Annotated in this window: 112 protein-coding genes and 4 tRNA genes (2 of these 116 running past the window's edge); 49 read left to right on the top strand and 67 right to left on the bottom strand. The window is 59.1% G+C overall.

All coding sequences use genetic code 11. From position 1 onward, the window contains the following. The 11 genes from rpoB to G5306_RS11935 all read right to left on the bottom strand — a co-directional run. On the bottom strand, positions 1-1,607 hold the beginning of the coding sequence (gene rpoB, locus G5306_RS11985) for a DNA-directed RNA polymerase subunit beta (protein ID WP_005339897.1). It extends 2,422 nt beyond the left edge of the window; only the first 1,607 of its 4,029 coding nucleotides appear in the window; it begins with the start codon at positions 1,605-1,607; its stop codon lies beyond the left edge, outside the window. 224 nt (positions 1,608-1,831) lie between these two features. Continuing rightward, on the bottom strand, positions 1,832-2,194 hold the full coding sequence (rplL, locus tag G5306_RS11980; RefSeq protein WP_005341840.1) for a 50S ribosomal protein L7/L12: 363 nt from the start codon (positions 2,192-2,194) through the stop codon (positions 1,832-1,834). Between the two features lie 51 nt (positions 2,195-2,245). Continuing rightward, a complete protein-coding gene (gene rplJ, locus G5306_RS11975) occupies positions 2,246-2,746 on the bottom strand; it encodes a 50S ribosomal protein L10 (RefSeq protein WP_216952230.1) in 501 nt (166 codons plus the stop codon). Positions 2,747-3,002: 256 nt separating this feature from the next. After that, a complete protein-coding gene (gene rplA / locus G5306_RS11970; RefSeq protein ID WP_005339888.1) occupies positions 3,003-3,704 on the bottom strand; it encodes a 50S ribosomal protein L1 in 702 nt (233 codons plus the stop codon). 4 nt (positions 3,705-3,708) lie between these two features. After that, entirely contained in the window at positions 3,709-4,137 is a 429-nt protein-coding gene (rplK, locus tag G5306_RS11965; RefSeq protein ID WP_026456244.1) for a 50S ribosomal protein L11, read from the bottom strand. Positions 4,138-4,271: 134 nt separating this feature from the next. Further along, positions 4,272-4,799: a transcription termination/antitermination protein NusG gene (nusG, locus tag G5306_RS11960; protein WP_019840195.1), complete on the bottom strand. Its 528-nt coding sequence runs from the start codon at positions 4,797-4,799 to the stop codon at positions 4,272-4,274. 33 nt (positions 4,800-4,832) lie between these two features. Further along, positions 4,833-5,204: a preprotein translocase subunit SecE gene (secE, locus tag G5306_RS11955; RefSeq protein WP_005341843.1), complete on the bottom strand. Its 372-nt coding sequence runs from the start codon at positions 5,202-5,204 to the stop codon at positions 4,833-4,835. A 60-nt stretch (positions 5,205-5,264) separates the two neighbouring features. Continuing rightward, positions 5,265-5,341, bottom strand: a tRNA-Trp gene (locus G5306_RS11950). 53 nt (positions 5,342-5,394) lie between these two features. Beyond that, a complete protein-coding gene (tuf, locus tag G5306_RS11945; protein WP_074042664.1) occupies positions 5,395-6,579 on the bottom strand; it encodes an elongation factor Tu in 1,185 nt (394 codons plus the stop codon). A 168-nt stretch (positions 6,580-6,747) separates the two neighbouring features. Beyond that, positions 6,748-6,822 (bottom strand) — tRNA-Gly (locus G5306_RS11940). 38 nt (positions 6,823-6,860) lie between these two features. After that, positions 6,861-6,945: transfer RNA gene (locus G5306_RS11935), tRNA-Tyr, on the bottom strand. A 263-nt stretch (positions 6,946-7,208) separates the two neighbouring features. Here G5306_RS11935 and coaA point away from each other — a divergent pair. Further along, positions 7,209-8,147, top strand: a complete 939-nt coding sequence (coaA, locus tag G5306_RS11930) for a type I pantothenate kinase (protein WP_005339877.1) — start codon at positions 7,209-7,211, stop codon at positions 8,145-8,147. Positions 8,148-8,227: 80 nt separating this feature from the next. Here coaA and birA read toward each other — a convergent pair whose 3' ends face one another. After that, positions 8,228-9,193: a bifunctional biotin--[acetyl-CoA-carboxylase] ligase/biotin operon repressor BirA gene (gene birA / locus G5306_RS11925; protein ID WP_118854372.1), complete on the bottom strand. Its 966-nt coding sequence runs from the start codon at positions 9,191-9,193 to the stop codon at positions 8,228-8,230. After that, positions 9,190-10,227, bottom strand: a complete 1,038-nt coding sequence (murB, locus tag G5306_RS11920; RefSeq protein WP_216952231.1) for a UDP-N-acetylmuramate dehydrogenase — start codon at positions 10,225-10,227, stop codon at positions 9,190-9,192. Before murB ends, birA begins: the two co-directional genes overlap by 4 nt. Before the next feature lie 127 nt (positions 10,228-10,354). Between murB and G5306_RS11915 the strand changes: the two genes are divergently transcribed. Both G5306_RS11915 and G5306_RS11910 read left to right on the top strand, forming a co-directional pair. Continuing rightward, the gene (locus G5306_RS11915) at positions 10,355-11,008 is read left to right on the top strand and encodes a potassium channel family protein (protein ID WP_005339863.1); all 654 of its coding nucleotides are present in this window, start codon (positions 10,355-10,357) and stop codon (positions 11,006-11,008) included. After that, positions 11,005-12,360: a TrkH family potassium uptake protein gene (locus tag G5306_RS11910; RefSeq protein ID WP_005339856.1), complete on the top strand. Its 1,356-nt coding sequence runs from the start codon at positions 11,005-11,007 to the stop codon at positions 12,358-12,360. Before G5306_RS11915 ends, G5306_RS11910 begins: the two co-directional genes overlap by 4 nt. Before the next feature lie 41 nt (positions 12,361-12,401). Here G5306_RS11910 and G5306_RS11905 read toward each other — a convergent pair whose 3' ends face one another. After that, complete coding sequence (locus G5306_RS11905; RefSeq protein WP_227341802.1) at positions 12,402-13,232, bottom strand: AraC family transcriptional regulator; 831 nt, start codon at positions 13,230-13,232, stop codon at positions 12,402-12,404. Positions 13,233-13,333: 101 nt separating this feature from the next. Here G5306_RS11905 and G5306_RS11900 point away from each other — a divergent pair, with 101 nt between their 5' ends. Continuing rightward, positions 13,334-13,867 (top strand): carboxymuconolactone decarboxylase family protein, encoded by a 534-nt coding sequence (locus G5306_RS11900; protein ID WP_139412137.1) that lies wholly within the window; start codon positions 13,334-13,336, stop codon positions 13,865-13,867. Between the two features lie 13 nt (positions 13,868-13,880). After that, positions 13,881-14,321 carry a DUF417 family protein gene (locus G5306_RS11895; RefSeq protein WP_005357613.1) on the top strand — a complete coding sequence of 147 codons (441 nt, stop codon included), beginning with the start codon at positions 13,881-13,883 and terminating at the stop codon, positions 14,319-14,321. A gap of 40 nt (positions 14,322-14,361) precedes the next feature. On the opposite strand, the gene G5306_RS11890 is transcribed toward G5306_RS11895, so the two are convergent. The 3 genes from G5306_RS11890 to G5306_RS11880 form a co-directional block, all read right to left on the bottom strand. After that, positions 14,362-16,317, bottom strand: a complete 1,956-nt coding sequence (locus G5306_RS11890) for a DNA topoisomerase III (RefSeq protein ID WP_421312912.1) — start codon at positions 16,315-16,317, stop codon at positions 14,362-14,364. A 67-nt stretch (positions 16,318-16,384) separates the two neighbouring features. Further along, a complete protein-coding gene (locus tag G5306_RS11885; RefSeq protein WP_005341867.1) occupies positions 16,385-16,882 on the bottom strand; it encodes a response regulator in 498 nt (165 codons plus the stop codon). 55 nt (positions 16,883-16,937) lie between these two features. After that, entirely contained in the window at positions 16,938-18,905 is a 1,968-nt protein-coding gene (locus G5306_RS11880) for an ATP-binding protein (protein WP_421312911.1), read from the bottom strand. Between the two features lie 276 nt (positions 18,906-19,181). Between G5306_RS11880 and G5306_RS11875 the strand changes: the two genes are divergently transcribed. Both G5306_RS11875 and torA read left to right on the top strand, forming a co-directional pair. Further along, a complete protein-coding gene (locus G5306_RS11875) occupies positions 19,182-20,312 on the top strand; it encodes a NapC/NirT family cytochrome c (protein ID WP_005339847.1) in 1,131 nt (376 codons plus the stop codon). Between the two features lie 23 nt (positions 20,313-20,335). After that, positions 20,336-22,816, top strand: a complete 2,481-nt coding sequence (gene torA, locus G5306_RS11870; RefSeq protein ID WP_421312910.1) for a trimethylamine-N-oxide reductase TorA — start codon at positions 20,336-20,338, stop codon at positions 22,814-22,816. An 85-nt stretch (positions 22,817-22,901) separates the two neighbouring features. On the opposite strand, the gene G5306_RS11865 is transcribed toward torA, so the two are convergent. From G5306_RS11865 to G5306_RS11850, 4 genes are read right to left on the bottom strand one after another with little or no spacing between them, the layout of a single operon-like run. Next, entirely contained in the window at positions 22,902-23,363 is a 462-nt protein-coding gene (locus G5306_RS11865; RefSeq protein WP_216952238.1) for a hypothetical protein, read from the bottom strand. Positions 23,364-23,404: 41 nt separating this feature from the next. Continuing rightward, the gene (locus G5306_RS11860) at positions 23,405-24,754 is read right to left on the bottom strand and encodes a sensor histidine kinase (protein ID WP_216952239.1); all 1,350 of its coding nucleotides are present in this window, start codon (positions 24,752-24,754) and stop codon (positions 23,405-23,407) included. Next, positions 24,751-25,407, bottom strand: a complete 657-nt coding sequence (locus tag G5306_RS11855; protein ID WP_005341873.1) for a response regulator transcription factor — start codon at positions 25,405-25,407, stop codon at positions 24,751-24,753. The genes G5306_RS11860 and G5306_RS11855 overlap by 4 nt, the downstream gene beginning before the upstream one ends. Positions 25,408-25,428: 21 nt before the next feature. Beyond that, positions 25,429-25,767, bottom strand: coding sequence for a PepSY domain-containing protein (locus tag G5306_RS11850; protein ID WP_005339825.1), 339 nt, complete (start codon positions 25,765-25,767; stop codon positions 25,429-25,431). A gap of 63 nt (positions 25,768-25,830) precedes the next feature. Here G5306_RS11850 and G5306_RS11845 point away from each other — a divergent pair, with 63 nt between their 5' ends. Continuing rightward, positions 25,831-26,079, top strand: a complete 249-nt coding sequence (locus G5306_RS11845; protein WP_013724184.1) for a PepSY domain-containing protein — start codon at positions 25,831-25,833, stop codon at positions 26,077-26,079. Here the strand turns inward: G5306_RS11845 and msrQ are convergent. Together msrQ and msrP are read right to left on the bottom strand one after the other, a co-directional pair. After that, positions 26,076-26,702, bottom strand: coding sequence for a protein-methionine-sulfoxide reductase heme-binding subunit MsrQ (gene msrQ / locus G5306_RS11840; protein ID WP_216952240.1), 627 nt, complete (start codon positions 26,700-26,702; stop codon positions 26,076-26,078). The genes G5306_RS11845 and msrQ overlap by 4 nt on opposite strands. Next, complete coding sequence (gene msrP, locus G5306_RS11835) at positions 26,693-27,694, bottom strand: protein-methionine-sulfoxide reductase catalytic subunit MsrP (RefSeq protein WP_421312909.1); 1,002 nt, start codon at positions 27,692-27,694, stop codon at positions 26,693-26,695. Before msrP ends, msrQ begins: the two co-directional genes overlap by 10 nt. Positions 27,695-28,063: 369 nt before the next feature. Between msrP and G5306_RS11830 the strand changes: the two genes are divergently transcribed. Beyond that, the gene (locus G5306_RS11830) at positions 28,064-28,546 is read left to right on the top strand and encodes a DUF1097 domain-containing protein (protein ID WP_005339809.1); all 483 of its coding nucleotides are present in this window, start codon (positions 28,064-28,066) and stop codon (positions 28,544-28,546) included. Between the two features lies 1 nt (position 28,547). On the opposite strand, the gene G5306_RS11825 is transcribed toward G5306_RS11830, so the two are convergent. The 4 genes from G5306_RS11825 to G5306_RS11810 form a co-directional block, all read right to left on the bottom strand. Next, positions 28,548-29,828 (bottom strand): sigma 54-interacting transcriptional regulator, encoded by a 1,281-nt coding sequence (locus tag G5306_RS11825; RefSeq protein ID WP_216952241.1) that lies wholly within the window; start codon positions 29,826-29,828, stop codon positions 28,548-28,550. Beyond that, positions 29,825-30,343 (bottom strand): hypothetical protein, encoded by a 519-nt coding sequence (locus tag G5306_RS11820; protein ID WP_227341794.1) that lies wholly within the window; start codon positions 30,341-30,343, stop codon positions 29,825-29,827. The genes G5306_RS11825 and G5306_RS11820 overlap by 4 nt, the downstream gene beginning before the upstream one ends. Next, a complete protein-coding gene (locus G5306_RS11815) occupies positions 30,340-31,749 on the bottom strand; it encodes a sensor histidine kinase (RefSeq protein WP_216954464.1) in 1,410 nt (469 codons plus the stop codon). Before G5306_RS11815 ends, G5306_RS11820 begins: the two co-directional genes overlap by 4 nt. A 103-nt stretch (positions 31,750-31,852) precedes the next feature. Then, the gene (locus G5306_RS11810) at positions 31,853-31,945 is read right to left on the bottom strand and encodes a YnhF family membrane protein (protein ID WP_216952243.1); all 93 of its coding nucleotides are present in this window, start codon (positions 31,943-31,945) and stop codon (positions 31,853-31,855) included. A 124-nt stretch (positions 31,946-32,069) separates the two neighbouring features. On the opposite strand from G5306_RS11810, the gene G5306_RS11805 reads away from it, so the two are divergent. After that, on the top strand, positions 32,070-32,645 hold the full coding sequence (locus G5306_RS11805; RefSeq protein ID WP_421312908.1) for a 2-amino-4-hydroxy-6-hydroxymethyldihydropteridine diphosphokinase: 576 nt from the start codon (positions 32,070-32,072) through the stop codon (positions 32,643-32,645). Here G5306_RS11805 and G5306_RS11800 read toward each other — a convergent pair. Beyond that, the gene (locus G5306_RS11800; protein ID WP_257123921.1) at positions 32,571-33,275 is read right to left on the bottom strand and encodes an SDR family oxidoreductase; all 705 of its coding nucleotides are present in this window, start codon (positions 33,273-33,275) and stop codon (positions 32,571-32,573) included. The two genes, G5306_RS11805 and G5306_RS11800, sit on opposite strands and share 75 nt — an antisense overlap. Before the next feature lie 162 nt (positions 33,276-33,437). On the opposite strand from G5306_RS11800, the gene G5306_RS11795 reads away from it, so the two are divergent. Further along, positions 33,438-33,842 (top strand): CBS domain-containing protein, encoded by a 405-nt coding sequence (locus G5306_RS11795; protein ID WP_216979929.1) that lies wholly within the window; start codon positions 33,438-33,440, stop codon positions 33,840-33,842. Here G5306_RS11795 and G5306_RS11790 read toward each other — a convergent pair. After that, positions 33,839-34,375: a DUF2301 domain-containing membrane protein gene (locus G5306_RS11790; protein ID WP_216952247.1), complete on the bottom strand. Its 537-nt coding sequence runs from the start codon at positions 34,373-34,375 to the stop codon at positions 33,839-33,841. The genes G5306_RS11795 and G5306_RS11790 overlap by 4 nt on opposite strands. Positions 34,376-34,462: 87 nt before the next feature. On the opposite strand from G5306_RS11790, the gene G5306_RS11785 reads away from it, so the two are divergent. Beyond that, positions 34,463-35,227, top strand: a complete 765-nt coding sequence (locus G5306_RS11785) for a substrate-binding periplasmic protein (protein ID WP_421312907.1) — start codon at positions 34,463-34,465, stop codon at positions 35,225-35,227. Between the two features lie 8 nt (positions 35,228-35,235). Here the strand turns inward: G5306_RS11785 and asnC are convergent, their stop codons facing one another. Then, entirely contained in the window at positions 35,236-35,697 is a 462-nt protein-coding gene (asnC, locus tag G5306_RS11780) for a transcriptional regulator AsnC (RefSeq protein WP_005339783.1), read from the bottom strand. A gap of 154 nt (positions 35,698-35,851) precedes the next feature. Here asnC and asnA point away from each other — a divergent pair, with 154 nt between their 5' ends. Beyond that, a complete protein-coding gene (gene asnA, locus G5306_RS11775; RefSeq protein ID WP_058058982.1) occupies positions 35,852-36,844 on the top strand; it encodes an aspartate--ammonia ligase in 993 nt (330 codons plus the stop codon). A gap of 279 nt (positions 36,845-37,123) precedes the next feature. On the opposite strand, the gene clpB is transcribed toward asnA, so the two are convergent. From clpB to rluD, 3 genes are all read right to left on the bottom strand, one after another. Beyond that, positions 37,124-39,697 carry an ATP-dependent chaperone ClpB gene (gene clpB, locus G5306_RS11770; RefSeq protein WP_421312906.1) on the bottom strand — a complete coding sequence of 858 codons (2,574 nt, stop codon included), beginning with the start codon at positions 39,695-39,697 and terminating at the stop codon, positions 37,124-37,126. Positions 39,698-39,871: 174 nt separating this feature from the next. Continuing rightward, a complete protein-coding gene (gene pgeF, locus G5306_RS11765) occupies positions 39,872-40,609 on the bottom strand; it encodes a peptidoglycan editing factor PgeF (RefSeq protein WP_421312905.1) in 738 nt (245 codons plus the stop codon). A gap of 146 nt (positions 40,610-40,755) precedes the next feature. Further along, complete coding sequence (gene rluD / locus G5306_RS11760) at positions 40,756-41,736, bottom strand: 23S rRNA pseudouridine(1911/1915/1917) synthase RluD (RefSeq protein WP_139461818.1); 981 nt, start codon at positions 41,734-41,736, stop codon at positions 40,756-40,758. A gap of 117 nt (positions 41,737-41,853) precedes the next feature. Here rluD and G5306_RS11755 point away from each other — a divergent pair, with 117 nt between their 5' ends. Beyond that, the gene (locus tag G5306_RS11755; protein ID WP_216979924.1) at positions 41,854-42,609 is read left to right on the top strand and encodes an outer membrane protein assembly factor BamD; all 756 of its coding nucleotides are present in this window, start codon (positions 41,854-41,856) and stop codon (positions 42,607-42,609) included. Between the two features lie 290 nt (positions 42,610-42,899). On the opposite strand, the gene G5306_RS11750 is transcribed toward G5306_RS11755, so the two are convergent. Further along, a complete protein-coding gene (locus G5306_RS11750; RefSeq protein WP_216979923.1) occupies positions 42,900-44,582 on the bottom strand; it encodes an ArnT family glycosyltransferase in 1,683 nt (560 codons plus the stop codon). Next, on the bottom strand, positions 44,569-45,936 hold the full coding sequence (locus tag G5306_RS11745) for a UDP-glucose dehydrogenase family protein (protein WP_216979922.1): 1,368 nt from the start codon (positions 45,934-45,936) through the stop codon (positions 44,569-44,571). Before G5306_RS11745 ends, G5306_RS11750 begins: the two co-directional genes overlap by 14 nt. A 401-nt stretch (positions 45,937-46,337) precedes the next feature. On the opposite strand from G5306_RS11745, the gene arnB reads away from it, so the two are divergent. Genes arnB through arnF form a run of 7 tightly spaced genes read left to right on the top strand, consistent with a single transcriptional unit; the run spans position 46,338 to position 53,764 of the window. Continuing rightward, positions 46,338-47,474 carry a UDP-4-amino-4-deoxy-L-arabinose aminotransferase gene (gene arnB / locus G5306_RS11740; protein WP_421312904.1) on the top strand — a complete coding sequence of 379 codons (1,137 nt, stop codon included), beginning with the start codon at positions 46,338-46,340 and terminating at the stop codon, positions 47,472-47,474. Between the two features lie 6 nt (positions 47,475-47,480). Further along, a complete protein-coding gene (gene arnC, locus G5306_RS11735) occupies positions 47,481-48,461 on the top strand; it encodes an undecaprenyl-phosphate 4-deoxy-4-formamido-L-arabinose transferase (protein WP_421172616.1) in 981 nt (326 codons plus the stop codon). Then, entirely contained in the window at positions 48,458-50,449 is a 1,992-nt protein-coding gene (gene arnA, locus G5306_RS11730) for a bifunctional UDP-4-amino-4-deoxy-L-arabinose formyltransferase/UDP-glucuronic acid oxidase ArnA (RefSeq protein ID WP_421209083.1), read from the top strand. The genes arnC and arnA overlap by 4 nt, the downstream gene beginning before the upstream one ends. Further along, entirely contained in the window at positions 50,442-51,341 is a 900-nt protein-coding gene (arnD, locus tag G5306_RS11725) for a 4-deoxy-4-formamido-L-arabinose-phosphoundecaprenol deformylase (RefSeq protein WP_216952257.1), read from the top strand. Before arnA ends, arnD begins: the two co-directional genes overlap by 8 nt. A gap of 31 nt (positions 51,342-51,372) precedes the next feature. After that, positions 51,373-53,016, top strand: coding sequence for a lipid IV(A) 4-amino-4-deoxy-L-arabinosyltransferase (gene arnT / locus G5306_RS11720; RefSeq protein WP_421172618.1), 1,644 nt, complete (start codon positions 51,373-51,375; stop codon positions 53,014-53,016). Continuing rightward, complete coding sequence (locus tag G5306_RS11715; RefSeq protein WP_216952259.1) at positions 53,016-53,360, top strand: EamA family transporter; 345 nt, start codon at positions 53,016-53,018, stop codon at positions 53,358-53,360. The genes arnT and G5306_RS11715 overlap by 1 nt, the downstream gene beginning before the upstream one ends. After that, a complete protein-coding gene (gene arnF / locus G5306_RS11710; protein WP_216952260.1) occupies positions 53,357-53,764 on the top strand; it encodes a 4-amino-4-deoxy-L-arabinose-phosphoundecaprenol flippase subunit ArnF in 408 nt (135 codons plus the stop codon). The genes G5306_RS11715 and arnF overlap by 4 nt, the downstream gene beginning before the upstream one ends. A gap of 72 nt (positions 53,765-53,836) precedes the next feature. Here arnF and G5306_RS11705 read toward each other — a convergent pair whose 3' ends face one another. The 7 genes from G5306_RS11705 to yqhD all read right to left on the bottom strand — a co-directional run bounded on the left by G5306_RS11705 (position 53,837) and on the right by yqhD (position 63,932). Then, a complete protein-coding gene (locus tag G5306_RS11705; RefSeq protein ID WP_421312903.1) occupies positions 53,837-55,165 on the bottom strand; it encodes a CoA-disulfide reductase in 1,329 nt (442 codons plus the stop codon). 98 nt (positions 55,166-55,263) lie between these two features. Beyond that, positions 55,264-56,664: an L-cystine transporter gene (locus G5306_RS11700; protein WP_005341918.1), complete on the bottom strand. Its 1,401-nt coding sequence runs from the start codon at positions 56,662-56,664 to the stop codon at positions 55,264-55,266. A 133-nt stretch (positions 56,665-56,797) separates the two neighbouring features. Then, positions 56,798-58,084 (bottom strand): serine dehydratase subunit alpha family protein, encoded by a 1,287-nt coding sequence (locus G5306_RS11695; protein ID WP_167557412.1) that lies wholly within the window; start codon positions 58,082-58,084, stop codon positions 56,798-56,800. A 279-nt stretch (positions 58,085-58,363) separates the two neighbouring features. Then, the gene (locus G5306_RS11690; protein WP_047440371.1) at positions 58,364-59,140 is read right to left on the bottom strand and encodes a substrate-binding periplasmic protein; all 777 of its coding nucleotides are present in this window, start codon (positions 59,138-59,140) and stop codon (positions 58,364-58,366) included. Between the two features lie 98 nt (positions 59,141-59,238). Further along, positions 59,239-60,723 carry a Re/Si-specific NAD(P)(+) transhydrogenase subunit beta gene (pntB, locus tag G5306_RS11685; protein WP_069526987.1) on the bottom strand — a complete coding sequence of 495 codons (1,485 nt, stop codon included), beginning with the start codon at positions 60,721-60,723 and terminating at the stop codon, positions 59,239-59,241. A gap of 11 nt (positions 60,724-60,734) precedes the next feature. Further along, positions 60,735-62,261, bottom strand: a complete 1,527-nt coding sequence (gene pntA, locus G5306_RS11680; protein ID WP_019446577.1) for a Re/Si-specific NAD(P)(+) transhydrogenase subunit alpha — start codon at positions 62,259-62,261, stop codon at positions 60,735-60,737. 507 nt (positions 62,262-62,768) lie between these two features. Beyond that, positions 62,769-63,932, bottom strand: coding sequence for an alcohol dehydrogenase (yqhD, locus tag G5306_RS11675; RefSeq protein ID WP_421312902.1), 1,164 nt, complete (start codon positions 63,930-63,932; stop codon positions 62,769-62,771). 157 nt (positions 63,933-64,089) lie between these two features. Here yqhD and G5306_RS11670 point away from each other — a divergent pair, with 157 nt between their 5' ends. The 6 genes from G5306_RS11670 to G5306_RS11645 all read left to right on the top strand — a co-directional run bounded on the left by G5306_RS11670 (position 64,090) and on the right by G5306_RS11645 (position 68,714). Further along, positions 64,090-64,992, top strand: coding sequence for an AraC family transcriptional regulator (locus G5306_RS11670; protein WP_005339751.1), 903 nt, complete (start codon positions 64,090-64,092; stop codon positions 64,990-64,992). 17 nt (positions 64,993-65,009) lie between these two features. After that, entirely contained in the window at positions 65,010-65,522 is a 513-nt protein-coding gene (locus G5306_RS11665) for a lipocalin family protein (protein WP_005356301.1), read from the top strand. Positions 65,523-65,939: 417 nt separating this feature from the next. Beyond that, the gene (locus tag G5306_RS11660; protein WP_005341931.1) at positions 65,940-66,635 is read left to right on the top strand and encodes a DUF969 domain-containing protein; all 696 of its coding nucleotides are present in this window, start codon (positions 65,940-65,942) and stop codon (positions 66,633-66,635) included. Continuing rightward, positions 66,635-67,558, top strand: a complete 924-nt coding sequence (locus tag G5306_RS11655; protein ID WP_421312901.1) for a DUF979 domain-containing protein — start codon at positions 66,635-66,637, stop codon at positions 67,556-67,558. Before G5306_RS11660 ends, G5306_RS11655 begins: the two co-directional genes overlap by 1 nt. Positions 67,559-67,572: 14 nt before the next feature. Then, the gene (gene pcp, locus G5306_RS11650; protein WP_421223002.1) at positions 67,573-68,220 is read left to right on the top strand and encodes a pyroglutamyl-peptidase I; all 648 of its coding nucleotides are present in this window, start codon (positions 67,573-67,575) and stop codon (positions 68,218-68,220) included. Continuing rightward, the gene (locus G5306_RS11645; protein ID WP_421312900.1) at positions 68,217-68,714 is read left to right on the top strand and encodes a gamma-glutamylcyclotransferase family protein; all 498 of its coding nucleotides are present in this window, start codon (positions 68,217-68,219) and stop codon (positions 68,712-68,714) included. The genes pcp and G5306_RS11645 overlap by 4 nt, the downstream gene beginning before the upstream one ends. 3 nt (positions 68,715-68,717) lie before the next feature. Here the strand turns inward: G5306_RS11645 and G5306_RS11640 are convergent, their stop codons facing one another. Continuing rightward, positions 68,718-70,610, bottom strand: coding sequence for a methyl-accepting chemotaxis protein (locus G5306_RS11640; RefSeq protein WP_421312899.1), 1,893 nt, complete (start codon positions 70,608-70,610; stop codon positions 68,718-68,720). A gap of 207 nt (positions 70,611-70,817) precedes the next feature. After that, the gene (locus tag G5306_RS11635) at positions 70,818-71,315 is read right to left on the bottom strand and encodes a lactoylglutathione lyase family protein (protein WP_005339743.1); all 498 of its coding nucleotides are present in this window, start codon (positions 71,313-71,315) and stop codon (positions 70,818-70,820) included. A gap of 100 nt (positions 71,316-71,415) precedes the next feature. Between G5306_RS11635 and G5306_RS11630 the strand changes: the two genes are divergently transcribed. Then, complete coding sequence (locus G5306_RS11630) at positions 71,416-72,288, top strand: LysR family transcriptional regulator (protein ID WP_227341770.1); 873 nt, start codon at positions 71,416-71,418, stop codon at positions 72,286-72,288. Between the two features lie 144 nt (positions 72,289-72,432). Here the strand turns inward: G5306_RS11630 and G5306_RS11625 are convergent. After that, positions 72,433-72,509, bottom strand: a tRNA-Trp gene (locus tag G5306_RS11625). A gap of 201 nt (positions 72,510-72,710) precedes the next feature. On the opposite strand from G5306_RS11625, the gene G5306_RS11620 reads away from it, so the two are divergent. The 5 genes from G5306_RS11620 to G5306_RS11600 all read left to right on the top strand — a co-directional run bounded on the left by G5306_RS11620 (position 72,711) and on the right by G5306_RS11600 (position 75,620). Beyond that, positions 72,711-73,253 (top strand): hypothetical protein, encoded by a 543-nt coding sequence (locus G5306_RS11620; RefSeq protein ID WP_421172629.1) that lies wholly within the window; start codon positions 72,711-72,713, stop codon positions 73,251-73,253. A 99-nt stretch (positions 73,254-73,352) separates the two neighbouring features. Next, on the top strand, positions 73,353-73,547 hold the full coding sequence (locus tag G5306_RS11615) for a hypothetical protein (RefSeq protein ID WP_133249581.1): 195 nt from the start codon (positions 73,353-73,355) through the stop codon (positions 73,545-73,547). Further along, on the top strand, positions 73,528-74,448 hold the full coding sequence (pyrB, locus tag G5306_RS11610; RefSeq protein ID WP_005339735.1) for an aspartate carbamoyltransferase: 921 nt from the start codon (positions 73,528-73,530) through the stop codon (positions 74,446-74,448). Before G5306_RS11615 ends, pyrB begins: the two co-directional genes overlap by 20 nt. Positions 74,449-74,463: 15 nt before the next feature. Further along, complete coding sequence (gene pyrI, locus G5306_RS11605) at positions 74,464-74,928, top strand: aspartate carbamoyltransferase regulatory subunit (RefSeq protein ID WP_005339730.1); 465 nt, start codon at positions 74,464-74,466, stop codon at positions 74,926-74,928. 200 nt (positions 74,929-75,128) lie between these two features. Then, complete coding sequence (locus G5306_RS11600; protein ID WP_005339728.1) at positions 75,129-75,620, top strand: arginine repressor; 492 nt, start codon at positions 75,129-75,131, stop codon at positions 75,618-75,620. 131 nt (positions 75,621-75,751) lie between these two features. On the opposite strand, the gene G5306_RS11595 is transcribed toward G5306_RS11600, so the two are convergent. The 4 genes from G5306_RS11595 to arcA all read right to left on the bottom strand — a co-directional run bounded on the left by G5306_RS11595 (position 75,752) and on the right by arcA (position 80,575). Then, positions 75,752-77,158 carry a YfcC family protein gene (locus tag G5306_RS11595; protein ID WP_005339725.1) on the bottom strand — a complete coding sequence of 469 codons (1,407 nt, stop codon included), beginning with the start codon at positions 77,156-77,158 and terminating at the stop codon, positions 75,752-75,754. Positions 77,159-77,281: 123 nt separating this feature from the next. Continuing rightward, positions 77,282-78,286 carry an ornithine carbamoyltransferase gene (argF, locus tag G5306_RS11590; protein ID WP_421312898.1) on the bottom strand — a complete coding sequence of 335 codons (1,005 nt, stop codon included), beginning with the start codon at positions 78,284-78,286 and terminating at the stop codon, positions 77,282-77,284. Between the two features lie 79 nt (positions 78,287-78,365). Further along, positions 78,366-79,292 (bottom strand): carbamate kinase, encoded by a 927-nt coding sequence (gene arcC, locus G5306_RS11585; protein WP_005339719.1) that lies wholly within the window; start codon positions 79,290-79,292, stop codon positions 78,366-78,368. 62 nt (positions 79,293-79,354) lie between these two features. Then, entirely contained in the window at positions 79,355-80,575 is a 1,221-nt protein-coding gene (arcA, locus tag G5306_RS11580; RefSeq protein WP_005339718.1) for an arginine deiminase, read from the bottom strand. Positions 80,576-81,322: 747 nt separating this feature from the next. On the opposite strand from arcA, the gene G5306_RS11575 reads away from it, so the two are divergent. From G5306_RS11575 to G5306_RS11565, 3 genes are all read left to right on the top strand, one after another. Continuing rightward, on the top strand, positions 81,323-81,499 hold the full coding sequence (locus tag G5306_RS11575; protein ID WP_216952272.1) for a hypothetical protein: 177 nt from the start codon (positions 81,323-81,325) through the stop codon (positions 81,497-81,499). Between the two features lie 97 nt (positions 81,500-81,596). Then, on the top strand, positions 81,597-82,244 hold the full coding sequence (locus G5306_RS11570; protein WP_216952274.1) for an AAA family ATPase: 648 nt from the start codon (positions 81,597-81,599) through the stop codon (positions 82,242-82,244). A gap of 1 nt (position 82,245) precedes the next feature. Next, positions 82,246-82,614: a CopG family transcriptional regulator gene (locus G5306_RS11565; protein WP_421206330.1), complete on the top strand. Its 369-nt coding sequence runs from the start codon at positions 82,246-82,248 to the stop codon at positions 82,612-82,614. Between the two features lie 734 nt (positions 82,615-83,348). Here G5306_RS11565 and hemN read toward each other — a convergent pair. From hemN to G5306_RS11545, 4 genes are all read right to left on the bottom strand, one after another. Beyond that, positions 83,349-84,722, bottom strand: a complete 1,374-nt coding sequence (gene hemN, locus G5306_RS11560; RefSeq protein ID WP_407957338.1) for an oxygen-independent coproporphyrinogen III oxidase — start codon at positions 84,720-84,722, stop codon at positions 83,349-83,351. Between the two features lie 31 nt (positions 84,723-84,753). After that, positions 84,754-85,194 carry a DUF2489 domain-containing protein gene (locus tag G5306_RS11555; protein ID WP_005339712.1) on the bottom strand — a complete coding sequence of 147 codons (441 nt, stop codon included), beginning with the start codon at positions 85,192-85,194 and terminating at the stop codon, positions 84,754-84,756. A gap of 11 nt (positions 85,195-85,205) precedes the next feature. Further along, entirely contained in the window at positions 85,206-85,793 is a 588-nt protein-coding gene (gene yihI / locus G5306_RS11550) for a Der GTPase-activating protein YihI (protein WP_160882019.1), read from the bottom strand. A gap of 836 nt (positions 85,794-86,629) precedes the next feature. Then, positions 86,630-87,247 (bottom strand): c-type cytochrome, encoded by a 618-nt coding sequence (locus G5306_RS11545; RefSeq protein WP_005339710.1) that lies wholly within the window; start codon positions 87,245-87,247, stop codon positions 86,630-86,632. Positions 87,248-87,389: 142 nt separating this feature from the next. Between G5306_RS11545 and yihA the strand changes: the two genes are divergently transcribed. Continuing rightward, entirely contained in the window at positions 87,390-88,046 is a 657-nt protein-coding gene (gene yihA, locus G5306_RS11540; RefSeq protein WP_005339709.1) for a ribosome biogenesis GTP-binding protein YihA/YsxC, read from the top strand. A gap of 776 nt (positions 88,047-88,822) precedes the next feature. Here the strand turns inward: yihA and G5306_RS11535 are convergent. The 9 genes from G5306_RS11535 to G5306_RS11495 form a co-directional block, all read right to left on the bottom strand. Continuing rightward, positions 88,823-89,083, bottom strand: coding sequence for a DUF1488 domain-containing protein (locus G5306_RS11535; RefSeq protein WP_005357522.1), 261 nt, complete (start codon positions 89,081-89,083; stop codon positions 88,823-88,825). Beyond that, the gene (gene aroE, locus G5306_RS11530) at positions 89,080-89,901 is read right to left on the bottom strand and encodes a shikimate dehydrogenase (RefSeq protein ID WP_421312897.1); all 822 of its coding nucleotides are present in this window, start codon (positions 89,899-89,901) and stop codon (positions 89,080-89,082) included. Before aroE ends, G5306_RS11535 begins: the two co-directional genes overlap by 4 nt. Before the next feature lie 103 nt (positions 89,902-90,004). Beyond that, the gene (hemF, locus tag G5306_RS11525; protein ID WP_043823181.1) at positions 90,005-90,913 is read right to left on the bottom strand and encodes an oxygen-dependent coproporphyrinogen oxidase; all 909 of its coding nucleotides are present in this window, start codon (positions 90,911-90,913) and stop codon (positions 90,005-90,007) included. 112 nt (positions 90,914-91,025) lie between these two features. Next, on the bottom strand, positions 91,026-91,586 hold the full coding sequence (locus G5306_RS11520) for an L-threonylcarbamoyladenylate synthase (RefSeq protein ID WP_227341766.1): 561 nt from the start codon (positions 91,584-91,586) through the stop codon (positions 91,026-91,028). A gap of 135 nt (positions 91,587-91,721) precedes the next feature. Beyond that, complete coding sequence (gene purE / locus G5306_RS11515) at positions 91,722-92,225, bottom strand: 5-(carboxyamino)imidazole ribonucleotide mutase (protein WP_005339704.1); 504 nt, start codon at positions 92,223-92,225, stop codon at positions 91,722-91,724. A gap of 74 nt (positions 92,226-92,299) precedes the next feature. Continuing rightward, a complete protein-coding gene (locus G5306_RS11510) occupies positions 92,300-92,857 on the bottom strand; it encodes a topoisomerase DNA-binding C4 zinc finger domain-containing protein (protein WP_421312896.1) in 558 nt (185 codons plus the stop codon). A gap of 55 nt (positions 92,858-92,912) precedes the next feature. Beyond that, entirely contained in the window at positions 92,913-93,386 is a 474-nt protein-coding gene (locus tag G5306_RS11505) for a DUF494 family protein (protein WP_227341765.1), read from the bottom strand. Further along, positions 93,379-94,494 (bottom strand): DNA-processing protein DprA, encoded by a 1,116-nt coding sequence (dprA, locus tag G5306_RS11500; RefSeq protein WP_227341764.1) that lies wholly within the window; start codon positions 94,492-94,494, stop codon positions 93,379-93,381. The genes G5306_RS11505 and dprA overlap by 8 nt, the downstream gene beginning before the upstream one ends. A 1-nt stretch (position 94,495) precedes the next feature. Then, positions 94,496-95,590, bottom strand: a complete 1,095-nt coding sequence (locus G5306_RS11495) for a LysM peptidoglycan-binding domain-containing protein (protein WP_421206321.1) — start codon at positions 95,588-95,590, stop codon at positions 94,496-94,498. 108 nt (positions 95,591-95,698) lie between these two features. Between G5306_RS11495 and def the strand changes: the two genes are divergently transcribed. From def to G5306_RS11470, 5 genes are all read left to right on the top strand, one after another. After that, a complete protein-coding gene (def, locus tag G5306_RS11490) occupies positions 95,699-96,211 on the top strand; it encodes a peptide deformylase (RefSeq protein WP_216952294.1) in 513 nt (170 codons plus the stop codon). A gap of 12 nt (positions 96,212-96,223) precedes the next feature. Continuing rightward, complete coding sequence (fmt, locus tag G5306_RS11485) at positions 96,224-97,168, top strand: methionyl-tRNA formyltransferase (protein ID WP_421172637.1); 945 nt, start codon at positions 96,224-96,226, stop codon at positions 97,166-97,168. 60 nt (positions 97,169-97,228) lie between these two features. Further along, the gene (gene rsmB, locus G5306_RS11480) at positions 97,229-98,521 is read left to right on the top strand and encodes a 16S rRNA (cytosine(967)-C(5))-methyltransferase RsmB (protein ID WP_069555587.1); all 1,293 of its coding nucleotides are present in this window, start codon (positions 97,229-97,231) and stop codon (positions 98,519-98,521) included. An 87-nt stretch (positions 98,522-98,608) separates the two neighbouring features. Beyond that, positions 98,609-99,985 (top strand): Trk system potassium transporter TrkA, encoded by a 1,377-nt coding sequence (gene trkA / locus G5306_RS11475; protein WP_005339689.1) that lies wholly within the window; start codon positions 98,609-98,611, stop codon positions 99,983-99,985. 96 nt (positions 99,986-100,081) lie between these two features. Continuing rightward, entirely contained in the window at positions 100,082-101,524 is a 1,443-nt protein-coding gene (locus G5306_RS11470; protein WP_216952300.1) for a TrkH family potassium uptake protein, read from the top strand. Between the two features lie 239 nt (positions 101,525-101,763). Here the strand turns inward: G5306_RS11470 and typA are convergent, their stop codons facing one another. After that, positions 101,764-103,575, bottom strand: coding sequence for a translational GTPase TypA (gene typA / locus G5306_RS11465; protein ID WP_106844305.1), 1,812 nt, complete (start codon positions 103,573-103,575; stop codon positions 101,764-101,766). Positions 103,576-103,926: 351 nt separating this feature from the next. Between typA and glnA the strand changes: the two genes are divergently transcribed. The 6 genes from glnA (at position 103,927) to G5306_RS11435 (ending at position 110,241) form a co-directional block, all read left to right on the top strand. Next, positions 103,927-105,336, top strand: coding sequence for a glutamate--ammonia ligase (gene glnA, locus G5306_RS11460; RefSeq protein WP_005339672.1), 1,410 nt, complete (start codon positions 103,927-103,929; stop codon positions 105,334-105,336). A gap of 115 nt (positions 105,337-105,451) precedes the next feature. Further along, positions 105,452-106,033 (top strand): DUF4124 domain-containing protein, encoded by a 582-nt coding sequence (locus tag G5306_RS11455; RefSeq protein ID WP_421212419.1) that lies wholly within the window; start codon positions 105,452-105,454, stop codon positions 106,031-106,033. Between the two features lie 80 nt (positions 106,034-106,113). Beyond that, positions 106,114-107,169, top strand: a complete 1,056-nt coding sequence (gene glnL / locus G5306_RS11450) for a nitrogen regulation protein NR(II) (RefSeq protein WP_005356202.1) — start codon at positions 106,114-106,116, stop codon at positions 107,167-107,169. A 9-nt stretch (positions 107,170-107,178) separates the two neighbouring features. After that, the gene (glnG, locus tag G5306_RS11445; RefSeq protein ID WP_005339666.1) at positions 107,179-108,597 is read left to right on the top strand and encodes a nitrogen regulation protein NR(I); all 1,419 of its coding nucleotides are present in this window, start codon (positions 107,179-107,181) and stop codon (positions 108,595-108,597) included. A 141-nt stretch (positions 108,598-108,738) separates the two neighbouring features. Then, positions 108,739-109,740: an adenosine deaminase gene (gene add / locus G5306_RS11440; protein WP_421231118.1), complete on the top strand. Its 1,002-nt coding sequence runs from the start codon at positions 108,739-108,741 to the stop codon at positions 109,738-109,740. A 204-nt stretch (positions 109,741-109,944) separates the two neighbouring features. Beyond that, complete coding sequence (locus G5306_RS11435; protein WP_421206314.1) at positions 109,945-110,241, top strand: hypothetical protein; 297 nt, start codon at positions 109,945-109,947, stop codon at positions 110,239-110,241. Between the two features lie 66 nt (positions 110,242-110,307). On the opposite strand, the gene rmuC is transcribed toward G5306_RS11435, so the two are convergent. Both rmuC and G5306_RS11425 read right to left on the bottom strand, forming a co-directional pair. Further along, positions 110,308-111,648 carry a DNA recombination protein RmuC gene (rmuC, locus tag G5306_RS11430; protein WP_421312895.1) on the bottom strand — a complete coding sequence of 447 codons (1,341 nt, stop codon included), beginning with the start codon at positions 111,646-111,648 and terminating at the stop codon, positions 110,308-110,310. Continuing rightward, the gene (locus G5306_RS11425) at positions 111,645-111,860 is read right to left on the bottom strand and encodes a hypothetical protein (protein WP_160881925.1); all 216 of its coding nucleotides are present in this window, start codon (positions 111,858-111,860) and stop codon (positions 111,645-111,647) included. The genes rmuC and G5306_RS11425 overlap by 4 nt, the downstream gene beginning before the upstream one ends. Before the next feature lie 140 nt (positions 111,861-112,000). Here G5306_RS11425 and G5306_RS11420 point away from each other — a divergent pair, with 140 nt between their 5' ends. Further along, positions 112,001-112,522 carry a ferredoxin-type protein NapF gene (locus G5306_RS11420; protein ID WP_216952305.1) on the top strand — a complete coding sequence of 174 codons (522 nt, stop codon included), beginning with the start codon at positions 112,001-112,003 and terminating at the stop codon, positions 112,520-112,522. Between the two features lie 53 nt (positions 112,523-112,575). On the opposite strand, the gene G5306_RS11415 is transcribed toward G5306_RS11420, so the two are convergent. Beyond that, a complete protein-coding gene (locus G5306_RS11415; protein WP_033114760.1) occupies positions 112,576-113,028 on the bottom strand; it encodes an Rrf2 family transcriptional regulator in 453 nt (150 codons plus the stop codon). 333 nt (positions 113,029-113,361) lie between these two features. Then, positions 113,362-113,523 carry the final stretch of a PfkB family carbohydrate kinase gene (locus tag G5306_RS11410; RefSeq protein WP_216979891.1) on the bottom strand. Its footprint extends 678 nt past the window's final position, so only the last 162 of its 840 coding nucleotides appear in the window; the start codon falls outside the window, past its right edge; it ends in the stop codon at positions 113,362-113,364.

Below are 113,523 nucleotides of genomic sequence, written 5' to 3'. Positions count from 1 at the left end.
CCCGGGCCCAGCGCGGAAATTCGACGCTTGTGGGTCACTTCGGAGAGCGGGTTGTTCTGGTCCATAAACTGGGACAGCTGGCTGGAACCAAAGAACTCTTTGACTGCGGCGGAGATCGGCTTGGCGTTGATCAGATCCTGCGGCATCAGGGTGTCCAGGTCGCCCAGGGAGAGACGCTCCTTGACCGCACGCTCGACACGCACCAGACCGACGCGGAACTGGTTTTCAGCCATTTCACCGACAGAACGGATACGACGGTTACCCAAGTGGTCGATATCGTCCACTTCGTCGTTACCGTTACGGATGTCGATCAGGCGCTTCATCACATCGACGATGTCGTCTTTGGTCAGTACACCTGCGCCAGTCTCGTCTTCACGACCCAGACGGCGGTTGAACTTCATCCGACCTACGGTAGACAGGTCGTAACGCTCGGCGGAGAAGAACAGGTTTTCGAACAGCTGTTCTGCAGCTTCGCGAGTAGGCGGCTCGCCCGGACGCATCATGCGATAGATCTCGACCAGCGCTTCCAAACGGTTGGAGCTGGAGTCGACACGCAGGGTCTCGGACATGTAAGCACCGTGATCCAGTTCGTTGGTGAACAGAACCTCGAAATGCTTGAAGCCGGCTTGGGACAGGTTGGCGATCGCTTCCAGGCTCAGTGCCTGGTTGGCGGTCACGACCATCTCGCCAGTTTGCGGATGTGCGTAGTCCTTGGCAGCAACTTTGCCAACAACATACTCAACCGGTACCTCAATTTGGGTAACGGCGTCTTTTTCCAACTGACGGATGTGACGCGCAGTCACACGACGACCGGTCTCAACCACCACGGCGCCATTGGCCACGATGTCAAAGGTCGCAGTTTCACCACGCAGACGCTCCGGCACCAGATCCATCATCAACTTGCCATCTTTTACTTCAAAACCGATGGTCTCGAAGAAGGTGGCCAGGATTTGTTCGGAAGTGAAGTCCAGGGCGCGCAGAATAATGGATGCTGGCAGTTTGCGACGACGGTCGATACGGACAAACAGGTTGTCTTTCGCATCGAACTCGAAGTCCAGCCAGGAGCCACGGTAGGGGATAACGCGAGCGTTATACAGCACCTTACCGGATGAATGTGTTTTGCCTTTATCGTGGTCGAAGAAGACGCCCGGGCTGCGGTGCAGCTGGGAAACGATAACCCGCTCGGTACCATTGATAACAAAGGTGCCGTTCTCGGTCATGAGCGGAATTTCGCCCATGTATACTTCTTGTTCCTTGATGTCTTTGACGGTGCCGGCAGCTGCTTCACGGTCGTACAGAACCATACGAAGCTTGACACGCAGCGGCGCGGAGTAGGTCACTCCACGGATCTGGCATTCTTTTACGTCAAATACCGGCTCACCCAGGCGATAGCTGACATACTGAAGCTCAGCACTACCGGAGTAACTGGTGATCGGGAAAACGCTACGGAAAGCGGCCTCTAGGCCATATTCACCTTCCGGGTCAGCCTCGATGAACTGCTTGAAGGAGTCCAGCTGAATGGACAACAGATAAGGCGTGTCCAGTACCTGGTCTCGCTTACCGAAGTCCTTACGAATGCGTTTTTTTTCGGTATAAGAGTAAACCATAGGGTTCCTCAGCTCGCTGATAAGTGACCCACTCTGTCCCGCGGGACAGCTCTGTCTCAACACCGTTTTGTGTTGGCCCGGACGAAAGAAGACAGTCCGGATTGCTGGTGCACCGAGAGTCGTAAACGGTGTGAAATGCTCTCAGTCTACAGCGCAAAAAGGCTGGTGAACAAAAATTCACCAGCCCTAGCCTGTTTTATCAGGCTAATCTACATAAATGCAGATTATTTGATCTCAACAGAAGCACCGGCAGCTTCCAGCTCTTTCTTCAGAGCTTCAGCTTCGTCTTTGGAGACGGCTTCTTTCAGGTTAGCCGGAGCAGCTTCTACCAGATCTTTGGCTTCTTTCAGGCCCAGACCGGTAGCGCCACGAACGGCTTTGATGACGGCAACTTTGTTGGCACCGGCAGCAGTCAGAACTACGTCGAACTCGGTCTTCTCTTCTACTGCTTCAGCGGCCGGACCGGCAGCAACAGCAACAGCGGCAGAAACACCGAATTTCTCTTCCATAGCTTCGATCAGCTCAACAACTTCCATTACGGACATGGAAGCAACGGCTTCGATGATTTGGTCTTTAGTGATAGACATGACAAAAATTCCTGATGTTGAATAAACTCAAACAGCCTAAATAGGCGAGAATCAAGCAGCAGCTTGCTTCTGATCACGCACAGCAGCGATGGTACGAACCAGCTTGCCAGCAGAGGCTTCTTTCATAGTCGCCATCAACTTCGCAATTGCTTCGTCGTAGGTCGGCAGCGTGGCCAGACGATCAATTTGTGCTGCGGCGATAAACTCACCGTTAAAAGCGCCAGCCTTGATTTCGAACTTTTGGTTCGCTTTGGCAAACTCTTTGAACAGACGAGCAGCAGCGCCCGGGTGTTCGTTAGAGAAAGCAATCAAGGTAGGACCGGTAAATGCGTCGTTCAGGCACTCGTATTCGGTACCTTCTACCGCGCGACGCAGCAGGGTGTTACGCACAACGCGCATGTACACACCGGCTTCACGAGCGGTTTTACGCAGGACGGTCATCTTGTCTACAGTGACACCGCGAGAATCGGCAACAACTGCAGAAAGAGCGCCTTTGGCAGCTTCGTTGACTTCAGCAACAATTGCCTTTTTGTCTTCGAGTCCCAATGCCATTGGCTTAACTCCTGGATTGAATCCGGGTCAAATGACCCAGTACTGACACATCCCCCCTACCTTTACAACAGAGGGGAACGATGCGGTAGCAGGATTCCAGAAGAGAAAGAATCTTTCTCGCTGGGTTTCCGGCACCGTCTACGCAGGAAACATTAAGGCTTTACAGCCTCCTGCGGTCTTGGACGGAGGTCGAAACCCCCAACCAATCAAGGCGCAAAATTATAGATTAAATTTTGCGCCTTGTAAAACCCATCAATTAGGCCTGAGCTTCCAGAGAAGCTTGGTCTACGGCAACACCGGCACCCATGGTGGTGGAGATGCTGACTTTCTTGATGAATTGACCTTTGGCGGAAGAGGGCTTGCCTTTTTTCAGGGCAACCAGCAGAGCTTCCAAGTTTTCTTTCAGCTGAACTTCGTTGAAAGAAACCTTACCCAGAGTGGTATGGATGATACCATTCTTGTCGTTACGGTAACGAACCTGACCAGCCTTGGCGTTCTTGACAGCTTCGGCAACGTTAGGAGTTACAGTACCAACTTTCGGGTTCGGCATCAGGCCGCGCGGGCCCAGGATTTGACCCAGTTGACCAACAACGCGCATGGCATCCGGGGATGCGATAACTACGTCGAAGTTCATCTCGCCTTTCTTAACCAGATCGGCCAGGTCATCCATACCTACCAGGTCAGCACCGGCAGCTTTAGCTGCTTCGGCATTGGCACCTTGGGTAAATACGGCAACGCGTACATCACGACCGGTACCGTGCGGCAGTACAGTAGCACCACGTACGTTCTGGTCAGATTTACGAGCGTCGATACCCAGGTTGACAGCAACGTCAACGCTTTCAACGAACTTGGCGGTAGCCAGTTCTTTCAGCAGGGCAATGGCTTCGTTGATGGAGTACTCTTTGGTACCGTCAACTTTTTCGCGAATAACGCGCATACGCTTGGAAAGTTTAGCCATTGTCTTAATCCTCCACTACCAGACCCATGGAACGAGCGGAGCCTGCGATGCAACGTACTTTTGCATCCAGATCGGCACCGGTCATATCCGGTTCTTTGGTCTTGGCGATTTCTTGCAGCTGGGCTACGGTCACCTTACCAACCTTGTCTTTGTTCGGCTTGGCAGAACCAGACTTGATGCCAGCAGCTTTCTTCAGCAGGAAGGAAGCAGGCGGAGTCTTGGTTTCGAAGGTGAAGGAACGGTCGCTGTAAACGGTGATCACGACCGGGGTCGGTGAACCTTTTTCCAGCTTTTCTGTACGAGCGTTGAACGCCTTACAGAATTCCATGATGTTAACACCGTGTTGACCCAGTGCAGGACCAACGGGAGGAGACGGGTTGGCTGCACCAGCAGCAACCTGCAGCTTGATATAAGCTGTGACTTTCTTAGCCATTAGGAAATTACCTCAAAAATGGGTTCTAGCGCCTCGGAGACATGCTCCTGCAAACGGCTCCCCAACTAATAAAGGGGCAGCGAATTATAGAGATATTCGCTGCCCCTGACAACTGTTGAGCGAACAGAAATCAATCAGCCCTTTTCGACCTGACCGAAATCCAGCTCAACGGGAGTAGAACGACCGAAGATCAGTACAGAAACCTTCACGCGGCTCTTCTCGTAGTCCACCTCTTCAACGGTTCCATTGAAGTCGGCAAACGGACCATCGGCAACCCGCACCATTTCACCCGGTTCAAACAGGGTTTTCGGACGCGGCTTGTCGTGGGCATCCTGCAGACGGTTCAGGATGGCATCGGCCTCTTTGTCGGAGATCGGTGCCGGACGGTCGGAAGTACCGCCGATGAAGCCCATGACGCGCGGTACGTTACGCACCAGGTGCCATGTGGTTTCATCCATGATCATCTGAACCAGGACATAGCCCGGGAAAAACTTGCGCTCACTCTTGCGCTTCTGGCCTGCACGCATCTCGACCACTTCTTCGGTCGGGACCAGTACTTCACCGAACATGTCTTCCATGCCATGCATCTTGATATGCTCGCGCAGGGATTTGGCGACACGGCCTTCATAGCCGGAAAACGCCTGCACGACATACCATCTCATACGCTGTTCACGTTGTTCAGTCATGGCTTATCCTTACACACCGGTAATCAGGTTGACCAACCAGACCAAGGCGCCGTCCAGAACGAACAGCAGCAGCCCCATCACGGCGGTCACAGCCAGCACAATCAGGGTTGTCTGAATGGCTTCCTGACGGGTTGGCCATACGACCTTGCGGACTTCCAGGCGAGACTCACGGGCGAATGCCAGTGTTGCCTTCCCTTTGGTGGTTTGCAGGGCTACTGCACCGGCAGCAGCGATGACAATGACCACACCCAAGGCGCGGACGGCAGCAATAACATCGCTCAGTAGATAATTACCTACTACAGCGGCCACCAGGATAATGAAAACCAGGCCCCAAAGCAGGGTATCCTTGCTTCCGCCCTGGTTCTCAGAACTAACACTCATACAACCCACCTGTATCTGACGTAACCAAAGACACAAAAGCCCCGTACGAGACGAGGTATATGGCAGGGGCGGCAGGACTCGAACCCGCAACCATCGGTTTTGGAGACCGCTGTTCTACCAATTCGAACTACGCCCCTGCATAAGAAAGCCCCTATTATAGGGGCTTTGCTTTATTTATGTAAGCCAAAGATTAAGCGATAACTTTAGCTACAACACCAGCACCTACGGTACGGCCACCTTCACGGATAGCGAAACGCAGGCCGTCGTCCATCGCGATCGGCGCAATCAGGGTAACAACCATCTTGATGTTGTCGCCCGGCATTACCATCTCTACGCCTTCCGGCAGTTCGATGGTACCGGTCACGTCGGTAGTACGGAAGTAGAACTGCGGACGGTAGCCTTTGAAGAACGGGGTATGACGACCACCTTCTTCTTTGGACAGTACGTACACTTCAGATTCAAACTTGGTGTGCGGCTTGATGGTGCCCGGCTTGGCCAGTACCTGACCACGCTCTACGTCTTCACGCTTCACGCCACGCAGCAGCGCACCGATGTTCTCGCCTGCACGACCTTCATCCAGCAGCTTGCGGAACATTTCAACGCCGGTACAGGTGGTCTTGGTGGTATCTTTGATACCCACGATTTCCACTTCTTCACCAACTTTGACGATACCGCGCTCTACACGACCGGTAACTACAGTACCACGGCCAGCGATAGAGAATACGTCTTCGATCGGCATCAGGAACGGCTGGTCAATCGCACGCTCCGGCTCCGGAATGTAGCTGTCCAGGTGGCCAGCCAGTTCCAGGATCTTCTCTTCCCACTGAGCTTCGCCTTCCAGCGCTTTCAGTGCAGAACCACGGACTACCGGCAGGTCATCACCCGGGAAGTCGTACTCGGACAGCAGTTCGCGAACTTCCATCTCGACCAGTTCCAGCAGCTCTTCGTCATCTACCATGTCACACTTGTTCATGAACACGATGATGTACGGAACGCCTACCTGACGACCCAGCAGGATGTGCTCACGAGTCTGCGGCATCGGGCCGTCAGTCGCTGCCACCACCAGGATCGCGCCGTCCATCTGGGCAGCACCGGTGATCATGTTTTTAACGTAGTCGGCGTGACCCGGGCAGTCTACGTGTGCGTAGTGACGGGTAGCGGTGTCGTATTCTACGTGGGAGGTGTTGATGGTGATACCACGCTCACGCTCTTCCGGTGCCTTGTCGATCTGGTCGAAGGCGAAAGCTTTACCACCGAAGTGCTTGGCCAGCACGTTGGTGATAGCTGCAGTCAGGGTGGTTTTACCGTGGTCAACGTGGCCGATGGTACCCACGTTAACGTGCGGTTTATTACGCTCAAATTTTTCTTTAGACATGATCGTCCCTCTAAACTAACGCTGAGTACGCGGTGGCAAGCTAACCACAGAACAGTTTATATGATGGATTTGAATCTGGTGGGAAAGAGAGAGGTACTGATGGCTGGTTCGCTTGCCGAACTCACCCTAGGGTGCGGCTCTGCTAACGCCTGAGCCATATCAGCATCTTGGAGCGGGCAGCGGGAATCGAACCCGCATCATCAGCTTGGAAGGCTGAGGTAATAGCCATTATACGATGCCCGCATTTCTCTAACCCAAAGAACTCAAACCGCAGAGAAATATGGTGGAGGGAGAAGGATTCGAACCTTCGAAGGCAGAGCCGTCAGATTTACAGTCTGATCCCTTTGGCCGCTCGGGAACCCCTCCAGACGCCAGATTGTCACAACGGTAATTCTGCTTGCACCCGTTGTGTTTATCGCTTTTGCACGGCAAATAGACGACAGACAGTCAAGCGTCGCGCATTTTATTGTAAGGTTTTGGGGGATGCAACCATTGAACCCGGCAAAATATGCTTTATTGCTGGGAAGTTTGCAAAAAAGCGGGGGCAAACAAGCCAATCCTGCTGCGTCCCTTGTCGCTCCCCCACCCTTGGTGTATGGTCGCCGTGCCCAAGAAACAGTGATGACACCATGACGACAGAGCATAATCCCTATCTGCAATTCACCCGCGAACAATGGGCGTTATTGCGCGATTCGGTCCCCCTGACCCTGACCGAACACGATCTGCAGACCCTGCGCGGGATCAACGAGAAGGTGTCATTGCGGGAAGTGGAAGAGATATATCTGCCTCTCTCCCGCCTGCTCAATCTCTATGTCAAAGCCAAACAGCGTCGCAGCCGGGTGCTGGAGCAGTTCCTCGGCCAGTCCCGCGGCAAGGGCACCTATATCATCAGCATTGCCGGCAGCGTGGCGGGGGGCAAAAGTACCACGGCCCGTATTCTGCAGGCCCTGCTGGAGCGCTGGCCGGAGCACCCGCGGGTGGAGCTGGTCACCACCGACGGCTTCCTCTATCCCAACAAGGTACTGGAAGAGCGCGGCTTGATGCGCCGCAAGGGGTTCCCTGAGTCCTACGACATCCGCCATCTGGTGGAGTTTGTCGCCAACATCCGCGCTGGTCACGAGAAGGTCGAAGCGCCGGTTTACTCCCACCTTATCTACGACATCATTCCCGATGAGAAGAAGGTGGTGGAGCAGCCGGACATTCTGATCCTGGAAGGGCTCAATGTGCTGCAAAGCGGCATGGATTACCCTCAGGAGCCCCATCGGGTCTTCGTGTCGGACTTTGTCGACTTCTCCATCTATGTGGATGCCGATGCCGAACTGCTGCGTACCTGGTATATCGAACGCTTCCTGAAATTCCGCAGCGGCGCCTTCTCGGATCCCGACTCCTACTTCCATAACTACGCCAAGCTGGCGGAGAGTGAGGCGACCCAGATCGCCAGCAACATCTGGCAAGATATCAACTATCTGAATTTGCAAGAAAATATCCTACCAACGCGTGAGCGAGCCAACCTGATCATGACCAAGGGCCATGAACACGCCATCGAGCAGATCAAGCTGCGCAAATGATGACAGCTGTTGCCGGATAACGAAGAGGGGGCCCGCGGGCCCCCTCTTCTATTTGGTATCATGAGCGGCCTTGCTGAACCTCAGTCGCCCCGGCGCAGGGAGAGTTCGCCCCCCAGATAGAACTTGGTGCCCTCCTCCGTCTCCAGCCGCAGGGCGCCGCGATCGTCGATGCCACGGGCGATGCCGCGGATCTCCTGATCACCCATCAGCAGGCGCACCGGGCGACCGGCAAAGTGATCGAGCCGATTCCACTCATCGACAAAGCTTGCCAACCCCTGCTGCTCAAAGGTGTGCAGCGCCCGCTGCAGATGGACAATCATCCGGGCCGCCAACTGATTGCGATCGACCAGCTCGGGATTGATGTGGCGCAGCTCGGCCCAGGCCTGATCAATCTTCTCACCTTCGCGGGCAGGCATCGCCAGATTGAGACCGATGCCGATCACCAGATGACAACTGGCCCCGGCGCTACCGCTCATCTCTACCAGAATGCCCGCCAGCTTGCGGCCCTGATAGTAGAGGTCGTTCGGCCACTTGAGCTCGACGCCTTGATAGCCAAGGGACTCCAGCGCTTCAACCACTGCCACGCCGACCGCCAGACTCAGCCCCATGGCCGCCGCCATGCCTTGTTCGAGTCGCCAGTACATGCTGAGGATCAGCTGGCAACCAAACGGCGAAATCCAGGGTTTGCCACGACGACCGCGCCCGGCTGTCTGGCACTCGGCCAGACAGCTCTCGCCAGAGCGCAGCTCATTGACCCGATCCAGCAGGTGTTGGTTGGTCGAGCTAATGACCGGAAAACAGTGCACCGGCGCCATCGGGGCCAGTGCCTGCAAGGTGGCCTGATCATAGAGCGCCATCGGCACCGCCAGCCGGTAGCCCTTGCCGGTCAGGCTAAAGAGATCCAGCCCCAGCTCCTTGAGCGCCGCCATGTGTTTGCTCACCGCCGCCCGGCTGATGCCGAGCTGCTCGCCCAACTGTTCGCCGGAGTGAAACTGGCCGTCGCTAAGCAGGGTGATCAGGGTCTGTCTGATGGGAGTCAACGTCATGAGAGCACCTCGTCGAGCCAGGTTTCACCGTGCGCGCCCATAAAGCGCACCTCGTGCTCCAGCACCACGCCAAACGTCTGCTCCACGCAGTCGCGGACATGGGCCGCCAGCGCGATCAGCTCCATGGCACTGGCGCCCCCCAGATTGACCAGCACCAGCGCCTGCTCCTGATGAACAGCGGCACGGCCAATGGCGAAACCTTTCAAACCGCACTGATCGATGAGCCAGCCCGCCGCCAGCTTGGACTGCCCTTCTCCGGCCGGATAGCAGGGCATCTGCGGATAGCGCGACTTGAGCGACTCCGCCAGCGCGGCAGGCACCACCGGATTCTTGAAGAAGCTGCCCGCATTGCCGAGCACCGCAGGATCCGGCAGTTTGGCCATGCGGGTGGCACAGACGGTATCGAAGATGGCCTGCGCCGAAGGCGCGTCACCGAGCGCAGCCAGTGGGCCATAGCCCTGCACCGGTTGCCACGCCTTGGGCAGTTTGAGCCCGACGGCGGTGATCAGGTGGGAATCCTGATACTCGTGTTTGAAGATGCTGTCGCGATAACCGAAGCGGCACTCTGCCGCCGCGATCCGTTCAATCTCGCCACTCTGCCAGTTGAACGCCTCGACATAGGCGCAGAAGTCGGCCAGCTCAACGCCATAGGCACCGATGTTCTGCACCGGCGCGGCACCGACCGTACCGGGAATGAGCGCCAGATTCTCTAGCCCGAACCAGCCCTGTTGCAAGGTATGGCGCACCAGCTGATGCCAATCTTCACCGGCCGCCACATGGAGCAACCAGTGATCGCCACCATCTTCAGCGGTAATCCCCTTGAGCCGGTTGAGCACCACCAGACCGAGAAAATCGGTGGTGAAGAGCATATTGCTGCCGCCGCCCAGATTGAGGCGAGGCAACTGGTTGAGTTGTGGATCAGCACGCAGGGTCGCCAGATCGGCAACCTGCTCCACCTCGGCCAGCCAGAGGCAATACGCATCGAGGGCAAGGGTGTTGAGCTTCAACAAGGAGGCGTTGGCATTCAGTTTCATCGGTCTATCCCGGCTTGGTGCAAGGGCGCAGTCTACCTCAAGTTGCCCCATGACGAAAAACCCGAGCCCTTTTCGGGGGAATAGCAGTGGTTTAGAGTAGGCGACTTCAACTGCTGAGGAATAACTCATGAACAACCAGTTTGCCGTCATCGGCCTGGGCCTGTTTGGCAGCGCGCTGTGCGAAGAGCTGCAACGGCAAGATGCCGAAGTACTGGCCATCGATATCGACGAGAGCAAGACCCGGCAAATCGCCGCCCTCTGCAATCACGTTATCGTGGCCGACGCCACCGATGAGGCCACCGTGGCCGAGCTGGGACTGGCCAATTTCGATATCGTCTTCGTTGCCATCGGTGACAACCTGGAGACCAGCATCCTCACCACCCTCGTCTTGAAAGAGGCGGGCGTGAAGAAGGTGTGGGTCAAGGCGCGCGACAAGTTCCACGCCAAGATCCTGCAGAAAGTGGGCGCCGACAAGGTGATCAACCCGGAGTGGGACATGGGCCGCCGGGTCGCCCAGAGCATGCTGGACAACCGGCTGTTCGACTATCTGGAGCTGGGCCACGACATGGTGCTGACCGAGTTCGTGATTGGCCTGCAACAGAACGGCCGGGAACTAGGCGACTTCCATCTGCTGCAACAGAGCGATTTCCAGCTGCTCGCCATCAAGCGTGGTGACGTGCTGCACAACGTGCTGACCGGCAAGATGGAGCTGCAACTGGGCGACATCCTGATCCTGGCGGGCAACAAGCACGCCATCGACCACTGGCTCGAAACCCTATGATCAACTGGCGCAGCAGCTACGCCTTCGCCCTCCATCGGGAGCAGGACTCTCGCTGGAGCGAAGCCCGGCTGATCCTCGGCAGCTTTCTGATCATTCTGCTGATTGGCACCATCTTTCTGGTGCAACCCTCCAGCCACAATGGCGAGGTCACCTTCGTCAACGCCCTGTTTACCGCCACCTCGGCCATCAGCGTGACAGGTCTTGGCGTGGTGGATACCGGCACCGCCTTCACCCTGCAGGGGCAGATTTTCCTGCTGATGCTGATGGAGATCGGCGGTCTGGGCCAGATGACCATGACCCTGCTGCTGATCGCCATCTTCAGCAAACGGGTCGGCCTACGCCAGCAGGTACTGGCCAAGGAGGCGCTGGGACAGGAGGGCTCGGTCAACATCATCCAGCTGGTCAAACGGATCGTGCTGTTCGCCTTTATCGCCCAGCTGATCGGCACCGGCATCATGGCGATCCGCTGGGTGCCCGAGATGGGGTGGGTGCACGGCCTCTATGTCAGCTTCTTCCACGCAGTATCGGCCTTCAACAACGCCGGGTTTTCGCTCTTTGCCAACAACCTCATCGACTATAGGGACGACCCCATCATCAGCCTGACCATCGCCGGTCTGCTGATCCTGGGGGGGATCGGCTTTACCGTCATCGTCGATCTGGTGCGCAACCGCCGCTGGCGCAAGCTCAAGCTGCACAGCAAGCTGATGCTGCTGATGACCCCGGCACTGCTGCTGGCCGGTACCCTGATGTTCTGGCTGCTGGAACACAACAACCCGGGCACCCTCGGCAAGGCCGGTGTCGGTGGCCAGCTGCTGGCTGCCTTCTTCCAGTCTGCCAGTGCCCGTACCGCCGGTTTCAATACCATAGATATCGGGCTGATGACCCCGGCGGCGCTGCTGTTCCTGATGATGTTGATGTTTATCGGTGCCGGTGCCACCTCGACCGGTGGTGGTATCAAAGTCACCACCTTCGCCGTGGTGCTACTGGCGACCAAGGCGTTTCTGACCAAACGGCCCCATGTCACCGCTTTTGGCCGCACCCTGTCGCCCCAGATCGTGACCCGCTCGCTGGCCATCATCATCGTCAGCACCATGGTGCTGATGCTGGCGATGTTCCTGCTGATGGTGACCGAGGATCTGCCGTTCGACAAAATCATGTTCGAGACCATCTCGGCATTTGCCACCGTCGGCCTCTCCACCGGCATCACCGCCTCCCTGAGCGAGCCGGGCAAGCTGATCCTGGTGCTTGTGATGATCTGCGGCCGTCTCGGCCCCCTGACCCTGGCCTTTATGCTGGCCCGCCCAGTCGAGACCCGCATCCGTTATCCGGAAGAGAACGTCTATACCGGCTGACCAGCCATGAACACGGGGCAGCCATTGGCTGCCCCGTTTTTTTATTCGGCTTGTTGCTGCGCCTTGAGCCAGCGCCCCGGGCTCACCCCCAGCTCCCGCTCGAATGCCCGACCAAAGGCGACACTGCTGCTGTACCCCGCACCCAGCGCCACCTGCACCATGGGCTCCCCCGCCAGCAGTTGCTGGCAGGCGCACGCCATGCGCCAGCGGGTCAGATAACCAAGCGGCGCTTGACCGACCCGCTCCTGAAACCTCGCGGCAAAGCGGGCCCGCGACATGCCGGCCTCCCGCGCCAGCGTGGCCACCGTCCAGGGTTCATCCCCACGCTGATGCATCACCGAGATCGCCTTGGCCAACTGGGGATCGGAAATACCTGCCAGCATCCCCTGCTGACACACCCCTTGCTCGACCAGATGACGCAGCAGCAGGATCAACAGTACCTCCAGCAAGCGGGAGATCAGCGGATCCTGCCCGTAGCGGGGGTGAAACGCCTCGTCAAACAGCTGACTCAGCACCGGCGTCAGGACAGGCAACTCACGTAGCGGCAGCACCAGCGAGCCCGGTAATGCCAGTTGCAACGGCGATGATCCCCCCTTGCCGAATACGACATTGGCGCACACCAAATCACAACCCCCCAGAGTTCTGGGTTCAAGCTTGTGAGGACGTCCCCGAGGGAACAGGATCAGAGTCGGCTCCTCGAGCAGCAAGCTGGCTCCCCCCTCTTCACGCAGCATGACGGCACCGCTGCGCAGCAGATGAAGATGTCCGCCACTCGGGTAATCATCACTGGAGGAGTTCTGGCACAGGTTGCCGGCGAAGAAGATCTTGGCTTCGGGGGAGGCATGAACCAACAGGGCAGAGAGCGGATCCATATTTGAGACTAATAGTATTTATTTGCAGACGATGAGTGATAAACCGTATCACGAATGACGGCACACTGTCTCCCGTACCTTCACTACCACAGGAGAAGATCATGAGCCGTATCCAACCCGTATCCCAACCGCAACCCGCAGCTGCCCAGACCCTGGCCACCCTGCAACGCAATCTGGGTATGGTGCCCAACCTCTACGCTACCCTGGCCCACTCGCCAGCCCTGCTCAATGGCTTCCTGGCCTTTGCCGAGGCGCTTGGCAAGGGGCGTCTCACTGCCCCACAACGGGAGTTGCTGGCACTGGCCATAGGTCAAGCCAACGCCTGCCAATACTGTTTGTCTGCCCACACACTGCTCGCGGGCAAGGCCGGATTCTCGGCCCAGGAGATCCGGGCTGCCCGGCTCGGCCAGGCCTCGGCTCCCCTTGATCACGCCCTGCTGCAACTGGCAACAGCGCTGGTCAGTCAGCGCGGGGTGATCAGTGACGAGCAGCTTGCTAGCGCCCGTGCCGCAGGCGTAGATGACGAGCTGCTGCTGGAGGTGCTCGGCCAGGTGGTGGTCAATACCCTGACCAACTATGGCAACCACCTGGCGGCGACCGAGATCGACTTCCCGCCCGTCACTCTGACCCCTTAAACAAGGAGCCCCCATGCAGCAACATGACAAAGGCTTTCTGGTCGCTCTGGCGGGCGTGGTATTGACCCTGCTCTGGATCGGCGTCTTCAAGTTTACCCCGACAGAGGCAGCCGCCATCAAACCACTGGTAGCCAGCCACCCCTTGATGAGCTGGCTCTATGGCCCCCTGTCGGAACAGAGCGTATCGAACCTGATCGGGGTGGTCGAGATAGTGATCGCCATCGGGCTGGTCGTGGGTCTGTGGCAACCTCGCATCGGTTACTGGTGCAGCATGGGGGCTATCGTCACCTTCCTGGCGACGCTGAGCTTCCTGCTGACTCTGACAGGTGTCTGGAAGATGGTTGACGGCGTGCCAGTCACCGAGTTCTTCCTGTTCAAGGACCTGGTGTTTCTCGGTGTGGTTCTGCACTACCAGCACAGGATCCGTGCCAGCTTGTCCACTCAGGCAGCCTGACAACAATGCCTTTGGCGCCCAGGATGGGCGCCTTTTTTCGTTATGCAGCACTGGTCTGGCGCTTGCTGGTCGTCTTGCGCGGTCGGGGCCCGCCAGTCTTGCGCTTGGTAAAACGCCGCTTGCCGGCCCTCGGTGCCTCCTTGGGCAGGGCGCTGAAGCTGGCGCCGGAGTCCTGCCGCGCCCCCTCGATCAGACCGTTGAGCTGCTCGGTGAGCGGCCCCATAAACTGCTGATAGCTGCCGTGGCGCTCGGCGATCTGGCCGAGGCTCTGCTCCCACAGCGCCGTCATATCCGGCGTGGTGGCCGTCGCAGGCAGCGCCTGTACCAGCGCCCGCCCGGTCGGGGTCGCCTTGATGCTCTTGCCCTGACGCACCAGAAAGCGACGCTTGAACAGCAGGTCGATGATACCCGCCCGGGTCGCTTCTGTGCCGAGGCCATCGGTGTCGCGCAGGGTCTTGCGGATCTCGGGATCCTGCACATAACGAGCGATGCCGGTCATAGCCGCCAGCAGGGTGGCATCGGTGAACGACTTGGGCGGCTGGGTCATCTTCTCCTGCAGTTCGCCCCGCTCGCACAGCAGTTGCTCTCCCTCTTTCAGGGCAGGCAGCGTGCCCGCCTTCTCTTCGTCGTCATCCTCCTCCACTCCGAGCAGCGCCTTCCAGCCCGCCTTGAGGATTCGCCGCGCCTTGGCCTGAAACAGGCCACCGGCGATGCGCAGCAGCACCTTGCTGTCGTTGTATTCGAACGGGGGATAGAACTGTAGCAGATACTGGCGGGCAATCAGGCCATAGAGCTTCGCCTCGTCGGCCCCCAGTGTGGCGGGGTTGCCCTGCTTCTCGGTGGGGATGATGGCGTGGTGGGCATCCACCTTGCTATCGTTCCACGCCTTGCTGCGGATCTTGCCATCAGCCTCGCTCACCGCCTTGGCCAGTGCAGGCGCTGTAGCGGCGATGGCACCGCGCACCTGCTCGGACCGCTTGAAGTGGTCGGTCGGCAGATAGCGGCTATCGGAGCGCGGATAGGTGATGAGCTTGTGGCGCTCGTAGAGGCTCTGGCAGATGTCGAGCACTCGCTTGGCATCCATGCCGAAGCGCTTGGCGGCATCGATCTGCAGGCTGGAGAGGTTGTAGGGCAGCGGCGCCGCCTGCTTGCGGGCCTGCTCCTCCACCGATTCAACCTGTGCGGGTTGGCCGTTGATCCTGCTCACCACCTTGTCGGCCAGCGCCCGATTGAGCACCCGCCCCTCCTCATCCTGCCACGGCAGGCAGGCTTCCGATGGCAGCCACTTGGCGGTGAAGCGCTCGTTACTATCGGTCAGAAGATGGGCCAGCACCTCGTAGAAGGGTTTGGGGACGAAGGCCTCGATCTCGAGATCCCGCCGCACCACCAGCCCCAGCAGCGGGGTCTGCACCCGACCGACCGAGAGCAGCTCGCTGCAACCTGCCTTGCGCCCGAGCAAGGTATAGGCGCGGGTCATGTTGATGCCGTAGAGCCAGTCGGCCCGACTGCGGGCCAGCGCCGAGACCGCCAGCGGCACGAACTCCTTGTTGTCCCGCAGCTTCTCGAGGGCACGGCGCACCGCAGGCGGGTTGAGATCGCTGATGAGGCAGCGCTGCACCGGCTTGGTTTTCGGGTAGCCGAGAAAGTCGATCACCTCGTCCACCAGCAACTGCCCTTCCCGGTCCGGGTCACCGGCGTTGACCACGCAGTCCGCCTGCTTGATCAGCCGTTTTATGACGGTGAGCTGGGTTTTGGTCTTGGGTTTGGCCACCAGCTGCCACTGGGCGGGGATGATGGGGAGATGCTCCATCCGCCACTGCTTGAAGGCGGCGTCATAGGCATCGGGCTCGGCCTGCTCCAGCAGATGGCCGATACACCAGGTGACCACATCCCCTTGGGCTGTTTCGATAAAACCGTCGCCCTTCTTGTGGGGCTTGGGCAGGGCATCGGCAATGGCGCGGCCCAGCGTGGGCTTCTCGGCGATAAAGAGTCGCATCGGTGGCTACCTGCAATACTGTATATGCAGACAGTATACAACTGCCACCGCGAAAGCCCAACTGCCCCTACTCGTCGAACGGGTGATCGTGGATGGCGGCAAACAGCCGCGCCTGATTGAGCAGCGGCGCATAGTGGAAGGCATTTTCGCCATCTTCCGCCAGCAGGTAGTCGGTCAGCTGTTCGCGCACCGCCTCTTGCAGGGTCTCCAGCTTCCACGGCTTGGCGAGGTAGTAGTGCAACCCACCGCGATTGACCGCTTCGACGGTGGCCTCCAGCCCGGCTTGTCCGGTCAGCAGCAATTTGCGGCTGGCACGGGTGGAGGCTCGCCGGTTCAGCTCTACCAGAAAATCGACCCCCAGGGTTCCCGGCATGATGTGGTCACAGAGGATCAGCGCCAGCTTGTTGCCGTCGCGCTCCCACTCCTCCACCACCGCACGCGCCTCATCGACGCTCTCAGCCGCCTCCAGCTCGAAGTGGGAACGGAACGGGGCGAGATCATGGATCACCGCATCCAGCACCTCCCGCTCATCGTCCACACACAGGATCAGATAGTGTTTGTTCATTGCTCCTCCTTGGCGACATGGTTTGGCACGCCGCGCGATTGATGCTGGCCACCGCTCAGGCCGCATGCTCCTTGTTGTGATGAGGTTCGCCCCCGTAACCGGCCTGCCCCATGCCATCCAGCGGCAGACAGACCCGCATCCGGGTGTAGCGGCCCGGCGCCGAGTCCACCTCAATCCGGCCGTGGTGCTGCTGAACTATCTGCAGCGAGACGCTCAGACCGATACCGAGGCCGAAATGGCCCTCCCGCTTGGTGGTGAAGTTGAGATCGAAGATCCGCTGCCACAGCTCGGGCTCGATGCCGCAACCGCTATCCTCGATCTCCACCATGACCCACTCGGGATCCAGCAGCCCGGTGCGGATGGTGAGTCGCCCCGAGCAGCTCATGGCATCCAGACTGTTGGCGATCAGGTTGGTCCACACCTGTTGCAGGGCGATGGGGTGACAGCGCACCAGCGGCAACGGCTGGTACTCCTTGCAGAGCTCATGATGCTTGAGGCGGTTTTCGAAAATCATCAAGGTATCTTCCAGCCCCTCGTGCAGGTCTACCAGCGAGGGCTCGGCCCGATCCTGCCGGGCATACTGCTTGAGGCTCTTGACCAGATCGCCGATGCGACGGGCACACACTTCGATATTGCGCAGGAAGCTGCCGGTCTGCTGGAACAGCTCCAGCCGGGAAAGCAGCGCCTCCCGCTCGTCGGCAGTGCGGCTGGCAAACCAGCGCTGCCAGTTCAGCTCGTCATCCAGATTCATCTGCACCGCCAGCCGTGCCTGCTGACGATCGCCAAAGCGCCCCTCCGCCAGCCGGGTCTTGTCACGGATCTCGCTGGTCGAGACCGGCTGGGAGGAGAGCGCCTGACAGAGGGTCTGGTTGCCCAGACCCTTGATGGGGGCAGGTAGTTCGAGATTGACCAGATCGGGGATGGCGGCCCGCAGGGTCTCGCTACCGCGGATAATGGCCGCCACCGGGTTGTTCAGCTCGTGGGCGACACCTGCCACCAGCTGACCCAGCATCGCCATCTTTTCGCTCTCCACCAGCTGGGCGTGAGCGGCATCAAGGGAGTTGAGGGTCTGTTGCAGCCGCATCTCGGTACGGATGCTGTTTTGCAGGCGACGGTTGAAGTGACGCAGCAGCAGGTTGGTAAAGGAGGGGAGCAGTTCGCTGCGCGCCTGCATCACCCGGGAGAATTGCAGCTTGTCGAGCTTGATAACCTCGGCACCGGTCAGAGTCACGCCGGTGGTGAAGGCGGGTTCGCCGGTCACGAAGGACATGCCCCCCACCAGCGAGCCGGTACGGTAGTGCACCACCTCCTGATCGATCCCCTGCTCGTCCCGCTTGCGCAGCACCACCTCCCCCTTGGCGATAAACCAGAGGAAGCTGTTGGGCTCCCCCTCGCGGGTCAGCACATGGCCCGGGCTGTAGTGGCGACAGACCCGCTCCTCGTCATTGCCATCGAAAAACTGGTAGAGGCCGTCGATCACCACCCGGGAGAGTTCTTCATCGCTGCAGTGGGTGTAATCCATAAAGCCCTGCCGATAGGCAGCCAACTGGCGATCGACGTGGGCTCGCAGCAGCTTCTGGTTGTCGAGCACGGCGGCATAGCTCAGCAGGTCCGCCTCAGGACGCTGCAATACAAAGTGGCTCGCCTGCTCGATCACCGCCCGGCGCAGGCTGCCATCGCGCCAGGGGCGTTGCAGGTAGTAGTCGAGACGACCGAGGTTCACCGCCTCGATGATCGATTTCATCTCCGGCTGGCTGCCCAGCAGGATCTTGCGGCACGCCTCGTGACGGCTGCCGAGGCGGATCAGAAAATCGGCCCCTCGCCCATCCCCCAGCTCGCTGTCACACACCACCACGGCGGGTGGCTGCCCCTTGCGATCCAGCTCGTCCAAGGCCAGCTCCGCCGACCCCTGACCGACTACCACCACCAGCGCGAAATGGCCGAGCAGCGGAGCCAACTCCTGTTCGAATTCGGCCAGCAGTTGCACGTTGGCGGCGACACACAGCAGTGAGAAAGGGCTCATCAGCGACACTCCGTTGAGGCTCACTGCTCACTATATCAGCGAATCTTGTGGGGTTTTGCGAGGGGGCTAACAGCTGTCGCGGAAAGTGCACAAATAAATAAAACAGAAAACAAATGAATTTAATTCGATAAATACGTCAAAAACAAAACAAAAGACAAGATGTGACAACAATCAAAAATATAAACCATGATGGAGGTCAACGCCTTATCCCTGTCATTACTACTACTATTGGACTAGTACTATGTAGGTAATTATTGACCGTAGGAAAACGCCGCCATGATTGGAAAACTGATAAGAAAAACCTGGTTCTGGCTCCTGCTGCTCGGGGCCCTGCTGGGTGTCGCGGCACTGGGTGTCACCGTGACCGTGCTGCACAAGACCAGCTCCACCGAATTCTGCGTCTCCTGCCACTCCATGCAGACTCCGCTCGCCGAGTATCAGGGCAGTGTCCACTTCCAGAACACCAAGGGAATCCGCGCCGAGTGCGCCGACTGCCACATCCCGGGCGACCCCACCTCCTACCTGTGGACCAAGATCCGCGCCGTGAAGGATATCTATCACGAGGCGATCGGCACCCTGGATACCCCGGAAAAGTATGAAGCCCACAAGCTGCGGATGGCCCAGTCCGTCTGGGACGAGCTGAAAGCCAACGACTCCGCCACCTGCCGCAGCTGCCACAGCTACGAGGCGATGGACATTCTGGCCCAGCGCCCCAATGCCCGTGCCGAGCACCCGGTCGCCATCAAGGAAGGCCAGACCTGTATCGACTGCCACCGCGGTGTCGCTCACATCATGCCTGACATGAGCGGCCTGGCTGCCGCCGGTGCCAGCGAGCTGGCGCAGGCTGCGGCCCAGACCCCGGCCAACGTCACCACCCGTTACGCCATCGCCACCACCCCGCTGTTCCTCGATGCTGCCGCCAAGACCGACGAAGGCACCCTGATGCCCTCCACCAAGGTGGAAGTGCTGGCCAACGAAAACGGCCGCGCCAAGGTGCAGATCGAAGGCTGGCAACAGGATGGTGTGAGCGAAGTGTTCTACGCCGCACCGGGCAAACGGATCCTCAGCGTACTGGTCGGCGATGCCGCCAAGAAAGCACTGGTCACCGGCCAGAGCGAAACCGACAGCGCCACCAACCTCACCTGGCATCAGGTCAAGCTGACCGCCTGGGTCGACCAAAGCCAGCTCATCGGCGATCAGGGCAAGCTGTGGCAATACGCCTCCACCCTGATGTCCAACAACTGTACCGGCTGCCACGGCCTCACCGCGCTGGATCACTTCAATGCCAACCAGTGGATCGGCGTCATCAAGGGGATGGAATCTCGTACCTCCCTGACCCCGGAACAGGCTCGCATGTTGACCCAGTATGTCCAGAAACACGCCAGTGACATGAGCGCGGCCCACTAAGGCTGGCACAGAGGAAAACCGTTATGACTTTTTTCAATGACAAGAAGACCAATCTGTCCCGCCGCAACCTGCTCAAGGGGCTCGGCGCCTGCGCAGCCCTGCCCCTGCTCGGCGGCATTTTTCCCAAGAGTGCGCTGGCGCAAGCCATCAGCACCGCATTGAGTCAGTTCCCGACCCTGGTGCCCGCCCAGAAGGGCATTCTGACTGGCGCCCACTGGGGTGCTTTCGAGGCGATCGTCGAAGATGGCCGCATGGTGCGCGTCCAGCCGGTGGCCGATGATCCGGCGCCAAACGATCTCATCGACATGGCGCCGTTCCAAGTCCACGCCAAGAACCGCATCAAATACCCCATGGTACGCAAGAGTTGGCTGGAGCACGGCCCGGGCGCCAAGCCGGAGCTGCGCGGCGCCGACGAGTGGGTGCGGGTGAGCTGGGAGAAAGCCATTGAACTGGTGGCCGGCGAGATCCAGCGCGTCCAGTCTGACTTCGGCCCGCAGGCGATCCACGCCGGTTCCTACGGCTGGAAGAGTGTCGGCATGTTCCACAACAGCCGCACCCTGCTGCACCGCCTGATGAACCTCTCCGGCGGCTTCACCGGTTATGCCGGTGACTACTCCACCGGTGCGGCTCAGGTGATCATGTCCCACGTGATGGGCTCCATCGAGGTGTACGAACAGCAGACCGCCTGGCCCAACGTGGTGGAAAACGCCGAACTGGTGGTGCTGTGGGGGGTCAATGCTCAGGTCACCCTGAAGAACAGCTGGAACATGCCGGATCACGAAGGTCAGGCCGGTTTCAAGGCGCTAAAAGAAAAAGGCACCCGCGTCATCAGCATCGATCCGGTCTACAACGAGACCGCCAAGCTGGTCGGCGCCGAGTGGATTGCCCCGAACGCCTACACCGACGTGGCCATGATGCTGGGTGTGGCCCACACCCTCTACAGCGAGAAGAAGCACGATCAGGCCTTCCTCGATCGCTACACCGTCGGCTTCGACAAGTTCCTCGCCTATCTGCTCGGCAAGGATGACGGTCAGCCGAAGAGCGCCGAGTGGGCGAGCACTGTATGCGGCGTCGATGCCAAGGTGATCCGCCAGCTGGCCCTCGACATGGCCGCCAAGCGCACCATGATCATGGCCGGTTGGGGCATGCAGCGTCAGCAGCACGGTGAACAGCCGAACTGGATGCTGGTCACTCTGGCCTCCATGCTGGGCCAGATCGGCCTGCCGGGCGGCGGCTACGGCTTCAGCTACCACTACTCCTCCGGTGGCAGCCCCACCGCCAAGGGCGGCATTCTGGCGGGCATCTCCGCCGGCAACGCACCGAAGAACAGCCCGGCACCGATCCCGGTGGCGCGCATCGCCGACTGTCTCGCCAACCCGGGCAAGACCATCGACTTCAACGGCCGCAAGGTGACCTATCCGGACATCAAGCTGGTCTACGTGGCGGGCGGCAACCCCTTCCACCACCATCAGGACACCAACAACCTGCTGCAGGCGTGGCGCAAGCCGCAGACCGTGATCGTTCACGAGCCCTACTGGACCGCCACCGCCAAACACGCCGACATCGTGCTGCCGGTCACCACCAGCTACGAGCGCAACGATCTGGAGATGGGCGGCGACTACTCTCAGCGCTATGTGTTCCCGATGCACCAGTGCGTCCCGCCCCAGCACGAGTCCCGCAACGACTTCGACATCTTCAGCGCCATCGCCGCCAAGCTGGGCGTGCAGGAGCAGTACACCGAAGGGAAGGACGAGATGCTGTGGCTCAAGCAGATGTACGACGGCATGGCGGCGCAGGCCCGCGGCGCCCGCGTGGCGCTGCCGCCGTTCAACATGTTCTGGGAGTCCAACAACTACATCCGCTTCCCGATCCCCGAGGCCAACCGCCAGTGGATCCGTCACGCCGATTTTCGCGAGAATCCGCTGCTCAATCCGCTCGGCACCCCGTCCGGCAAGATCGAGATCTTCTCCAACACGGTGGCGGGGATGGGTTATGCCGACTGTGCCGGCCATCCCAAGTGGTATGAGCCCAAGGAGTGGGTGAAGAGCGAGGTGGCGGCGCGCTATCCACTGTCGCTCAACACCTCCCACCCGACCCAGCGGCTGCACTCCCAGCTCGACAACACTCCGCTGCGAGACAAGTTCGCCATCGCCGACCGCGAGGCGATCATGATCCATCCGCTGGATGCCAAGGCTCGTGGCATCGCCCAGGGGGATCTGGTGCGCGCCTTCAACGAGCGCGGCCAGATCCTGGTGGGCGCCCTGCTCTCCGAGGATGTGCGCCAAGGGGTGGTGCGGATCTGCGAAGGGGCCTGGTATGACCCGGCCAAGCCGGGCGAAGCGGGCAGCATCTGCAAGAACGGCAACGTCAACTGCCTCACCTTCGACGAAGGCTCGTCCAGTCTGGCGCAGGGCAACTGCGGCCACATGGCCCAGCTGCAGATCGAGAAGTACACTGGCCCGGTGCTGGCCAACACCGCCCACGCGGTACCGGCCAACGGCTAAGGCGATTGCCACCCAATAAAAACGGCGCCATCAAGGCGCCGTTTCTTTATCTGTCTGCCAAAGAGCACACATAGTCCGGACGGATTTAAAAATCCCCCTCTTCCATATACTCCTGCGCGCACTCCACCAGCTGCGGCCACAGCTCTTCCGGCACCCAGGCGTCCGGGTCATCTTCATCCCCGTCGTACTGGCTCCAGAAATAGCGGCGCAGGCCGGAGGCAAACTCGTCGCTGATCTCGGCCAGCTCCGAGAGCGGCCCCAACCAGGCGATGCGGCGCAGCCCAGAGGCGAGATCGTTGATGGCATCCATCAGGGTGCGATCGTCGAAGCTCTGCTCCACCAGCAGGGTGAAGCGCTCGCGCGCCTGCTCGGTCTGCTCCTCGTCCAGTTCGCCCACATCGGCCAGCAGGTCGACAAAATCTTCCAGCAGATAGGCAATCAGGCCATCCCGATCTTCAAACCACTGGATCTGGGCGCCCTTGACCCCCAGTACAGAGGCATCGAATGAATCGTCAAGATGGCACAGGGCCCACGGATCGTCGGTCATGGTTCTCTTCCTCAGGCTAAAACAAATGCCATATCTTATGCCTAGCTCTCGACCCTTGCCACCTTGGGCAACGAGAGGGAGGCGGCCAGCCCGCCCAGTTCGGCGCGGCCCATAATAAAGCTGCCGCGATAGGCTTCCGCCAGATCGGAGACGATGTTGAGACCGAGACCGGAACCCGGCACCTTCTCGTCGAGCCGCACCCCGCGCAGCACCGCCTTGGCGATCTGATCCTCGCTCATGCCGGGGCCGTCATCCTCGATACGCAGGGTGATCCAGCCCCCCAGCTCGGCGCTGGAGATACGCAGCTCGCTGGCGGACCATTTGAAGGCGTTCTCCAGCAAATTGCCCACCATCTCGTCGAAGTCCTGCTCCTCCACCCCGACCGCCAGATTGGCGGGCACTTGCAGATCCACCGTCTTGCCCGGATAGAGGCGGGAGAAGGCGCGGCAGATATACTCCACCCGCGCCCGCACCGGGGTCGACACCCCGAGGATCTTGGCGGCGCCGGTCACCCGCGCCTTACCGAGGTGATAGTCGATATGGCGCTGGATCTGGTCGAGCTGCTCGCCGATGGCGGCCTGATCCTCCGGCGGCAACTGGGCAACCTGATTGCGCATGATGCTGAGCGGCGTCTTGAGGGCGTGAGCCAGATTGCCGGTGTGGGCACGGGCACGCTGCAGCAGCTCGCCGTAGTGGTGCAGCAGCCGGTTGATATCCTCAACCAGCGGCTGGATCTCCAGCGGATAGCGCAGCCGGAATCCCTCCTGATGACCCTCGTGAACCCGCCCCAGTTCACGGCGCAGCAGATGCAGCGGCCGCAAACCATAGACGATCTGGAACATGAAGCCGAGCACCAGACCGGCGGCGGCAAAGCCGAGACCGAGGAACAGGCTGATGCGAGTTTTCTTCAGGGTCTGGATCAGGGTGCTGCTGTCCTTGGCCATCACCAGGGTAAAGACCCGATCCGAACCGGGCAACAGCACGGTGCGGGTCATGATCAGCAGCGGCTCCTTGTTGGGGCCCTTGCCAAAAAAGAGGTCAGGATCGCCAAAGGCAGACTTGAGGCCACGGCTCACCAGATGGGTGTCCCACAGGGATCGGGAGCGGCCCACCACATTTTCCCCCAGTTCCAGCTGCCAGTAGTAGCCGGAGTAAGGTTGGCTGAAACGGGGATCGGCCATCGGTTCGATCACCACAGGCAGACCACTCTTCTCCACCTCCAGCCGGGAGAGCAGATCGTAGAGTTGCAGGCGCAAGCCGTCAGCCTCTGCCTCCTGCCAGTAGTTGCGCATCATGGTCTGCAGGCTGAAGCCGGTGGCGAACAGGAACAGCCCGCACCACACCAGCGCAATGGCAAGCAGCCGCCCCCGCAGGGTTCGGACCAGCCTCATTCGTTGATCCGGTATCCGAGACCACGCACTGTCTCAATCAAGTCGGGATGGGTCTTCTTGCGGATCCGGCCGATGAACACCTCTACTGTGTTGGAGTCACGGTCGAAATCCTGAGCGTAGATGTGATCGATCAGCTCGCTGCGCGACACCACCTTGCCCCGATGCTGCATCAGGTAACCCAGCACCCGGAACTCGTGGGCGGTCAGCTTGATGGGGGTCCCTTCGTACCACACCTGGGAAGCCGCCATATCGAGCCGTACCCCGCCAATCTCCAGAACGGAGCTGGCGTTGCCTGCCGCCCGGCGCACCAGCGCATGCACCCGCGCCACCAGCTCGGCCACCTGGAACGGCTTGGTGAGGTAGTCATCGGCACCGGCATTGAGCCCCTCGATCTTCTCGTGCAGTTGGCCACGGGCGGTCAGTACCAGCACCGGGGTATCGATTCCCTTGCTGCGCCACTCCTTCAACACGCTCAGGCCATCGCGCCCAGGCAGGCCGAGGTCGAGAATGATGGCGTCATAGGGTTCGGTCTCACCGAGGAAACCGGCCTCGTTGCCGTCGTGGCAGAGGTCGGTGACAAAGCCGGAGAGGCGCAGCTGTTCGGCCAGCTGACCAGCCAGAATTTTTTCGTCTTCAACAATCAGAATTCGCATGAACAGGCTTCCACACAGGGGTTATTCATCATCCTCGACCGGGGGCTTTGGTGGTTCGAACAACCGCTCCAGATGGTGGCCCTTGGCCCACACCAGCTCAAGGTTGTCGGCCCGATAGGCTACCTTGATCACGCTGTTTTCCCGATCGATGACTCGCAGTTCATAGAGCCAGATACCATCCTCTTCTCCCAGATCCACCCGCAACACCCGCACCGGCAATCTGGCCGCCACCTCCATCATTTCATGGAAGGGCCGAACCCGTCCCTCATGGACAGCTTGCTGCAGCATGGCTTCATCAGGCGTGACCGCCTGTGCCAGCAACGGCAGCAATAACCCAAGCAGAGGGAGCGCTCTATTCATGGATGATTCATCTCCAAAAACCTAACATAATGGCGTTTATAGTCTGCCAGCCATGAATCCGGAATGAATATGATCCCGCGCAGTTTCCTGCTGATCCTTTGCCTGTTGAGTGCCACAAGCTGGGCGGCCCAGAGCCGTCTCGACATGGCCGGGCTGGTCAAACTCCTGCTGGCGCAAGGGTATCACGACATTCGGGAAGTGGAGCTGGAAGGGGACAAATTCGAGGTCAAAACCCTCAATCGCCAGGATCAGAAGGTGCATCTCATCGTCGATGCCTACACTGGCGAGATCAAACAACAAGAGGCCGATTAGGCCTCTTTTGCATTCCAGCGTCCCCGCATGGGGCGCAGCAGCTTCTCCCGCCTCGGCCAGAGCAGGGCGCAGGCCAGCAGCAGGTAGATGAGGGGCTCCCCCCAACCGCTCTTGAGCGACCACCAGTAGTGCACCGGCACCAGCAGGGCGATGGCATAGACCCAGTTGTGCAGCTTCTGCCATGCAGCGCCCATGCTGCGCTGCAATGCGGGCAGCGAAGTGATGCTGAGGGCGGCCAGCAGCAGCAGGGCCACCATCCCCACCACTATGTAGCTGCGCTTGACCAGCTCGCCGCCAATCAGCCCCCAGTCAAACTGCAGATCCAGCCCCAGCCACGCCATGAAGTGGAGCAGCGCCCAGGCAAAACACCAGAGCCCGAGGGGGCGGCGCAGCTTGATGAGCTGCCCCTGCCGCCAGCGCTTGGCCAGCGGCGAGACCAACAGGGTGAGCAGCAGCAGATTGAGCGCTCCCTTGCCGAGGTAGTGGATAAGCTCTGGCACCGGATCGCCCCCCAGCAGACCCGCTGGAATGGCAAAAACCAGCCAGAGCAGGAAACCCAAGGAGCCCAGATGCACCAGCGCCCGCAAGCCGCTGATATGGGCCGGTTTCAATCTCAGTACCATTGGCGCAGATCCATCCCCTGATAGAGCGAGGCGACTTCGTCACCATAGCCGTTGAACATCAGGGTCGGCTGACGCTTGGCGCCAAACACTCCTCCCTCGCCGATGAAACGCTCGCTTGCCTGGCTCCAGCGCGGGTGATCCACCTGCGGGTTGACGTTGGCGTAGAAGCCATATTCGTTGGGAGCCAGCAGGTTCCAGGTGGTGGGCGGCATCTCCTCTACCAGCCGGATCGAGACGATGCTCTTGATGCTCTTGAAGCCATACTTCCACGGCACTACCAGCCGGATCGGCGCGCCATTCTGGGCGGGCAGGGTCTTGCCGTAGAGCCCCATCGCAAGGAATGAGAGAGGGTGCATCGCCTCGTCGATACGCAGCCCCTCCACATAGGGATACTCGATGCCGCCCCCCAAACTGGAGGCCTGCCCCGGCAGCTGTTTCGGATCAAACAGGGTTTCGAAGGCGACAAACTTGGCGCGACTGGTGGGCTCGGCACGGCGGATAATCTCCGCCAGCGAGATGCCGTTCCAGGGCAGTACCATGGACCAGGCTTCAACGCAGCGCAGCCGGTAGATCCGCTCCTCCAGCTCGCTTTTGTTGATGAGGTCCCACACATCGAGGGTAAAGGGCTTGGCCACCTCCCCCTCCACCTTGAGGATCCAGGGTTCGGGCTTGAGGTAATGTGCGTTGCGAGCCGGGTCGGACTTGTCGGTGCCGAGCTCATAGAAGTTGTTGTAACTGGTGGCCTTCTCTTCCGGTGTCAGCACCAGATTGGCCGGGCGCTCCGCAGGCTTGCTGTTGAGCGGTTTGGTAGCTAATTGGGGGGCATCCTCTTTACCGCGCAGCAGGTCGAGCACTCCGGCCTGAGTGGGGAACGCCAGGGTGGCTGCGCCCAGACCCAGCCCCTTGAGAATAAGGCGGCGGTCCTGATAGACGGCTTCCGGGGTAACATCCTGTTCGGTGAGGGGGTGGGCGGTACGACGCTTGATCAACATTAAAAACTCCCGGGGCTGAGTGAGGCAGTATGGATAAGACCCGCCCCGGCAGATTTTTATTTCACACAAATTTACATCATGTGGTGCAGGGGCAGTGCCTTGGCCATGGTGCCGACCAGAAACAGGACTACGAACACCAGCAGGGGAACGATCACATTTGGCGCCATCAGACTCACTCCATGAGCAGGACAGGGCCTCTAACTATGGCCGACTGTCAGGCCGGTCACCAATGAATTTTTTTCGCGAGCGCAAGCGTATTCCTGAGTTGAAAAGGGTGATGAAGATCACACACAATTCGGCCCCCGCTTGCCGCCCCAATTGCCGGGGGTAGGCTGCCCATTTTGCGAAGCCAACTGAAGAGTCGCCCCCATGAGCCCACTGATCGCCATCGCCATCACTACTGGAATTCTCTCCGCCGTCTGGGGCTGGATTGCCGTCGCGTTCGGCCTTATCTCCTGGGTCGGCTTTCTCGGCTGCACCAGCTATTTCGCGTCAAGCGGCGGCTACAAGGCGCTGCTGCAGACCATCTTCTGCAACACCAGCGGCATGCTGTGGGCACTGCTGCTGATCCATGGCGACAGTCTGTGGGGAGCGGGTGTGGCGGGTTACGTGATGACGGGGGTGGTCGCAACCCTGATGTGCGTACAGGCCAAGCAGCAGTGGCTCGGCTACATTCCCGGCACCTTTGCCGGTTGCTGTGCCACCTTCGGGGCGGCTGGCGAGTGGCGGCTGATCCTGCCCTCCCTCATCATTGGCGCCTTGTTCGGTTACCTGATGAAGGCGAGCGGCCTCTGGCTCTCCCATAAAACCCAAAAAGCCGATGCCGCTCCGGCTGTGGTTGATCCCGCCTGATTTATCCCTTCGATTTGAAGTTTGCTGCTTCGATACCGTGCCGATTCAATAACTTGTAAAAATCGGTGCGGTTTCTGCCCGCCAGGTTGGCCGCCAGAGTCACGTTGCCCTCGGTAGTGCGCAGCAAACGGATCAGATACTCCTTCTCGAATTCGGCACGAGCCTCATTGAAGGAAGGGATGCCACCACCGCCGCCGCTCAGGGCGGACTCCACCATGGAGACCCCGATCACCGGGCTGCAACAGAGGCTGGCGAGCTGCTCCACCAGATTGCAGAGCTGACGCACGTTACCGGGCCAGGCAGCTGCGGCCAACATCGCCAGCGCCTCCGGCGAGAAGCCCATCGCGGCGCAGTCGCTGTGGCGGCAGCGATAATCATCCAGCGCCTGTCTGGCCAGCAGCGGAATGTCTTCACTGCGGGCACTGAGAGACGGTAAGGTGATATTGGCGACGTTGAGACGATAGAAGAGATCTTCCCGAAAGCGTCCCTCCTCCATCGCCTTGACCAGATCCTGATGGCTGGAGCTGAGCACACGCACCTCCGGCGTGCCCTGGCCATACTCCTCCATCACCTGCAGCAGCTTGGCCTGCAAGGATTCCGACAGGCTGCCAATTTCGTCGAGAAACAGGGTCGCCCCCTTGGCCTGCTCGAACAGCCCGGACTGACCATCTTCACCAAACAGCTGCAAGTCGAGTGACGCCCACGGAATGGCGGCGCAGTTGATGGTATGGAGCGGCTTGTCGCGGCGCTGGCTGGCCTGGTGCAGCGCCTGCGCCATCGCCCCCTTGCCGGAGCCTGACGGCCCCATGATCAGTACTGGCACCTCCATGGTGGCGATGCTGTGAGCCTGGATCAGTAACTGTTCCAACTGGGGATTGCGGGTCAGGATCAGTGACTGCCACTCCTGCTGCTGTTTCGGCCGGGTCAGGCTGAGAGCATGCTCTATGGTGGCCAGCAGCTCATCCTTGTCAATGGGCTTGGTCAAAAAGCTGAAGACGCCGGAGCGGGTCGCCTGAATGGCATCCGGGATGGTGCCGTGGGCGGTCATGATGATCACCGGCAGCCCCAGCCACTGGGCCTGGATCCGCTCGAACAGCGCCAGACCGTCCATACCCCCCATCCGCAGATCGCTCAGCACCAGATCGGCCCGCTGCTGGCGCAGCCGGTCGAGGGCCCCTTCCGCACTGTCGGCAGTATCCACCTCATAACCCTGACTGCGCAGCCGCATGCTCATCAGCTTGAGCAGACTGACGTCATCATCCACCAGCAAGATCCGGCTCATGGTATTACCTCACGATGCTCGTTGAGCTTGCGCTGGTTGAGCTGGTCATCGATGGCGGTCAGCTGTTCGATCTGGCGACGCAACCGCTGGATCTCCTGACTCTGATCATCGCGTCGGCTGTCGCGAGCCAGCAGCTGTTCGCCGAGGGCGATCCAGCTGCGCAAAAATGCCTGCGCATCGAGACCCAGCTCGGGCAGCATCTGCTTCAGGCGCGCCAGCCCGGCGGTACGATTGGCCACCGATTCGGCCGGGTGGGAATCCACCATCGCCAGACTGACCCGGCTCTCCAGATCATCCGCCCCTTTCAGGCGTTGACGCTCCTGCATCCGCTGCTGGGGGTGACTGGCCAGCAACCAGTCGGAGTATTGCAGACGTACCTGCATCTCCTTGTTGGCAAACTCCATCCGCTTGGCAAAAGCGATATCGGTGGAGTTCTGCTGTTCGTGCTGTGGCAGCAGGGCGCAACCCGCGAGCAACCCCATCATCAGGGCTGGAAATACGCGCTGTATCTTCATAGTTCTCTTTTCAACGTCAACCTGAAGCAGACATCCGCCTGTTCATCTTTCACCAGAACCAACTCACCTCCGAGACTATGGGCAGACTCCCGTGCGATAGAGAGGCCCATACCAGAGCCTTTCAATACACCTTGTCGCACTGTACTGCCTTGTTCGAAGGGTTCAAAAATACGTTGCTGATCGGCAGCGGGGATCTCTGGCCCCTCGTTGGCTACCTCCAGCCAGCTTGTCTGTTCATCCTGCCCTGCCCTGATCCAGATATTGCCCCCGCTGGCGCCGTAACTGACAGCGTTGGAGAAGAGGTTATCGAGGATCAGTCTCAACCGGTAGGGCTCCGCCCACAGGGTAACCGGCCCGGTCGGCAAGTGTACACGGATCTGCTTGGACTCCAATGCCAACCGGTACTCGATGGTGAGTTCTGACAGCATGGGCAGCAGGGGGACAGATTCCAGCTCAAATGCCTCCTGCTGGGTGAGTCGATTGAAGTCGAGCAACCGCTCGATCAGGGTTTGCAAACGGCGACTGCTCTCGTCCAGCATCTGGCAGATCTCCAGCTGATCCGGCGTCAACGGCCCGACCAGTTGCTCGCAGAGCAGATCCGACCCCTCCCGCAGCACCGCCAGCGGGGTCTTGAGCTCGTGGGAAACATGACGCAGAAACTGGTACTTTTGCTGCTCCAGCTCCTTGAGCTTGTCGTAAAGCCAGAGGATCCGCTCCCCCAGCAACACCAGCTCGGCGGGGCCATCTACCGGCCTTGGATCCGGCTCGACCCCCGCCCCCAGGCTCAAGATGCGCGACTCAATCTGTCGTACCGGGTGGATGATCAGGTAGGTGAAGATAAAGACCATCAGCAGGCTGAGCGCCGCTACAGCGCCGCTCACCCACCAGAGCTCCCTGGTCAGTCCGGCGATGGTGAGTCGCACCCGATCCATGTGTTCGTCAACCCGGCTGCGGGTGACCATCTCAAGCTGCTTGTTGGCATCGTTAAACAGCTCTAGCTTGTCCCCCGCCACCGCAGCCTGGGCCAGCGCGGCATCCTGCAAGCTGTCGAGCCAAGCCAGCCCCTGATCGAGCCCCCTGTAGAGCTGACCGTCGGAGATAGAGCTGCGATGTTCTGCCAGCAACACCCGATACCCGTCGAGTTGCTGCTGGTAGCTGGTGAGGCTGCGGCGATCCCCCAGCACCGCGAAGCGGCGCAAGGTGCGTTCGATATCGATGGCTTGCGCCGTCAGCAGGGTGGCGCGGCGGGTATCCTTGACCGCCCGCTCCATCTCGTCGCTGGTGAGTTGGCTGAGGTGGGCAAGGGAGGTGCTGTTGTGCCAGATCATGCCGCCCAGCGGCATCAATACCAGCACGAATCCCATCAATACCACCTGCAGCAGGGAGCGTGGGCGAACCTTGGTCATCATCTCTTCTCTTGCGTTCTCACCGGTGCGCCAGCATAGCTGCACCGCCCAGAAAAACAAAACCGGCCAACAGGCCGGTTTGGATTATCTGGATTGTGGTGATTCACGCCAACGCGACAGAGGCCAGACAGATAATCATGATCAGCGCCAGCGCACCCGAAGCGGTCAACAGCGCCCATTTCAGCTCCACACTCATGCAAACCTCCTTTCTGCCAATCAGTGCCGGATCACAATAGATAAGACAATGTTAAGCCATAGTTAATCCGATAACCGTGAGCTGCGTATACATTTCAGATGAGCCCAACCCCGGGAAGGTCAGCATGTTCTATCTGTGTAGCATTGGTTCCAATATTGACCCGCATATCCATGTCAGCCGCGCGCTGGCCGAGCTGTTTGAGAACGTCGGTCCCCTTCGGCTGAGTTCGGTGATCCGCACCAAGCCGGTGGGAATGCACTCCAGCCACGACTTTCTCAACTGCCTGCTGGTGGTGGAGAGCCCGCTCGATGCCGCCCGCCTCAAGCAGCACTTTGTCGCCCTCGAGGTGGCTCACGGCCGTGATCGCAGCGATCCGCTCTGCAAGGTGCACGACCGGCCACTCGACATCGATATTCTGGCCAGCAACAGGAGCGGTGACTTTGCCTCGGCAGAGGTCGATTCCTATCTGGCGGAGCTGCTGGCAGAGCTCTACGGCCATGGCGAGGTGCATGACCCCAAGGTGGCGCTGCAAGTGACGCTCCCCGCCCAGTCGGGCAAGCTCAAACCCGGCAAGGGCTTGCTGACCCGGCAGGTCGGGCTGGGGCCGCTGGTGCTCGGCAACCTATCAGAGGGTGGCCAGCGCGCGTCCGCCATCTACCTTGATGCTGGCACCCGTCATATAACTGTTCCCCATCAGTAACTGCACCGCCTGCCAGATGGGCTCAAGTCCCCCCTCCCGCGCCAGCGGTGTTTTCGCCAACACCTGCTGGCGCCATGCCTCGTCATGCTCGTCGAGAAACAGGATCGGCCCCGGCTCTATGGTGTTGACCCGCACCGCAGGCGCCAGCTCGCGGGCAAAGCTCATGGCCAGCGAATGGGCTCCCGCCTTGGTCGCCACATAGCTGGCAAAACGGGGGGCCGGGGCATGGATATAGATATCGGTGATGTGAATGATGCTGGCGTTGGGATTGCTGGCCAGCTGGGGGGCCAACGCCCGGTTTAGCTGGAAGGGGGCCGCCATGTGTACCCGGTAAAACTGCTCGAACTGGGCCAGTTGCGCCGCCGGATCAGTTGCCTGCGGCTCGAAGGCCGAGGCGTTGTGGATCACCAGCGCCAGATCCTGATGGGCAGCCAGCACATCGATCAGCTTGCCAACGTCCTCTTCCCGACCAAAATCCGCCAGCACCAGTTCGACCCCCAGTGCTGCCAGCGTGGCCAGCTCCGGCCGCTCGCTGCGATAGCTGCCCGTCACCTGCCAACCCGCTGCCACCAGCTGTTCACAGAGATAAAATCCGAGTCGACGGCCGCAGCCCGTAACCAATGCACGCATACGATCTCCTTTCCCTTTCATGGTCTTGCATGAACGAAGCCCGCCTGCCAGCGGATCACCGCCGATGGCTTGTGCCTATCAATCCCTGCGGCACAAGCCATTGGTCGCGAGCTACCCGCCCGCGTCATAGTGGCGGCATCCCCCTCTTGCGGAGTTACCACCATGCTGAAAGTACACCACCACATGGGTCGCCTGACCCACTCCCTGACTGCCGGACTCGGCCTGGCCGAGGCGCTGGATCGCCTGCATCAATCGGGTCTTGGCGGCCTGCCGGTGCTGGATGAGCAGAAACGGCTGATCGGCTTTCTTTCCGAACAAGATTGCATTCCCAGCCTGCTCACCGGCAGCTACCACTGCGATACCCGCACCCGGGTGGAGGATCTGATGAACCGTTCGCCCCTCTCGGTCGGGCCGGATGACAGTATTCTGGAGCTGGCCCGCCAGATGGCTGACGCCAAGCCCAAGATCTACCCGGTGCAGCAACAGGGCAAGGTGGTCGGCATCATCAGCCGCCGTCAGGTGATGCAGGCCCTCAACCAGCAGATGAAGGTGTGCCAGCAGACCTAGATCTGGTAACGCCCCTTGTCACCGATATCGAAGTGCAGGGGCATCCGCCACTTGGCCAGCGCCAGCAAGGTCAACAGGGCCCCGCAGGCCAGCGCCACCAGTGCGGCGGCCCACTCCACCCGCAACCACTCCAGCAGCCATAACGCCGGCAGCAATACGGGCACCAGCTTGATGCCGGGAATGGCGAAGCAAAACTGCTCCTTAAACGCCAGCCCGGAGAGCGTTGCCAACACAGCTCCCAGCACCAGCGCATCCGGCGCCCCCACCGCAGCCAGGGCCAACGCGCACCAACCAAACCCCTGCAGAATCAGGCGAATCCGCTTGTCGTAGATATGCAGCGAGAAGCCGCATATTGCGCTTGCCACTGCCAGCGACACCAACCATTGTGCCGACGGGAGCAGTGCCATCCCGCTCAGCAGCGCCGCACCGCGGCAAAGCAGCAACAGGGCAGCCGCACTCAAGCCAAGGCGGTAGAGCGAGACGGTCAACTTGTCGATCCCGTCCAGCGGGCTCTCGATTTCAGGATTTGCCATAAACAGTCGCTTCTAACGGATCAGGTGCCATCCAATATACTGGAATCAGGTCTTGGAATATCTTCAAACGGGCTCAGGAGACGTAGTTTGCGTGTGATCCCCCTGTTTTGGTTGCTGTTTCCACTCGGATTGCCCGCCAAGGAGCTGGTGATCTGCGGCACCATGGAGCCCCCGCTCAAGTATCTCGATGCCGATCAGAAACCCCGCGGACTCGATATAGACATAGTCACCACCATCTTCGACAAGCTGGAGACGCCCTTTCGGATCGAGCTGGCCGACTCCGGTGCCCGCCTCACCCGCAATGCCGAAACCGGCGCCTGCGACCTGGTGATGACCCACTCCTACAAGGCAGAGCGGGAGAGTTATCTCATCTATCCCCAACAGGCCCATCTTCGCCACAGCTGGCACTTCTTCGTGCGCAAGGCGGACCTGATGAAGATCCGCTACGAAACGCTGGCCGATCTCAAACCCTGGCGCATCGGCGTGACCAAGGATTTCTCCTATACCCCTGAACTGGCAGCAGCCATGACCGACCCGGCCTATCAGTTTCAGGAGATCACCATGAACCAGCTGCAACTGCGCAAACTGCTGGCCGGGCGGATCGATACCGTGCCCATGCCGCTGGTCACCGCCTTCGCCCAGATCAAGGAGGAGGGGCTGACGGGCAAAGTCGATTACCTGCCCAAGCCACTCAAAAGCAGCCCCTACTTCAACACCTGGACCCGCGCACGGGCCGACGCGAACACGCCCGCCCAGATGGCCGCCTACGATGCCGAGCTGCTGCGCATGAAGCGCAACGGCAGCCTCAAAACCCTCTACGACAAGTACAGCATCCCCTATATCGAACCCTGATCAACAGGTCAGGGTTTCACATCCCGCAAGATCGGGTTTTGCAGCGAGATTAACGTCTCGGTGGACTGGATCTCGTCGATGGTCTGGATCTTGTTGATCAGCACTATCTGCAGCTCGTCGATGGAGCGGGTCATCACCTTCATGAAGATGCTGTAGTGGCCGGTGGTGTAGTAGGCCTCCACCACCTCGTCCAGCGCCTGCAGCTTGGCCAGCGCCGAGGGGTAATCCTTGGCGCTCTTCAGATTGATGCCGATAAAGCAGCAGACGTCATAGCCCAGCTTCTTGGGGTTAACCTGCACCCGCGTCCCCTCGATGATCCCCGCCTGCTTCATCTTCTCCACCCGCACATGGATGGTACCCGGGCTGACTGCCAGCTGCTTGGCCAGTTCGGCATAAGGAATACGCGCATTCTCCATCAGGGCGGTGAGGATGGCCTGATCGAGATTATCGATCCGGTAATTTTCCGGCATTTTTTTGCACTCCCGTTAGCGATATCTCATTAAACGCTCGCTAATTTTGAAGAAAAAAATATAAAAAGCCTATTTCTATTATCGAATATTGAATTTAGTTGGCAATCCGTTGAAGAATCACCACATCCAACGGGGTTTGAAACAGGAATTCAGCATGAAACAGCACTACATTCGCAGCCAACAGCAGATCAGCTTCGTCAAAGAGATGTTCTCCCGCCAGCTCGCCCAGCAACTGGGTCTGATGGAGGTGCAAGCCCCCATCCTGAGCCGGGTCGGTGATGGCACTCAAGACAACCTCTCTGGCCACGAGAATGCGGTGCAGGTCAAGGTGAAGACCCTGCCGGAGCACAGCTACGAAGTGGTCCATTCACTGGCCAAATGGAAGCGCCAGACCTTGGGACGCTTCGGCTTCGGCCCGGGCGAAGGGATCTACACCCACATGAAGGCGCTGCGTCCGGACGAGGATCGCCTCACTCCCATCCACTCCGTCTACGTGGATCAGTGGGACTGGGAGAAGGTGATGCCGAGCGAGCGCCGCGATCTGGCCTACCTGCAGGAAACCGTGCGCGGCATCTGGGCCGCCATCAAGGCCACCGAGCGCGCGGTCTGCGCCGAGCATGAACTGACCCCCTTCCTGCCGGCCGAGATCCAGTTCCTGCACAGCGAAGAGCTGCTGGCCCGCTACCCGGATCTCGATGCCAAGGGGCGCGAGCGCGCCATCGCCAAGGAGCTGGGGGCCGTGTTCCTGATCGGTATCGGCGGCGCCCTCTCCCATGGCGAGCGCCACGACGTGCGTGCCCCAGACTACGACGACTGGAGCAGCCACAGCGAGCTGGGTCTGGCCGGTCTGAACGGCGACATCCTGGTGTGGAACCCGGTACTGCAGGACAGCTTCGAGATCTCCTCCATGGGGATCCGGGTCGACGCCGAGGCGCTGCGCCGTCAGCTGGCTATCACCGGCGACGAAGATCGCCTGCAGTACGACTGGCACCAGGATCTGCTGGCCGCACGGATGCCGCAAACCATCGGCGGCGGCATCGGCCAATCCCGTCTGGCCATGCTGCTGCTGCAAAAAGAGCACATCGGCCAGGTACAGGTCGGCGTCTGGCCGGCCGAGATGAAAGCTGCCGTGCAAGGCATGCTGTAACGAATGAAGGCCATGCCGGCGCCATCGCAGCCGGCATGGCAACAGGCAGGTGGCCATCGGGGTTGAGCGAGCGCATCCCCGGCAGGCTGTAAGAAGAGAGGCCAGCTGTGGCCACGCTTCGCAATCGGGGGCTTGCCCCTGCGACCCGCTCAACCCACGTCAGGTCGCTTCACTACATTCCTCCCGGCAATCTTCGGATTGCCGTTTTTTTATTTTCCATCGCCCAGATATAGCAACGCCAGCCCGAGGGCTGGCGTTGCAAACATCGACACGGATCGGTTACTGGGTCATGGTGAGGCCATTGCTGTCGGCCCCTAGCACCAGCTTTTTGCCCGGCACGATGCGGCCGGAGAGCAGCGCCTGCGCCAGCGGGTTCTCCACCTTCTGCTGGATCGCCCGCTTGAGGGGACGTGCCCCGTAGACGGGATCGAACCCGGCATGGACCAGCTTGTTGAGCAGCGCTTCGCTCACCTCCACCTCGTAACCCTGAGCCTCGAGACGGCCCATCAGGCTCTTGAGCTGGATGCGGGCGATGGACTTGATGTGCTCCTCGCCGAGCGGGTGGAACACCACCGTCTCGTCGATCCGGTTGATGAACTCCGGCCGGAAGCTGCGAGTCAGCACCTCCATCAGCATGCCCTTCATCTCGTCGTAATCCTTCTCAGAGTGGTGCTCCTGAATCAGATCCGAACCGAGGTTGGAGGTCATGATCACCACCGAGTTGCGAAAATCGACGGTACGACCCTGACCATCGGTCAGGCGGCCATCATCCAGCACCTGCAGCAGGATGTTGAACACATCCGGGTGTGCCTTCTCGACCTCATCCAGCAGGATCACCGAGTAGGGGCGACGGCGTACCGCCTCGGTCAGATAACCGCCCTCCTCGTAACCCACGTATCCCGGAGGCGCCCCCACCAGACGGGCCACGCTGTGTTTCTCCATGAACTCCGACATGTCGATCCGCACCATGGCGTCCTGGGTATCGAACAGGAACTCGGCCAGCGCCTTGCACAGCTCGGTCTTGCCCACCCCGGTGGGCCCCAGGAACAGGAAGGAGCCGATGGGGCGGTTCGGGTCGGACAGCCCGGCACGGGAGCGGCGAATGGCGTTGGAAACCGCCTCGACCGCCTCTTCCTGGCCAATCACCCGGCTGTGCAGCTGATCTTCCATCCGCAGCAGCTTGTCGCGCTCCCCTTCCAGCATGCGGGCGACCGGAATACCGGTCCAGCGGGCCAAGACGTCTGCAATCTCCACGTCAGTGACGCGGTTGCGCAGCAGACTGGTCTCCTGCATCTCGGCTTGCGTGGCGAGATCCAGCTGTTTCTCCAGCTCCGGAATGCGGCCGTACTGCAGCTCGGACATCCGGCCCAGGTCGCCAGCGCGGCGCGCCACGTCGAGATCCTGACGGGCCTGCTCCAGCGCAGCCTTGATATGCTGGGTACCGGCGAGGGCGGCTTTCTCGGCCTTCCACACTTCGTCCAGCTCGTTGTATTCCCGATCTTTTTCGCCAATCTCCTGATTGATCAGCTCCAGCCGTTTGCGGCTGGCGTCATCGTCTTCTTTCATCAGCGCCTGCTGCTCCAGCTTGAGCTGGATGATGCGCCGCTCGAGGCGATCGAGCGCCTCGGGCTTGGAGTCGATCTGCAGCCGGATGCTGGCCGCCGCCTCGTCGATGAGATCGATGGCCTTGTCCGGCAGCTGGCGATCTGCGATGTAACGGTGCGACAGCTGGGCTGCAGCCACGATGGCGGGGTCGGTGATCTGCACATGGTGGTGCAGCTCGTAACGCTCTTTCAGGCCGCGCAGGATGGCGATGGTATCTTCGACTGTCGGCTCCTCCACCAGCACCTTCTGGAAACGGCGCTCCAGCGCAGCATCCTTCTCGATGAACTGGCGATACTCGTCCAGGGTGGTGGCACCGACGCAGTGCAGCTCGCCCCGTGCCAGCGCAGGCTTGAGCATGTTGCCCGCATCCATGGCCCCCTCGCCCTTGCCGGCGCCGACCATGGTGTGCAGCTCGTCGATAAAGAGGATGACGTTGCCCTCCTCCTTGGCGAGATCGCTCAGCACGGCCTTGAGCCGCTCCTCGAACTCGCCGCGATATTTGGCACCGGCCACCAGCGCCCCCATGTCCAGCGACAGCACCCGCTTGTTCTTGAGCCCCTCCGGCACCTCGCCGTTGATGATGCGCTGGGCCAGCCCCTCGACGATGGCGGTTTTACCGACACCGGGTGCCCCGATCAGCACCGGGTTGTTCTTGGTACGACGTTGCAGCACCTGAATGGTGCGGCGGATCTCGTCATCCCGGCCGATAACCGGGTCGAGCTTGCCGAGTTCGGCCCGCTCGGTCAGATCGATGGTGTACTTCTCCAGCGCCTGACGGTTCTCCTCGGCGTTGGCATCCTCCACCTTCTTGCCGCCACGCACCTTGTCGATGGCCGCTTCGAGTTTCTCTTTGGTCAGCCCCTGAGCGCGCAGCAGCTCGCCCAGCGTGCCCTTCTCGTCGAGGGCCGCCAGCACGAACAGTTCGGAGGAGATGAACTGATCCTTGCGCTGCTGGGCCAGCTTGTCACAGACGTTGAGCAGGCGGCCGAGGCCGTTGGAGAGCTGTACATCCCCTTCCACACCGCTGACGCGCGGTAGGCGATCCAGCTCCTCGCCAAGGCGCGAGCGCAGGGCATTGATATCCATCCCGGTCAGAGTGAGCAACGGACGGATGGAGCCGCCATCCTGATTGACCAGGGCGGTCATCAGATGAACGGGTTCGATGAATTGGTGGTCACGACCCAGCGCAAGAGACTGGGCATCGGAAATAGCAATCTGGAATTTGCTGGTAAGGCGATCGAGGCGCATTGCACTCCCCCTTCAAACAGGCAGACGCCGCTTGCGCGGCAAACAACATAACTTTCTGAGATGAAAGATGAGGCCCGTACGGGCTATTTCAAGGGGCGATGCTGGTTATTTTTTCTGCAAGAGGGGGCGAGAGCAGGATCCCCGCCCTTGCCAGATGCAGGGCGGGGAGCTTCATCAGGACGCCAACCAGATGATGGAGGCCATCCGGCCGGTCTGGCCGTCGCGACGATAAGAGTAGAACTGCTCGCTATCGCTGAAGGTGCAGTATTCGCCGCCATAGACGGCGGTAACGCCAGCACGGGCGAGGCGCAACCGCGCCAGCTGGTAGATATCCGCCAACCATTTGCCATCGTTGGACGAAGGGACGAACGCAGCAGCAGCCTCGGCCTGCTCCGCCATAAAGGCCTCGCGCACCTCGCCACCCACTTCAAAGGCAGTGGGGCCGATGGCCGGGCCAAGCCAAGCCAGGATCTCGCCCGGCTCGCAGCCCATGGCGGCGATGCTCGCCTCCAGCACACCATCTTTCAGTCCGCGCCAACCGGCGTGAGCGGCAGCCACCACTGTGCCGGCCCGATCGCAAAACAGTACCGGCAGACAGTCGGCGGTCATCACGATGCAGGCCTGATCCGCCTCATGGGCGCAGGCGGCATCGGCATCCGGCGCCTGCTCATAATGGCTGCTGACCGGATGAACGACAGTGCCGTGCACCTGATTGAGCCAGTTGAGGGGCCCCGGGATGGCGGCCACCTGCTGTAGCCGGACCCGGTTGGCCTCGACCCTGGCCGGTTCGTCCCCTACGTGGGCGCCCAGATTGAGACCGGCAAAGACCCCTTCGCTGACACCACCGTCACGGGTGGTCGAAAGCGCCCGGACGCGTGCTGGCGCCGGCCAGTCGGGTTCAATCCATTTCATTGCTCACTCCTTCACGCTCTATCGTTCAAATGGAAACGGGGCTCTTGGCTGCAACCAGTCAAGACGCCCCGTTTCAAGGTTCTGTGTGCTACGCGCTGTATCGGCGGGTTACGGCAGAAGTCGTCGCAACACTGCCAGATTCACCACTATTTCCAGACCAATTCATCCGGATTGGCGAGGGTATCCGCGCGCAACACCTCCATCAGCTCCACCATATCTTGCGGTGTAGCTGAGTGCCACTGCATCACTTCACCCGTGATGGGGTGAGCCAGTTGCAGCATGGTGGCATGCAACGCCTGGCGGTTGAAGTTGCGCAGTGCCAGGGTCAGCTCGGGGGTCGCGTTGCGCAGCGGGCGCAGACGGCCACCGTAAGCGGGGTCGCCCACCAGCGGGTGTTTGATGTGCGCCATGTGGACACGGATCTGGTGGGTACGACCGGTTTCCAGCCGCAGACGCAGACGGGTGTGGCCGCGGAACTTCTCGTGAACCCGGTAGTGGGTGACGGAAGGACGGCCATTGGGCACCACGGCCATATGGGTACGCTGGGTCGGGTGACGGCCGATGGGCGCATCAACAGTGCCACCTGCGGTCATGTGACCGATGGCGATCGCTTCGTACTCACGGGTGATCTGGCGCGCCTGCAACGCTTCCACCAGATGGGTCTGGGCGGGTACGGTTTTGGCAACCACCATCAATCCTGTGGTGTCTTTATCCAGACGGTGCACGATACCGGCGCGAGGCACCTCGGCAATGCCGGGGTAGCGGTGCAGCAGGGCGTTGAGGATGGTGCCATCCGGCGTACCTGCGCCCGGGTGAACCACCAGTCCGGCCGGTTTGTCGATCACCAGAATGTGTTCATCTTCATAAACGATGTTGAGCTCGATATCCTGGGCATCCCAGCGGGTATCATCTTCCAGCTCGACATTCACATGCACCTGCTGCCCGGCCAGAATCTTCTCGCGCGGGGTGTTGGCAACCTGACCGTCCAGGGTCACTCTGTCCTGTAAAATCCACTCCTTGATGCGGGTGCGGGAGTAGTCTGGAAACAATTCGGCCAGGGCCTGGTCGAGTCGCTGCCCGAATTGGTGATCCTGGAATTCGCCTGTCAGTTCAATATGCTGGCTCATGTATGGTCTCTTGAGCGGGGGGTATCAATTCGAAATAATCCGGGTATTCTAGCTTTTCTTTTAGCCAAGCATAACGGATACTTTGCCAATTTCGTGGAAATGGACCGGATGTTGTTGATGGGAAAGAAGTCTCACCTGCTGATGTCGCTCGCCTTGGTCGCTACCTTGATCACAGGCTGTTCCAGCACCAAACCCAAGGTACCCGACGAACCGCCGGAGACCCTGTACCAGAAAGCACGCCTCAAACTGGACGTTGGCAATTACGTGCAAGCCACTGAATTGCTGGAGGCTTTGGACTCTCGCTACCCGTTCGGTGCCTACTCCAACCAGGTGCAGCTTGACCTCATCTATGCCTACTACAAGCAGGATGATACCGCTCAGGCGATCGCCAATATCGACCGTTTTATCCGCCTCAATCCGGCGCATAAAAATATCGATTACGTCTTCTATATGCGCGGCCTGACCAACATGGCGGCGGATTACAACTTCTTCCAGAGCCTGTTCGGTATCGGTCGTGACGACAAAGACCCGGCTTATGCCCGTCAGGCATTCCAGGATTTCAAGACCCTGCTGCAAAACTACCCCAACAGCGTCTATGCCGCCGATGCCCGCGCTCGCATGATTGGCCTGAAGAATCGTCTGGCCCGATATGACCTGAGCGTGGCCGAGTATTACGTGAAGCGTGATGCACTGGTCGCGGCCGCCAACCGGGCCAAGCTGATTGTCGAGACCTACCCCGACACAGCCGAAACCGAGAAGGCACTGGAGATCATGGTCGAGTCTTACGACGCCCTGAAGATGCCGCAGCTGGCCAAGCATGCCCGCGAAGTGCTGGCCAAGAACTACCCGGAGAACCGTCTCGGCCGTAGCTGAGTGATACGGATAAACCGGTAATAAAAAAACCGATGCCAAGGCATCGGTTTTTTTATCTTTGCAATCCACCAATCCGGCTGGGTGAAGTTCCTGCAACCCATAGCGGTCGCGGCCCCTCACACCCCATCTATCCCATTCATTAGCCACCTGCGAGATGGCCGCATCGTGAAGTTCGCTTATCACCAAGGGTTGCAAACCCGCTGTCAGCCCGACGCCAGGCCGGGAAGAGCGGAACCGTCACCACACGGCCATATTGCCTCATACAGTGCCCCTGAATGGGAATAGATGGCTTAATGGCACTGTAATCCTGTCACCAGAGTCAGTAGTTGCCCTTTGTCCGAGCGCAGAGCGGTCTGGGCCAGCAACTGATAGGGAATCCCCTCCAGCAGCTTGACCCTCTCCCCGGCCGTACCATTGACCAACACGGCATCAAACCGGGCATCACGACAGGCAACCACATCCCTCACTTTCTCCCTGTCCAGATTCATTACCCGCATCTCTTCATAGGCAGATAGCAGACCAAGCTCCGTCTCCCCCAATTGCCAGCCGGCGATGCGATCCCGCTTCTCGAGCGGTATTCCCTCAAGCAACCGGGCCATCTTTCCCGATACTCCCTTGGCGGCATCGATCAAGGGGTAAACCAGTGTAAAGGTGAGCAGAAACATGATGGCCACCGAGCTGGCAACATGAGTAGCGCCATGCACCTCCTTGCGCCGCAACAACAGCGCCAGCGCAATCACGAAGAGCATACTGGCGGGGATATAACGCCACCCCAGCTTGCTGGCGACCTGTAGCACGTCTGCCGGAACATGACTGGCCACCGGTAGTGAAGGGCCCAGCAGAGGTAGCCCTATGACCACGACACAGAACAGCAGCATGAAACAGAGCCATCCCCGACCATAGCGAGCCGTCCATCCCGGCCAGTTCAGGCTGACCTGACCCAGCATGATGGCAAATACCGGCAACAACGGAAAAAGATAGAGGGTGCGCTTGGTGGATGAGAGGGTTAACAGCAAAAGGGTGCCCACTGCCCAGCACAACAGAAATAACCTCTCACGACTCCAGCGTCGCTGTTTGATGGTTTGCCAACCCCAATAGAAAATGAATGGCAACCAGGGGATGGTATATTCAGCCATCCCCAATAAATAATAGAGATAGGCCCCTTTCTTGATATGGCCGAGTTCGGTCGAGGTGCCTGTCAGGCGGCCTACCTGATTCTGCCAGAACCACTCATTCCATAAAGCATCGCCATCGACATGATTAATTAATTCACGAATCCACGCTGCCACTGGCAATATAAAACAGAGCAGCATCAGCAGATGCTGCCAGATAAATCCTGGCAGTTTTTTGTCGATGGCGGCACATCTTGCAGCGAAGAAGAATAGCGGGAACCAGCCAAAAAACACTGTCAGCGGCCCGATAGGACCTTTTGCCATAAAACAGCCCGCCAGCCCTATTCCAGCCAATATCGCCATCCACCAACGGCGTGCAAGGTAATATTCTGAAAATGCCCAGAGGGTAAATATGACAAAGAAGGCGAGCGCACTGTCCGTTCTGATCCAGTGCGTGTTGATAATAAATCCCTCCATGGTGCCCAGTGCGATGACCGACCAGAGTGCCGCAGACCTGTTGCCAAGCAGGCGATAGGCCAGCAGGCCGGTAAAAAGCAGCATACCCGCCGCCCAGACCACGCCCGCCAACCGCAGGCTATTGGTCACCCCCAGCCAGGATTCAAACCCATCAAGAAACGGCAGAGCGGCCATGTAAAAGAGTGGTGGCTTCTCGACAAAGCTGCGCCCGCCAAGGGTTGGTACCACCCAGTCACCACTGCGATACATCTCGAGTGCAATAGCCGCTTCGCGAGGTTCATCAGGCGTCCAGAGCTGATGGTCAAACTGGCCAGACAGCAGCACCAGTGCAACCAGCAGCAACATCCAGCAGAGAGTGCGCTGCGAAATATCAGCACTCTGCATGGCTCATCCCTTCTGCAATGGTCTCCCCACGCCCGATGGCATAGTAGGAAAAACCCAGCCCCTTCATCTTGAGCGGATCGTAGAGATTGCGACCATCGACAATGAGGGGGTGCGCCAGCATCTTCCTGATCTGGGCAAAATCGGGCGCCTTGAACTCGTTCCACTCGGTACAGATGACCAACGCATCCGCCCCCGCCAGCGCCGCCTCCCTGGTCCCCATCAGCGACAGCTCGGGCTGGCAACCATAGATACGCTGGGCCTCCTTCATCGCCACCGGATCGAAGGCCTGCACCCGCGCCCCCTCCTGCCACAGCGCCTCCATCAGCACCCGACTCGGCGCTTCGCGCATGTCATCGGTATTGGGCTTGAAGGCGAGTCCCCAGATGGCAATGGTCTTGCCTACCAGCGACTCGCCCTGCTCGTGAAAGTGGCAGGCCAGGGTGTCGAAGAGCTTGAACTTCTGCCGCTCGTTGACCCGCTCCACCGCACGAATAAGCGGCGTGTCGTAGTCGAGGGCCGCTGCAGTCGCCAGAAATGCCCTCACATCCTTGGGGAAACAGGATCCACCATAACCACAACCGGGATAGATAAACTGGTAGCCGATACGCTGGTCGGCACCAATCCCCTGCCGCACCAGCTCGATATCCGCACCGACCCGCTCGGCCAGTCCAGCCATCTCGTTGATAAAGCTGATCTTGGTGGCCAGCATGCAGTTGGCGGCATACTTGGTCAGCTCGGCACTGCGAACATCCATAAACAGAATGCGGTCGTGATTGCGATTGAATGGCTCATACAACTCACGCATGACGGCTCTGGAGCGCTCCTTACCGGTGCCGATGACGATGCGATCCGGACGCTGGCAATCACGGACGGCCGCCCCCTCTTTGAGAAACTCGGGATTGGAGACCACATCGAACTCGAACTGCTTGCCAAGCTCGGCCTGCTGCTCCATGACCCAGTGGAATACCTTGTCTGCCGTACCGACCGGCACGGTGGATTTGTTGACGATGATCACCTCATCTGAACGATGCAGGGCAATCGATCTCGCCACCGCCCTGACGGCGCTCAGATCGGCCGAACCATCCTCATCAGGGGGCGTACCGACGGCGATAAATTGCACGTCACCATGGGTAACCGCCATGGGAATATCCGTGGTGAATGTCAGCGAGCCATTTTGCAATGTCTGGTGTAATAACACATCCAGTCCCGGCTCATATATTGGTAATTCGCCATGGGATAATCTATTTATTTTATCTGCATCGAGATCGATACAAACAACCTGGTGCCCTACATCTGCCAATACAATTGCCTGTACCAGTCCGACATAGCCACTGCCAAACACTGTGATATTCATAACGATTTTTCCATAATGCGTAATGATGGAAACTTTACATCCTTTACTCAATTGCACTACGGGCAATTTGTAACAAGCAATGTCAATTCTGAATGACACCCAACCTGTTGAGCAATAGCAGATGATTTAGGTGGCGACAGTCAAAAAAGTGGCTAAACACCAACCTAAAATAAAGCCAAGCGATTTTTTGTTACGAGATATTTCCATATTAAGTCACGCCATCAAAACGGCAGTAATTGTTACCAAGTGTTGCTGTGCGCTTGAATAAAAACTCGTTATTCGGCTACTTTCAAAATATATCGAGCAATCTCGACACTTTCCCCAGGCATATTTCCAGTGAAAATCAGCAATGCAGATTTTCATCGTCATTTTATTTTTTGCGACATTAAGACCGGAGTCGTATGAAAGACTTTCTGCCATTCTCAAAGCCTGCCATGGGCGAGGCCGAGATCCGTGCCGTCAGCGAGGTGTTGCAATCGGGATGGATCACCACGGGCCCGAAAAATCATGAGCTGGAGCAGCGTTTCTGCGAGACCTTTGGCTGCCAGCATGCGGTCGCGCTTTGCTCCGCGACCGCGGGCATGCATGTCACCCTGATGGCGCAGGGGATTGGCCCGGGTGACCAGGTGATCACGCCCTCCCAGACCTGGGTCTCCACCATCAACATCATCACCCTGCTGGGGGCCACCCCGGTCTTTGTCGATGTGGACAGGGATACTCTGATGGTCAGCGCCGACCAGATAGCGCCGCTCATCACCCCCAACACCCGGGCCATCATCCCGGTCCACTACGCAGGGGCACCGGTCGACCTCGACCCCATCCTCGCCCTGGGTCGCCAGCACGATATTCCAGTCATCGAAGATGCCGCCCATGCAGTCGGCACCCGCTATCGCGCGCGCTGGGTCGGGGAAACCGGCACCGCCATCTTCTCTTTCCACGCCATCAAAAATCTTACCTGTGCCGAGGGAGGAATGCTGGTGACCGATGACCAGGCGCTGGCCGACAAGGCTCGCATGCTGAAATTTCACGGCCTGGGAGTCGATGCCTTCGACCGCATGACGCAGGGACGCAAGCCGCAGGCGGAGGTGATCATGCCGGGCTTCAAATACAACTTGGCCGACATCAACGCCGCCATCGCCCTGGTGCAGCTGGCCCGCCTGCCCGAGCTCAATGCCAAGCGGGTCGAACTGGTGTCTCGCTACCATGAACGTCTGGCCAACCTGCCGCTGGCACCGCTGGCCATCCCCACCTACCCCCATCTGCATGCCTGGCACCTCTTCGTGGTGCGGGTCGACCCCGAGCAGTGCGGCCTCGATCGCGATCAGCTGATGCAGGCGCTGCAGGAGCGAGGCATCGGCAGTGGCCTGCATTTTCGCGCCGCCCACACCCAGAAGTACTACCGGGAGCGCTATCCGGATCTTTCGCTACCCAACACAGAGTGGAACTCGTCACGGCTCTGCACCCTGCCCCTCTTCCCCGACATGACGCTCTCCGACGTAGATCGGGTTGTGGCAGCCCTGACCGACATACTGGAGTAACAATACGTGAACCATAACGACATCAAACGGGTCTCAGTCATCATCCCCGTCTACAACGAGGAGGCGAGCCTGCCGGAACTGCTGCAACGGGTGACCGACACCTGCGAGCAGCTGAGCCAGGATTACGAAGTGATCCTGATCGACGACGGCAGCAACGACCGATCCGCCACCATCATCAGCGAAGCCGCCAATCGCGAAGGGAGCAAGCTGGTCGCCGTGCTGCTCAACCGCAACTATGGCCAGCATGCCGCCATCATGGCCGGCTTCGAGACGGCAACAGGGGATCTGGTGATCACCCTGGATGCCGATCTGCAGAACCCGCCGGAAGAGATCCCGCGGCTGGTCGCCACCGCCATGGAAGGGTATGACGTGGTCGGCACCATCCGCCGCAACCGGCAGGATTCATGGTTTCGCAAGACAGCCTCACGCTTTATCAACAAGTCGGTACAGCGGGCCACCGGCGTCCAGATGAGCGACTACGGCTGCATGCTGCGTGCCTATCGCCGCCACATCATCGACGCCATGCTCTGCTGTCAGGAGCGCAGTACCTTCATCCCCATCCTGGCCAACAGCTTTGCCCGCCGCACCACCGAGCTGGAGGTGGGCCACGCCGAGCGGGCCCACGGCGAATCCAAATATGGCCTGATGCACCTTATCAACCTGATGTACGACCTGGTCACCTGCATGACCACGGCCCCGCTGCGCCTGCTCAGCATCGTTGGCAGCCTGGTGGCGGGGATCGGCTTCACCTTCTCGATCCTGCTGCTGCTGCTGCGTCTGTTACTGGGCGCCGACTGGGCAGCAGATGGCGTCTTCACCCTGTTTGCCATTCTCTTCACCTTTGTCGGCGTACAGCTGATCGGGATGGGGCTGCTGGGTGAGTACATAGGCCGCATGTATACCGATGTGCGCGCCCGCCCCCGCTACTTCATTCACCAAATCGTTCGCTCCACACCGGATGCTTCGCAACAGGAAACTCAATCATGAACGTTGTCGTCTTTGCCTATCACGATATCGGCTGCACCGGTATCGAGTCCCTGCTTCAGGCCGGTTATCAGATCCAGGCGGTCTTCACCCACGCCGATGATCCGGGCGAGAACCGCTTCTTCGGTTCGGTGGCCCAGCTCTGCGCCGAACATGACCTGCCGGTCTACTCTCCCGAAGACGTGAACCACCCGCTCTGGGTCGAGCGTATCCGCGAACTGGCGCCCGAGGCCATCTTCTCCTTCTACTACCGCAACCTGCTCAAGCAGGAACTCCTCGATATCCCGACCGTCGGGGCCTTCAATCTGCATGGATCCCTGCTGCCTGCCTATCGTGGCCGGGCGCCCATCAACTGGTGTCTGGTCAACGGCGAACGCGAAACCGGCATGACCCTGCACCGGATGACAGCCCGTGCCGATGCCGGCGATATCCTTGCCCAACAGGCAGTAACCATTGCCCACGATGACACCGCGCTGACCCTGCATGGCAAGATGCGCCAGGCAGCCCGCGCCCTGCTGGAAGGGGAGCTGGTCAAACTCAAGCGCGGTGACGCCACCTTCACCCCGCAGGACGAGAGCAAGGCAAGCTACTATGGTCGCCGCACCCCGGCCGATGGCGAGCTGCGCTGGGATAAGCCCGCCAGGGATCTCTATAACCTGGTACGTGCCGTTACCCAGCCCTACCCGGGAGCCTTCAGCTTCGCCGGTGATCGCAAGCTGACGGTCTGGCAGGCAAAGCCGCTGGCGATCCAGAGCGACCAGCAGCCGGGCACCATTCTCTCCCACGACCCGCTGCAGGTGGCCTGTGGTGAAGGGGTGCTGGAGATCCTGACAGGCCAGGCCGAAGGAGGGCTCTATGTACGCGGCGCCCAACTTGCCCGCGAGCTGGGGCTGATGGAAGGGATGAAGATCGGCGACAAGGCGAGCAAGGCCATGCGCAAGGCACGGCTGACCCGGGTGTTGATCCTCGGCGTCAACGGCTTTATCGGCAACCACCTCACCGAGCGCCTGCTCAAGGATGGCGGCTACGAGGTCTATGGCCTCGACATCGGCTCCAGCGCTGTGGAACGCTTCATCGGCCACCCCCACTTCCACTTCGTGGAGGGGGACATCAGCATCCACACCGAGTGGATCGAGTACCACATCAAGAAGTGCGACGTGATCCTGCCGCTGGTGGCCATCGCCACCCCCATCGAGTACACCCGCAACCCGCTGCGGGTGTTCGAACTCGACTTTGAAGAGAACCTCAAGATCGTCCGCTACTGCGTCAAGTACCACAAGCGCATCATCTTCCCCTCCACCTCCGAGGTGTACGGGATGTGCGACGACCACAGCTTCGACGAAGATGAATCCCGCCTCATCGTCGGCCCCATCAACAAACAGCGCTGGATCTACTCGGTCTCCAAGCAGCTGCTGGATAGGGTGATCTGGGCCTACGGCAAAAAAGAGGGGCTCAACTTCACACTGTTCCGTCCCTTCAACTGGATGGGCCCACGCCTCGACAGCCTGGACTCTGCCCGCATCGGCAGTTCCCGCGCCATCACCCAACTGATCCTCAATCTGGTGGACGGCACCCCGATCCAGCTGGTGGATGGCGGCGCCCAGAAACGCTGCTTCACCGATATCGAGGATGGCATTGAAGCCCTGTTCCGCATCGTCGAAAACAGGGGCAATCGCTGCAACGGCCAGATCATCAACATCGGCAACCCGGATAACGAGGCGAGCATTCGCGAGATGGCCGAGGTGCTGCTCGCCAAGTTCGAGGCCCACCCGTTGCGCCACCACTTCCCGCCATTTGCCGGCTTCAATCTGGTGGAGAGCAAGTCCTTCTACGGCGACGGCTATCAGGATGTCTCCCACCGCCGCCCGAGCATCCGTAATGCCCGCAAGCTGATCGACTGGGAACCGACCATCGAGATGGAAGAGACCATCGGCAAGACGCTGGACTTCTTCCTGCAGGGGGCGGTCACGACGGGAGTCGAGCATGACTGAAGTGGGTCTGCGGATCGACGTCGATACCTTCAGGGGAACCCGTGACGGGGTTCCCCGCTTGCTGCAACTGCTCGACAAGCATCAGGTGAAGGGGAGTTTCTTCTTCTCGGTTGGTCCGGACAACATGGGGCGCCACCTGTGGCGCCTGCTAAAACCCCGCTTCCTGCTCAAGATGCTGCGTTCCAACGCCGCATCCCTCTATGGGCTCGATATCCTGCTGGCTGGCACCGCTTGGCCCGGCAAGTCCATCGGCAGAGAGCTGGGTTCCCTGATGCGCGACACCGATAAGGCGCACCATGAGGTGGGGCTGCATGCCTGGGATCACCACGGCTGGCAGGCCAATACCGGTCGCTGGGACGAAGCCGAACTGATCCGCCAGACCCGGCTCGGAGTCGATGCCCTGAGCGAGATCCTGGGGCGCGAAGTGGATTGCTCCGCCGCCGCCGGCTGGCGAGCCGATCCCCTCACCACCCAGGCCAAGGAGCAGTTCGGCTTTCGCTACAACAGTGACTGCCGTGGCTGCGGCCTGTTCCGTCCCATTCTGGAGGATGGTCGGCCCGGCACCCCGCAGATCCCGGTCAACCTGCCCACCTTTGACGAGGTGATTGGCAGCCAGGTGACGGCCGAGCGCTTCAACCACTTCCTGCTGGAGCAGCTGACTGCGGCACCGCAACCGGGCCCCCATGTCTACACTATCCACGCCGAGGTGGAGGGGATCGTCATGGCCGAGCAGTTCGATCTCCTCCTCGATGAAGCCAGGTCGCGCGGCATCCACTTCATCCCCCTTGGCAACCTGCTTCCCCCCGACCCAGCCCTCTTGCCGACCAGCCATCTGCTGCGCGGCTCCCTGCCAGGACGCGAAGGGTGGCTCGGTTGCAAGATGACGCCATGAACCCGCTCGCCAGATTGCAACAGAGAATCTCATGAAGATGACCCGATGGGCCCTGCCCCTTTTCTTCCTCGCCTTTTACCTGCTGCCACTCAACCAGCGGATGCTGTGGAGCCCGGACGAAAACCGTTACGCCGAGATCAGCCGGGAGATGATCACCACGGGTGACTGGGTGGTGCCCCACTTCCTTGGCCTGCGCTACTTCGAGAAACCCATCGCCGGTTACTGGTTCAACAGCCTCAGCCAGCTGCTGTTTGGCGAGAGCAACTTTGCGGTCCGCTTCGCCTCGGCCGCAGCCACCGGCCTGAGCGCCCTGCTGATCTTCTGGTTCGCTCTGCAGCTGTGGCAGTGCCGGCGTACAGCGTGGTTCGCCAGCCTGATCTATCTCTCGACCCTGATCGTCTACGGCATCGGCACCTACAGCGTGCTGGATGCCATGGTCACCCTCTGGCTCAATGCCGCCATGGTGAGCTTCTACCTCATCCGGCAAGAAGGGCCGCCCGGTCGCAGAGTGGCAGGCTATCTGCTGTTCGGCCTCGCCTGCGGCATGGGCTTTCTCACCAAAGGCTTTATCGCACTGGCGGTACCCGTGGTAGCCATCATGCCCTACGCCATCTATCAGCGCCGCCTGCGCGAGCTGGTATGTTTCGGGCCGCTGGCCATCCTTAGCGCGGCTCTGCTGGTCGCCCCCTGGGCCATCGCCGTACACCTGCGCGAGCCGGACTACTGGCACTACTTCTTCTGGATTGAGCACATCCAGCGCTTCGCCTCGGAAGATGCGCAGCACAAGGCGCCATTCTGGTACTACCTGCCGATGGGGCTGCTCGGCACCCTGCCCTGGCTCGGCCTGCTGCCGGGGGCACTGAAGCAAGGATGGCAAGCGCGCAAGAACAGCCCGGAAACCCTCTATCTGTTGGCCTGGGTGGTGTTGCCGCTGCTCTTCTTCAGCATTGCCAAAGGCAAGCTGCTCACCTATATCCTGCCCTGTTTCGCCCCGCTGGCCATGCTGATGGCCACCAGCGCCGTGGACAAAATCAAGGAAGGTAAAGAGCGGGCCTTCAAACTCAACGCCTGGCTGAACGGCCTGTTCGGCCTCATCGGACTGGTAGTGCTGACCGTGCTGGCTTTATCCCGCGACCACGCCATCTACGGTGAAGAGGATCACGGGGCACTGTCGGTGGCCATGGCCATCTTTATCGGCTGGTCCCTGCTCGGACTCATCCAGTTGCAGGCGGTCAGTCGCCGCTGGGTCCTGAGCGCGCTCTGCCCCATGATACTGGCCATCGGCCTGCCCTGGGCGCTGCCGCAATCACTGATCGACTCAAAGCTGCCAGAGCGTTTCATCGAGACCAATCAGGCCGTGCTGCAGGGTTCAGAGACTCTGCTGGCCAGCGATCCGGGACTGGCATCCGCTCTCGCCCGGAGCACACGGCGCGGCGAGATCATGCTGTTCGACGACAAAGGAGAGCTAGCTTACGGCCTGGGCTATCCGGATGCCAAGGGCCGCTATGTTGCCCGTGCAGAGTTCCCGAGATGGTTGGCACAAGCGCGCGAGAAGGGGCAAGTTGCCCTGCTGATGAAGACCGATCACGACGGAGAGACCGGCCCTCTGCCCCCTGCCGACGAGACCCTCGTCAGCCACCGGCTGACCCTGCTCATCTACCATGGAGTACGCTGATGGATATAGTGCTGCTATTACTGGTGTGCCTGCTGACCAGCAGCGGCCAGATGCTGCAAAAGCAGGCCGTTATCTGCTGGCAGCGTAACCCCTGTAACCACCTGCAAAAGCTGCGTTCCCCCTGGCTTGTTGCCAGCGTGGCAGCACTTGGCAGTGGCATGCTGCTCTGGATTTATCTGTTGCAACGACTGCCGCTGAGCATGGCCTACCCCATGCTCAGCATTAATCTGGTGCTGGTGCTGCTCGGCTCACGCCTCTTTTTCCACGAGCCGGTGAGCAGCCACAACTGGCTGGGGGCTGCCACCATCATCGTCGGCGCCCTGCTGCTGGGAGGCCTGCGATGAAGGGCTATCTCTACGTGTTAGGCAGCATAGTGCTGGTGACGGTGGCGCAGCTCTGCATGAAGTGGGGAGCGATCAGCCTCCCTGCATGGCAGGCCGATCCCGCCGTGATGCTGGCTCACCCCCTGCCACTCCTCACCATCGTCATCGGCATCCTCTGCTACGGGCTATCGCTGCTCTGCTGGCTGGCCGCGCTGCACTCCACACCGCTCAATATCGCCTACCCACTGCTCAGCACCAGTTACGGGCTGGTCTATCTGCTGGCGGTGAGCATGCCGGTCTTTGCCGAACCGCTGGTGGCAAGCAAGGCGGCAGGTGTTGCGCTTATCTTCTTCGGCGCCGTGCTGGTCGGCAGCAAACCGGCGACAGGCAAGCCGGAGCGGCAAGATCCCCCTGCCAATCCCTGAGGCAGCTTTAAACAAAAAGAAGAGGCGGCCCCCTGTGCCGCCTCTTCTCATTTTCCGCCTGACCAGCGCCTGTTAATTCGCGACGTTGCCCGCCACGTTCAGGGCATCCCAAGTGCGGGAGAAGGGCGGCGCGTAGGCAAAGTCCAGCATGCCGAGCTGCTCGGTGGTCACCCCCATGGTGATGGCCACCGCCAGAGCGTCGATGCGGTGGACCGCCCCCTTGCGACCGAGGATCTGGCCACCCAGCAGCCGCTTGCTGCCCGCCTCGTAGACCAGCTTGACGTGGATGTCGGACTGACCCGGGCAGTAGTTGGTGTGGCACTTGTCCTTGATCACCACTGTGCGATAGTCGATGCCCATCGCCTTGGCTTCCTGCTCGGAGAGGCCGGTACGGCCCGCCTCCAGCCCCAGCACCTTGAGCGCGGCAGAGCCGAGGGTGCCCGAGAACTCCTGCTCGGCACCCGCCAGGTTCTCGCCTACCATGCGCCCCAGCTTGTTGGCGATGGTGGCGAGCGGTACATAGACCTGCTGCTGCTTCACGCTGTGCCAGACGCTGGCACAGTCACCGGCCGACCAAACGTTGGCCAGCGAGCTGCGTCCCTGACGATCCACCTTGATGGCGCCGTTACCGAGCCGCTCGATGCCGGTATCGGCCAGAAACTCGGTGTTGGGCTTGACCCCGGTGCAGACCACCACGATATCGGCCTCGTACTCGCCATGGCTGGTGCGCACGCCGGTCACCCGACCATCCCCCAGCAGTGCTTCAACTCGCTCACCCAGATGAAGAGAGACCCCCTGCTCACGCAGTTCGGTTTCGATGTGCTGGGTGATCTCGCCATCAAACGCGTCGGGGATGACCCGATCCGCCAGCTCGATCAGACGCACCTCCTTGCCCTGATGGACCAGCGCCTCGACCACTTCCAGCCCGATAAAGCCGGAGCCGATCACCAGGGCGCGGCGATTATTCTTGTCTTGCACCGCAGCTTTGAGCGCCAGCCCGTCGGTCATCCGGCGCAGACCGAATACCCCTTTCTGCTGCAGACCGGGGATGGGGGGCATCACTTCGCGGGCACCTGTGGCGATCATCAACCGATCGTAGCGATCGGTGAAGGTGTCGCCGTTGTGCTCCACCTGCAGGGTCTGGGCAGTTGCGTCAACGCTCAGCACCCGATGGCCAATCTTGACCTCGATCCCCTTGGCGGCGAACTGCTCGGGTGTGAACTCGGCCATGTAACCGGGCTCCTGAAACTCGTCGCCGACGAAATAAGGCAGACCGCAAGCACCGAAAGAGATCACTTCGGAGGCCTCATACACCACGATGTCGGCATCTTTGGCCAGACGGCGCGCCTTGGCCGCCGCACTCATACCAGCGGCTTCGCCACCGATGATCAGAATTCTCATTGTTTTTCCTCTCAATGGCGCAGGGAGGGCATGCCCTCCCTGCGGTCTATGACGGGAAAGAGTTGCCCCTTTCCACGGGCAGATCAACCGACAGCAAATCAGACGGTGGACTCTTCGCCGTCCAGACTCACTTCATGATCGCTGTTGAACACATGCATGTCGGTCTCGCCCATCAGGCGGCTGGTGACCGTCCCTGCGGTGATGGAGCCGGAAACGTTGAGCGCGGTACGGCCCATGTCGATCAGCGGCTCGATGGAGATGAGCAGACCGGCCAGCGCCACCGGGAAGTCCAGCGCGGAGAGCACAATCAGCGCGGCAAAGGTGGCGCCGCCGCCAATGCCGGCCACCCCGAAGGAGCTGACGGTGATGATGGCGATCAGGGTCATGATAAAGCCGGGATCCATCGGGTTGACCCCGACGGTCGGGGCAATCATCACGGCCAGCATGGCCGGATAGATACCGGCACAGCCGTTCTGGCCGATGGTGGAACCAAAGGAGGCGGCGAAGTTGGCGATCCCCTCAGGAATACCCAGCGATTTGGTCTGGGTCTGCACGTTCATCGGGATGGAGCCCGCACTGGTGCGCGAGGTGAAGGCAAACGCCAGCACCGGCGTGATCTTCTTGAGGAAGCGCAGCGGGTTGATGCCGACCATGCTCACCAGCAGCAGGTGCACGACAAACATGATGGCGATGGCGCCGTAAGAGGCCATCACAAAGCTGAGCAGGTTAAGAATATCCGCATAGTTGGAGCCGGAGACCACCTTGGTCATCAGCGCCAGCACGCCGAACGGGGTCAGGCGCAGCACCAGAGTCACCATTCGCATTACGATGGCATGCGCCACGGCCACGAAGTGGCTGAAGCTGGCGAAGATCTCCGGCTTCTTGCGGGCGATGCCGGTGGCGGAGAGGCCGATGAAGATGGAGAAGATCACCACGGCGATGGTGGAGGTCTTGCGCGCGCCAGTCATGTCTAGGAAGGGGTTGGCGGGAATGAACTCCAGCATCATCTTGGCAAACGACATGCTCTCGACGCTGCCGAGGGTGGTCTGCAGCGCGGCGCCCCGGGCGCTTTCGGCGGCCCCGGAGGTGAGCCCTTCAGCGGTCAGGCCAAACAGGTTGGACATCAGGATGCCCGCCCCGGCGGCGATGGCGGTGGTGAAGATCAGCACGCCTATGGTCATGGCGCTGATCTTGCCCAGCGCAGTGCCGCCATTGAGCTTCAAGATAGCGCTGATGATGGAGACCATGATCAGCGGGATGATGATCATCTGCAGCAGCTTCACATAGCCGCTACCCACGATATCCAGATAGTCGATGGTCTGAACAATGACGGGCGAACCTGCACCGTAAAGCAGTTGCAACGCGGCGCCGAACAGAATACCGAGCCCCAGACCGGCAAATACCCGGCGGGTGAAGCTCACATGTTTTTCCTGTAACCGGTAGAGAAAGAACAGCAAGATGGCGGCGATGGCCAGATTGCCGATAACGCTAAATGTCATGGTATGACTCCCCAAAAAGCGGGCTTGCGCCCGAGAAACAAGAGCAAGCGCCATGCTTGCCCTGGCAACCGTGTCAGACGGTCTGCGCCGTCGTGACAAGAACAAGGGGGTCTATCGCCCCCTTGTCACAGATTCACTGCTTCTGCTGTTTCGCTCGCATGATGTTGATGATTTCGATGTCGGTATCCAGCATCCCCTCTTTGGAGAGGCGGCCCAGATTGGCGATGGTCTGGTCCACATCGTCGGAGACGATCCCCTCGCTCTGGGGGACATGCAGATTGTTGATGGCCATCAGGGAGGATTTCACCGCCGCCGAGGTGGAGGTAGAGACCTTCATGGAGCAGGCGCTGCCGGCGCCGTCACAGATGATGCCGGAGACATCGCCAATCATGTTGTTGATGCAGTGGCTGATCTGCTGATACTGGCCGCCCAGCAGCCAGGTGATGGCGGCACCGGCCCCCATGGCGGCGGTACTGGCGGCACAGAGGGCCGACAGCTTGTTCTGATAGGTCTTGATGTAGATGGCCACCAGATGGCTCATCACCAGTGCCCGGGTCAGCTGCTCGTCGCTCGCCTTGAGGAAGCGGGCAGCCGCGACCACAGGCATGGTGGCGGCAATGCCCTGATTGCCGGAACCGGAGTTGGACATGGCGGGCAGCATGGCACCATCCATCCGCGCATCGGAGGCAGCGGAGGAGAGGCGCATCGCCAGGGTCATCAGGTCATCGGAGAGCAGCTTGCGCTCCACCTGCTCGGTGAGGATCTTGCCGATCTTCAGGCCGTAACCCTGCAACCCTTCGTCCGCCAGCGCCTGATTCATGGTGGCGGCCTCGCGGATAAAGTCGATCTCCGCCAGCGGCACTTCCAATGCAAAATCGACGATCTCCCGCAGGGTCATGGCCGGTTTGGCGGATTTGGCTGGCTGGATCTGCACGCCGGGGGCACTGGCCTGCTCCATCAGAACCTCGCCATCCTTCTCCATCAGGATGATGCGGGTGTGGTCGGTACAGATCACCACCCGGGCGCTATGGCCCTCCACTTCGGCCAGCACCTCGGCGTAGAGCACGTCAGGCACATCCTTCACATCCACCTTGATGACCGGCAGCAATGCCTTGGCCGCTTCCACCTGTTCTGGTGTGAGGGTCTTGAGCACCTCCAGCCCGGCATCGGGATTGCCGCCGGTGATGCCGACCGCAGCGGCCACCGGCAGACCGATCATGCCGGTACCCGGCACCCCGACCCCCATGCCGTTCTTGAACAGATTGCCACTGACCCAGACGCTGATGCGGGTCGGGGTCTCCCCCAGCAGCTTGCGGCAGTTGGCCGCTGCCAGCGCCACCGACATCGGCTCGGTACAGCCCAGTGCCGGCACCACTTCACGCTTGAGCAGGGTAATAAAGTCGGTCCATTGTGGTTTCATCTGTGCATTCTCATCTTGGTGGCGCAATGCCTGTCATCGCCACAGGCAACAGCATGGCAAAAAAGGGTGACACGGGATCAACATCAAGCAGGAGCGCGTCGCCAAGGCGTCGCGAGAGAGGTGGCCGTCTGATGACTGCCCCATGCAAATCAACTTAATTTGATTCTAATATCAATAAAATCAAATTAAGTTGCGCAACATCGCTTTTTTAGCGCCATTATGCCCGTCTTTTAACAAAGCGCGACAATTTGTGATGCAACGCACAGACGATGGAGTCACCTAGAGATGATAGCGGGCCAGCAGCTGCTGGTAGGCCGGGGTCTGCTTGAACTGTTTCAAGGCGGCCGAGAAGCGCCTCGCCAACTGGTCATGGCCGGGCTTGTGGGTAAATCCGAGAAAGTTGCGGTTATCGTCGGTCAGCAGGCGGCGACCATTGAACACCTGATCCTGCAGCCCCTGGGTACGCAGCAGATAACGACCAACTTGTTCATTGAGCACGACACCATCCAGTCGGCCGGCCATCATCAGATGCAACTGCTTGACCATCTTGCCATCGCCCGTCATGGCGACCCTGATCACCCCTTCATCGGCCAGAAAATCGGGGCTGTAGGCATAGTCGGCCTGAATGCCGATCCGCAACCCCTTGAGGTCGGATAATTGCTCGAATTTCACCGGACGATCCACCGGATAGAAGAGCACTTCGCCACTACGAGAGAGCGGCTCTTCGGGATAGTGGAGCCACTCTTGGCGATCCTTGTTATAGAAGACGTCGAGTACCGCATCCCCCTGCCCGAGGCGGGCCTGTTGCAACACCCGCTTCCATGGCAGCACCTTCACCTCGGTGCGATAGCCGAGCTGCTGCAGCACGGTGCGAGCCAGCTCGAGATCTGCGCCCACCAGCTCCCCCTTGTCGCTGTGCATCACATAGGGGGGCCACAGTTCTGTCAATATGGTCAGGGTCGGCTTGTCATGAGCCATAGCCATGCCACCGACGAGAAGAGATGCCAGCAGCCAGCCGTACCACCCGATCCTTCGCCAACCCTGACACCACATCATGGAGATCCCTCATGGTCCGTATGGATTGAGGATATACAAGGGATGGGCAATAAAAAAGGAGGCCGAAGCCTCCTTGATATCCACTCTCTGAATGGCACTTACAGTGCTTTCAGGATTGCCTCGACGCTGGCCTTGGCATCGCCAAACAGCATCTGGGTATTTTCCTTGAAGAACAGCGGGTTCTGGACACCGGCGTAGCCAGTGTTCATGGAGCGCTTGAAGCCGATGACATTCTGCGCTTTCCACACTTCCAGCACCGGCATACCGGCGATCGGGCTGCCCGGATCTTCCATCGCGGCCGGGTTGACGGTGTCGTTGGCACCGATCACCAGCACGGTGTCGGTATCGGCGAAGTCCTCGTTGATCTCGTCCATTTCCAGCACGATGTCATACGGGACTTTCGCTTCCGCCAGCAGCACGTTCATGTGGCCAGGCAGACGACCGGCGACCGGGTGGATACCGAAGCGCACCTTGACGCCGCGGTCACGCAGCTTCTGGGTGATCTCGGCAACCGGATACTGAGCCTGTGCCACCGCCATACCGTAGCCCGGGGTGATGATGACGGAGCTGGAGTTCTTCAGCAGGTCAGCCACTTCCTCGGCGCTGGTTTCGCGGTATTCGCCCATCTCCTGATCAGCCGTGGAGGCCACGCCATCGGAGCCGAAGCCACCGGCGATCACGGAGATGAAGGAGCGGTTCATCGCCTTGCACATGATGTAAGAGAGGATGGCACCGGAGGAACCCACCAGCGCACCGGTGACGATCAGCAGGTCATTGGAGAGCATGAAGCCCGCCGCTGCTGCTGCCCAACCGGAGTAGGAGTTCAGCATGGAGACCACGACCGGCATGTCGGCACCACCGATGGAGGCAACCAGATGCCAGCCGAAGGCGAAGGCGATCAGGGTCATCACCAGCAGAGCGAAGGTGGAGCCACCGGCGTTGACGAAGTAGACCATCAGGGCCAAAGAGGCGACCACGGCCAGCAGGTTCAGCTTGTGGCGGTGCGGCAGCATCAGCGGCTTGGAGGAGATCAGACCGCGCAGTTTGCCGAAGGCAACCACGGAACCGGTAAAGGTTACGGCACCGATGAAGACGCCCAGGAAGATCTCGACCAGATGGATGTTCAGCATGGCGCCGGTCAGGTGCTCGACCTGAGCAACGCTGTTGGCCTGCTCGAACGCCGCACGGGCGGCTGCCAGGGTGGCATCCAGATTGGAACCGACGGAGACGACCACCTCAGCAGGTGCAGAGGGGTGCAGATCGATGAAGCTGTTGAAGCCCACCAGCACTGCCGCCATACCCACGAAGCTGTGCAGCACGGCCACCAGCTCGGGCATCTCGGTCATTTCGACCTTGAGCGCCAGACGCACGCCGATGGCACCGCCGATCACCATGGCCAGAATGATCCAGTGAACGCCACTGGTCTCCGGGTTGAATACGGTGGCGAGCAGGGCGATAGCCATACCCGCGATACCGAACAGGTTGCCATGCTTGGCCGTTTCTTGCTTCGACAGTCCCGCGAGACTGAGGATGAAGAGCACGGCGGCAACGATATAGGATGCTGTTACCAGTCCTTGAGACACGTTAAACCCCCTTAATCCTTACGGAACATCTTCAGCATGCGCTGAGTGACGGTGAAACCGCCGAAGATGTTGATACTGGCAATCAGCACGGCGATGAACGCCAGCGCGGTGACCAGGGTCGACCCTTGCCCGATCTGCAGCAGGGCACCGACCACGATAATGCCGGAGATGGCATTGGTGACCGACATCAGCGGCGTGTGCAGGGCGTGAGAGACGTTCCACACCACGTAGTAACCGACCACACAGGCCAGGATGAATACGGTGAAGTGGGAGAGGAAGGCTGCCGGGGCAACGGAGGCGATCCAGCCGAAGGCGGCGATGCCGAGGGCACCGAACACGAACTTCTTGTTGGAAGGCTTGGCCTCTTCCTTCTTGGCGGCCGGTTTGGCGGCGGCCGGTTTCTGCGGGGCGGCAGAGACGGAGATGGCGGGCGGCGGGAAGGTCACTTCACCGGCCTGGATCACCGTCATGTTGCGCTGAACCACGTCTTCGAAGTCGATGGCAACGTTGCCGTCCTTCTCCTTGCACATCAGCTTCATCAGGTTGACCAGGTTGGTACCGTAGAGCTGGGAGGATTGGGCAGGCAGACGGCCCGGCAGATCGGTGTAACCGATCACCTTGACGCCGTTGTCGGTGACATGCAGCTCACCCGGCACTGTGTATTCACAGTTGCCGCCAGCCTGAGCGGCCATGTCCACGATGACGGAGCCCGGCTTCATGCTGTCGACCATCTCTTTGGTGATCAGCTTGGGAGCCGGCTTGCCCGGGATCAGAGCGGTGGTGATGATGATGTCCACCTCTTTGGCCTGCTGGGCGAACAGCTCCATCTCGGCCTTGATGAACTCATCGGACATCACTTTGGCGTAACCATCGCTGGATGCGCCGTCTTCGCCACCGAAGTCCAGCTTGAGGAATTCCCCACCCATGGATTCGATCTGCTCGGCCACTTCCAGACGGGTGTCGAATGCACGCACGATGGCGCCGAGAGAACCGGCAGTACCGATGGCAGCCAGACCGGCAACACCGGCACCGATCACCAGTACCTTGGCAGGCGGCACTTTACCGGCTGCGGTGATTTGACCGGTGAAGAAGCGACCGAACTGGTGCGCAGCTTCAACCACGGCGCGATAGCCACCGATGTTGGCCATGGAGGAGAGGGCATCGAGGGACTGGGCACGGGAGATCCGCGGCACCATATCCATCGCCATCACATTGATGTTGCGCTCGGACAGCTTCTTGACCAGCTCAGGGTTCTGGGCAGGCCAGATGAAGCTCACCAGAGTGGCGCCATCTTTAATTTGTGCGATCTCGGCATCGGTCGGCGCATTGACCTTGAAGATAAGGTCGGCTTGCCAGACATTCGGCACCACGCTGGCACCGGCAGCCTCGAAGGCGGCATCATCGAAGCTGGCCGACAGGCCTGCGCCGGTCTCGATGGCGACCTCGAAGCCGAGCTTTTTCAGCTGCTCGACGGTAGCCGGGGTCGCTGCGACCCGGGTCTCACCGGCGAGACTCTCTCTCGGTATTCCAATCTGCATGACTATTCCCTGATGGTTAATAAACAATCGCTGCCCAGTGTCTCACTTCTGACGAAACAAGACATGACCAAAGTGCAGGTCCAGGGCTCTTTGTTATGAAAATCAGTAGGCTTTACCTCAACCTCCTGTCATGGTCAGGCCCCCGCTTTTCAGGCGCGAAGGTGATTAGTATCAAATTTTGGAGTTTTATTACAACCGCAGTCCCGACGGCACTCGTACAGAATTCAGCCCATCCCTGGCTACGATTAAAAAAAACAAACCAAATTAGAGGCTTATACCAGTAAAAACGGCTGAAAAAAGTGATCCAACCAGTCAAAAAAAATGTTTTACCGGCCCTCTATCTTAGCGTTTTTTGTTCTTACGAAATCCGCTTTCGTCTCACTTCTCGCAGCGAAACGCCGAAAAGTAACATTTTCCCAACAAAAGCGGGGCCGCTCAGCCGCCAGATGGCGGGAGAGGGCCCCGGCAATTCAATCGTTTCGCCCGTTTGGCACCGATTGGCGGACCTTACCAGGCCGCTTCATAAATATGCTGACTCTGCACCAGATCGATGTCGCTGTGCTCGCCCAGACGGCTCATGCCGTGCTCACCCAGCTTGCCGATCAGGGTGTCGATACCGAGATCTTTCAGACCGTAGTCGCGCAGTCGGGTCTTGACCCCCATCCGCTCGAAGAAGTCGCGGGTCGCGGCGATGGCATCATCGATGCGCTCCGCTTCGCTGCCGCTGTTCAGACCCCACACCCGCTCTGCGTATTGCAGCAGCTTGGCATGTTTCTGTTTGCGCTTGGCCTGCAGCAGGGCAGGCAGCACCACCGCCAGAGTCTGGGCGTGGTCGAGGCCATGCAGGGCGGTCAGTTCGTGACCCAACATGTGAGTGGCCCAGTCCTGCGGCACACCGGCACCGATCAGACCGTTCAGCGCCATGGTGGCACTCCACATTATGTTGGCGCGCACCTCATAGTTGTGCGGTTCGGCCAGCGCCTTGGGGCCCTCTTCGATCAAGGTCAGCAGCAAGCCTTCAGCGAAGCGATCCTGCACCTTGGCATTGACCGGATAGGTGAGGTACTGCTCCACTATGTGGACGAAAGCATCCACTACCCCGTTCGCCACCTGACGCTCGGGCAGGGTGTAGGTGAGCACCGGATCCAGCACGGCGAAGCGCGGCATCACGAACGGCGAGAAGAAATGCACCTTGTCGCCACTGCTGCGACGGGTGATGACGGCGCCCATGTTCATTTCGGAACCGGTCGCCGGCAGGGTCAGCACGGAACCAAGCGGGATGGCGGAACGCACTTCGCTGCCGACGGTCTCGAGAATGTGCCAGGGATCCTTGGCCAGCTCGTAGTGCGCGGCAGCGGCGATAAACTTGGTGCCATCGAGCACGGAGCCACCGCCAACGGCGAGCAGGAAGTCGACCCGCTCGGCACGGGCCAGCTCCACGGCCCCCATCAGGGTCTCGTAGGCCGGGTTCGGTTCGATGCCGCCAAATTCAAACAGGGTCATGCCAGCCAGCTCGTTACGGATCTGCTCCAGCAAGCCGCTGCGTACCACGCTGCCACCACCGTAGGTGATCATGACGCGGGCATCGCTCGGAAGCTGCTCGCGCAGCTGGGCGATCTGCCCTTGGCCGAACAGGATTTTGGTCGGGGTATGGAGAGTAAAGTTGTTCATCGACATTGCCTTCTTCTGATAGTCAGGGCGGCCTGGCCGCGAAATCATGATTGCATTTTTCTCCAGAACCACCCTACCATCAAGACAACATCCTGCTTTATTCTTGCCTATTTCTACAAAGCAGCGAAAACCGGAACTGTCGAATCAAAGAGTGCCCATGCAAAACCGTTACAGCGACCTCGCAACCAGATTGACCCGCCACGTCACCGCCCCCGGCATCACCCCATCACCGGTGAAACAGGTCAACCTCATCTATACCACCGAGCACCATGGCCGCACCCCGGTGCTCTACCAACCGCGGATGATCGTTATCCTGCAGGGGCACAAGGTGGGTTATCTGGCGGATCAGGTGTTTCGCTACGACCCCAACCACTATCTGCTAATGACCCTGCCGCTGCCCTGCGAGTGCGAGTGCTTCGCCTCCCCCGAGCAGCCGCTTATCGGTTTTACCATCGAGATCGATCTGGTCACCCTGCAAGAGCTGCTGCTGGAGCTGGGCGATGCCTTGCCCGCCCCCGCGCCACAAAAGAGCGGTGTCCACTCGGTCCCCCTGTCGGAAACCATGTTCTGCGCTGCCGAGCGACTGATCGAGCTGATGGACAACCCGCTGCACGCCAGGGTGCTGGGGCCGCAAACGGTGCGCGAGATGCTGTTCCACGCCCTCACCGAGGGGGGTGGCCCGGCGCTGCAGGCGCTCGCCAATCGCCACAACCATGTGGGCCAGATCGCCCGGGTGCTGCGTATGATAGAGTCCCGTTATGCCGACAACCTCACCATGGAGGAGCTGGCGCGGGAGGTGAACATGAGCGTCTCCGCCTTTCACCACCACTTCAAGGCGGTCACTGCTACCTCGCCGCTGCAGTACATCAAGTCGTTTCGCCTGCACAAGGCGCGGATGATGATGCTGCACGACGGCATCAAGGCGGGCACCGCGGCGGCCAGAGTCGGTTACGAGAGCAACTCCCAGTTCAGTCGGGAGTACAAGCGCTTCTTCGGCAGCACGCCGACGGATCAGGCCTCCCGCTTTCGGGATGGCCAGCTGCGCATCATCGAGGGATAACAAAAGAGGGATTACTTATGCGTTCACTGCTTTGCCTGTTCACCGCTTTGCTGCTGACGGCCTGTACCGGGATTGCCGATGGCATCCGCCCCGTTACCGGCTTCCAGCTCGATCGTTATCTTGGCACCTGGTACGAAATCGCCCGCCTCGACCACAGCTTCGAACGGGGGCTGGAGCAGGTGAGCGCCACCTACAGCCTGCGCGATGACGGCGGCGTCAAGGTGCTCAACCGCGGCAAGCAGAGCGATGGCAGCTGGCGTGAGGCGGAGGGCAAGGCCTACTTCGTCGGCAACCCGGACGAGGCGCGGCTCAAGGTGAGCTTCTTCGGCCCCTTCTACGGCGGCTACAACGTCATCGACCTCGACCCCGATTACCAGCTCTCGCTGGTGACCAGCTACAACCACGACTACCTCTGGATCCTCTCCCGCTCACCCAACCCGCCCAAGGCGAAAGTGGATGCGCTGGTCGCCAAAGCGAAGTCGCTGGGCTTTGCCACCGACCAGCTGATTTGGGTCAAGCAGACCCCCTGAGACAGCACCGGTGGCGATGCCGTCGCCACCGGTTCTCTCCGCCTCTCCCTTTCACTTTCCTCACCCCAGCTCCGCACAACCACAGTCATACCCAGCCATTCGCTGACGGTTGCCAGATAGACATTGCGCAACAATCCCCATCACCCACCAACGGAAGAGAATAGCGATCATATTGTCAGCCCAATATTGTCGCCAGGCACCCCAAAATAATCTGAATGACTGATTAGGGGGCAAAAAATAGCCTGGACGGTGCAGGACTCACCATTTACCAGCGAACAATAAACCGGCAAAACCCCCCAATAGAAAACCAATCGAATCCCTTTTTGGGGATTTTTTGTTGCCATCGCAGTAACCAGATGATAAACAGCTCGGCCACCCCAAAATGCATATAAATATTCACTTTAACGAGGTGATTAATTGGAATTTATTAAATTAAGCGGAATTCTTATTATTTTATTGGGATTTTATTTCAAACTCGACACTCTGGCCGTCGTACTGGTGGCCGCCGTCACCACGGCGCTGGTCTCCGGTCTCTCCATGACCGATTGCCTCTCCCTGCTGGGGGAAGCCTTCGTCTCCAACCGCATGGTGACACTGTTTCTGCTGACCCTGCCGATGATCGGCATCTGTGAACGCTACGGCCTCAAACAGCAGGCGGTCACCCTGATCGAACGGATCAAGAAGCTCACCCCGGGCAAGTTCATGACCCTCTATATGTTTATCCGCGAACTGGCCGGTCTCTTCTCGGTGCGGGTTCAGGGTCACACCCAATTTATTCGTCCGCTGGTCAACCCCATGACTCAGGCAGCCGCCACCAAGGTGCACGGCAAATTAAGCGAAGAGGACGAGGAATATATCAAGGCGCGGGTTTCCGCCACCGAAAACTACGGCAACTTCTTTGCCCAGAATACCTTCGTCGCCTCAGCCGGGGTATTGCTGATCGTCGGCACATTTGAATCTCTTGGATATAGCGTCTCTGCCGTCGATATTGCCAAGGCATCCATGCCGATCGCCATTATCGCCCTGCTGATGGTGGCTATTTCCAATATGTGGTTTGACCGTCAGATGGCCAAGACATATACCGTGAGCAGCGACAAGGAGGGGCAACAATAATGGCGACCCTCATCCCCAACATGCTCGAATTCTTTTATGTGCTGATCGGCGTCATCCTGTTCAGCAGCGCCTGGCGCGTCCTGCGTGACCCCAGCCACCCGGCCAAAATCGGTACCGCCCTGTTCTGGACCATTCTGGGTGTACTGTTTGCCTTCGGCAGCTATATCCCCAATGTCATCAATGGCGTGCTGATCCTCGCCATGGGGGTCATCACCCTGCTCAAGCAGGTGAAGATCGGCAAGCTGGAGCAGGCGAGCGAGGAGGAGTCCCAGCGCCACGCCAGCCGCATCGGCAACCGGATCTTCCTCCCCTGCATCCTGCTGGCCGTGCTGGCGGTGGTGATCGCCCAGTTCACCCCCCTTGGCGGTCAGGTCGGTATCGGTCTGGCGGCGGTCATCGCCTTCGTCATCACGGTACTGCTGACTCGTGCCCCCCCCTCTACCGTAGTGGGTGACTCCGACCGGATGATCCAGCAGGTCGGCATTACCGGCATTCTGCCGCAACTGCTGGCCGCGCTCGGGGTGATCTTCAACAAGTCCGGCGTCGGCGATGTCATCTCCCACGGCATCTCCACCGTAGTGCCGGTCGGCAGCCCCTTCGTCGGGGTGGTGGCCTACTGCCTCGGCATGATGGTCTTCACCATGATCATGGGCAACGCCTATGCCGCCTTCACGGTCATCACCGCCGGCATCGGCATCCCCTTCGTCATCGCCCAGGGCGGTGACCCGGTGGTGGCCGGTGCGCTGGCGATGACCGCCGGCTTCTGCGGCACCCTGATGACCCCCATGGCCGCCAACTTCAACGCCCTGCCCGCCGCCCTGCTGGAGATGAAGGATCTCAACAAGGTGATCAAGGTGCAGGTACCGATGGCGCTGACGCTGGTGCTGATCCATATCGCCCTCATGTATTTCTGGGCATTCTGACCATTCGGGAGAAGATGATGAAAGTACTGATTACCGGTTTTGACCCCTTCGGCGGCGAGCCCATCAACCCGGCATGGGAGGCGGTCAAACGCCTGCCAGAGACCATTCTGGACGCCACCGTGATCAAGGCGCAGATCCCCACCGTCTTTGGCAAGTCAGCCACCCTGCTGGCGGAGCTGATGCGTCAGCACCAGCCCGACGTGGTGATCAACGTCGGACAGGCGGGCGGTCGCTTCGCCATTACCCCGGAGCGCATCGCCATCAACATCGACGATGCCCGTATCCCCGACAACGAGCAGCAGCAACCCATCGATGAAGTGATTCAGGCCGATGGCGCACCGGCCTACTTCTCCCGTCTGCCCCTCAAGGGAATGGTGCAGCGCATCAAGGAGAACGGCATTCCGGCGGCGCTCTCCAACACTGCCGGCACCTTCGTCTGCAACCACATCATGTACCAGCTGCACTACCTGATTGAAAAAGAGTTCCCGGCGGTGCGCGGCGGCTTTATTCACGTTCCCTACATCACCGAGCAGGTAGCGGACAAGGTGAACCAGCCCTGCCTCGCCATGAGCGAGATTACCCGCGCGCTGGCGCTGGCCATCGAGGCGGTGGTGCTGCAGCAGGATGGCGATATCAAAGTCGTGGGCGGCGAGATCTCATGAGCCTTTGCCAACCACGCCCGCTGTTCGTCTACGGCAGCCTGATGGACGGGCTGTTCAACTACCGCCGCTATCTGGCTCACCACGTGAGCCAGACGCCCCGGCGCGCCCGGGTGCGCGGCGCTCTTTATCACCTGCAGCACAAGGGCTACCCCGCCCTGCTGCAGGGGGATGACTGGGTCTATGGCGAGCTGTTTGTGCTGGACGACTTCCCTGCCGCCATCGCGGCGCTCGACGAGATGGAGAACTTCCACGGCGAGGATGATCCCCAGAGCGAATATCTGCGCCAGCTCATCGAGGTGGAGATCTTCGACCCGGCGCAGGGGCGTTATGTCGGCCAACAGCAGGCCTACCACTACCGCTACGTAGTGCAGCACGATCCCAAGTGGCAACTGGCGCGCTTTCCATCTGGCGCAACTGGAGAGCGCCGCCTGACGGTCAGCGACAATAACAAAGGGCAGCCCGCGGGCTGCCCTTTTTCATGGAAGATGGCCTGAGGATCAGAGCCGGAAGCGCCCGATCTCCTGCTCCAGCCGCTCGGTCAGCGACTTGAGTTCGGCCGCCTGCGCCGCCTCGTCGCCCGCCTGCTCGGCCAGCTCTTGCGAGACGTGGCGGATATTCTCGGTATTGCGGCTGATCTCGCCGGTCACCGAAGTCTGCTCCTCGGCCGCTGCGGCGATCTGGGTCGCCATGTCGCTGATGGAGCCGATCGCCTCGTTGATCCGGGCAAGGCTCTGGTTGGCCGCTTCCGCATCCTCGACGCTGGTACCCGCCAACTGACGGCTGGTCTCCATGCCGCCCACGGCGCGACGAGTGGTCTGCTGCAGGGTCTCGATCATCTGCTGGATCTCGTCGGTGGAGTCGTGGGTACGGCGCGACAGCACCCGCACCTCGTCCGCGACTACCGCAAAACCGCGTCCCTGCTCACCGGCCCGGGCCGCCTCGATGGCGGCGTTGAGCGCCAGCAGGTTGGTCTGCTCGGCGATGCCGCTGATGGTCGCCAGAATGCCGCTGATCTTCTGGGCATGGCTGTCGAGCTCATTGATGATCTGGCTGGCATCGGCCACTTCGTCCGCCAGACCGGTAATGCTGCGCTGACTCTGGCCAACCTGGGATTGACCGGCGACCGCCAGTGCAACCGCATCGGTGGCGGTGGTGGCGGCAAACTCGGCGTTGCCGGCGATCTCCTGGGTAGCGGAAGCCATCTCGGTCACCGCGGTCGCCACCATCACGATCTCGTCCTGCTGCTGGCGTACCCGCTGACTGCGAGCCTGCGCCCCGGCCGCCTGGGCACGAGACTGTGCCGCCAGCTCGATGGTCACATCCCGCAACCGACTGACGATGCCATGCAGCCGCGCCACGAACTGGTTGAAGTTCTGGGCCAGCTGGCCCACCTCATCCTTGCTGTGGGTGTTGATGTGAACGGTGAGATCCCCCTCGCCGTGGGCAATGTCGTGCAGGGCGTGCGCGACCCGACCGAGATCGGCGAACAGGTATTTGAAGGTAGCGGTGAGCAGGGCGCTGAACACCAGCATCAGCACCAGGGTCAGCCCCACCAGCTCCCACAGCAGGCTGCTGAGCGGCGCTTCCAGCACATCGCGATACATCACCATGGCCAGCAGCCAGTCGGTGCCCGGTACCGGTTGTACCGCCAGCAGCACATCCCGCCCGTCGAGAGTGGCGGCGTGCAGCTCGCTGTTTTCGCGGCCCCACTGCTGGAAGGTGGCGGCCGAGAGTCCCGGCGCCAGCTCGGCGATGGGCTTGAGCGCCAAATCCTTCTGCGGATGGCCGACGATGAGGCCGCTGCTGTCGAGCAGCATGGCATAGCCTTCACCCTGCACCTTCATCGCCAGTACTTCGTCGATCAGCTTGTCGAGCGCCAGGTTGGCCCCCACGGCACCGACCAGCTCGCCCTGATGGCGTACCGGCTCGGAGAGAGTGACCACCAGCTTCTGCATAGTGACGCTGACATAGGGGGCAGTGACGATCAGCTGCCCCGCCTTCACCGCATCCTGATACCAGGGGCGCTCGCGCGGGTCATAGTTGCCGGTGTTGAGGGAGGGATCCTGCCGGGTCATCACCCCCTGCGCGGAGCCAAAATAGGTGAGCCCGAACCCACCGGAGGTATAGGCCTGCTTCAGGTGGGGCACCAGCTCGGCTTGGGGGTTATCGCTGATCAGGTTGACCAGCGCATGGACGGTGTTCTTGCGATCTGTCATCCATTCGCCGATGGCGACCGAGTAGGCGTGGCCATAGTTGACCGCCTCGCTCTGGATGGCGCTCATGGTGCGGGATTTTAGGGTGTGAAAGGCAACGATGCCGAGCAGTGATGCCATCAGCAGCACTACGCCAAGACTGGTGGCCAGCAGCTTGCCGCGCAGAGAGAGGGTCATGACGACGAATCCTTGTTGTTGTGTCAGGCAGGGAAAACCCTGATGTATCAAAGGCTATCGGCCGCAATATGAACAGACTTTAGTGAATCTGTATATTTTCCCATCTATCAACAACAGAACGCGCTATTCGTGTGAACCAGATCGCTATTCCATGCTACTGACTCTTGTAACAACAAAGCAGCAGGCCGCCCTAAGGCGGCCTGTTACTTACCCCTGATATGCACCGGCGGAGTAGGTCAGCTCATAGCTGTGGCTGTAGATCTCGACGATATTGCCGAAGGGATCTTCCATGTAGACCATGCGGTAGGGCTTCTCGCCCGGGTAGTACTCGCGCACCGGCATCCGCTGCTTGCCGCCCGCCGCGACGATGCGCGCCGCCAGCCCCTCGACATCCGGATCCTGCACGCTGAAGTGGAACACTCCGGTCTTCCAGAATTCGAAGTTGTTCTCACGGCGCTCGCTGTTGGGAAACTCGAACAGCTCGATGCCGATCTTGTCGCCGGTGGAGAGGTGGGCGATGCGGAAGGAGCCCCAACCCGGGCCAAACACGTCGTTGCACATCACGCCGATGGCGGAGTCATCCTCGGTGATGGTGGTCGCCGGCATGATGAGATACCAGCCCATCACCTTGGTATAGAATTCGACCGCTTTGTCGAGGTCAGTCACCGTGATGCCGATGTGGGAGAAGTTGCGTGGGTAAGTCATAAGTCACCTTGAAATTGTGTGTGGGAAACAGGTGACATGATAGGAAGGAGAGCCATAATGAAAAATAAGGTCAAACTAATGGAAGGCATAAATTAAATTTATGGTTAATCCACTCTGGCTCCACACCCTGGTGGTGGTGCATGAAACCGGCAGTTTTACCCGTGCCGCCGATCGGCTGGATCTCACCCAGGCCGCCGTCAGTCAGCATATCTCGCGTCTCGAGGCTGAATTTGGCACCCTGCTGCTGCGCAAGCCCCGTCAGCTGGAGCTCACCCCGCGCGGGCTGGTGCTGCTCGACTTCGCCCGCCAACAGGCGCAGGCCGCCGAACAGTTGCGGGCACGCCTCTCGGACGACGATCCTCACCGCGGCGCCATCACCCTGTCCACCCCGGGTAGCATCGGTCTGCTGCTCTATCCCCTGCTGCTCGACCAGCAACAGGAGCACCCCGGACTCACCATCCAGCACCGTTTCGCCCCCACCCCCGACATAGTGCAGGCGGTACTGGCAGGGCGCAGCGATCTGGGACTGGTGGATCAGCCGCCGGAACACCCCAGCATCGCCGCCGAGCCCTTCGCCCGCGAACCCCTCTGTCTGGTGGTGCCCAACGATGGCGAGGAGCCGAGCTGGCAGCACCTCTGTCAGCTCGGCTTTATCGACCACCCGGATGGCCGCAGCATGGCACAACGCCTGTTGGGACGACGCTACCCCGGCCAGCGCGTTGACGAGCTCCCCCTGCGCGGCTTTACCAACCAGATCGGCCTGATCCTGGAGCCGGTCGCCCGCGGCCTCGGCTTTACCGTGCTGCCCCGCTTCGCCGTCACCGCCTTTGCCCAGCCGGAGAAGATCCGGGTGATCCAGAGCAGCATTGAAGTGATCGACACCCTCTGGCTGATCTACCGCGCCGAGTGGCCGCTCCCCGCCCGCCACCAGCGGCTGGTCACCGTCCTGAAACAGCGGGTTGCTGCACACTGAATGCTCTTGCGGCAGACATCGAGATCAATGTGGCCACAGTCACCGAGGGCTAGCGGCAAGAAGGAGAAGAGAAAGGAGAGAGGGATAAATTGGCGAACGCCGGAAATGCGAAAGGCCAGCTCAATGAGCTGGCCTTTCTGAAAATGGCAGGGGCGGCAGGACTCGAACCCGCAACCATCGGTTTTGGAGACCGCTGTTCTACCAATTGGAACTACGCCCCTGCAACAAACGAGGCGTAGTATACAAAGTGGAGATCAAAGGTAAAGGCTTTTTTTACGCTTTCGATGCGATTGCACAAATCCCGAACAAGTCGCGGTTGTTTGTACAGCAAAGCGGGATAACTTGCTGTATTTGCAGCCCTGCCGGGGTAGGAATGGGACATAAATGGGGGTAGGGTGAAATCAGGTACCGGGAGGCCACTTATGCTCAATTACCGACTGCTCCAACAACTGGCGCCCCTCAACTTCAGGGATGAACGCAAAACAGAGTCCCTGCCCGCCTATCTTGAACGGGTCGCACCACTGGTGCCCTTTATTCCTGAAAATGTGCTCTCCCAGTGGATTTACCGCCATTGGCGCGGTTTTGAGTCCAACTGGAGCTTTATCGATCTCGCCAGCCATCAGTTCACCTGTGAAAGCTGGCCCACCGCCCAACTGGTGGATCAGGTGGACTCCCGCCATATGGAGGTGATCGAGCGCTGGGGCGAGATGCTGCGCAGCAACCGCTATGTGCGTCGCTCCTGGCTCGGCGAGAAGATGCTGAGCGAAGGCACCTGGCCGGAACCTGTCATCGTGCTGGCGCCGGAGGAGGGAGCGAGCTACCCGAACGGTCATCCCCTACCCCGCCCCTACTGCCTGCTGGAAGGACACCACAGACTCGGTTATTTGCGCGCCATGGCCCGCGATGGGGAATCGCTGCAAGAGACGCACAAGGTGTGGATTTGTCGTCATGTTTCCGTCACTTAAACGTTTTTCATGCTGAAATTGGCATCGTAAATAAAATTTTGACAATTAAAAAAGCGGCCCTATAATCTGTCCGGTTTTGAAAAAGGTCGGGACGAAACGATGCAGTTTTTGATTCAGAAAACAGCCTTGCAGACGGGTGGTGCGCACCAGAGCGGCCCCGTTGTTTCCGGTTCCCACCCCAAAGATCCCCAGTTATTTTTAAAAAAAGCCCCTGTTTCAGGGGCTTTTTTTTGTGCCCGAAAAACCTCCAATGATGTCAAAGGGAATGCAGACGATGACCAATCCACTCTATAAGAAACATGTCATCTCCATTTCGGACCTGACCCGGTCAGAAATGGAACTGGTAGTCTCAACCGCACAACGGTTGAAGGCTGAACCTGACACCAGCCTGTTGAAAGACAAGCTGGTTGCCAGCTGCTTCTTCGAAGCCTCCACCCGCACCCGCCTCTCGTTCGAGACCGCGGTACAGCGCCTTGGCGGCAACATCATCGGCTTCGCCGACGGTGGCAACACCAGCGCCAAGAAGGGCGAGACGCTGGCTGACTCCATCAAGATCATCGGCTCCTACTCGGATGCGGTGGTGATGCGCCACCCGAAAGAGGGCGCGGCCCGTCTGGCCTCCGAATTCTCCCGCGTGCCGGTCATCAACGGCGGCGACGGCTCCAACCAGCATCCGAGCCAGACCCTGCTCGACCTGTTCACCATCCATGAGACCCAGGGCCGTCTGGACAACCTCAACGTCGCTTTCGTCGGTGACCTGAAATATGGCCGCACCGTACACTCGCTGGCCCAGGCCCTCAGCCTGTTCAACTGCCGCTTCTTCTTCATCTCCCCGGAAGCGCTCGCGATGCCGGACTACATCTGCGAAGAGCTGGAAGAGAAGGGCATCCAGTTCAGCGTCCACCAGACCATGGAAGAGGTGATGCCGGAACTGGACATTCTCTACATGACCCGCGTCCAGAAAGAGCGCTTCGACGAGACCGAATACAAGCACATGGCCGCCAAGTTCATTCTGGAGCTGGCGACCCTGGAAGGGGCCAAGCCCACCATGAAGATCCTGCATCCCCTGCCCCGCGTCGACGAGATCGATGTGGCGGTCGACAAGACTCCCCACGCTTGCTACTTCCAGCAGGCGGAGAACGGGGTCTATGCACGCCAGGCGCTGCTGGCACTGGTACTGAACGAAACTGTCTGAGCTTAGGGGAATATCATGTCTGACAAGAACCAACTGCAAGTCGAAGCCATCCGTCACGGCTCCGTCATCGATCACATCCCCGCTGGCCAGGGCATCAAGATCCTCAAGCTGTTCCAGCTGGTCGAAACCCAGGAGCGGATCACCGTCGGCTTCAACCTGAAATCCGGCGCACTGGGCAAGAAGGATCTCATCAAGATTGAGAACACCCGCCTGACCGAGCAACAAGCCAACCAGCTTGCGCTGTTCGCCCCTAAAGCGACCGTCAACATCATCGAAGACTTCAATGTGGTGAAGAAGCACCAGCTGGAGCTGCCGGAGTTCATCGCCGGGGTGTTCCACTGCCCCAACTCCAACTGCATCTCCCACAACGAGCCGGTGGACAGCTACTTCCGGGTGCGCGAAGTGAAAGGCGTGGTGCGGATGAAGTGCAAATATTGCGAGAAGTCCTTCACTCAGGACATCGTCAGCGAGCGTTACTGATATCTGATTGGGCCCCGCGGGGCCCATTTTTGAACCCTGTCACATCACCGAATTTCCAGTCAGCTATAATTTGCCATCGCAAGATGGTAATGCCCGCTCATTCCCTGCATATAGATGGATTATCAGTGTTTTTACCTGATAACTGACTGCTATGGCAGATATCGCGCGTTTACCTCCGGTCATCATCAAAGGAATTCGCCGTGGTCAAAACCCTCAGTCGTCCCGTTGCCCAAGAGCCCGATCTGGCCCAGCTGGATGCCTGTCGCCAGATCATCGGTCAGCACTGCTACAGCACCCAGGAAGAGATCCGTCGCGAGCTGTCGGAGCGCGGCTTTGCCGACATCAGCCAGTCCACCATCTCCCGTCTGTTGCGCCGCCTCGGCGTCGCCAAGGCGCAGAATGCCAACGGCAAGAAGGTCTACACCCTGGTCGATGAGCAGCTGGAACCCGCCGGCAGTACCCGCTCGATCCACGACATGGTGCGCGAAGTGGTACACAACCAGCAGATGGTGCTGATCCACACCACTCCGGGGGCCGCCACCGTGGTGGCTCGCCTGCTGGATCGCAACGCCAATCCCGAGATCATGGGCGCCGTCGCGGGCAATGATGTAGTGCTGGTCGCGCCGCGCCATATCAGCCGCACCCGTCAGGCCCATGCCGCCGTGGTGCGCACGCTGGCGCAGGCCCGCTAACCCCTTCCATCGAATGCATCGAGGCGACCTGCGGGTCGCCTTTTTGTTGCTTGCTATTTTGTGTTCATCACTTCTTGCGCCCATAAAAAACGGGAGCCCACAGGCTCCCGTTTTATCTTGCTTGTTATCCCTCAGGAGAGCACGGCCCCCAGGCTCAGGCAGACCACGATCAGCACGGTCAGGATACCGAGCAGCGGAGCCACCCACTTCAGCCAGCGCACATAAGGCACCTTGGCAATCGCCAGACCGCCCATGACCACGGCGGAGGTCGGAGTCACCAGGTTCACCAGACCGGAGGCAGACTGGTAAGCAGTCACCACCAGATCGCGGCCCACGTTGGCGAAGTCGGCCAGCGGCGCCATGATCGGCATGGTCAGTACGGCCAGACCGGAGGAGGACGGCACCAAGAAGGAGAGCACCACTTCCAGCACGAACATCACGTTGATAAAGACGATGGTGGAGAGGCCGGTCACGATCCCTTCTGCACTGTGCAAAATGGTGTGAGTGATCATGCCGTTATCCATTACCACCACGATACCGCGGGCGATACCGATGATCAGCGCCACACCCAGCAGGTCGCGGGCACCGTCGATAAAGTTGGAGGTCAACTCCTCCTCGCTCATGCGGGAGATGAGACCAACGATGATGGCGGCAGCCAGGAACACACCGGAGATCTGCGCCATCCACCAGCCCAGCACGGCCACACCATAGATCATCACGGCAAAGGCGGCGACGAAGATACCCAGCACGATTTTACGGGTCAGGGTGAACTCCAGCATCTGGTCGCTCTTGTTGCCGAGGAAGTGGGCACGGTTCTCTTCCCACTTGTCAGCCACCAGAGATTTGCTCGGATCGCTGCGCACCATCTTGGCGTAACGCATGACGTAGGCAACACAGAGCAGCCAACCGGCGACCAGCATGGCAACGCGCAACCAGATACCGTCGGTGAAGGAGATACCGGCGGCGTTGGCGGCAATAACAGTCGCAAACGGGTTGATGGTGGAACCCAGAGTACCGATACCGGCGCCCAGCAATACGGTTGCCGCTGCCACCACTGGGTCGAAGCGGGCGGCCATCATCACCGGCACCAGCAGGGTGTAGAACGGCAGCGACTCTTCGGCCATCCCGTAGATGGTGCCCCCTGCGGCGAACAGCGCCATCAGGATCGGGATCATCCACTCTTCCCGGCCGCGCAGGCGGTCGGTCACACGTTCAATACCGGCATCGATGGCACCTGTCTTGGTCACAATGCCAAGAAAACCACCGATGATCAGGATAAAGAGGGAGACGTCGATGGCGCCTGCCTCATAGGTGTCATGGTTGTAGAGGCCATCGATAGGTGCCAGCAGCACGTCGACGATCCCCTGGGGATTCCCCTCCACCAGTTTGTAGGTACCCGCCACCGGCACTTCTTTGCCGAGGGCTTCGTTCATGGTCATCTCATATTTGCCGGCCGGCACTATCCAGCTCAGGGCGGCCACCAGGGCGATCAGCACAAACAGTATCGTGTAGGCTGACGGGAACTTGAATTTGGTCATGGTCCAGCTTCCTTCTGTGGGTGTGGTATCCATGCAGGCTGCGGGTTGTAGGGTTAGAGGTATTATGCCGCTGTCACATGGTCGAAAAGCCGGGGGTCGCCCCCCGGCACCACTACTGCGACCTTAGTCGCCCAGCGTAGCAACCATCACTGCCTTGATGGTGTGCATCCGGTTTTCGGCCTCGTCGAACACGATGCTGTGCTCGGATTCGAACACGTCCTCGGTCACTTCCAGGCCTTTCATGCCATATTTGTCAGCCACTTCCTTGCCCATGGTGGTCTCGTCGTTGTGGAACGCCGGCAGGCAGTGCATGAACTTCACATCCGGGTTCTTGGTGGCATTGATGACATCCATGTTGACCTGATACGGAGTCATCAGTTTGACGCGCTGATCCCAGGCTTCTTTCGCTTCACCCATGGATACCCAGACGTCGGTGTAGAGGAAGTCAGCACCCAGCACACCCTCTTTCACATCTTCGGTCAGGGTGATGCGTGCGCCGGTCTCTTCGGCGATCAGGCGGCACTTGGCAACCAGCTCCTCTTCCGGCCAGAAGGCTCTCGGAGCGACCAGACGGATATCCATGCCCATTTTGGCGGCGCCGACCATCAGGGAGTTACCCATGTTGTTGCGGGCATCACCCAGGTAGGCGAACTTGATTTGATCCAGACGTTTGCCCTTGCCGTGCTCCAGCATGGTCATGAAGTCGGCCAGGATCTGGGTCGGGTGGAATTCGTTGGTCAGGCCGTTCCAGACCGGGACACCGGCGTAGGCACCCAGCTCTTCGACGATCTCCTGACCGTAGCCGCGGTATTCGATACCGTCATACATACGACCCAGTACACGGGCGGTGTCCTTCATGGACTCCTTGTGACCGATTTGGGAACCGCTTGGGCCAAGGTAGGAGACTTGTGCGCCCTGGTCGAAGGCCGCCACTTCAAACGCACAACGGGTACGGGTGGAGGTCTTCTCGAAAATCAGGGCGATGTTCTTGCCGACCAGATGCTTGCGCTCGTAGCCACCGTATTTGGCTTTTTTCAGGTCGATGGCCAGGTCGATCATGTATTGGATTTCGCGCGGGGTGAAGTCCAGCAGTTTCAGGAAGTTACGGTTACGCAGATTAAAAGCCATGATGAGTTCTCTCTATATATGTTTCAGACCAGTTCGGGCAGTAGTGTTGACTACGCATTCTCAGTACAGATGTCGGTAATTACGCATGTACGGTGCGGGTGGCGACGATATTGGTGCCGGCTTCCCCCTTGAGGATGGCGAGGCCATCTTCCAGCGAGCCGATGCCGACCATGCCGCCGGTCGCTTTGACAAATTCACAAGAGGCTTCGACTTTCGGCCCCATGGAACCTGCATCGAACTTGACCCCGGCCAGCTCGTCCGGGCTGGTGACTCGCAGCGGACGCTGGGTCGGCTTGCCCCAATCCAGATAGACGGCATCGGCATCGGTCAGGATCAGCAGGGCGTCGGCCTTGATCTGCTTGGCCAGATAGGCGGCAGACATGTCCTTGTCGATGACGGCTTCGATACCGGTCAGGCTCTGGCCATCCCAGGTCACCGGGATACCACCACCACCGGTACAGATGATGAGGTGGCCCTGGGCAATCAGGGTTTCGATGGCATCGCCTTCAACGATGCGCTGAGGCAGCGGGGACGGTACTACGCGGCGGAAGAACTTGCCGTCAGCCTTGACCACCCAGTGCTTCTCTTCTGCCAGGGTGCGGGCTTCAGCCTCTTCGTAGACGGGGCCGATAAATTTGGTCGGATTGGCAAATGCCGGATCCTTGGGATCAACCTGCACCTGGGTCAGCAGCGCGGTGACGTTGCGGCTCGGCATCAGGTTTTTCAGCTCCTGGATCAGCATGTAGCCGATCATGCCTTGGGACTCGGCACCCAGCACATCCAGCGGATAGGGGGATACCTTGGTGTAGGCGCTGTTCTGCAGGGCCAGCAGGCCGACTTGCGGGCCGTTGCCATGCACCAGCACCACGTTGTACTCCTGAGCGATCAGGGCGATGGTCTTGGCGGCAGTTGCAATGTTCTTGCGCTGGATATCCGCTTCCAGTGGCTCACCACGACGGAGCAGTGCATTGCCACCCAGAGCGACGACGACAGTTGGTTTTTTCATAGTGGTTAATCTCGAGTTTGGTTCTGTGTGGCGCCAGCTTCTGCCGGCGCCACGCCGTCTCATCAGATGCTGTCGCGTTCCATCGGGCAGCTCATGCAGCGGGCGCCGCCGCGGCCACGGCCCAGTTCATCACCCGGGATGGAGAGAACTGTGATGCCGGCCTTGTCATACTTCTCGTTGGTGTAGGTATTGCGCTCGTAACCCACCACCACGCCGGGACGTACGGTCAGTACGTTGTTGGCGTCGTTCCACTGCTCGCGTTCGGCTTCGAAGCTGTCACCGCCAGTGGTGATGATCTTCAGCTGATCCACGCCCAGTGCTTTCTCGATGGCGGTGACGAAGTAACCCTCTTCCTTGATGTTCATGCCGGTGGCGCCGCCCGGAGTCAGGCTCCAGCACTGCACATCCTTGCGGATCACTTCCGGATAGACGGAGAAGGTGTCGATGTCCATGTGAGTCATGACGGTATCCAGGTGCATGCAGCTGCGATGTTTCGGCAGCTCCATGGCGATGACCTGCTTGGCCTGACCATGTTTGAACAGGCTGCGAGCCAGGTGCTCGACACCTTGCGGGGTAGTGCGCTCGGACATGCCGATCAGCACGGCGCCGCGGCCGATCACCAGTACGTCGCCACCCTCGATGGTGGAGTTGTCGTAGTCACGCTCCTCGTCACCGAAGTACTTGATGAAGTCCTGACCGGCAAACATCGGGTGCCAGCGGTAGATGGCCTTCACATGGTTGGTTTCGCGGCGACGAGCCGGCTTGGCCATCGGGTTGATGGAGACGCCGCCATAAACCCAGCAGGAGGTGTCACGGGTAAAGAGGTGGTTGGGCAGCGGCTCGATGATGAAATCGGTCGGAGCGTGCATGCCCACTACCATGTTGACACCGCTGTAGGGCATCTCGGAGTAAGTCAGGCCGCCGGAGAGAATGCGGGCCAATTCGCGATGCGGCATGTCAGCCAGGAAGCAGCGCACGTCGTTGGCAAAAGAAGAGCCGAGGCGATAGTCGGAGACCTGATGTTGCAGCAGCCAGGTTTTGGCTTCCGGCACATCCAGGGTTTCCGCCAGCAGATTGGTCAGCAGGAAAACTTCGACATTCTGATCGCGCAGTACCTGAGCGAATTTGTCGTGCTCCTGACCGGCACGTTCAACAGACAGGACGTCATCGAACAGCAGATCCTGGCAGTTGGAAGGAGTCAGACGCTTCAGACTGAGGTTGGGGCGGTGCAACATGACACGGCGCAATTGGCCAACTTCAGAACCTACATAAAATTTGCTCATGATTATATTCCGTCTAGCAGTGGTCCCTGCGAGTGATTGAATAGATTCCTTCTATTCATGCTCGTGGCTAAGGCGGGATATTCTTTATGTAGGGTAATCGGCTTATGTTCTATCCTGCCCTTGCCTTTCGAGACCGAGGTTAGCCCTGCGAATCACGACAAACTTAGACATTGATCACATTCGCTTTGAACTGAATATATTCACCTTTCAATCTATGACTCCAGTAGCAATTTACGCATTTTCCTCCCAGCAAACCCTGAATCTTCATGCAAAACCACCCCGATATATTTCAGGTTGATTCAACTTTTATTCATGCCAACTCACTGGAAAGATTAAAAGAAAAAACAAAAAAACATTAAAAAACAATGAAATGGGCGACAACTAAAATAATATCTGAATATTACTACCTGTGTATTGAATACATCGCCGTAACGAGAGGAACGCGGGAGAAATAAATACTCACATCGACCACATTCACTGCATAAATCTTTTCTTGTTCCAGATCATGGCATTGATGCCAACCCCATCAGGCCCAGCCTCATAAGTCACCACCTCTTTTTGCGGTTCAACTTAATATGCACAAAGTCCGCATCAAGGTGGGCAGCCATCCTCGTCGGTCACCACAACGCCTTTTGATACTTTTTTCATTAATTGAATTTATTCACCTCACCTTGCGCTGGCGCCAACCTCGACTTAACTCAGAAAGTGATCCGGATCACACAGGAATGGCACTACCAAGGAGTTGTTATGAAGATGAAACCCATGCTGTTGCTCGCGACTTTGCTGCTCTCTGCGCTCCCCACCCTCAGTCAGGCTGAAGGAGCCCCTGCCATACCCATGGTGGTATGCCATGTCGACAAGACCCCCCAGATGCTGGTGCCCGACTATGTCTGCCGCTGGCATGGCGGCAGTGTTCACTATTAACCTGCAGAACGAGAGGAGCATCACTCCTCTCGCCTTGTGATGAGCCAACCCCCTCCTATACTGAAATCAACGGTTTTCTCATGGATAGGGGAACGTCATGATCTTGTTGGTCGGTGGGGAGAAGGGTGGCAGTGGCAAGAGCTGCCTGGCGCAAAATCTGGCGGTCTACCTCAGATCCCAATTTCAGGGAGAGGTGTTACTGGTCGACTGCGACCCGCAACGCACTACCTCGGACTGGATTCAGGAACGCAATGACAACCCGGATCTGCCACAAATCAACTGCGTTCAGCTCTATGGCAATATTCGCAACGATCTGCTTAGCCTGAAAAATCGCTATGACTACGTCATCGTCGATTGCGGCGGGCAAGACAACCGGGCACTGCGCTCCACCATGGCTGTCGCCACCCACGCCCTGATCCCCTTGCGCCCGAAACGCCGCGACCTCAAGACCCTACCCCACATGGAAGATCTGATCACCACCTGCAAGATGGTCAATCCGACCCTCAATGCAGCCGTTGTATTGACCCAATGTCCATCTTTGCCCAATCAGGTAAAGCGGATTCTCGAGGCCAAAGAGGTATGTGCCTCGTTCGGAGTCGACGTACTGAATTCCATCACCTATGGCCGCAACGTCTACGACGATAGTGAGGAAAAGGGATTATCGGTGATGGAGATAGAACCGGATGGCAAATCTGCCGAAGAGATCCGGGCCATCGCCAAAGAGTTCCTGAAAGTGGGGGTATGAGATGGGCTTGGCGGACCTGAAGAAAAAGCATCAGCTGCATCACCAGAAGAAGTTCACTGTCGATGAATTTATCGAAGATGCTGAGTTCTACGCCAAGGGTAAACCCAAGGTGGTCAGCCTTGAGTTGACTCTGCATAGGGATGAAGCCTTGTCGGCACTGGCCTTTATCGAGAGTGGTGAGCATCTGAAGCCCAGCTACAAAAAAGCCACCTTCTCCATGAGTACAGTGGCCATCGATGAGCTGGGTAATCTGACCCAACAAGACGGCATGAACAAGTCCCTGCTACTGCGTCTCTTTACCCACTACTTCTCTTCGCTCACCCCTGAAGAGCGCCAGACCATCTATGAGCGCCTCAACCAGCACCTATAAATACCCCATTAACTGCTCTTTTCCTGCCATCACACCCACATTGGGTGATCACCATCAGAGCACAGAATCTGTTTCCAAAGTAACCAAAATTCCGTGTAAGAGATCCGCCATTCCACATGTAAGCCAAAAGCCGAAAAGATCCTCGAGATAATCGGAAGATAGGATCTTAAAACATGAAGGCGACTAACTTAACTCCATGTTTATAAATGAATAAATAGAAACACACCGTTTTCGAAAGCGTTAATAACAAAAACGTTTTCCAATCTGGCGTTGTAGCTGGTTAGAAAATCCTTATAGTTACTCATGCACGGACGCAATGAAGTCGGTCAGGAAGACTGGCTGCCAGGGTTGGGCAAATGGACTCACCACAGGATGTGGTAAAGGACACCTCCCGGGACGGAGAAAGTGCGACGGGACAGGATGACTCGTCAGGCCAAGATGGCTAAAGGACACCCCAAAGGATTGGGAAGGGGAAACCTAAAGGAAGAGGTAAACAGTCAGGGATTGCAGGGAGCAACTTCGTTCAAGGATCTGAGCGATACGACTACCGGGGGCGACGCAAGTCGCCCCCATCTTTTTAGCTGCGTTTCACCGACCATTGCTTGATTCCCAATTGCTTGCCTCAGCGCAGAGACTTCTTACCAGAACCTTCGCGACCCGCAGCCTAAGCAAAAATACATATGAAAGGGGCGCCACGATAGCGCCCTTCTCTGTTCTCTAATCGGCAAACAAGCTTATATCACGCGAGAGAACTGTTGCTGGCGCGCCTTGTTGCGCAAGTACACGTCGAAACACATGCAGATATTGCGGATCAGCAGCTGCCCCGTGGAGGATACCTCCAGACCATCCTCCGTCATACGCACCAATCCATCGTTGATGAAGGTCTGCAGCAGCTTGAGATCGTCGGCAAAATACTCTCTGAAATTGAGACCGTGCGCCTGCTCGACAGACGCAAAGTTCAGACGGAAATCACAGATAAGCCGCTTGATCACCTCACGGCGGATCAGGTCATCCTGATTGAGCGAGCAGCCTTTCCACTGGGCATGACCCAGCTCTGCAACCTGTGCGTAATAGGTCTTGAGCTCTTTCTGGTTCTGGGAGTAGGCATCACCGATCATGCTGATGGAGGAGACCCCCAGCCCCAGCAGATCACAATCTCCCTGGGTGGTATAGCCCTGGAAGTTGCGGTGCAACTTGCCCTCGCGCTGCGCCACTGCCAGCTCGTCATCGGGTTTGGCAAAATGGTCCATACCGATGAACTGGTAACCCTGACCGGTCAGGAAGGCGATGGTGTCCTGCAGCATGGCCAGCTTCTCCTGCGGCGCAGGCATATCCACCTCTTTCAACTTGCGCTGGGCGGCAAAGCGACTCGGCAGATGGGCATAGTTGAAGATGGAGAGGCGCGCCGGATCCGTCTTGAGCACCTCTTCCAACGTATGGTGGAAACTGGCACGATCCTGATGCGGCAGGCCATAGATAAGGTCGAGGTTGGTCGAGCGGAAACCCAGTTCCCTGGCCCGTTCCAACATGGCTTTAATAAAATCGTTGTCCTGCTCGCGGTTGACGGCGACCTGCACATCCTTGTTGAAGTCCTGCACCCCAAGGCTGATGCGGTTGAAGCCGACATCTCGCAGCACATCCAGCATGGTTATGGCAATCTCGCGCGGATCGACCTCGATACTGAACTCCCCCTCTTCGGCGAAATGGAAATGCTCACGCAGCATGGCCATCAGGCGGCGCGTTTGCGCTTCATCCAGATAGGTGGGTGTACCGCCACCCCAGTGCAGCTGGGTGACCATACGGTGCTTGAAGAGCGGGGCTTGCGCCTTGATCTCCTGCTCCAGGTAGTCGAGGTACTCGTCAGCCTTGTGCTGATGGCGGGTAATGACCTTGTTGCAGCCGCAGTAGTAGCAGAGCTTGTGACAGAAAGGGATGTGCACGTAGAGCGACAGATTGCGCTCGGGATACTGGCCGGCAGCGCGGACAAAATCCGGATAGCCGAAGCTCTCGTTGAACTCCAGCGCAGTGGGATAAGAGGTGTATCGCGGGCCACTGTAGTTATATTTTTCGATCAGGGCCTGATCCCACACAATCTGTTCTGCTTGCACGCTCGCTTCCTCTCTTGTTGTTATTGTCGGCTCACCGACCTAACTGAAAATCCTTCAGCTGGGCCACATCCTTGAGGATCTGAGCCTCCAGCTCGGCCTCGTAGCCGCTGCGTTCGAGATCCATCTTCATCACTTCATTGCGCTTGAGGGCACGTCTGGCCTCATGAGTCGGCATATCTTTCACCTTCTCATACAGTCCGTACAGACCCGGGAACTCGGCCACGAACGCTCGCCCCCCCTTGATCTGCAACGCATCCAGCAGATTGGTCAGCCGAATGGCGCCTTCGGAGTAATCGCACTGCCCCTCCTGCACCGCATGAGCAATGACCCGCACGCTCTCCAGAATTCGTTCATTGCGAGCGGTAATCGCCTGCCACTGCATCGCTTGCTGTCGTCTCAGCCTGGCCAGCAGCATGCCTGCATAGATGGCCAATCCTGACAAAATCAGGCCGCCCAACAGGGCGGCCAGCATCCATCCACTCATCACTTTTTCTTCGGCTCAGGCTTGGGTTCCGGCTTGAAATCGACCTGGTTGAAACGGTCCCACAACTCCTCTTCGGAGGCCGGTTTCTGCTCGTCGAACTCGGCATCATCGCCATCATCAAACGGCAGCTCGTCATCTTCATCATCGTCGTTGTCGATGATGCCCAGCTCATCCATCAGCTCCTGATAACGGTCGACGCGCTGATCAACCCAGGCCTGCTCGGCCGCTTCCAGGGTTTCACCGGCATCAAGACGATCCAGCAAATCATTCAAACGGTCATCGTTTTCGATGGAAGCCAGCTCCTGCTCGGGCGTCATCACCAGCTTCTTCTCTTTCACTGCCTTGGGGGCTGCAGGCTTCTTCTGCTTGTCATCCACCACCAGTACTACCGGCTTGCGGGAACCGATACGCGGATCTTTGGACTGGCTGTTGCCAGACTTGTTCTTCGGCTGTTCAACTTGCTGACGAGAACCAGCCTTCAGGCCCTTTCGCTTGGCAGCCCGTTTACGCTCACGGCCTTCCTGAGCACTGACATCAGATTCTTTGCGCTTGCCAGTAGGCTTGCGAATGGGTTGTTTGGCAGACATGAATGGCTAACTCCGAAAATAACTGGTTTGACCCGTACCCGGGATGATCTCACCCGGTGGGATACGATGCGAGGAACAGTAAGGCTGGAACAAGAGCAGGATCCCGCACCAATCCGGCCCAATCAGGCCACTGAACACCGCAGGATCGGTATCCTCTGGGCATGTTGCTGGTATTTTGACACAGAATGGCTAATCGGGTTAATGACCCAAAAGAAAAAAGGCAGCCGAAGCTGCCTTGATATGTTCATGCGTGCGCCATCCTGAATGGCAAAACAATCTGTTTCATCCTCTCCGTGACAACTTGTCGCCGCATCATATCGTTGTGTGGTCATCCTGACCTTATATTGGTCGTTCCTGAATGTGCGTGTGCCTGTTTGACCCGTCTCGACCGCATCCTGCCATCGTGCCGGGGAGTCTGCATCCCGCAACCCCATCCCGCTCCGGAGATGGTCACCATCCTGATCCTTCAATCCTTTGCCAGCTCATCCGAGCCCATGGCATCCCGCCACGCCAGCCATCCTCTGCTCACAACACCCTGTCGTGAAACCGCCACCCAATCCGTGGGTGAATCCATTAAGCCTACTGTACCAACTCTATAAAGCGGCTCAATCCACTCAAAACATTCTCAACATGTCGAAAAATATCAATATTTATATAATCTGTTGATAAATAATGATTATTTAATATTTTATGCAATTTTATGAGCCTTGGCCTGCCTTGAGAATGGGAGATCTCTTACAGAACGGGGGGATTAAACCGAGAATTATCTGAAAGCCATAAAAACAACGGGGAGCCCAAGCTCCCCGTTTCAACTCAAATCGACCGTATCGACTATATCAGTGCAGACCCGCCACATATTTGGAGAGGGCTTCGATATCCTGATCAGTCAGTTTCTTGGCAACGTCCCGCATCATGCCATTCGGATCGTTGTCACGCGTCCCGGCACGGAATGCGGTGAGCTGAGCCTTGATATAGGCAGGATGCTGGCCGGACAGGTTGGGATACTTCGCCTGTTCGACACCAGAGCCACGGGGACCATGGCAAGCCGTACAAGCTGCCAGACCGCGACTCATGTCACCACCCATATAGAGAGCCTTGCCCGCTTCGACCACGTCGTCAGGGACAGCGATAGGGGTAACCTTCAGGCTGGAGAAATAAGCCGCCAGGTCATCCATGTCCTGTTCCGACAAAGGTAACGCCATCGGCCCCATCACTGGCGCAACCCGGCCAATTTGACCAGAAGCGGCAGCCTTCAGTTCAACTAACTGCTTTTTGATATATGATGCGTGCTGACCAGCAATTTTGGGGTACATATCAACCAGGCTGTTTCCGTCCGGTCCATGACAAGCCGCACAAACGGCAGCCTTGGTCTGTCCCGCAGCGGCATCGCCCTTGGCTTGTGCCATCCCCGTTACGCCAACCATCAGAGCAAGAGTAATGACTAGGTTCTTCATGGCGTTCCAACTTTTCGTTATTAGGCTTCCAGATCCCATGCCGCTGAAGGCATGTTAAAATAAACGCGTTTAAGCGACGCTATTTTACACCATTTTACAAAAAAGTAACTCTATAACCCTCTATCTCCATGGGGAATTTACGTTGGATACACAAACTCTAAATTTCAATAAGGTGCATTTTGTGACCAGCGCACCCGACATCCGTCACCTGCCAAATGATGGGGGTGTCGAGATCGCGTTTGCCGGCCGTTCCAACGCCGGTAAGTCATCTGCATTGAACACCTTAACCAAACACAAGAACCTGGCGCGCACCAGTAAGACTCCCGGTCGTACCCAGCTGATCAACCTGTTTGAGCTGGAACCGGGCAAGCGTCTGGTCGACTTGCCGGGTTATGGTTATGCGCAAGTTCCGCTCGAAATGAAGCTCAAGTGGCAAAAGTCACTGGCAGAGTATCTGCAGCGCCGTGAGTCATTGAAAGGTCTGGTGATCCTGATGGACATCCGCCACCCGCTCAAAGATACCGACATGAACATGCTGGAGTGGAGCTCGCATCGTCAGTTGCCCGTCATGCTGCTGCTTACCAAGGCTGACAAACTGAGCCCCGGCCCGCGCAACAACCAGGTAATCAAGGTGCGCCAGGCCGTTGCCAACCTCGGTTCCCAGATCCAGGTCGAAGCATTCTCCTCTCTCACCAATATCGGTGTGGAGAAGCTGGCGCAAACCCTGACCGAATGGTACGTCAGTGGTGACGATACCGACCTGCTGAACGCTGACGAACAGCAACCTGCCGAGGAGTAATCTACTCCTCGCTCTCCTTGCAATTGGCGGAGCACTCCTCCGCTGATTGAAAGGGTTTCAGATTGCCGCTTTCACCTGCCTCACGACAAATACCCCGCATTCGCCTCCCCTGCTATATCCAATACTGCTTAAAGTTCATATAGATAGGCAGTTAATTCACAAAAACAATTAACTTAAGTAGGCGTTGATAGCGTTTTCAAATTCGTTCTTTCAAAACGAACAAGAATTACAAAAAGAGACAAAAATGAAATTTAATTACAAGTTCTAACCGAAAGGGATAAAAATGAGGCCGGACGACAGTGATGCCATCCAGCCTGAAATAATAAGTTCAAAAAATTGGGAAGAAGCTGAATCTTGAGTACCAGACGACAGGTATTCCTCAAGAAGCAGCCTCATTCTATCAAATGCATCGCCAATTTAAAGCATTTACTCTAAATGATGCGCATAAAAAAACACCCCGACGAGAACCTCATCGGGGCAGCTATTCAGCCACATTCAATTACGTGAAATAAAAGGTCTGAAAGATAGAACATCTTACCTCTGTACCCTACGCAGACAACTGTACAGCAAAGCAGCAGAAAGTGAAAGTAATTTATGTAATTTAGTTTCACAACTTACAGATTAAGAAAAAATCTTTTATTTTCATATAGATAAAAAAATCCCCAGTACGAATACCGGGGAGTTATAAAGGTGACTAGCTAGCACTTCCTCAACTATCTAGTTAGTCAGCGCCATTTCAAAGTAGTTCCGCTACAAAACAAAAAAACTTTAAAAAATCAGAGGTAGATAGCGCCATCCTCAGCAAACTCTTGTTCTTCAATGAGTTTTTCAGCCATGTCTTCAATATCAAAACGTACACTTTCGAAGGCTCTGACGATGTCATCCTCTCTCGTCAGCGCCAGACCTGTCATTCTCTCCAGTCGCCGATGGCTGATGTAACAATCTATCAGCGCCCCCATCTGCTGGGCAGGAAAACGCACCCGCTGTTCATCAGCCTGCCACTCCATCAGGTCGGGAAACAGAATACCCTGGTTCATATCACCCCCAAGTTACGCTTCAACTCTCTCAATACCTGTTTAGTCCCGGGACGAATTCCGCGCCACACGGTAAACGCTTCGGCGGCCTGTTCCACCAGCATGCCGAGTCCATCCATGGTTTGACGAGCCCCATGCTGTTTGGCCCAACTGATAAAAGCCGTATCCGAGGCGCCATACATCATGTCGTAGATGGCAATATCAGTGTGGATCAGGGCTGGGGCCAACGGCGGCAGCTCTCCTTGCAGGCTGGCGGAGGTAGAGTTGATGACGAGATCGAATGGCCCTGCCAACTGCTCATAGGTCTGAGCAGTCACAGGCCCCAGATCGTGGAATTCGGCAGCCAACTGTTGCGCTTTTGTGTGGGTACGGTTGGCGATCACCAGCTCGCTCGGCAACTCAGCCAGCAGCGGCGCCAATGCACCGCGAGCCGCGCCACCGGCACCCAGCAGCAGGATCCGGCTATCCGCCAGCGTCACACCATGGGACTTGAGATCGGCGACCAGACCGGCGCCATCGGTATTATCCCCCAGCAACACGCCATCATCGGTCAGCTTGATGGTATTGACCGCGCCCGCCAGCTTGGCCCTTGGGCTCAAGCGATCGACCAGAGTAAATGCCTGCTCCTTGAAGGGAACGGTGACATTACATCCCTTGCCCCCTTGGTCAAAGAAGGTGCGCAGGGCGTGGGCAAACTCGTCGACGGCGGGTTCAGCCAGCCCATACTCCAGCTCTTGCTGGGTTTGTCTGGCAAACAGGGTGTGAATGAAGGGGGACTTGCTGTGGCGCACCGGGTGGCCAAAAACCAGATAACGATCCATCAAAGAGTTCCATCAGAGGGCAATATTCCGATTTAACGGGTTTTCACTCTCGGGAACAAGCCGAATAACGGCCAGTAAAAAGGGACCATCATGGTCCCTCGGGTCACAGCCATTCTCGCGGCGTGAGGTAATCGGTGTAGAGCAAGGCTTCAGGAGTGCCCGCCTCCGGCTGCCAGTCATACTCCCAACGTGCCAGCGGTGGCATCGACATCAGGATCGACTCGGTACGTCCGCCGGTCTGCAACCCGAACAGGGTGCCTCGGTCATACACCAGATTGAACTCCACATAACGGCCGCGACGATAGAGCTGGAACTCCCGCTCCCGCTCGCCATAGGGCAGCGCCTTGCGTCGTTCAATGATCGGCAGGTAAGCATCGAGATATCCCCGACCTACCGCCTGCATAAAGGCAAAGCAGTCGGCAAAGGGCCAGCGATTCAGATCGTCGAAGAAGAGGCCGCCCACCCCTCGCGTCTCGTTGCGGTGTTTGAGGAAGAAGTAGCGATCGCACCAGGATTTGAACTCGGGGTAGATCTCATCACCAAATGGCTGGCAGAGATCACGGGAGACCTGATGCCAATGCTGCACATCCTCGGCAAACGGGTAGAAAGGCGTCAAATCGAAGCCACCGCCAAACCACCAAATGGGCTCTTCACCCTCTTTCTCGGCAATGAAGAAACGGACGTTGGCGTGGCTGGTCGGCACATAGGGGTTGTGCGGATGGATCACCAGCGACACGCCCATAGCCTCGAACTTGCGACCGGCCAACTCTGGCCGATGGGCTGTAGCAGAGGCAGGCATGGCATCGCCATAGACATGGGAGAAGTTGACGCCCCCCTGCTCGATCACCGCGCCGTGGCGCAGCACACGGGTGCGACCACCGCCACCGCCTTCACGGCTCCAGGCATCTTCCACAAAGTGTCCGGCACCGTCGGCCATTTCCAGACCACGGCAGATCTCGTCCTGCAACTGCAACAGGAAGGCCTTGACCTGGGCCACATCCGGTTTGCTCATCTTGTCTCCAGTCAGGCAGGATCGTGAACGCCCTGTCCATTTTTATAGTTAAATCAATCCGATGAGCTCACCGCTCAGCGGATTGATAGCAAATCATGACGTATCCGCCTGTTCAGGAGGGGCGAATAATGGCGCCGGTTCGGGCGTCCTTGATCTCGGATGGGTTAGCTTGACCACCCACTTCCCCGGGCAGGATATAGGCTAACTTGCTTGCCAGCCGCTCACCAATATCGGCCACGCGGCGAGCCGGCTCCTCACCGGTCAGGTTGGCGCTGGTAGAGACCAGCGGCTTGCCAAAGGCACGGCACAACGCCTGTACCTGAGGATGAGCCGTCACGCGTACCGCGAGGGTCTCGAACTGCCCGGTCAGCCAGGCTGGCGTCGTCGCACGGGCAGGCATGATCCAGGTAAAAGGACCGGGCCAGCTGGCTTCAACCAGAGCCAGTTGCTCACCGCTAAGCTGACTCAGATCGATGTAATCCTGCAATTGCGCCACGTCGGCAGCAATCAGGATCAACCCTTTCTCTACCGGACGCTGTTTGATGGCCAGCAGTCGCTGCACCGCCACTTCGGAGTCGGGATCACAACCCAGACCAAACACAGCCTCGGTCGCATAGGCAATCACCCCTTCCTGCTGGAGGGCGGCAACCGCCTGTTCAAATTCATTTGGCATAGGAAAAATGCGGCAGCCAGGCTGCCGCCTCGTCACTTGGTAGCAAGTTGAATCCATACGGCGGCGACCACAACAAAGTGACGTTTTGCTGTAGCACAGGAAAAATACGACACATCCGGATCGCCACCCGTTCACTTACTTGAGTTGAGCCTGCAGGGCGGCATCCTTGGCCATCACCTCTTCGGCATTCTTCTGGCGTTCGGCCCGAACCTTGGCTGCCAGTTCATCATCGGCTACTGCCAGCATCTGGGCTGCCAGATAACCTGCGTTCTTGGCACCGGCTTTGCCGATCGCCACAGTCGCCACCGGTACACCACCCGGCATCTGCACGGTGGAGAGCAGCGCATCCAGCCCCTTGAGCGGGCCACCATCGATGGGCACCCCGATCACAGGACGAGTCGTGATGCCGGCTACGGCACCCGCCAGGTGCGCAGCCAGACCGGCAGCACAGATAAAGACCTTGCAGCCACGGGCCTCGGCATCGGTCACATACTGATGGGTCGCAGCCGGCGTGCGGTGCGCGGAGGTGACTTTGACTTCCACTGCGATATCAAATGACTTGAGCACCTCGAGGGTGGTTTGCATCACGGGGAAATCAGAATCAGAGCCCATCAATACGGCAACAAAGGGTTTATTCATGGTGGGAATTTCCTTACTCCAAGTGGGGGGTTGAAGTTCACCGAAAACGTTTCAATCCGGTTGCGGCGGCGGGATTATACCTGCTCACTTTGGTGGCCGCATTTCTTTTGCGGACAGACCCAACGCAGCGTTCCCCTCACTTTTTTCTCGACCATGATGCCCCAACCACACGCGGGACAAGGCATGGGGATCGGCTTGTCGTTCACCACATATTTGCAATGGGGATAGCCATCACAGGAGTAAAATTGCTTGCCATAGCGGGAGGTCCGGCTCACCAGATGACCCTTGCCGCACTCGGGGCAGAGGATCTGGGTATCATCGCTCTCCTGCAGGGATTCGATGTGCTGACAGGCCGGATACTGAGTGCAGCCGACAAACAGACCGTAACGCCCCTTCTTGATCGCCAGCGGCTGTCCGCAATCGGGACAGGCAGAGCCTTCGAGCACCTTTTCGATGTCGCGGCCGGATGGCGTCAGGGAGCGAATGTAATCACAGACAGGATAGGCAGAACAGCCGAGAAAGGGGCCATGTTTGCCCTGGCGGATCACCAGCTCGGCCCCGCACTGCGGGCACGGCTCGCGCTCGAAGGCATGTTCGTGGGCTGAAAAGAGGTGATGATCGATTTTTGACATGGGCCGCGCCTTGAAATCCAGATGGCCTGAATTCTACCAGCGCGGCACCGGACTGTCAGTGAATGACGCCGTCTGACTCATCAAACACCAGCTCTTCCATCTGCTGGTAGGCATTTTCACTGCCCGGTACGTTGAACAGCACCATCATGACGACCCACTTCAGGTCATCCAGCTCGATATCCGGTTTGTCCAACTCGAGCAGACGCTCGATACAGATCTCGCGGGTTTCGGCATTCAGTACCTGGGCCTGTTCCAGAAATAGCAGGAAGCCGCGGCACTCGGTGCTGAGGCGTGCCAGCTCTTGCGGGGCATAGATACGCATCGAGCCTTGCGCGCTGGCGGCCACATAGACCTCCCGCTCGCTATCATGCAGATTGGCCAGTCGCTCCAACCAGTCGAGCGCCTTGTCGATCTCTTCCTTGTCAAAACCGGCTCGGCTCAACTCGTCGGTGAGTTCATTCTGCTCGACCATCACATCTGCATCGCTGTGGATGTAGGTCTCGAAAAGGTACATCAATACATCAAACATGATTCGCCCTCCTCGCTCTGACGTATCCACCGGCTACCGCCATCACTGCACCGACCAACTCCAGCTCTACCAACCTGCCCAATACCACTTCGACAGGAAGCTGGGTCCGCTCGGCAACGGTATCCACGCTCGTGGTCTCGTAATCTACGTTATCCAACAAATCAGCATAAGGCAATTCGCTATTATGCTGTTGCTCAGATGGTATGGCCGACGGATCTGGCCGTGCGAACCACTCTGGCAACTCTTCCACTATATCGGCCGCACTCAGCACAAGTTTGGCCCCCTGCTGAATTAATCTGTTGCACCCTATCGCCTGGGCGTTTTGCGGGGCGCCGGGTACCGCAAACACTTCGCGCCCCTGCTCCAGTGCATAGCGAGCGGTGATCAGCGAACCACTCTGCTCGGTCGCCTCCACCACCAGAGTTCCCAACGACAGACCACTGATAATACGGTTGCGACGAGGAAAATGTTCAGCCAGCGGCCCTTTATCCGGCGCCAGCTCGGAGATAAGCAAACCACCTTTCTCCAGAATCTGACCTGCCAGTCCCTGATGGCGTTTGGGGTAGAGGCAATCCAGCCCGGAGCCCAACACGGCAAGGGTGATACCACCACAAGCCAGCGCCTGCTGATGGCAAACACCATCGATACCGAGCGCAAGGCCCGAGGTGATGGCGAACCCGCATCTAACCAGTTCGCTACAGAGACGGGACGCGTTATCTTTGCCTGCATAGGTGGGATGACGTGTCCCCACCATCGCCAGCTGGGGTAGCGACAGCGCTTCAAGATCGCCACGGCAGTAGAGCAACAGGGGGGCCGCGGGAATTTCACGCAACAAGGGCGGATAAACAGGGTGATCTTGCGGAATAAGGAGATTGCCAGGTAACGCGGCCCAAGCCAGACTCTGCTCAACAACCGGCGAGGGCCAGCGCAGTTGTTTGATCTGCTCTGACGACAGCCCCATACCGTGCAGCTGTGTTTCATCGCTCTGAAACAGGGCATCAATCGAACCGCCGATCTGCTCCAGCAGCCGAACTGCGGTTACAGGGCCGATTCCGGTAACCGCATTGAGGGTTAACCAGAGCGCCAAGCGCTCATCGGGGTAATTCACGTCAGAAGTGAGTGACCTGATAACCCGAGCTCACCATGTCCTTGCTCTGCATGATGAGGCCATAACTCAGCTTGTCATACACCTTGAACAACATGACGCGGGCAATCGCTTCAGAGGGCAGTGGTGCCTTCTGGTTGCCACTACTGTAGAACACCTTGTCGTAGACAGAGGAGAACTCCTTGTATTTCACTGCACCATTCTTGGTGACCAGCGCAGCCCCCGGACGCCGAACATCGAGCACATCGCCCGCGGAGAGTTGATCCCGAGCGCCTTTGTTAATCAAGACCACATCAAACTTGCCCCCTCCCCTGGCTTTGCTCGGCAAGTCGATGATGTAGCCAGGGGCAATCGCCGGGGCAGCCTTGGGCATGAAAACCGCAGGCATGTTCTCCTGAGGGGGCAGCTCCATAATCTTGTCACCCTGCAATACTTCACGCTGGTTATGGGTGAGAGTCACTTCGGTCCGATCACCATCCAGCAGCGCTACCGCACGAACCACGCCTGCAAAGATGGCCTCCTGACCCAAAAGCTCACCTGTCTCGCGATCCTTGTAGACCACCCCGGGATGATAGATGCCATACATCTTGCCCGGTATCAGAGCTCCCTGCACATAGAGGGTGTCCCCCTCAAGCATTCCAATGTGCTTTTCGTCTGAACCCAGCAAATAGGGCAGCATTTTCTGCTGCTGACTGTCGGCCAAAATATGGTCCGTCTGCAAAAAGGGACCTATCTCGCTGAAGGGCAGAGTAGGGATAGGATTTGCCTTGCTCTCATAACGGGTTTTCGGGCCGAGACGGATGACCTGTTTGTCCCCCTGCATCGCTTTGCCCAGCCGGGGCTCACCATTGACCCAGCTCAGGTGCAGCACGTCCCCTGGGTAGATCCAGTGCGGATTGGCAATCTGTGGATTGATGTTCCAGAGCCGGGGCCACAGCCATGGCTCAGAGAGATATTTGCCGGAGATATCCCACAGGGTATCGCCTTTTTGCACTACATAGCTTTCGGGATAACCCGCTTTCAACCTCAGCTGATCGGCCAGAGCAGCTTGGCTCATGGTCACCAGCAGGCAGGTGAGGATGGTTTGCTTCAGATACATAACACTCCCTGTTACCTCTGCGCGCAAAGTGTTGCTGTTTTTTGTCGGCGTAAATGACTAGAATTACGCCAATATTGACTGCATTTATACGAAACTAAAGAAAAAACTATGGCCATTCTAGATGTATTGCGTTTTCCCGATGAGCGTCTGCGTACTATCGCAGCCCCTGTCGAGACCTTTACACCCGAGTTACAACAAATTGTAGATGATATGTTCGAAACCATGTATGCGGAGGAAGGCATTGGCCTGGCCGCAACGCAGGTGGATATTCATCAACGCATCATAGTGATCGATGTCTCTGAAAACCGTGAAGATCCTCTGGTATTGATCAATCCGGAAGTGATCTCCCAGTGTGGCAGCACCGGCATTGAAGAGGGTTGTCTCTCCGTGCCTGGCAGCCGCGCTCTGGTACCGCGCGCTGAGCAGATCAAGATCCGCGCCCTGGATCGCCACGGCAAACCGTTCGAGCTGGAAGCGGACGACCTGCTCGCCATCTGTATCCAGCACGAGATGGACCACCTGATGGGCAAGTTGTTCGTGGATTACCTGTCCCCGCTCAAGCGCCAGCGCATTCGCCAGAAGCTGGAAAAGATGGCCCGTGAAGATCGCAAAGTCCTCTGAGGATCTGCCCCATTGAATAAGCTGAAACTGATTTTTGCCGGTACTCCCGACTTCGCCGCCCGTCACCTGGCGGCGTTGTTGTCTTCCGACCACGAGGTCGTTGCCGTTTATACCCAGCCCGACAAGCCCGCCGGCCGTGGCCAGAAGCTCACCGCCAGCCCGGTCAAAGAGCTGGCACTGGCCCACAACCTGCCGGTTTACCAGCCCGCTACCCTGCGCAAGGAAGAGGCGCAAGCCGAACTGGCCGCCCTTGGCGCAGACCTGATGGTCGTGGTGGCCTATGGCCTGATCCTGCCCAAGGCGGTACTCGATACCCCGCGTCTGGGCTGCATCAACGTCCATGGCTCCCTGCTGCCCCGCTGGCGTGGCGCGGCACCGATCCAGCGCTCAATCTGGGCGGGCGATAGCGAAACCGGCGTCACCATCATGCAGATGGATGTGGGGCTGGATACCGGCGCCATGATCCGCAAGGTAAGCTGCCCCATCGCCGCCGACGAGACCTCTGCCAGCCTCTATGACAAGCTGGCAGAGCTGGGTCCGCAGGCGCTGGTCGACACCATCGATGCCATGGCTGCCGGTGAAACCGCTGCCGAGGCGCAAGATGATGCGCTGGCCAACTACGCCGAAAAGCTCTCCAAGGAAGAGGCCCGCATCGACTGGTCGATGGAGGCTGTTGCCATCGAACGCTGCATCCGCTCGTTCAACCCCTGGCCCATCAGCTGGTTTGAAGTAGCTGACCAGACCATCAAGGTATGGCAAGCCGCCGTCATCGACATCGACCACGGCCAACCCGCCGGCACCCTGCTCAAGGCCGACAAGCAGGGGATCGATATCGCGACCGGCAAAGGGGTACTGCGCCTGCTGACCCTGCAACCGCCCGGCAAGAAGGCGATGTCCGTTTCGGATCTGCTCAACTCTCGCCGCGACTGGTTTGAACCCGGCACGCAATTGAATTGAACTGGATTGAATTGACACAAGCGGGGCCCAGGCCCCGACTTGCGCATCTAAGGTAACTCTATGAAAACACGTGCACAGGCCGCTCTCGTTATTCAACAGGTGCTGGATCAGGGTCAATCCCTCTCCGCTGTTCTGCCTGCTGCCCAGGAGAAGGTCGCGCCTCGCGATCGTGCTCTCCTGCAAGAACTCTGCTACGGCACCCTGCGCTGGCTGCCCCGCCTCGATGCGGCAGTCAACGAGATGATGGACAAGCCGCTCAAGAACAAGAGCCGCATTTTCCACTACCTCATCCTGGTCGGTCTCTATCAGCTCATCTACACCCGCATTCCGGCTCACGCCGCGGTGGCCGAGACCGTCAACGCCGTCAAACTGCTCAAAGGCACCTCACTGCGTGGCCTCATCAACGGCGTGCTGCGCAACTTCCAGCGCAGCGCCGAAGTCATTCTGCTGCGCATCGACCGCGTTCCCAGCATTCGCCTCGGTCATCCGGAGTGGCTCACCAAGCGCCTGCGTCAGGCCTATCACGATGAGTGGGAATTCATCATGGAGGCGAACAACCAACGCCCTCCCATGTGGATCCGCAACAACAGCCAGCGCCAGAGCCGCGATGCCATGCTGGCTCGCATGGCTGAAGTCGGCATCAATGCCGTGGCCGGTGAAGAGGGCGAGGATTGCATCCTGCTGGAGCGACCTTGCGATGTGACCAAGCTGCCCGGCTTCGAGGTCGGTGACTGCTCGGTACAGGATGGTGCCGCACAACAGGCCGCGGCACTGCTCGACCCACAACCGGGTGAGTGGGTACTGGATGCCTGCGCGGCACCCGGTGGCAAGACTGCCCACCTGCTGGAGCGTCAGCCCAAGCTGGCTGGCGTGGTCGCCGTCGATGCCGACGAAAACCGCCTCAAGCGAGTGCAGGAGAACCTGGACCGCATCGGCCTCACCGCCAAGGTGATCCATGGCGATGCCGCGGCACCGGAACAGTGGTGGCCGGAGGGTCAGTTCGACCGCATCCTGCTGGATGCCCCCTGCTCCGCCACCGGCGTCATCCGTCGCCATCCCGACATCAAGTGGTTGCGCCGTGATCAGGACATCCGCGAGCTGGCCGAGCTGCAGCGCCGTATTCTCAATGCCCTCTGGGGCAAGCTGAAAAGCGGTGGCACCCTGCTCTACGCTACCTGCTCCGTCCTGCCGGAAGAGAACCGCGAACAGATCCGTGCCTTCCTTGCCGCGACCAAAGATGCCAAATTGGTACCGCTGCACGAACAGGACACCCCGGACTGCCCGGGCCGCCAGTTCCTGCCGGGTGAAGCCGAGATGGATGGCTTCTACTACGCCAAACTGGTCAAGCTCTGAGCCGGGCATGACAAACCTCATTCGGGAGAGCCGCCAGCTCCGTTCTGGCGCTCCCCTTTACTGCCTCAACGTGAGTAGACGTTCCCTATGAAAATCATCATTTTGGGAGCCGGCCAAGTCGGCGGCACCCTGGCCGAGAACCTGGCCGGGGAGAACAACGACATCACCATCGTCGACACCGACAGCGAGCGCCTGCGCGAACTGCAGGACAAGTTTGACCTGCGGGTAGTCAACGGGCACGGCGCCCACCCCAAGGTGCTGCGCGAAGCGGGGGCTCAGGATGCCGACATGCTGGTCGCCGTCACCAACAGTGACGAGACCAACATGATCGCCTGTCAGGTGGCCTACTCCCTGTTCAACACCCCGAACAAGGTGGCGCGGATCCGCTCACCAGCCTATCTGACCGAACGGGATCGCCTGTTCCTGCCGGAATCGGTGCCGGTGGATCACCTGATCGCGCCGGAGCAGCTGGTGACCGACTATGTTCGTCGCCTGATCGAGTATCCGGGTGCCCTGCAAGTGGTTGATTTCGCTGGTGGCCGCGTCGGTCTCGTGGCGGTCAAGGCCTACTACGGTGGCCCGCTGGTAGGTAACGCCCTCTCCACCCTGCGCGAGCACATGCCCAACATCGAGACCCGGGTAGCAGCCATCTTCCGTCAGGGCCGCCCGATCCGCCCGCAAGGTACCACCATCATCGAAGCGGATGACGAGGTCTTCTTCGTCGCCGCCGCGGGCCATATCCGTGCCGTGATGTCTGAGCTGCAGCGCCTCGAGAGCCCCTACCGCCGCATCATGATCGTCGGTGGTGGCAACATCGGCGCGGGTCTCGCCCGCCAGCTGGAGAAGCGCTACAGCGTCAAGCTCATCGAGCGCAACCAGAAGCGGGCGGAGCAGCTCTCCGAACTGCTGGAGAACACCATCGTCTTCTGCGGCGATGCGGCGGATCAGGAGCTGCTGGCAGAGGAGCACATCGACCAAATCGACGTCTTCATCGCCGTGACCAACGAGGATGAGGCCAACATCATGTCGGCGCTGCTCGCCAAGAAGATGGGTGCCAAGAAGACCATGGTGCTGATCCAGCGCGGCGCTTACGTGGATCTGGTGCAGGGTGGCTCCATCGATATCGCCATCTCGCCCCAACAGGCCACCATCTCGGCCCTGCTGACCCATGTGCGCCGAGCCGATATCGCCAACGTCTACAGCCTACGCCGCGGCGCTGCCGAGGCGATCGAGGCAATTGCCCACGGTGACGAGAACACCTCCAAGGTGGTCGGCAAGACGGTGGGCGAGCTCAAGCTGCCGCCGGGTACCACTATCGGTGCCGTAGTGCGCGGGGATGAGGTGCTGATCGCCCACGATCGTACCAAGATCCAGCAGGATGACCACGTGGTCATGTTCCTGGTGGACAAGAAGTACATCCCGGAAGTGGAGCGGCTGTTCCAGCCAAGCCCCTTCTTCCTGTAACGTCTTCATGCGCACAGGCTGTCAAACCAGACCCGGCTCAGCTCCTCCAAGGGGATGGTCCGGGTCTTTTGTTAATCAACGACCAGGTTATCGAACATGATCAAACTGCGTCCCATTATCTTCACCCTCGGGCTGGTGCTCTCCAAGCTGGCGCTCTTCATGTGGCTGCCCACCTTGCTGGCACTGCTCACCGGGTCAGAGGGATTTGTCGAGTTTCTCAAGTCCGTGCTGATCACCCACGGCGCCGCCCTGCTCTGCCTCCATTACGGCCGCAAGGCGGAGTTTCATCTGGGGGTGCGGGAGATGTTCCTGCTCACCACCTCGGTCTGGGTGGTTGCCTGTATCTTCGGGGCGCTGCCCTTTGTCTTCATCACCCACATCAACTTTACCGACGCCTACTTCGAGACCATGTCGGGGGTGACCACCACGGGCTCTACCGTGCTATCCGGCCTCGACAACATGGCCCACAGCATCCTGTTGTGGCGATCCATCCTACAGTGGCTGGGGGGGGTCGGCTTTATCGTGATGGCGGTTGCCGTACTGCCCTATCTCAACGTCGGCGGCATGAAGCTGTTCCAGACCGAGAGCTCGGACTGGTCAGACAAAAGCGCCCCGCGTGCCAAGACGGTCGCCAACAACATCGTTGTGGTCTATCTGGTGCTCTCCATGCTCTGCTTCATGGCCTACTGGGCCAGCGGCATGAATATGTTCGAGGCGATCAACCACGCCATGACCACCCTCAGTACCGGCGGCTACTCCACCTCCGATCAATCCATGTCCCACTTCTCCAACTCGGCACACTGGATTGGCACCCTGTTCATGTTCCTCGGCGGCCTGCCCTTTCTACTCTATGTGCAGAGCCTGAATCACAGGGACTACAGCCTGCTCAAGGATGCCCAGGTGCGCGGCTTCTTCTGGCTGGTGGTGTGGGTCACAGTCATCATGACCTTCTATCTGTGGGAGAGAGATCTGTTCGGCTTCTGGGATGCCCTGCGCATCAGCTGCTTCAACATCGTCTCGGTACTCACCACCACCGGCTATGGTCTTGGTGACTTCGGCACCTGGGGGCCGCTCGCCAGCATCGTCTTCATCGTGCTGCTGGCTCTTGGGGCCTGCTCTGGCTCCACTGCGGGCGGCCTCAAGATCTTCCGGGTACAGGTGGCCTTTGCCCTGTTCAAGAAGCAGATGCGCCAACTGATGCACCCTTCCGGCGTATTTCCCCAGAAGTACAACGGCCGGACAGTCAATGACGCCATCATCCGCTCAATGATCTCCTTCGTGCTGGCCTACTTCGCCATCATTCTGATGATAGCCGCACTGCTGGGCGCCATCGGGCTTGACCCCCTGACAGCCATATCCAGCTCCATCACCGCCGTTGCCAACGTCGGCCCGGGCATGGGCCCGGTGGTCGGCCCCAGCACCAACTTTGCCAGCCTGCCGGAATCGGCCAAATGGCTGCTGTCATTCGGCATGCTGCTGGGACGACTGGAGATCCTGACGGTCGCCGTGCTCTTCTTCCCCTCCTTCTGGCGCCAGTAACGCTCACCGTAAGCAAGCAAAAAGCCGCAGCGTTCACCCGCTGCGGCTTTTTTATCTCGTCCATCCCCACGACTTTCCCTCAACGCTCATCAGCCCCATTACCGGTGGCCTGAACGACCTCATCGGCATGGCCAGAGCGGATCACAAGCATAAAAAAACGGACCCAAACCAGAGGTTTGGGTCCGTTTATTAGTGAACCGTCAGCGGCCGCAAGGGCTGCCGAGACTCAGCACATGGCATTAACCACGGCCAGAGCGTTTGCGATCCAGCTCGGTCAGCAATTTCTTGCGGATACGGATGTTCTTAGGAGTCACTTCTACCAGTTCGTCGTTGTCGATGAACTCGAGAGCCTGTTCCAGAGTCATGCGGATCGGCGGAGTCAGCACCTGAGCTTCATCGGTACCGGAGGCACGCATGTTGGTCAGCTGTTTGCCTTTCAGGCAGTTAACAGTCAGGTCATTGGAACGGGAGTGAATACCGATTACCTGGCCTTCGTACACCTCGGTCGCGTGACCGATGAACAGACGACCGCGGTCTTGCAGACCGAACAGGGCGTAAGTCAGTGCCTTACCGGTTGCGTTGGAGATCAGCACACCGTTCTGACGCTCACCGATGCTGCCACCCTTGTGCGGACCGTAGTGGTCGAAGGTGTGGTACAGCAGACCGGTACCGGAGGTCATGGTCATGAACTCGGTCTGGAAGCCGATCAGGCCACGGCTCGGGATCATGAAGTCCAGGCGGACACGACCCTTGCCATCCGGGGTCATGTTGGTCATTTCGCCTTTACGCAGACCCAGCTGCTCCATCACGGAACCCTGGTGCGCTTCTTCAACGTCCACAGTCACAGTTTCGAACGGTTCTTGCAGTTCGCCGTCAACAGTACGCAGGATTACTTCCGGACGGGATACCGCCAGCTCGTAACCTTCGCGACGCATGTTTTCGATCAGGATGGAGAGGTGCAGTTCACCACGACCGGATACGCGGAACTTGTCCGGATCATCAGTCTCTTCCACGCGCAGGGCCACGTTGTGGACCAGCTCCTGGTTCAGACGCTCCAGAATGTTGCGGGAGGTCACGAACTTGCCCTCTTTACCGGCGAACGGTGAAGTGTTGACCTGGAAGGTCATGTTCACGGTCGGCTCGTCAACGGAGAGCGGCGGCAGGGCCTCAACGGCACCGTTGTCACAGATGGTGTCGGAGATTTTCAGCTCGCCCAGACCGGTGATAGCGATGATGTCACCCGCTTGCGCGTCGGCAACTTCAGTACGGGACAGACCCAGGTAACCCAGCACCTGACCGACTTTACCGTTACGGGTCTTGCCGTCAGCACCAACGATGGTGACTTGCTGGTTGGTCTTGACGCGACCACGAGTGATGCGGCCGATACCGATAACGCCCACGTAGGAGTTGTAGTCCAGCTGGGAGATCTGCATCTGGAAACCACCTTCGGCATCAGCCTTCGGCGCTTCAACGTTGTCAACGATGGCCTGGAACAGCGGCTCCATGTTTTCGGACTCGACGTCCTGATCCATGGTGGCCCAACCGTTCAGTGCAGAGGCGTAAACAACTTTGAAATCCAGCTGTTCGTCAGTCGCGCCCAGGTTGTCGAACAGGTCGAATACCTGATCCATTACCCAGTCAGGACGAGCACCCGGACGGTCAACCTTGTTGATGACCACGATCGGCTTCAGACCCTGAGCGAACGCTTTCTGGGTCACGAAACGGGTTTGCGGCATCGGGCCGTCTACGGCGTCAACCAGCAGCAGCACGGAGTCAACCATGGACAGTACGCGCTCTACTTCACCACCGAAGTCGGCGTGACCCGGGGTATCAACGATGTTGATGCGGTAGTCATTCCAGCGGATCGCAGTGTTCTTGGCGAGAATGGTGATGCCACGTTCCCGTTCCAGATCATTGGAGTCCATGATCCGTTCCTGGCCTTCCGTGGAGCGGTCCAGGGTGCCGGACTGCTGCAGCAGCTTATCAACCAGAGTCGTTTTGCCGTGGTCAACGTGCGCAATAATCGCAATATTGCGTAAATTCTCTAACATTCTCGCCTCAATCACCGGGTAAAATTGGGCGCTAATTGTACTCTTGCCTTTGTGATCTGCCTAGCAGAATTGCAGTACATTCGCGCATAACAACAGATCTGGATCATAGACCTCTCTGACAAACCCTGCTTAGATGGGCGGTGACCGTATTTCGCGCACCATTACAGTGCACCAAAACGATCCACCATCGCACTAAATTGATGCAACGCGAGTCGAGATCGCCTGATTTTGGGGAGCCTCTTCAGCGAGATTGCCCTGAAATCAAGCTGTCACAAACTTGGCACGATACTGGCTTATGTGAATACGACGACGCATTCACCCAGAGAGTTTTAACACCGGAGGTTACTTAGCATGTCAGCCCAGAACGTTTTGGCCCTGATCCAGGAACACGAAGTCAAGTTTGTTGATCTGCGCTTTACCGACACCAAGGGTAAAGAGCAGCATGTATCCATCCCTGCTCATCAGGTTGATGAAGATTTCTTCGAAGACGGCAAGATGTTCGATGGTTCCTCCATCGGCGGCTGGAAGGGCATCAACGAATCCGACATGGTACTGATGCCGGACGCAGCCTCCGCCAAGCTGGACCCGTTCACCGAAGAGACCACCCTGAACATCGTTTGTGACGTACTGGAGCCTGCCACCATGCAGGGCTACGACCGCGATCCGCGCTCCATCGCCAAGCGTGCAGAAGATTTCCTGAAGTCCAGCGGCATCGCTGACACCGTGCTGTTCGGGCCGGAGCCGGAATTCTTCATGTTCGACAACATCACCTTCTCCAACACCATGGGCCACAGCTTCGTGAAAATCGAATCTGAAGAAGCCGCATGGAACTCCGGCACTGCCTATGAGCATGGCAACAAGGGTCACCGTCCGTTCGTGAAAGGCGGTTACTTCCCGGTTGCACCGGTCGACTCCTCCCAGGATATCCGTGCCGCCATGTGTCTGGTGCTGGAAGAGATGGGCCAGGTCGTTGAAGCTCACCACCACGAAGTGGCCACTGCCGGTCAGAACGAGATCGCTACCCGCTTCAACACTCTTACGCTGAAAGCAGATGAAGTACAGGTACTGAAGTACGTGATCCACAACGTGGCCCACGCCTACAACAAGACCGTCACCTTCATGCCGAAACCCATGTTCGGTGACAACGGCTCCGGCATGCACTGCCACCAGTCTCTGGCCAAGAACGGCGTCAACCTGTTCGCCGGGGACCTGTATGGCGGTCTGTCCGAGATGGCGCTGCACTACATTGGCGGTATCATCAAGCACGCCAAGGCCATCAACGCCTTCGCCAACCCGACCACCAACTCCTACAAGCGTCTGGTTCCGGGTTATGAAGCACCGGTCATGCTGGCCTACTCTGCCCGCAACCGTTCTGCCTCCATCCGTATCCCGGTGGTACCGAGCCCGAAAGCTCGTCGTATCGAAGTGCGCTTCCCGGATCCGGCTGCCAACCCGTACCTGGCCTTCGCAGCCCAGCTGATGGCCGGTCTGGACGGTATCATCAACAAGATCCATCCGGGCGATGCCATGGACAAGAACTTGTACGACCTGCCGCCGGAAGAGGCTGCAGAAGTGCCGACCGTTGCTGGCTCTCTGGACGAAGCCCTGGCAGCTCTGGATGCTGACCGCGAGTTCCTGACCCGTGGCGGCGTGTTCAGCGATGACTTCATCAACTCCTATCTGGAACTGAAACAGCAGGATGTTGACCGTGTGCGCATGACCCCGCACCCGCTGGAGTTCGAACTGTACTACTCCGTCTAAGTCGCAGCAGACAGCCCATTTAGATTGGGGCAGCTTGCCGAATCGTGACAAAACCCGCCAGATGGCGGGTTTTTTCTCTGATAGGATTAAGCAAGATACCGTCAAGGAGAGATGGATGAACAAGATACATGGCATAGGAGCAATTACCCTCCTGTTACTGACCTCATTCAGTACTCATGCGGCCAAGGTCTACTCCTGGGTCGATGGCAATGGCATTACCCACTACACGGATGCCCCTCCTCCCGGCAAAAACGTAAAGGAGGTGGATCTGCGGGCTGCTCCCCTGCTGGGTAGCGCCCCCAGCTCGGTACAGGTAGACAACTTCAACAGCCTGACTGGCGCCGATGTCAAGAAGGAGCAGGAGGCGGCCAAACTGGTGATCGAGCTGCTCTCCCCTGAACAGGGCAGCACCCTGCGCGACAACACAGGCAATATCGTCTTTCAGGGTCAAATCAGCCCCAAACCGCCAACCCAGTATGATGTGCGCCTGACTCTGGATGGCAAGGCAGCCCCCATCGTCAGCAACAGCCTCTCTATCCGGGTCGAAAATGTCGATCGCGGTGCCCACGAAGCTCAGCTCGAGCTGCTCGCCAAAGACGGTACGATCCTTGCTAAATCTACACCAGTCACCTTTTACCTGCATAGAGCGACCGTGACTCCGGCTCCCAAACCCACCCCCAAAGCCAACCAAGGGTGATATAGCGCACCGATGCGGGTAAACTCTATGCACCATATCGGTGCATAATAGGTGTGTAGCACCGTTTTAGGGAGAAACCTGTGCCAACCCGCTCGGACAACGCCAAAACACTCTTGGATAATTTGCTGACCGCCGTGATCCTGATGGATGAACGGCTCTGCATCCAATTCGTCAACCCGGCGGCTGAACAGCTGCTCTCCCTCAGTGAACGCCGGCTGATCGGCATCGAACTGCCTCATCTGCTGGAACATATCTCCCTCGATTTGCAACGGCTCAAGCAGTGCCTCGTTTCAGGGCAAGGCTTTACCGATAGCGAAGTGACTCTGGTGGTAGAGGGAGAACCGCGACTGGTGGAGCTGAGCGCTACCCCCATGGCCGACCACGAACAGCGTCTGCTGGTCGTGGAGCTGCGCAAGATCGACCAGCAGAAGAAGATCAGTCAGGAGCAGCAGCAACATGCCCAGCAGCTGGCGGCCAAGGAGCTGGTGCGCGGGCTTGCCCACGAAATCAAGAATCCCCTCGGCGGCCTGCGCGGCGCGGCCCAGTTGCTGCAAAAAGAGCTGCCGGATCCGGCGCTGCGCGAATATACCGGCATCATCATCGAACAAGCTGACAGGCTGCGGGTACTGGTCGATCGGCTGCTCGGCCCCCAGCGCCCCGGCCGTCACCAGATGCACAATGTCCATTCGGTGCTGGAGCAGGTACGCCGACTGGTGGAGCTCGAACTCCCTCCCTCTGTTCGCATCGAACGGGATTACGATCCCAGCATCCCCGAATTCGAGATGGAGCCGGATCAGCTGCAGCAGGCGTTTCTCAACATAGTGCGCAATGCCGCCGAAGCGCTGGGCGATCAGACCGGGCTTATCCGCATCAAGACCCGCACCGCGTTCCAGATCACCATCCACGGCCAGCGTTACCGGCTGGCAGCGGAGATCAAGATCATCGACAACGGCCCCGGTATTCCGGACGCCATTCGCGACACCCTGTTCTACCCCATGATCACCGGCAAGGAGGGGGGAACCGGACTCGGCCTCTCCATCGCCCAGAACCTGATCGACCAGCACAAGGGGCGGATTGACTGCATCAGCTGGCCGGGTCACACCGAATTCACCATTTTTCTACCGCTTCGCAAGTAAGGGAACCCCATGACCGCCAAAGTGTGGATCGTCGATGACGACAGTTCTATCCGCTGGGTGCTGGAGCGCACTCTCGGCAGCGAAGGCTTCAACTGCGAGAGCTTTGCCGATGGCGAAGCCCTGCTGCACGCCCTTGAGCTGCGCTCGCCCGATGTGATCCTCTCCGATATCCGGATGCCGGGCATCGATGGTTTGAGCCTGCTGGAGCAGATCCACCGTCGTCAGGCCGATCTGCCCATCATCATCATGACCGCCCACTCGGATCTCGACAGTGCGGTCAACGCCTACCAGCGCGGCGCCTTCGAGTACCTGCCCAAGCCGTTCGACATCGACGAAGCGGTGACCCTGGTGCGGCGCGCCGAGAATCACCTCAAGGAGCAGCGCACCAAGCGCAAGTCTCGCCAGCAAGAGGCCACCGCCACCCCGGAGATCATCGGTGAGGCGCCGGCGATGCAGGAGGTGTTCCGTGCCATAGGCCGCCTGTCGCGCTCCAGCATCTCGGTGCTGATCAACGGCCAGAGCGGTACCGGCAAGGAGCTGGTCGCCCATGCGCTGCACAAGCACAGCCCGCGTGCTCACAAGAACTTTATCGCCCTCAACATGGCGGCCATCCCCAAAGATCTCATCGAATCCGAGCTGTTCGGTCACGAGAAGGGGGCCTTTACCGGCGCCAACAACATCCGCCACGGCCGCTTCGAGCAGGCCGACGGCGGCACCCTGTTTCTCGACGAGATCGGCGATATGCCGCTGGATGTGCAGACCCGGCTGCTGCGTGTCTTGGCCGATGGCCAGTTCTATCGAGTCGGCGGCCACCAGCCAGTGCAGGTAGACGTGCGGATCATCGCCGCCACCCACCAGAATCTGGAAAAGCGGGTGGCCGATGGCGAGTTTCGCGAGGATCTGTTTCACCGCCTCAACGTCATTCGCATCCATATTCCTGCCCTCAAGGAGCGCCGTGAGGATATTCCCCAGCTGGCCCGCCACTTCCTGCTACGCGCCGCCAAAGAGCTGAACGTCGAGGCCAAGAGCCTGCACCCAGATACCCAGGCCTATATCAGTCGCCTGCCCTGGCCGGGCAACGTGCGCCAGCTGGAGAACGTCTGCCGCTGGCTTACCGTGATGGCCTCGGGGCAAGAAGTGCTGGTCGGCGACCTGCCTGCCGAGCTGCTCACCCCCATCACCCACAACGCCGAACCGGGCCAACCGGCGCTGCCCGGTTGCTGGCAGCAACAGTTGCAAGAGTGGGTGGCCAGCAAGCTGGCGCTGGGAGAGACAGACATCCTGGCCGATGCCATGCCTCAGTTCGAGCGGATCATGCTGGAGACGGCACTGGAACACACCCACGGCCACAAGCAGGAGGCGGCGCGCCTGCTTGGCTGGGGTCGCAACACCCTCACCCGCAAGCTGAAGGAACTCGATCTCTCCTGAGTCCCGGGGAAAAACGATTCCCATCACGCCCTGACAAATCACCGCCTGCCAGAGCCCCGTTTAACCATAAACGGGGTATCTTTTTTGAAAGCCCCGCCTAGAATGGCAGGCTTTCAAACCTGACTCGACGAGGGCGCCCCCATGATTGACAGATCTCTCCCCCTGACCGACCTGCACCGCCATCTGGACGGCAACATCCGCCCGCAAACCATCCTCGAGCTGGGTCGCCAACACAATATCCAGCTGCCCGCATTCGAGCTGGAAGCGCTGCGCCCCCACGTACAGATCATCGAAAACGAGCCGAGTCTGGTTACCTTCCTGAAGAAACTGGACTGGGGTGTGGCCGTGCTGGCTGACTATGACGCCTGCCGCCGGGTCGCCTACGAGAACGTGGAAGATCTGCTGCGCGCCGGTATCGACTATGCCGAACTGCGCTTCAGCCCGGCCTATATGGCGATGGCCCACAAGCTGCACCCGCAGGGCGTGGTGGAAGCCATCATCGACGGCGTGGCCGCTGGCAGCCGCGATTTCGGTATCAAGACCAACCTGATCGGCATCATGAGCCGCACCTTCGGCACCGAGCAGTGCAATCAGGAGCTGGCCGCCTGCTTGGCTCACCGCGACAAGCTGGTCGCCATCGATCTGGCCGGTGACGAACTGGGTTTCCCGGGCGAACTCTTTGTCGACCACTTCCGCAAGGTGCGCGATGCAGGCATGCGCGTCACCGTACACGCCGGTGAAGCCGCTGGCCCCGAGAGCATGTGGCAGGCCATTCGCGAGCTGGGCGCCGAGCGTATCGGCCACGGCGTCAAAGCGATTCAGGACCCGGCCCTGATGGCCTATCTGGCCGAGCACCGCATCGGCATCGAGTCCTGCCTCACCTCCAACGTCCAGACCACCACGGTAGCGAGCCTGACCGAGCACCCGATCCGCCAGTTCCTGGCTGCCGGTGTACTGGCCTGCCTCAACACCGACGACCCGGCAGTAGAGGGCATCGACCTGCCCCACGAATATGAGGTGGCCGCTCCGGCCGCTGGCATGACCGCCAGCGAAATCCGCACTGCCCAGCAGAACGGCCTGACCCTGGCCTTCCTGAGCGATAGCGAGAAAGCCGAACTGAGCGCCCGCGCAGCCAGCCGCTGATCCACACCGGCACTGCAAATAGAAACGGCCCACTTCGGTGGGCCGTTTCTATTTGCCTGTTACATGGTCAGACATAAAACCAAAAGCCTCACATGACGAATTCGCCAATGAAAAACCATTATAAACAATGAGTTGAGCAATACTCCAAACTCCCTCATTCTAATTGCGTAACCGTGAGGTTACTTCTTACAAAGAGGGTTTTTGATGGATATTACACCAGATATTGTTGGGCACTTCCGCGCTTCGTTTTTCGGTCAATTCGGTAAGGAAGATACATACCCTACCGAGAAAGTTATCTTCGCCTTGCAAGAAGCGAGCTATGAGACAGGGGGTAGCCGTTGGGGGGAATATGGATCGCAGACATTAAAACAACGAGGGATGTTTTATCTCGCAGCTCATATATTGACTCAACCAACCAGTGCAGTTCTAAAAACAACCAGCTTTGGCCAGCAATACCAAAAACTCAGAAGACGAGTGGGAATGGGAGCCATCGCCTGTTAACAAAGTTAAATGGCAAAAGGCCCAAACCGGGGTTGGACCTTTTGCGGATGGCGATGCAGGGAAAAACTACTCCCGCTCCTTGTCACGCTCCAGCGCCCGCTCAACCAGCGGCTCGGGCAGGCTCTTGGTCACCTCAACCCCCAGCTCGCGGAAACGCTCGACCTGCGCAATCAGGTTGCCACGGCCGTTGACCAGCCGTCCCATCGCCTTGTCGTAGCTCTCCTGCGCCTTGTGCAGGCTGCCACCCATCTGCTGCATCTCCTCGACGAACAGCCGCAGCTTTTCGTAGAGGCGACCGGCCCGCTCGGCGATCTGGCGGGCATTCTGGTTCTGCCGTTCGTAGCGCCACAGGTTCTCGATGGTGCGCAGCGCCACCATCAGATTGGTGGGGCTCACCAGCAGGATGTTGTTGTCGAGGCCGTAACGCACCAGCGAGGGATCGGCCTCCATCGCGGTGAGGAAGGCGGGCTCTACCGCTACGAACATCAGCACATAGTCGAGGGTACGCACCCCGGGCAGCTGCTGGTAATCCTTGCGACCCAGCTCGCGGATATGATTGCGCACCGAGGCGACGTGCTCCTTGAGCGCCACCGCCTTCTCCAGCTCGTCATCGGCGTTATACCAGCGCTCGTAGGCGGTCAGCGACACCTTGGCGTCGATGATGATGTCTTTTTCCTGCGGCAGGTGGACGATCACGTCGGGCTGGTAGCGCTTGCCCTTCTCCACCTCGATATTGACCTGGGTGTGGTACTCGTGGCCCTCGCGCAGACCGCACTCGCTGAGGATCCGCGCCAGCACCACTTCACCCCAATTGCCCTGCTGCTTGCTGTCGCCCTTGAGGGCGCGGGTCAGCGCCGCCGCCTCTTCGGTCATGCGGGCATTGAGCTCGGCAAGGCGCTCCAGCTCGAACTTGAGGCTGTGGCGCTGGGCCGTCTCTTGGGCGTGGGTCTCCCCCACCTGACGACGAAAGCCCTCGAGCTGCTCTTTGAGCGGGGTGAGCAGCAGATCGAGGCTATTCTGGTTCAATTCGCGGAAGTTGCCGGAGTTTTGCTCGAAGATCCGGTTGGCGAGATTCTCGAACTGCTGGCTGAGGCGCTGCTCCGCCTCCTGTTGCAGTTGCAGCTTCTCGGCGGCGGCCAGCCGTTCGCTGCGCAGGGTCGCTTCCGCATCCTTGAGTCGGGCGGTGAGTTTGATGAGCAGGGTCTGCTGCTGATCCAGCTTCTGCTGGCCCTGCATGCGCTCATCCTGCAACTCGTCGAAGCGATCCTGCAACGCTTGATGCCGCTCCTGCGCCAGCATCAGCTCCTGAGCCTGTGCCGTGGCGGCCCGTCGCCCGATCAGCCAACCAAGCCCGAGGGCCAGCACGGCGGCTGGCAGCAGGATGACCCAGAGCCCGGGCTCGATCATTTACGGCTCCGCTGGCGCAGGAAGAGTTCGAGATAGCGGTTAACCAGGATCCAGAGCACCACGTAGATAAGGTAGGCGGCCAGCACCACCCACTTGTGGCTGTTGACGCCGGTATCGAGCTCGGCGAACTCGATATCCTTGATGCGGCAGTAGGCCCACATCAGCAGGGGAAAGACATAGAGCAGGGACGCACGCCAGAGAAATAGCCACATATGTTTTCATTCAACCACGTAAAAAGACCCGCCTAGCTTACACAAGGGCAACTGCGCTTGCGATCCTGACGGCCGCTATTCTCTGGCCTGCTTCCCGAAACTTCGATAAAATTAACCCCTAATAGGTATCAGGGGCGAGCATGACTCACTATTTCCTCCGTTGGCTGACACAAGGTTGGCAAGCTTCCCGCAAGCCCGCAGTGGTTTGCCATGAAGCGCGCCCGCCATGGGCCATCGAGGAGTCCCAGTACCTCTCCCTCTGCAGCCGCTGTGGCGAGTGTTTCAAGGCCTGCCCGCGCGGTCTGCTCAAACCGGCCACCCAGGAGGAGTACGAGGGGAGCCCCATCGCCGGTACGCCGGTACTCGATCTCGCCTGTGGCCAGTGCAGCTACTGCGGCAGCTGCGCCAGAGCCTGTCCCACCGGCGCCCTCGACCTGCAGCTGGGTCGTCAGGTGCAGACCCGGGTGCAGATTGAAGAGAGCTGTCAGGCACGGCAGGGCTTCTACTGCCTGCTCTGTGAAGATGCCTGTCCCCAGCAGGCAATCAAGGCCACAGCCGATGGCATCAACGTCAACATGGATGCCTGCAATGGCTGCGGCGCCTGCGGCCTCGCCTGTCTGCACGGCGCCATCACCCTGATCCGCCAGCCGGGCAATCGCTGACAAACAAAAGGGGCCATCAGGCCCCTTCTATATCTGTTCTTGCTTCCTGCCCATCAGGCCATCGCCAGAATTGACTCCTGCTCGATGCCCAGCAGATGGCAGAGACGGTTCGGATCGCGCACCGCATCGGCCAGGGTGTACTCACCCAGCACTTCGAGGAAGGCGTTCATGGCGCGGCGCAAAATGCCCTGAATGCGGCAGCCACCGGAGAGACGGCAGTTCTCGCGCTTGCAGTCGACCGGACAGAGCACGTGCTCCATATCCATCACCACATCGCGCAGGTTGATGGAGACCGCGGAGCGACCGAGGCGGATACCGCCATGCTTGCCACGTACCGTCTCGATGTACCCCTTGATGCCGAGCTGGTGCACTATCTTGACCACGTGGTTGCGAGAGATGCCGAAGGTATCGGCCACTTCGGTAATGGTCGACAGGCGATCGCCCGGCTGCACCGCCAGGAAGGTCAGGGTACGCAGGGCGTAGTCGGTAAATCGTGTCAGTTGCATGGTCGCACTTGCCTCTTACTACAAGCCAGGAATCAGGACGACAACATTGAGCTAAGAGGCAGGAGACAACCGGTTTGCCTCTGTTCGCCATTGGTTCGCCAGAGGAGGGGCCTGTCTCTTAATCTGAGTTGCGGAGTGACAAGGTTAAGAGCAGCACAACCGGGTGTCGATGAAGATGCACATAAATCGACACTTTCTTTGATTGATCGCAAACTTGCCGGGTTAGCCCGGCGTTTACCTCCATTCTGGCGGCTAAATTTCCCGAAATTCCTCACCGCCGCACCCAACAGACAAGAGGGGAAATCTCCCTTCGAACAGTGAATAAACGGGGCGTCAGTGCGGCTGTTTCAGCCAGTTTTTCAGCGCGACCGATGGGATGGAGCTCTCGGAGGCGACGGCAAACGCCCCCCAGTCCACCGCGCACTGTAGCGCATCCTTGATCGCCATGCCGCGCGCCAGGCCATGGATCAATCCGCCAGCGAAAGCATCCCCTGC

It is taken from the genome of Aeromonas sp. 603404 (genome assembly GCF_049171775.1).
Lineage (GTDB): Bacteria > Pseudomonadota > Gammaproteobacteria > Enterobacterales > Aeromonadaceae > Aeromonas > Aeromonas veronii_A.
The sequence above is the reverse complement of the archived record's forward strand: the minus strand, read 5'-3'. Positions and strand labels throughout refer to the sequence as shown.

Coding starts and splice junctions, on each gene's coding strand:
- rplL (WP_005341840.1), bottom strand. CDS start 2,194: ATGTCTATCACTAAAGACCAAATCATCGAAGCCGTTGCTTCCATGTCC.
- rplJ (WP_216952230.1), bottom strand. CDS start 2,746: ATGGCATTGGGACTCGAAGACAAAAAGGCAATTGTTGCTGAAGTCAAC.
- rplA (WP_005339888.1), bottom strand. CDS start 3,704: ATGGCTAAACTTTCCAAGCGTATGCGCGTTATTCGCGAAAAAGTTGAC.
- rplK (WP_026456244.1), bottom strand. CDS start 4,137: ATGGCTAAGAAAGTCACAGCTTATATCAAGCTGCAGGTTGCTGCTGGT.
- nusG (WP_019840195.1), bottom strand. CDS start 4,799: ATGAGATGGTATGTCGTGCAGGCGTTTTCCGGCTATGAAGGCCGTGTC.
- secE (WP_005341843.1), bottom strand. CDS start 5,204: ATGAGTGTTAGTTCTGAGAACCAGGGCGGAAGCAAGGATACCCTGCTT.
- tuf (WP_074042664.1), bottom strand. CDS start 6,579: ATGTCTAAAGAAAAATTTGAGCGTAATAAACCGCACGTTAACGTGGGT.
- coaA (WP_005339877.1), top strand. CDS start 7,209: ATGACGACAGAGCATAATCCCTATCTGCAATTCACCCGCGAACAATGG.
- birA (WP_118854372.1), bottom strand. CDS start 9,193: ATGACGTTGACTCCCATCAGACAGACCCTGATCACCCTGCTTAGCGAC.
- murB (WP_216952231.1), bottom strand. CDS start 10,227: ATGAAACTGAATGCCAACGCCTCCTTGTTGAAGCTCAACACCCTTGCC.
- G5306_RS11915 (WP_005339863.1), top strand. CDS start 10,355: ATGAACAACCAGTTTGCCGTCATCGGCCTGGGCCTGTTTGGCAGCGCG.
- G5306_RS11910 (WP_005339856.1), top strand. CDS start 11,005: ATGATCAACTGGCGCAGCAGCTACGCCTTCGCCCTCCATCGGGAGCAG.
- G5306_RS11905 (WP_227341802.1), bottom strand. CDS start 13,232: ATGGATCCGCTCTCTGCCCTGTTGGTTCATGCCTCCCCCGAAGCCAAG.
- G5306_RS11900 (WP_139412137.1), top strand. CDS start 13,334: ATGAGCCGTATCCAACCCGTATCCCAACCGCAACCCGCAGCTGCCCAG.
- G5306_RS11895 (WP_005357613.1), top strand. CDS start 13,881: ATGCAGCAACATGACAAAGGCTTTCTGGTCGCTCTGGCGGGCGTGGTA.
- G5306_RS11890 (WP_421312912.1), bottom strand. CDS start 16,317: ATGCGACTCTTTATCGCCGAGAAGCCCACGCTGGGCCGCGCCATTGCC.
- G5306_RS11885 (WP_005341867.1), bottom strand. CDS start 16,882: ATGAACAAACACTATCTGATCCTGTGTGTGGACGATGAGCGGGAGGTG.
- G5306_RS11880 (WP_421312911.1), bottom strand. CDS start 18,905: ATGAGCCCTTTCTCACTGCTGTGTGTCGCCGCCAACGTGCAACTGCTG.
- G5306_RS11875 (WP_005339847.1), top strand. CDS start 19,182: ATGATTGGAAAACTGATAAGAAAAACCTGGTTCTGGCTCCTGCTGCTC.
- torA (WP_421312910.1), top strand. CDS start 20,336: ATGACTTTTTTCAATGACAAGAAGACCAATCTGTCCCGCCGCAACCTG.
- G5306_RS11865 (WP_216952238.1), bottom strand. CDS start 23,363: ATGACCGACGATCCGTGGGCCCTGTGCCATCTTGACGATTCATTCGAT.
- G5306_RS11860 (WP_216952239.1), bottom strand. CDS start 24,754: ATGAGGCTGGTCCGAACCCTGCGGGGGCGGCTGCTTGCCATTGCGCTG.
- G5306_RS11855 (WP_005341873.1), bottom strand. CDS start 25,407: ATGCGAATTCTGATTGTTGAAGACGAAAAAATTCTGGCTGGTCAGCTG.
- G5306_RS11850 (WP_005339825.1), bottom strand. CDS start 25,767: ATGAATAGAGCGCTCCCTCTGCTTGGGTTATTGCTGCCGTTGCTGGCA.
- G5306_RS11845 (WP_013724184.1), top strand. CDS start 25,831: ATGAATATGATCCCGCGCAGTTTCCTGCTGATCCTTTGCCTGTTGAGT.
- msrQ (WP_216952240.1), bottom strand. CDS start 26,702: ATGGTACTGAGATTGAAACCGGCCCATATCAGCGGCTTGCGGGCGCTG.
- msrP (WP_421312909.1), bottom strand. CDS start 27,694: ATGTTGATCAAGCGTCGTACCGCCCACCCCCTCACCGAACAGGATGTT.
- G5306_RS11830 (WP_005339809.1), top strand. CDS start 28,064: ATGAGCCCACTGATCGCCATCGCCATCACTACTGGAATTCTCTCCGCC.
- G5306_RS11825 (WP_216952241.1), bottom strand. CDS start 29,828: ATGAGCCGGATCTTGCTGGTGGATGATGACGTCAGTCTGCTCAAGCTG.
- G5306_RS11820 (WP_227341794.1), bottom strand. CDS start 30,343: ATGAAGATACAGCGCGTATTTCCAGCCCTGATGATGGGGTTGCTCGCG.
- G5306_RS11815 (WP_216954464.1), bottom strand. CDS start 31,749: ATGACCAAGGTTCGCCCACGCTCCCTGCTGCAGGTGGTATTGATGGGA.
- G5306_RS11810 (WP_216952243.1), bottom strand. CDS start 31,945: ATGAGTGTGGAGCTGAAATGGGCGCTGTTGACCGCTTCGGGTGCGCTG.
- G5306_RS11805 (WP_421312908.1), top strand. CDS start 32,070: ATGTTCTATCTGTGTAGCATTGGTTCCAATATTGACCCGCATATCCAT.
- G5306_RS11800 (WP_257123921.1), bottom strand. CDS start 33,275: ATGCGTGCATTGGTTACGGGCTGCGGCCGTCGACTCGGATTTTATCTC.
- G5306_RS11795 (WP_216979929.1), top strand. CDS start 33,438: ATGCTGAAAGTACACCACCACATGGGTCGCCTGACCCACTCCCTGACT.
- G5306_RS11790 (WP_216952247.1), bottom strand. CDS start 34,375: ATGGCAAATCCTGAAATCGAGAGCCCGCTGGACGGGATCGACAAGTTG.
- asnC (WP_005339783.1), bottom strand. CDS start 35,697: ATGCCGGAAAATTACCGGATCGATAATCTCGATCAGGCCATCCTCACC.
- asnA (WP_058058982.1), top strand. CDS start 35,852: ATGAAACAGCACTACATTCGCAGCCAACAGCAGATCAGCTTCGTCAAA.
- clpB (WP_421312906.1), bottom strand. CDS start 39,697: ATGCGCCTCGATCGCCTTACCAGCAAATTCCAGATTGCTATTTCCGAT.
- pgeF (WP_421312905.1), bottom strand. CDS start 40,609: ATGAAATGGATTGAACCCGACTGGCCGGCGCCAGCACGCGTCCGGGCG.
- rluD (WP_139461818.1), bottom strand. CDS start 41,736: ATGAGCCAGCATATTGAACTGACAGGCGAATTCCAGGATCACCAATTC.
- G5306_RS11755 (WP_216979924.1), top strand. CDS start 41,854: ATGGGAAAGAAGTCTCACCTGCTGATGTCGCTCGCCTTGGTCGCTACC.
- G5306_RS11750 (WP_216979923.1), bottom strand. CDS start 44,582: ATGCAGAGTGCTGATATTTCGCAGCGCACTCTCTGCTGGATGTTGCTG.
- G5306_RS11745 (WP_216979922.1), bottom strand. CDS start 45,936: ATGAATATCACAGTGTTTGGCAGTGGCTATGTCGGACTGGTACAGGCA.
- arnB (WP_421312904.1), top strand. CDS start 46,338: ATGAAAGACTTTCTGCCATTCTCAAAGCCTGCCATGGGCGAGGCCGAG.
- arnA (WP_421209083.1), top strand. CDS start 48,458: ATGAACGTTGTCGTCTTTGCCTATCACGATATCGGCTGCACCGGTATC.
- arnD (WP_216952257.1), top strand. CDS start 50,442: ATGACTGAAGTGGGTCTGCGGATCGACGTCGATACCTTCAGGGGAACC.
- arnT (WP_421172618.1), top strand. CDS start 51,373: ATGAAGATGACCCGATGGGCCCTGCCCCTTTTCTTCCTCGCCTTTTAC.
- G5306_RS11715 (WP_216952259.1), top strand. CDS start 53,016: ATGGATATAGTGCTGCTATTACTGGTGTGCCTGCTGACCAGCAGCGGC.
- arnF (WP_216952260.1), top strand. CDS start 53,357: ATGAAGGGCTATCTCTACGTGTTAGGCAGCATAGTGCTGGTGACGGTG.
- G5306_RS11705 (WP_421312903.1), bottom strand. CDS start 55,165: ATGAGAATTCTGATCATCGGTGGCGAAGCCGCTGGTATGAGTGCGGCG.
- G5306_RS11700 (WP_005341918.1), bottom strand. CDS start 56,664: ATGACATTTAGCGTTATCGGCAATCTGGCCATCGCCGCCATCTTGCTG.
- G5306_RS11695 (WP_167557412.1), bottom strand. CDS start 58,084: ATGAAACCACAATGGACCGACTTTATTACCCTGCTCAAGCGTGAAGTG.
- G5306_RS11690 (WP_047440371.1), bottom strand. CDS start 59,140: ATGATGTGGTGTCAGGGTTGGCGAAGGATCGGGTGGTACGGCTGGCTG.
- pntA (WP_019446577.1), bottom strand. CDS start 62,261: ATGCAGATTGGAATACCGAGAGAGAGTCTCGCCGGTGAGACCCGGGTC.
- yqhD (WP_421312902.1), bottom strand. CDS start 63,932: ATGAACAACTTTACTCTCCATACCCCGACCAAAATCCTGTTCGGCCAA.
- G5306_RS11670 (WP_005339751.1), top strand. CDS start 64,090: ATGCAAAACCGTTACAGCGACCTCGCAACCAGATTGACCCGCCACGTC.
- G5306_RS11665 (WP_005356301.1), top strand. CDS start 65,010: ATGCGTTCACTGCTTTGCCTGTTCACCGCTTTGCTGCTGACGGCCTGT.
- G5306_RS11655 (WP_421312901.1), top strand. CDS start 66,635: ATGGCGACCCTCATCCCCAACATGCTCGAATTCTTTTATGTGCTGATC.
- pcp (WP_421223002.1), top strand. CDS start 67,573: ATGATGAAAGTACTGATTACCGGTTTTGACCCCTTCGGCGGCGAGCCC.
- G5306_RS11645 (WP_421312900.1), top strand. CDS start 68,217: ATGAGCCTTTGCCAACCACGCCCGCTGTTCGTCTACGGCAGCCTGATG.
- G5306_RS11640 (WP_421312899.1), bottom strand. CDS start 70,610: ATGACCCTCTCTCTGCGCGGCAAGCTGCTGGCCACCAGTCTTGGCGTA.
- G5306_RS11635 (WP_005339743.1), bottom strand. CDS start 71,315: ATGACTTACCCACGCAACTTCTCCCACATCGGCATCACGGTGACTGAC.
- G5306_RS11630 (WP_227341770.1), top strand. CDS start 71,416: ATGGTTAATCCACTCTGGCTCCACACCCTGGTGGTGGTGCATGAAACC.
- G5306_RS11620 (WP_421172629.1), top strand. CDS start 72,711: ATGCTCAATTACCGACTGCTCCAACAACTGGCGCCCCTCAACTTCAGG.
- G5306_RS11615 (WP_133249581.1), top strand. CDS start 73,353: ATGCAGTTTTTGATTCAGAAAACAGCCTTGCAGACGGGTGGTGCGCAC.
- pyrB (WP_005339735.1), top strand. CDS start 73,528: ATGACCAATCCACTCTATAAGAAACATGTCATCTCCATTTCGGACCTG.
- pyrI (WP_005339730.1), top strand. CDS start 74,464: ATGTCTGACAAGAACCAACTGCAAGTCGAAGCCATCCGTCACGGCTCC.
- G5306_RS11595 (WP_005339725.1), bottom strand. CDS start 77,158: ATGACCAAATTCAAGTTCCCGTCAGCCTACACGATACTGTTTGTGCTG.
- argF (WP_421312898.1), bottom strand. CDS start 78,286: ATGGCTTTTAATCTGCGTAACCGTAACTTCCTGAAACTGCTGGACTTC.
- arcC (WP_005339719.1), bottom strand. CDS start 79,292: ATGAAAAAACCAACTGTCGTCGTCGCTCTGGGTGGCAATGCACTGCTC.
- arcA (WP_005339718.1), bottom strand. CDS start 80,575: ATGAGCAAATTTTATGTAGGTTCTGAAGTTGGCCAATTGCGCCGTGTC.
- G5306_RS11575 (WP_216952272.1), top strand. CDS start 81,323: ATGAAGATGAAACCCATGCTGTTGCTCGCGACTTTGCTGCTCTCTGCG.
- G5306_RS11570 (WP_216952274.1), top strand. CDS start 81,597: ATGATCTTGTTGGTCGGTGGGGAGAAGGGTGGCAGTGGCAAGAGCTGC.
- G5306_RS11565 (WP_421206330.1), top strand. CDS start 82,246: ATGGGCTTGGCGGACCTGAAGAAAAAGCATCAGCTGCATCACCAGAAG.
- G5306_RS11555 (WP_005339712.1), bottom strand. CDS start 85,194: ATGCTGGCCGCCCTGTTGGGCGGCCTGATTTTGTCAGGATTGGCCATC.
- yihI (WP_160882019.1), bottom strand. CDS start 85,793: ATGTCTGCCAAACAACCCATTCGCAAGCCTACTGGCAAGCGCAAAGAA.
- G5306_RS11545 (WP_005339710.1), bottom strand. CDS start 87,247: ATGAAGAACCTAGTCATTACTCTTGCTCTGATGGTTGGCGTAACGGGG.
- G5306_RS11535 (WP_005357522.1), bottom strand. CDS start 89,083: ATGAACCAGGGTATTCTGTTTCCCGACCTGATGGAGTGGCAGGCTGAT.
- aroE (WP_421312897.1), bottom strand. CDS start 89,901: ATGGATCGTTATCTGGTTTTTGGCCACCCGGTGCGCCACAGCAAGTCC.
- hemF (WP_043823181.1), bottom strand. CDS start 90,913: ATGAGCAAACCGGATGTGGCCCAGGTCAAGGCCTTCCTGTTGCAGTTG.
- G5306_RS11520 (WP_227341766.1), bottom strand. CDS start 91,586: ATGCCAAATGAATTTGAACAGGCGGTTGCCGCCCTCCAGCAGGAAGGG.
- purE (WP_005339704.1), bottom strand. CDS start 92,225: ATGAATAAACCCTTTGTTGCCGTATTGATGGGCTCTGATTCTGATTTC.
- G5306_RS11510 (WP_421312896.1), bottom strand. CDS start 92,857: ATGTCAAAAATCGATCATCACCTCTTTTCAGCCCACGAACATGCCTTC.
- G5306_RS11505 (WP_227341765.1), bottom strand. CDS start 93,386: ATGTTTGATGTATTGATGTACCTTTTCGAGACCTACATCCACAGCGAT.
- G5306_RS11495 (WP_421206321.1), bottom strand. CDS start 95,590: ATGTATCTGAAGCAAACCATCCTCACCTGCCTGCTGGTGACCATGAGC.
- def (WP_216952294.1), top strand. CDS start 95,699: ATGGCCATTCTAGATGTATTGCGTTTTCCCGATGAGCGTCTGCGTACT.
- rsmB (WP_069555587.1), top strand. CDS start 97,229: ATGAAAACACGTGCACAGGCCGCTCTCGTTATTCAACAGGTGCTGGAT.
- trkA (WP_005339689.1), top strand. CDS start 98,609: ATGAAAATCATCATTTTGGGAGCCGGCCAAGTCGGCGGCACCCTGGCC.
- G5306_RS11470 (WP_216952300.1), top strand. CDS start 100,082: ATGATCAAACTGCGTCCCATTATCTTCACCCTCGGGCTGGTGCTCTCC.
- typA (WP_106844305.1), bottom strand. CDS start 103,575: ATGTTAGAGAATTTACGCAATATTGCGATTATTGCGCACGTTGACCAC.
- glnA (WP_005339672.1), top strand. CDS start 103,927: ATGTCAGCCCAGAACGTTTTGGCCCTGATCCAGGAACACGAAGTCAAG.
- G5306_RS11455 (WP_421212419.1), top strand. CDS start 105,452: ATGAACAAGATACATGGCATAGGAGCAATTACCCTCCTGTTACTGACC.
- glnG (WP_005339666.1), top strand. CDS start 107,179: ATGACCGCCAAAGTGTGGATCGTCGATGACGACAGTTCTATCCGCTGG.
- add (WP_421231118.1), top strand. CDS start 108,739: ATGATTGACAGATCTCTCCCCCTGACCGACCTGCACCGCCATCTGGAC.
- G5306_RS11435 (WP_421206314.1), top strand. CDS start 109,945: ATGGATATTACACCAGATATTGTTGGGCACTTCCGCGCTTCGTTTTTC.
- rmuC (WP_421312895.1), bottom strand. CDS start 111,648: ATGATCGAGCCCGGGCTCTGGGTCATCCTGCTGCCAGCCGCCGTGCTG.
- G5306_RS11425 (WP_160881925.1), bottom strand. CDS start 111,860: ATGTGGCTATTTCTCTGGCGTGCGTCCCTGCTCTATGTCTTTCCCCTG.
- G5306_RS11420 (WP_216952305.1), top strand. CDS start 112,001: ATGACTCACTATTTCCTCCGTTGGCTGACACAAGGTTGGCAAGCTTCC.
- G5306_RS11415 (WP_033114760.1), bottom strand. CDS start 113,028: ATGCAACTGACACGATTTACCGACTACGCCCTGCGTACCCTGACCTTC.